Below are 115,343 nucleotides of genomic sequence, written 5' to 3' on the forward strand. Positions count from 1 at the left end.
AATGAATTAACGCCAGGGGATTTTAAGAAAAAAACAATGTTTGCAAATAGCGGAGCAGAAGCGGTAGAGAACGCTGTGAAAATCGCTAGGAAAGCGACTGGGCGCAGTGCCGTTGTTTCATTTGAACGTGCATATCATGGGCGGACACTTCTGACAATGTCTCTTACGAGTAAGGTAAAACCTTATAAGCATGGATTTGGTCCATTTGCATCAGATGTATACAAGCTGCCTTATCCGTATTATTACCGTGCGGAAGACGGCATGACGAAAGAAGAAGTAGATGGGCAAATTTTAGCGTATTTCGAACGTTTTATGTTAGAGGAAGTGGCGAGTGATAATATCGCTGCCATTATTTTGGAACCGCTTCAAGGGGAAGGTGGATTTATTGTTCCAAGTGCAACGTTTATACAAGGCGTCAGAAACCTTTGTGATAAATATGGAATTATTATGATTGCTGATGAAATTCAAACGGGCTTTGCTCGTACAGGAAGTTTGTTCGCAATGGATCATTTTGGCGTTGCGCCTGATTTAATGACATTTTCAAAATCCATTGCTGCAGGGATGCCGCTTAGCGCAGTGACAGGAAGAGCTGAATTGATGGATGCACCTGGGCCAGGACAACTTGGCGGCACTTTTTCGGGAAGTCCGGTTGCTTGCGCAGCTGCACTCGCTGTTTTAGATGTAATAGAAGAAGAGCAGTTAGTAAAACGTGCCGAATTCATCGGTAGCCGGATGATGGAAGTATTCCATAGCTGGAAGGAGAAATACGAATTAATTGGAGATGTGAGAGGCCTTGGAGCTATGACGGCGATCGAACTTGTAAAGGATCGAAATACGAAAGAGCCAGCAACAGAAGAAGTAAAAGCGATTATGCAAGAAACACATAACAAAGGTGTAATCACAATAAGCGCTGGTATTTATGGTAATGTCCTTCGTTTCTTACCGCCGCTTGTTATCACAGATGAACAGCTGGAGGAAGGTCTTCATATTCTTGAAACGGCAATTGCGAAACTATCAAAATAGGAAACGATGATGGAGGCAGAGAAATGAGGTTTTTAAATTATATAAACGGCCAGTGGAAAGAGCCATCTGCGAATCAATATTCGAAAAATTACAATCCGCATAACGGAGACGTGTTGGGAGAATTTCCACTAAGCTCAAGAGAGGATACACAATCCGCGATTGCATCCGCGAAAGAAGCGTTTCAAAGTTGGCAAGGATTATCATTTCATGAGCGTGCTAGCTATTTGTGGAAAGCAGCCGCAATTTTAAAAGAACGAGTGACGGAAATCGGTCAAGATTTAACAAGTGAAGAAGGAAAGACACTTGCCGAAGGAATCGGCGAGACGAAGCGAGCAATCAGCATTTTGGAATACTATGCGGGGGAAGCAAATCAGCCGGTAGGGGAAATGATCCCTTCTGCAAATCCGAAAACAATGCTCTATAGTAAGCGCGTCGCGGTTGGACCAGTCGGACTCATTACACCATGGAATTTCCCAATTGCGATTCCAGCATGGAAAATGGCGCCAGCACTTATTTATGGAAATACGGTTGTCATTAAACCTGCTGAAATTACACCAAAATCCGTGTATCATCTTGTGAATGCTTTTCACGAGGCAGGAATTCCTGCTGGGGTTATCAATTGTGTTTTTGGAAAAGGCTCAGTCGTTGGAACGGAATTAACAGAAAATCCTGATATAAAAGCGATATCCTTTACTGGTTCGAATAGCGTCGGAAAAACCATTCAACAAATGGCGATTGCAAGCGGGAAAAAGGTGCAATTAGAAATGGGAGGAAAAAACCCATTAGTCGTATTAAAGGATGCCGATACCCAGAAGGCAGTCGATATTGCGATAAGAGGTGCATTCATGTCAACAGGACAAAAATGCACAGCGACAAGCAGAGTGATTATTGAAGATGAAATTTATGAGGAATTTCGTAATCAACTCCTGTTACGCACAGAAGCTCTTAAAGTTGGAAATCCATTAGAAAATGCTACGTTTATGGGGCCGTGCGTATCCGAGAACCAGCAGCACTCTGTTTTATCGATGATTGAAGCAGGAAAGAAAGAGGCTTCTTTACTTTGCGGAGGTAGTGCACCAGAAGAAGATGAGTTAAAACAAGGATATTATGTTTTACCGACTATTTTTGAAGACGTACCGCAAGATGCACGAATTGCGAAAGAAGAAATCTTCGGTCCTGTTATCTGTTTGTTTAAGGTGAACAATTATCAAGAAGCGATTCATTTAGCGAACGATACAGAATACGGACTGAGTGCATCTGTTTGTACAAATAATCTCAGCCTGGCCCAGCAGTTTATTGACGATATGGAGGTTGGGATGGTTCATGTCAACTCAGAAACGGCAGGAGCAGAGCCACAAGTTCCGTTTGGCGGAATGAAAAATTCTAGTGCAGGACCACGTGAACAAGGAAAAACAGCTGCAGAATTTTATACACGAGTGAAGACAGTATATATCGATCAAGTATAAGTTATAAAATGGGGGATGAACATGCGTAAAGGTACTTTTTTCATGGCAGGACATTCGAGGCTTCCGAAAGGGATGGCTGTACGGAGTGTCTATGAAACATTAACAATTACAATAGAGGCAGATCACAAATATCACGTTATTATTGAAGCGTCATGTACCCTTGCTACTGAACATGGAAGAGACTTTATTGCTCAAATGTTAAGAGGACATAGTTTACGAGATGGCATTGAAGAGATCACGCAAGAAATCTCGTATCACTATCAAGGAAAAGCACAAAATGCGATTATTAGTGCGGTAAAAGATTTGTATCGCCAATATACAAGCTATGTAAACGGCGAAAAGCCACAAGAAGAAGATGAAGAAACAAATCTATAACAAACTGTCTAGTTTATTACGCTTTACTTTCTAAAGAGCATTCATAAACAAGAGCCAGTTATATTTCAGCTTATTTGATGAGCGAAATATAACTGGCTTTTTTATTTTTATCTAATGAGGAGGAAAGAATATGTCAAAATCAAACGAAGATGTAAAACAAAAAAGAGGCTGTGCGGAAAATGGAGTGGTGAAACCTTGTAACATGTGTAAAGCATGTGGCCGAGAGAAAGAAAACGAAAAGTACATGTCAAAGGAGAAGAAGGTTCTTTGAAATTCAAGAATTATAATAAACAAATATAGTGTCAGCTCTTACCGCTTCATATACAATAAAAGTAGGATTGCTCTTCTACTAAAGAGCAGTTTTAGAAGGAGGGAATGAGATGGAGAAAATGAAAGTAGAGTTTGAAGTAAAAGGATTCGGTGAAGAAAAAGTATTAAATGTTGATGACGCTTTTAAAAGTATTGAAATTGCAAGAGTAAACGGTTTATCAAAAGATACTACATTAGGCGAATTGGAATCCATTTTAAAAGCTATGTTTGATGAAGTTGAAAAAAATTATGAAAATCCACCACAATTCACTGGAAGAATTACGATTCGAGCAAAGAAAGAGAATGCTGAAATTAAGTATTATGGCTAACTCTAACTGCATGGAAATAAATAATAAAAACATATTGACAGTATAAATATTTTGAATTATCATTTAATTATAAAGTGATAAGATCCATATGAGAAATTAGCCTTCTCTATATCCGATCTTCATTTTCTGTTTTGCACATATTTTCATAAAAAAACTGTCTATTATTACTGTACTTTAAGAGATTAAAGAACACTCGTAATTTAAAGCCAGTTGTACGTTTTCTACGATTTGTATTGTAGATGCGTATGACTGGCTTTTTCGTTTATCTAAAAAAAGGAGGAAATAAGATGTCAGTGATTACAGAGCAAGTAGTGAAGATGAAGTTTGCAAAGAAATATGAGGGGTATGAAATTGTTCCTCATCCAGAACATAAACGTTTGTATCATATTGTGTTAGATCAGCAATTGCTTCAGCACTTTTTCGCAGAGGTAAAAGAACATTCGGAGCAATCATTACAATATATTCCGTATTCTCGCTTCATCCTTGCTGATCAAATGAAAAAATTCTTTGGTGAATCGTTTATGGAAAATGTTCGCGGTATTATTCACGACCGGGAAACAGGCGGGTTTACAATTGGTGTACAAGGCGAAACGATAGATGCAGGAGACTATGTGAAATTTGCAACGGCATTAACACATTTAATTGGTACACCTAACTTTGATGCAATGACAGGAACGTACTACGCGAGATTTAATGTGAAAGATACAGATGGCAGTGATTCTTACCTTCGCCAAGCATATCGATTATTCACGCTTCATACAGACGGGACATTTGTTGACGAACCGACAGATTGGCTCCTTATGATGAAATTTGAGGAAAAGAATGCGGTAGGGGGCGAATCACGTTTACTTCATTTAGATGATTGGGAAGAGCTTGAGAAGTTTCGAAAACATCCACTCGCATCTGTCAAAATCACATACAAAGCACCTCCAAGTAAAAATGCGCAGGAAATCGTCTACCGTGAAACGTTTTTTGATGTAAACAATGCACCGTGTATTTGCTTTATTGATCAATTCGTTTATCCGGACAATATTGAACAGGCAACATATTTGAAAGAACTATCACACTCTGTGGAAAACTCTCCAGCAACGCACGCATTAAAATTGCCAGTTGGAGATCTCGTTCTATTAAACAATCTCTTTTGGATGCACGGGCGCGCTCCTTTTGAGAAAAACAAAGATTTATATCGAGAGCTCATGCGCCAGCGCGGTTGTTTTTCTAAATAATATATGTGGCGGGCCTTACAACAAGGCCTGCCTTTCCTAATATAGGGGATACAGACATAAGGGGGAAGTTAAATGTATGATTTTCTAATTATCGGCGGAGGAATTGTCGGCCTTTCAACTGGAATGGCCTTAACGAAAAAATTTCCTCATGCCAAAATCGCAGTAATCGAAAAAGAGGACGAACTTGCGCATCATCAAACAGGACATAATAGCGGTGTTATTCATTCCGGTATTTATTATAAACCGGGCAGCTATAAAGCGAAATTTGCGAAAGAAGGAAACGCAGCGATGGTGGAGTTCTGCAAAGAAAATGGCATTGCCTATGACATGTGCGGCAAGGTGATCGTGGCGACAGAAAAAGAAGAAATTCCTCTTTTACATAATCTGTATGAAAGAGGCCTGCAAAATGGGTTACGTATTTCGAAAATCGACAAAGGAGAACTAGCGGAAATCGAGCCTCATGTAAAAGGATTAGGAGCCATTCGCGTTCCTTCCTGCGGCATTGCCGATTATAAAGGAGTTAGTCATGCATTTGCACGTTTCATAGAGGAAAGCGGGGGAGAAGTACACTTAGGCACAAAAGCAGAACAAATTTTTGAACACAAAGATTTCGTTACAATCGAAACAAACAAAGGCGCCTTTGAAACGAAATTTCTCATTAACTGCGCCGGACTACATAGCGACCGAATCGCCAAAAAAACAGGAATACTAACAGACATGAAGATCGTCCCGTTCCGAGGCGAATATTATGAACTCGTTCCAGAAAAGCGTCACCTTGTAAAACACTTAATTTACCCTGTTCCAAACCCAGACTTTCCGTTCCTTGGTGTTCACTTTACAAGAATGATAAATGGGGACGTACATGCAGGGCCAAATGCAGTACTAAGTTTCAAGCGCGAAGGCTACACAAAAAAAGACTTTAACATAAAAGACTTCATGGAAACAATGACATACGCCGGCTTTTGGAAAATGGCAATGCCAAACATGAAAGAAGGCATGAAGGAAATGATTCGTTCTTTTAGTAAACAATCCTTTCTCAAAAGCTTGCAGCGCCTCATACCAGAACTTACAGAGAAAGATATCGTTCCGACCCACGCTGGTGTAAGGGCGCAGGCGATTTTATCTAATGGGAATATGGTAGATGACTTCTGTATTATCCCGGGCATAAACTCTATGCATATTTGTAATGCCCCGTCTCCAGCGGCAACGGCGAGTTTGAAGATTGGGGAGGAGATTGTGGGGAAGGTGCCGGATGTGGTTGTGGATCGAGTGAGTTCGGATGGGATGTTTCGGGTGAAGGTTTAGATAGGAGGAGGCTACCTTTTGGGGTGGTCTCTTTTTTGTTTAAGATGAGGGTGATATTATCCCCTTAAGGTAGACAGTGTAAAAAGACCATGAATAAACATGGATGCTACACTTTTACTTGGAGGGGATTTTATTATGGTTAAAAAAGGGATAAATTTCAAACTTATTCAGATGAATTAAAGATACAAGTTGTAAAAAGTTATTTAAATGGTGAGGGCAGCCAAATAGCTTATGTAATATTGCATATTAAAATGTATTGATATATATGTAAGCGCTTACTATAATAAGAGTATAAAGATTTACAACATCTTACTATACAAAATAAGAGGAGGAAATAATATGGCAATCGCAATGGCAGTTTTAAAATTTGTAGGTGGAATCATCCCATTAGTAGCAGAACTTTTAAAAGCAGTAATGTAAGTTCATTACCTTACTATACAAAATAAGAGGAGGAAATAATATGGCAATCGCAATGGCAGTTTTAAAATTTGTAGGTGGAATCATCCCGTTCGTAGGAGAGCTTTTAAAAGCAGTAATGTAAGTTCATTATCTTACTATACAAAATAAGAGGAGGAAATAATATGGCAATCGCAATGGCAGTTTTAAAATTTGTAGGTGGAATCATCCCGTTCGTAGGAGAGCTTTTAAAAGCAGTAATGTAAGTTCATTATTCCGCAATTGCAATTATATGTAAAAAATATCATACAAATGATCTGTATATCAAGAATGGATTGATGTGCAGATCATTTGTGTGAGCAAACTTTAAACAAGAAAAAGAATCCCAGAAATCATAAGGGATTCTTTTTCTTTATGTCTTCGGAAACTTTGCAACAGAACCTAAAAAAGCTATATGATAAGGATGTCGGAAGAGATAAGATCTTTTATAACATACATTACCCCGTTATATCATGTTTATTAAATTATACTTTATGGCATATTGAACAAGTTCACTTTTTTTAGAAAGATTAAGTTTGTTCAACATTCTCGTCTTATGAGTATCAACCGTTTTTATACTGATAGTTAATTCTTGAGCAATTTCAGACAATGAAAATCCTTTAACAAGAAACTGCAATACCTCCCGTTCACGTGGGCTTAGAATTACATAAGGATTTCGGGACTCTGTTTCGTTTTGCAATCTTTTTAGCATCGTTGAAATTTCCTTTGGGCGAAGGTATAGGTATCCATCCATTACGGAATCAATAGCAGTGTATAATTCTTCATCTACGGCTGCTTTAGGGACGTAACCTGAAGCTCCCGCGTTCATGATTAATGTTATATAGTCTTCGTCTTCGTGCATGGTGAGCACTATGACTTTCGCTTGTTCATAACGTAATTTAATCTCTGTGAGAACTTGGATTCCATCTAAGCGCGGCAAAGATATATCCAATATCAGAATATCGGGCCTTAAAATGTCGTAAAGCCGGAGTGCTTCAAGTCCATCAGAGGCTTCACCTACAACTTTTAAGGACGGTCTTTTTTGCAATAGTAGTTTTAAACCTGATCTCATCAAGGCATGGTCATCAACTAGCATTATGTTGATTGTCTTTTTCATCATGACACCCTTCTCTCTGTTTTAATGGGATAGACACCCTAACTTCGGTCCCACCGATATTGTGAGTTTTGATAAAAAATGAACCATCCAGTAATTCGGCTCTTTCCTTCATTCCATATATTCCGATCCGATTTTGCTGGCGAGCTTTTTCAAAATCGGTCTCACGTATACCGTGACCGTTATCATGGATGCTCAACTCGATAGAACAATCCTTGATTTCCATGTTAATCACAATCTCAGTTGCTACTGTATGTTTCACTACATTGGTAAGACTTTCTTGAACAATTCGGTATAGTGCTACAGCAGTATGACTATCTATGGCAGCAATGTCATCATCGGGAGCGTGTAGAATTACAGTAAGAGCGAATTTTTCTTCAAACTTTCTTGCATGTTTCCTTAATGCCGGAATTAAACCTATATCATCAAGGATGGGTGGTCTTAATTCTACCGCTAAATCTCTAATTTCTCGCAAAATACTTGCCGCAGTTTCTCGGCTTACATTAAGTAACTCCTGTTGCTCGATATCTTTAACTTCATTAGCCAAAATCCGCATTGTAACCATTAGAAAAGTAAGGGCTTGGCTTGTTTCATCATGAAGTTCACGAGAAATTCTTTTTCTCTCCTCCTCATGAGCGGATAATAATTTCAAAATCAACGTATCTCGAAGGGCATCCTTTTCTTGAAGTTCCTTCAATAATTTTTCTACTGCAGTGCTGGAACTAATTAGGTTGTCAGCCATTTCATTAAAAGCCCGTGCTAATTTTCCAACTTCATCGTCACTCTCTGCTTTAGCCCTTAAGGATAAATTACCGGCTGATATGCCTGTTGCTGTATCAACTAAACTATTGATTGGTCGAGTAATGATACGAGTCACATAATAAGCTATACCTGCAGCCCCCATACAGACCAAAAATGTAGCAATAACCAATTCTATTATTTTAGTAAAAATATAGCTTTTCGCCTGTTTTTCTGCCATTCCAACTCTAACAAATCCTACATCTCCCTCTTCGATTGGAACCAGTATGTCATGGATATTTCCTTCATCTGAGGTTAGTATAGCGTAATTTCCAGTATTGATATCATCAGGCTTATGTGCGTTTAATATTCCTTTCGGTAAGTGTTTGGAGAATGTATTTCCGACAAGAACATTATTATTGTTAATGACCAGTATATAACGAACGTCTTTGTTAGCTTCCTGTGCCCGGGTAATGAGAAGATGAATCGAATAGTAGTCATCAGTCAGAATGTAATCCGAAGACAATGCCGCAATATTTTCAGCAATATTTACACCACGTTTTTTAAGGTCCTCTGTCATGATTTTTGTGAGTGATTCCCAAATGATACATCCCAATACTAGAGCGAGAAAGAGTAGCGAAACGAATATAGCTCCAAATATCTTTTGGTTTATTTGTAATTTATTCATCCATTTCATAGGTGACCCTCATATAATTGGGGTTCAAATGGAACAAAACGATCAATGAACAGTCCCTGAAACGCTGGTTTTATTATTTTTTGTTCGTGCATAGAAATGAAACTTTCCTTGATAATTCGCTTCTCTTCATCAGGTAAATTACTGCTGATGACAACAGGACCGGTACCAATCGGTTCCGTTTTTTCAATAATTTTCAAATCCTTAATCAGTTCTGGATTTTTAAGTTTGGTACGCTCAAAGACTAAGCTATCAACAGCTGCAGCGTCAACAACACCATTTATCACAGCGCTTAGGGAGCTTTCATGATTATATGTAAAAACATAACGACCAAAGAAATGCTCAGGCGTTTCACTTAATTCAGCTAATTTTTTCCTCACAAAAATATATCCGGAATAACTGGTTGGATCGCTAAAAGCAATGTTTTTCCCTCTTAAATCATGTATACTGGATAGTTCATTTTTGCGGTTTACGACGACATAACCATAATAATATGGAACTCCCATTCGCTCTTGCATGGCAATTGCTTCAAGTCCTTCAACATGTCTGTAGGTAATATATGCTCCTGTTGAAAGTATGGCTATATCAGCACCTCCATTCATCATCAACATACTAATTTCATTATAACTCTTGCGCTGAATTAGAATTGCAGGTCTATGAAGCTTCTCTCCGATATAGTTAGCTATTTTCCTATAGTACATAATTGTATCAGTCGGTGATAACACACTTGAAATTGCGATCCGTACAGGAGAGGGCTTGTCACCTTGTGAACTAACAGGCATGGTGTCAGATTCGGAGAAAATAATTTGAGGGCTTGAACGCTCATGCTGACATCCCATTGAAAGTAAAGTAATAAGCAATATAAAAAAAAGCCTCAACCAATTTATCATACTTTCCTCCATTCTTGCAGGCGAGGGATTTATGTAATATGTGAAAATACCCTAATTGAATCCGATTTACCGAATCCTACTCGATTCAGGGTTTTCAAAATTTATATTTATATATTACTTCAGAACGATCCACGAAATCTATGGAAGATTGTATACAAAACTACTATTTATGTCGAAGGTGTGACAGCAAATAGCCATAAATGGTTTTATGTAGGATATTATCTTACATAAAATCAGATATTTGCTGATAGTTTAACGAGTTGACATATAAGATAATTTAACAAAGGAGGGATGATATAACACAAGTATTTTTGAAAACGTTTCCGACAAGTTGGCCTCTATTGAAATACTAAATTTCATGCCAATCTAAGTTTTTTCCGTAAATCAAAGTAAAGAAATCGAGGTAGATAGTATGTTCTCATTTTTGAAACCTAAAATCGCTACTACAAAAATAGCATCAGACCAGGTTCAAAAAACCTATAGGCTTTTCCGGCTACAATCTTTATTAGGCGTGTTCTTCGGTTATATAGCTTACTATATAGTACGTAACAATTTTGCCTTATCTACTCCTTATCTGAAGGAACAACTCAATCTTAGTGCCACAGAAGTAGGATTATTAAGCAGTTCCATGCTTATCGCTTATGGAATTAGTAAGGGTTTAATGAGTAGTATAGCAGACAAAGCTAATCCTAAAAGGTATATGGCGCTTGGTTTGCTTCTGTGCGCTATGGTCAATATTATGATGGGCTTCAGCACCGCATTCTGGATGTTTGCAGTTCTCGTTGTTCTCAATGGATTTTTTCAGGGAATGGGAGTTGGACCTAGCTTTATTACTATTGCAAACTGGTTCCCGCGTAAGGAAAGAGGAACTGTCGGTGCCATATGGAATATTTCGCACAATATAGGTGGAGGCATCGTAGCGCCTATCGTTGGTGTCAGTTTTGCTATGTTAGGCTCCAATCACTGGCAAGCGGCAAACTACCAGGTTCCGGCTGCAATAGCTATTGTTATGGCAATGGTGATACTAACCCTTATTAAAGGCTCACCGGTAAGCGAGGGCTTGCCTCCGTTAAGCGAAATCATCAAGGATGAACCCGATTCGAAAATGCAACAAAGGGCTGATTCCAAACCGCCAGTAGACATGAATGCTTGGCAGATTTTTAGGAATTATGTTTTATTTAACAAAAATGCATGGTTCGTTTCCTTGGTAGATGTTTTTGTTTACATGGTTCGTTTCGGCATTATAAGCTGGTTGCCCATTTATTTGTTGAATGTAAAACATTTCACTAAAGAAGAGATGAGTGTTGCCTTTTTATTCTTTGAATGGGCAGCCATTCCTTCTACTCTTCTGGCCGGTTATCTATCAGACAAGTTATTCAAAGGGCACCGCATGCCGCCAGCAATCATTGCTATGACATTGATATTCATCTGTATCATTGGTTACTGGCAAAGTACATCTTTACATTGGGTCACTATTTTCGCTGCTATTATTGGATGCTTGATTTACATTCCGCAGTTTCTGGCTTCAGTACAAACTATGGAGGTGGTTCCACCTTTCGCCGTTGGTTCCGCGGTTGGTTTGCGAGGTTTTATGAGTTACATTCTAGGTGCATCTTTAGGTACTACACTCTTTGGTGTAATGGTTGACAAGGTAGGATGGAATGGTGGTTTCTATGTATTACTAGCGGCAACTGTATGTTGCATCATATGCTGCATATTGACCCATCGAGGAGCAAAAGAATTCAACAAAAAACAGGTACTTCAATCCTGAAACAACTATATTCTGAGGATATTTCCATTATACAGTACTCAAAGTCAGTGTGCTGCTCAACGTAACCAATTTGGTGTCGATGCAGATATAAAGGTGATCAAATTGCAAACAGAGGCGTATATCATAGATAAAAAGACAATAGCCCTAGGTAGCCTTGAGCATTTAGAACCAGAAGATGAAAAAAAATCAGAGGAAATTGGCAACGCTCTTGGCCTATTATTGGGAAAAAATCTATTCACATTTCAGATATACAGTTAAGGAAGTGCAGAAATTGGTGGATTTTCCAATTAAAAAACCAACTTATACAGCAAAAGGCTATGAGCTAAAGAAGGAAAAAGTTGATACAGATATTACACTTGGAAAATCAAAACCAATTATTAATTCAAGATATAAAAAAGGGGAGTTCAGTTATACGATTTATCAATCAGCGATTATGGAAAAAGGAAAGGATCCATTTTACTTTTGGGTTAATGACAACGATAAGATAGAACATTATGAGCTCAAAGGGGCTAAATTCACCTTTGCAAAGACGATGGGAAGTAATGTAAAGGGTATTAAGATGATTGTTCCAGCAAAAGGAAAGGACAGTTCCTATCAAATTGTAATCATTGATGATATTTTAAATAAGGCTGAATTAGAGAAAATCATGATTTCCTTTTTGAAATAAAAAATAGAGTCTCAAGAAAAGAATCTTGAGACTCTATTTTTATTTGAGTTTGAACGAAATCTTCATGTGTTAAAAGAAATTAATAATCTATAAAACAAAAAAGTGAGATGGAATTTTTGTTTTGGGGGTACTTCAAAATATTAGCTTGATGGGCATGTGGTATATCAACTTAAGAAAACAAATCCACCCTAAAACGAAAAAAGTGAACTTAATTATCATGAATAAATGCGGCGTGAAAAGTGTTGTTAGGGGCATATTTCAAAATCTTAGAGAGAATAAAAAAAGATATTGTCATATTCTTAAATCTATAATATAATGAATTTACATAATTCTTAATATTCAGAAATTAAGAGAGGGGGAATTATTATGACAATCGCAATGGCAGTTTTAAAATTTTTAGGTGGATTAATTCCAGCCATACAAGAGCTTTTAAAAGCATTTATGTAAGTTCATTATTCCGCAATTATTTATAAAAATTATCATTTGTGTGAGCAAAGTCCCTTTAGCATTATGAAGGGACTTTTTAAAATTTCTACATACTTGAGGTTCCGTCACATCAACATCAAGTTAAAAAATTGGTTATTTCCAAAATGAAAAAATGAGATTAATTCTTATAATTTTGTACGCTAAGCACATTCAAACCTAAAAAAGGTCAATTTCCCCGTTAAGAAATCGACCTTTTTTATTTTCACTTATGAAATCTTACAAAACTGTCATCTTTATGTAAGGTTATTAGATAGTTCAACTATTATTTCAATGTAATAATAAAAGTATAAGAAATACATACATAAAAAAATATATTGTAAAGAGGTAACCATACGATGATTTTAAAAATAGCATTTATCCTTTTTGGAGTAATCTTAGTATTATGGGGTATATATAGTACGAAAACATATGAATCATTTTTAGATAAAATCACTGGAATAGGACAGCTTTTAGGAGGAATTACATGTATAATTGCTGGAATTTTATCCTTTATAATTAAATAATTTATATATAAAAGAAGACCGAGATAGAAAACAATCTAGTTCGGTCTTCTTTTTCATTTAATCGAAAGTAAACTTTGAAATATTAGTTTACTTTCAATACACTTGTTAACTAAATATTTTTCTTTAACAAAATAAGTTGATTTTTTCTATCCCTCGTGAATTTCTTTAATGCTTTTTCCTTCTAAAATAAAAAAAGGGCCTTATTAAGGATCTTTTTTTTATCTACTCGTTAACTTTTTTCATTTTACTTACAAAAAGACTTATTGAAGTTCTGTCGGAATTAATAAAATTTCATCAAGTATGATAACTTCCCTGACGTTAGCTGTCAGGGAAGTTATATTATAATAGGCTATATCAATTGTGATTGGAGTGTTATTGGATGCAAACAAAAAAAGTTTATCTTTATGTATTTAATACAATGTCAGACTGGGAATATGGATATTTAATTGCTGAACTAAACTCAGGAAGATATTTCAAAAAAGATTTAGCACCTTTAAAAGTAGTTACAGTAGGAGTTAATAAAGAAATTATTACTACGATGGGAGGACTGAGCATAAAACCAGATATTTCCCTTGATGAATGTACTCTTGAGAGTAAAGATCTTTTAGTTTTACCTGGAGGGAATACTTGGAGAGAGGATATTCATCAACCTATCTTGAAAAAAATTGGCGAAGCTTTAAAGCTTGGCACTATTGTTGCTGCAATTTGTGGTGCAACTGAAGGCCTCGCGAATATGGGATACCTAGATTCTAGAAAGCATACAAGCAATAACTTAGAGTATATTAAAATGGTCTGTCCTAATTATAAAGGAGAAAAATTTCATGAGATGGGACCTGCGGTATCTGGTGAGAATTTGGTTACTGCATCAGGAGTAGCTCCTCTGGAATTTGCGATGGAAGTACTGAAAAAATTAGATGTATTTGCACCAGATACATTACATTCATGGTATAATCTAAATAAGACTCATAAACCTGAATACTTCTTCCAGTTAATGAATTCAATAAATAGATGAGCTAAAAAAATCAACTTAGCAGTTTTATATTAGTTTAAATAATTACTATGCTTTAGGTGATGTCAAAGCATGGTTTTTGTATATAACTTAAAAATGTTTATGGAAGTAAAAAACTTACAAAGCACTCCTGAAGTTGTTATAAATAGAAACTTGAAAACCCTGAATTATGGCCTCTTTAATAAAGTCCATAATTCGGGGTTTTGATGTATTAAATATCCGTTTTATCAAAAGTAATCCCATATTTTTTGATTTTCTTATACAAATTAGCGCGCGACATTCCTAATTTTTTCGCCGTAATGCTTTTATTCCCATAAGTCTGTTGCAAAGTTTGAAGAATGCGTGTTTTCTCAAGACTTTCTCTTTCATCAGTGAGTGAGGGCATAGCTTGGTTAACAGGTGGTGAAAAAGATTTTGCTTGCGGCAGTAGCTTGAGAATGTCTGATTCGTATATTTCGTGGCCTTCGTGAAGGACAATCAACCTTTCTATAATATTACGTAACTCGCGGATGTTACCTGGCCAAGAATATTTATTTAATCGTTCGGTTGCCTTTTGATGAACGAAAGGAGTTGATTTGTTATATTTGAAAGAAAATTCTTTGAAGAAATGATGAGCTAAGTAGGAAATATCGTCCGTTCGTTCCCGAAGTGGAGGGATGCAGACAGTAAATACGTTGAGTCGATAAAATAAATCAGATCGGAAGGTTCCGTTTGATACCATATCTTCTAATATACGATTCGTTGCGGCGATAATTCTGACGTTAATTTTTTTCGGTGTTTGTCCTCCGATTCGATAAATCTCTTTTTCTTGTAACGCTCTAAGTAGTTTCACTTGCATATCAAGTGGGAGCTCTCCTACCTCATCTAGAAATAAAGTACCTCCGTCTGCTAATTCTATTTTTCCAGGTTTTCCTCCTTTAGCACCTCCAGTATATGCGCCTGATTCATAACCGAATAATTCACTCTCAAACAAAGCGTTGGGAATGGCACCGCAATTAATCGGAATAAATGCTTTTTTACTTCTTAAACTCGCCTTGTGGATCGCTTGTGCAAAAAGCTCTTTTCCAACGCCGCTTTCCCCAGTAATCAAAATCGTCGCATCTGTCTTCGCTACTTTTTTCATGTCATGAATGATGTGCTGGATTGTCAAGTTATTTCCTTTTATATTGCTGAAGGGATCGTCTCTATTATTTTGAATCATTTGTTGTTTTAGTTGCTGAAGTTCTTCAGATGTAGAGGTTAACTTTTCGTTTAACTTAATCGTAGCGGTAATATCTTTTTCTACGGACATAGAACCAATCAGTTCATTGTTCTCATTATAAATTGGAGTTGTGTTAATCAATACATGCTTATCTGGTTGCGGGAGGTGATAAATATCCCGAACAGGTTGCTGATTCTCAAGAACTTTTAAATTCATAATATCTTCTTTTAAGAAAAATTCCTGAACATTCCTTCCGATAATCTTTTCCTTCTTTATGTCATACATTTTTTCTGCTGCTTCATTCCAATAAAGCATTATCCCTTTCGTATTTACAATAGAAATGGCTTCTTCTACAGAAGAGAGAAGTGTATGCAATGTAGGAATCGCAAAGGTATCAGATTGTTTCATAACATATCCCCCAATGATTTTAAATCGTATACAAAAGTAGACACTCGTAGACGGATTTGTTGCTAAAAGGATACAACTTTTTTGAAACAATGTAAACGAAATTGATTGAATGTTAATAATATTAGGTTAATTTTCGTTTGGCACGATACTTGCTAATAAAAAAGCAAGACACTTTTAAAATACAAACATGGAGGAGATAGGAATGAAGATTAGCAAAATATACACAACAATTGACGCACACGTAGCGGGGGAACCATTACGTATTATTACAGGCGGAGTGCCGGAGATAAAAGGGGAAACGCAATTAGAAAGAAGAGCTTATTGTATGGAGCACTTGGACCATCTTCGCGAAGTTTTGATGTATGAACCGAGAGGGCATCATGGGATGTATGGTTGTATCATTACGCCGCCGGCAAGTCCTCATGCTGATTTTGGGGTATTGTTTATGCATAATGAAGGCTGGAGTACAATGTGCGGTCATGGAATTGTCGCTGTCGTCACAGTAGGAATTGAAACGGGTATGTTCGAAGTGACAGGCGAAAAGCAAAAGTTCATTATTGATAGCCCTGCAGGAGAGGTTATTGCGTACGCAAAATATAGTGGAAATCAAGTAGAATCCGTATCATTTGAAAATGTTCCTTCTTTTGTTTACAAGAAAGATGTTTCTATAAAAATTGATAGCTATGAATTTCAAGTAGATATTGCTTTTGGAGGAGCATTTTATGCTGTTGTAGACAGTAAAGAACTTGGTTTGAAAGTGAATTTTAAAGATTTATCAGCTATTCAAACGTGGGGCGGAAAAATTAAACACTACATTGAAAGTCAAATGGAGGTAAAACATCCTCTCGAAGAAGATTTAAAAGGAATATACGGCGTTATCTTTTCAGATGAACCAAATGAAAAAGATGCAACGTTACGAAATGTAACCATTTTTGCTGATGGGCAAGTAGATCGATCTCCGTGCGGCACAGGCACTTCCGCAAGACTTGCAACTCTTTTTGAAAAGGGTGCCTTGCAGAAGGGAGAAAGTTTCATCCATGAGTGTATCACTGACGGACAATTTGCCGGAGAAGTACTGTCAGTGACAAAAGTAGAGGAATACGAGGCGGTTATTCCAAAAGTTACTGGCCAGGCGTTTATTACAGGGTTTCATCAATTTTTATTGGACCCAAGGGATCCGCTGAAGCGAGGGTTTTTATTGGCTTAATGTTTGATGGAGAGGTTGCCTGTTGGGGTGGCCTCTTTTTTATTTGGGGTTGGGGGGCGGAATTTGTCGGCTGGTCGATATGTTGCGTCGAATCGCTGATATATTGGATAGAATGTTCGATATCATTTTATTTAGATGAATATAAATTGTAATCCAACAATTTAGCTTTGAAGGAAAAGTAGAGTGGCATATGGAACAAAATAAACATGGTGAAATATGCTATTATCTTCATATAAAAGTGCGCAAAAAAGATACCGTGGCAAGAGTGGAAGTGGTGTATCTGGTGGAGAGTTCATGATGGCTATATATTTTGTGTATTGTTTATAATGACTTTTATAAGCTATGAAAAAAAGAAGGTGTTTCAATATGTTGATAAACAAAATCGTATTAGATCTGATTGGGGAAATTAAAAAAACTGATCTTTGGAGAGTAATGCCTCCTGCTGAAAAGGAACGTTTAGAAGAAATTATAAAGTTTGTCGGTGGACAAGATATAGATAAAGTAAGAGAGGGAAAGCCTGTGAAACCCGCTATCTATCAATTTAAAGTTACATTAAAGGGAATTCGCCCACCGATTTGGAGAAGATTTCTGATCGATAATCAAATGACATTTGTAGAGTTACATGACATTATTCAAATTGTAATGGGATGGCAAAATTCTCATTTATATCGTTTTGACACTGGAGATGCGTATGTTGAAATCCAAGACGATTCATTTGATTTCTTCCCATCTTCTGTTGAAACATACGATGCACAAGAAACACAGGTAGGAGAATTAATAACAGAAGAAAAACAAAAATGTGTATATACATATGACTTCGGTGATGATTGGGATCACCAGCTAGTACTAGAGAAAATATTACCAATTGATGAGAAGATTACTGTTCCTACATGTCAAAAAGGAAAACGTGCATGTCCACCTGAAGATTGCGGAGGCGTTTATATGTATAACGAAATCCAAACCGCATTAAAAGGTGAAGATGAGCTAGACGAAGGAATGGAAGAATGGCTCGGAGAATTTGATCCAGAGGAATTTGATTTGGCGTTTGTTAATGGGGTTTTGGAGATGTATGCTGCTGGGGAAGTAATATATGGTGGAAATGATGAGGGAGAGTGAGGGTATGGCGCAAGCTGTCTCATTACAAGATTTGTGTAAGGAATTAGAGAAAGAAGAATTGATTGCATTAGTGAAGCATTTGGCAGATCAGTATATGGATATTGATATGGCTGTAATGGAATGGTATGCATTACAGAAGGGAACTGAAAAGAAAGCACCTGTATCAAATAAGCTACTTTGGGAATATTGGGACCGAGCAGAAGCAATTATTAGTGACTTTAACGATTACGGCGGTGGACCTGAACATCTTGAATATGATGTTTATGAATATTTGGAGAAAATGACGGACGTATTATCTCAGTATTCGATTTCTACTGAAGAGAAAAAGTTACTCATTAATAGAGTGTTTACGCAATATGCAATCGGTAATTCTGGATTTGATGATGTGCTAATGGACAAAATCTATGAAATATGTGAGTCTGATTCGGATTGGAGACATATGGTTCAGTTACTTCAAAAACACCCTAGTGATTGGAATCGAACGCTTATTTATTATGCGCATTTATAAAGATCAATTACAAGATGGAGAAGCGTATTTAGAGTTGCGCTTACAATCTTTAAAATATGGGATGGACTATTGGGATTTAGTAACATATTACCTGTCACAAAGTCAAATCGATCAAGCAGTTGAGGTAGCAGAAGCAGGAGTAGAGAACGGACAAGGTAGACAAACAGAATTATTCGCATTTCTATTAGATTACTATGCGGAGCAAGAGAAACTGAATCAATTGCAAGCTTTAATAGACCGTGCTTTCCAGAAGCAATCAGATATTGGCCTAATACGTGACCGCGCATTTATATACTTTAAACAGAAGAATGATTATGAAGAGGGAAAAAACATTTTAATACGAGCATTTCGCACGGATTATCGCGATAAAAGCCATTATGAAGATTTTCATTTCATGAAAGAGCACCTCGCAGCTGAAGATTGGGCAGAAGTACAAGACGAGATGATAGGAATTGTTCAAAAAGAAAGTACAAAGGATTACTTGGAAATTTGTTATGACAGTGAAATGTATGAGGAGATATTAGAAGTCATTTTAGATACTAGAAGAATAGCGTTTGAATCTCCCTATACAAACTTTGATGACTTGGCAGATAAACTCATAGACAAGTACCCGAGGGAAATTATTGAATACTATTGGATCAAAGGCTGTCTTCTTATCCAAAACGGCAATCGCAAACGCTACAAGCAAGCTATAAAACACTTCGAAAAAGTAAAAGATATTTACGAAACGAAACTACAAGAACAAGACGTATGGAAAAAACGTCTAGAAGCACTAAAAATACAGCATAAAACGAAGCGAGCATTGTTAGATGAGTTGAGAGTAATTGAATGAATGAAGGAGCTATTTCAGTTTGAAATAGCTCTTTTTTGTGTTTAGAGTCGCGAATTTTGTCGTTTGGCCGATATATGGTGAGAAATGGTCGATATATTTGGAAAAGCGCTGATATATTTGAAGGAACGGTCGATATCGTTTTATTGATTATGATAGTTATGCGAATGTATGTTCTTTTTGAGACGTTTTGTAGTACAATTGAAGACAGATGATAGGGAAGAAAATCTTACTGCAAGAAAAATATATAATCTATTAAAATTGGAGTAGGCGTAGTCATAAATGATACGTCTACTCCGCAAACATAAATGATTACAGCCAGGTTTACCATAACTTCATATAGAACATGCCTCCATGTAGATTGAATCCCAATCATAAGTAAGGAACAGAAATATAATGTTTAAAATTCCAAAAAATGAAAGAGGATGATTGTAATGGGAGAAAAAGAAATCGATTTGCTTCTTTCTCATATGATTATGGATGTTATAGACGAGCATGTCGCTTTTAAATGGGAACCTATAAAAGAACCGTTTATCAATTCGTATACGGGAAGAGTAAGCTATGATTATTCTGGGGAAGTCAAGAAAATGACAAAAGAGGATCTAAAAGAGATTGAAAAGACATTGGGGGAAAATAATGTTTCCGTTAATTTTGATTCTAAATTGGACGAGCTGTTAGGTACAATTCATATTAATAGCTGGACTGCCACTTATACATCAAACTTCGGAAAACATTGGATTAGTTTTAGAGATTTAGTTGAGGAAAAGTATAATGAATGGAAGCATGCTAACTTTGAATTGTCTGATGAAGAAGGTGAGGAAATAAACGAAGAGTTAGCAGAAGAGCTAGATGATTTGTTTTTTTCCTTTTTACGGGATACTTCTCATGAAATTTATTTAGCTAAGCTGTTGAAAAAAATGGAATGATTATATGCTGAAAGCCCGGCAATAGCTCTTTGGTACCATTCATTATATACGACGGGTAGGTTTGTGTGCAGTTTTACAAGAATGAGTGTAACTAACTATTTTGTTGCCCTTGCTTCGTGCAGGGAGAATAGAAGTAAATCCGAATTTAGAACAAGGCCATCGTCATATGGCATTAAAGATGATTAAGTTAGTAGGTTTAGATAAAGAACCGTCGGATAATCCAAATGTCAATGCAGAGCAAAAGGATAGAAGATGGAGAGAAAGAAGAGATGCATGGCAAGTAGCGAAGAGAGCTCTAGATCGTTTGAAACGAAATGATTCTATAGACTTTAGAGAACAAATAGTTGAAACGGCGATAGCGAGAGGGTATTTTTCTATTTGGATGAGTGTTTTTATAAATGATTTAGAGATGTTAAAACTACTCCTGAGAGGCTTTATAGGTACTGCTATTGAATGTTATGATGACAATGGTAACTATTTAAAAAGGGATCAAGGTGCGTTTTAAAATATATTGTAACTGTATGAAATAGGCCCCTTTTGCTTATATCTTTATCTAATAATAGCTCCAAAAACTTCATTGTTAAAGTAAATGATCAAAACTTATTAGTAAATAAAATTGGAAGCTATGAAGGTTCTATATTTCAAGTATTCAAAAACACAGGCACATACAGTTTTTGAGTACATACGGATGGAGATTGGAGCATTACAATAGAAATAGGAAACAAGTAGAAGGAGATTCCTTTAACTGTATTAGGGCCTCATATACGATGTTTTCATAAAACCAGACAGGCCATGATTATTTATTTCGTGGTCTGTTCTGTTTTATAATCCCTTTGTAGCATTATGATTTTTAGGATTTTTTAATTTTGGAAAATTTAAAGAGTGGATTCGTAGTTTTTTGGAAGATGAGTTATTATAGGTAGGGTTTAAAGTGTTTTGTGAAGTGAGAAGAGAGTACCTCTTAATGATAGAAAGATAAGTGGAATTCCAACTTTTCAGCCGAAAGTTGGAGTTTTTTTATTCAATATACTGATGTTTATTACTTCTACATTACTGCTGAAAAATGTAAATAATCAAGAAAGGTTTCTTACCTAAAAAATCCCTTGATAAACAAGGGATTTTTAAGCTGAATTATCGTTTTAAAATAGCTATTTATGACATTTAAGAGTGTCGTGAACCAGACTTGTGAGCAGCTAACGTATTTTCATCGGTCAGTTCGGCCTCGATGTGAGAGGTTTTAGATGACTCAGCCATACGCCAATAAGTGATGAAGCTTATGGCAATGCAGCCAGCTACGTAGAAGTAGAAGAGCGACTCGAGCCCAATACTTTTCAGCCATAATGCGATGAACTCCGCCGTTCCGCCGAATACTGCAACAGTGATTGCGTAAGGGAATCCTACGCCAAGGGCACGGATTTCAGTCGGGAAGAGCTCAGCTTTCACGATTGCATTGATGGAAGTATAACCGGTGACAATAATGAGACCTACCATCATAAGCAAGAAAGCAACGATAGGGTACTTCGTTTGCTCCATGATTAGAAACAGTGGCACTGTCAGCAAAGTTCCGAGGATGCCGAAACCAATCAATAGCGGACGCCGTCCAATCCGATCGGATAACATACCAGCGAGTGGTTGAAGTACGACGAATACCAATAGGGCGATAAAGTTAATCCAGCTAACGACTTCTTTAGGAAGACCTACAGTATTCACCATAAACTTTTGTAAATACGTCGTGTAAGTATAGAAGGCAACAGTTCCACCGAGTGTTAGCCCGACCACTGTTAATACTGCCTTAGGATGTTTCATCAGAGTCCGAATAGTTCCAGCGCTCTCGCGGCTTTCAGAACCCATTTTTGAGAACTGCTCCGATTCATCCATCGTACGACGCAGCCACAATACAGCTACTGCTCCCATTGCTCCGATGATGAAGGGAATACGCCAGCCCCAAGACTTCATATCCGGTTCGCTGAGTATTTGCTGGAGGACGATCTGAACACCTAGTGCTACCAGCTGTCCAGCAACGAGTGTTACATACTGGAAGCTCGAGTAGAAACCACGTCGGCCGCTGCTTGCCATCTCGGACAAGTATGTAGCCGAAGTTCCATATTCTCCACCTAATGACAACCCTTGAAGCAGACGTGCGAGAACTAGAATAATAGGGGCCATGATACCAATGGTGCTATAACCTGGGGTACAGGCAATGATTAACGAACCACCGGCCATGATGGTGATGGAAAGCGTCAGTGCAGCACGTCGGCCGTGGCGATCGGCATAACGCCCCATCAGTAGGCTTCCTAGCGGGCGCATTAAGAAGCCAACGGCAAAGATTGCTGCCGTGTTAAGCAGTTGACTGGTCGAATCTCCCTTAGGGAAGAACTCTGCTGAGAAATACACGGCGAAAGCAGAATAGACGTACCAGTCGTACCATTCAATCAGATTTCCAACTGAACCTTTGAAGATGTTTCCTGTTATGCGCCTTGTATTTGTGCGATTGGTGGATTGAGACATGATTAAAACCTCCCTATTTAATTGAAGTAATTTGAAAAATATCATTATGAACTAAGTATGAAGGCGTATAAATGTAAATAAATTATATCGTTTCGTTTGAAAAATCTCAATATAATGAAAAATAACTCTATTTTATAGTTGAGCAAATTGTTTGGAGGAAATCTGGAAGAGTTTGAGTTTTTTGTGTATGAAAATAAGGGGGAGCTGTAAGTGCTTTAATTGATAGGCGGATTGCTGTGATGGCAATGACTTTGTCAGAAGCGGAAAGACAATACAAAGTAGAAAAGAGAATGTTTGACTATATCTCCTCCTGAAAGGTTATTTAATCATGAGTTATAGCGTATCATTTTTCTTTTGTATATAGTTTGTTAAAATAGTAGTAATTGTAATTAATTGTAACTGCGGAGGTAAAAATGTTGGACCAACTCATAATTGAATTCGCTAAAGTAACCAATCAAGTTAATGACATACACACTAGTAAATCTTATTTGATTATAAAGACAGATGATGAAGGACTATACGTTGAAACAGAACTTTTACGTGAGAAGTACCAAGGAGGAGAAGAATCACATCCATATTTTATGGTAACTTTTGAAACTCTCCAGCAAGCTTGGCAAAAATTCATAAATATACGTACGGTAACGAGTGAAGATTTTGGACAAGTAAGTGAACACAGTGCTTTTTTGATTGCTTTCTTTTCACAACTTCCTTTTGTGAATGTAACTGACTCAAAATCTATTACACTTAAAGAATTTAGAACGGATGACTTACCCTGTGAGCAATATCATAAAGTAATCACTTTTTTAGAAGAGGTAATAGATAATACATATGATCCGAAAGATCTTAGTCACCAAATTGATGGGAATTTATATAGAGTGAAATCTCGTGGACGGCAAGATTTGAGATTATTGGGCTTTTTGGATGAAGCTCATGAGATTAATCGGGCTCTATTAAATGAATATATTGAATCAAAAAATAAGGATGCTTTTATTCGAAATTTGATTTTGAAACAGGAATATTTTCAAATTGTTCTATTTGTACTCGAACTTTTAAATAGTTATTCAAAGGCTGAAAAGAAAGCGGCTTTAGTGAATTTAGGAATGACGATCGTTCGAAATTCACGAGGAGATAATTTAATGGTTGAATCAGTAGCCAAGGAACGTACTCATAATTTGTTAATGTGGCTTGAGAAGGTAGGGTTAATTAACGAGAGGTGGGTTCCAGTTGAACAATATTTAAAAGAAAATGATGAAGAGGACGATAATATGAATAGTAACTTACGTGAAAAATTTTTAACTGTTATGTATGAGTATTTAGAGGCAAGAACGGAAAAATTTGCGGGTCATAAACTTGGTTCAGTCGTTCGAAATGAAATGACAACGGAGGTAACTCGTTTATCTTTTATCGATCATAATCAGTACATTGTTACGGGCTCAGTTGGACAAGGGAATTGGGCCGCCGTGCCATGGCTTGCTATCATGAATAAAGACATTACGACATCGACGCAGAGAGGGTATTATATCGTTTATTTATTTAGTGAAGATATGAAGCAATTATATTTAACAATGGCACAAGGAGTAACGGAAACTTCTAAAGAGGAAATGGAAAAGATTAAGTCTGAGATCCGTCAACATATACAAATGTCTAAAAAAATAAAAAAAGATGATGATATTTTCCTTGGTACAAGTCCAAAAGCGAAGGGATATGCCAACTCTACAGCTGCATACATTCCATATGATGTTGAACAAATGCCAAGTGAAGCAGAATTAGTGGAAGATTTAAAAGAAATGCTTCGCTATTATGAGGGATACATTGCCTTTAGAGAGAAAGGAACTAATCGTGCAGTGATTCACGAGGAGAAAAAAGAAATGGATTTGAATGGGAAGGAAATTGTAGATCATGTATCTTCCTATATGAAAAGCAAAGGTTTCTATTACGATAAGCAAGATATTATTAACTTTTTCCTTTCTTTAAAAACGAAGCCCTTTGTTATTTTGTCTGGTATTTCAGGTACGGGGAAAACAAAAATTGTTCAGTGGTTCGCTGAAAGTTTAGGGGCAACTGAAGAAAATGGACAGTTCACGCTTATTCCTGTGCGACCTGATTGGAGCGATAGCTCTGATTTACTTGGCTACGTGAATATTCAAGGTGAATTTCAGGAAAGACCGTTAATTCAAGTTCTTGAAAAAGCTGCAGGGAATCCGGACAAACCTTATTTTGTCGTGCTCGATGAGATGAATCTAGCACGTGTAGAGTACTATTTCAGTGATTTTCTAAGTGTCATTGAAAGCCGAAAATGGGAAGGAAGAGAGATTGTTACATCGGCTGTTCTTCCAGAATCGATTGTTGGGAAACGAATTACGATTCCATCAAATGTGTACGTCATTGGAACTGTCAACATGGATGAAACAACACATCCGTTAAGTAAAAAAGTATTGGATCGTGCGAATACAATTGAATTTAATCAAGTAAAATTAGATTCCTTTGAGTTTTTAATGGATGTAGAAGAAGTACAGGGAAAATGTGTTTCTAATCATTCCTTGACAGCCACGTTTCTTCATTTAAAAGAATGCTTTCAGCTCAATAAAGATCTTGTGAAGGAAGTATCTCATATTTTAATCGAAGTTAATAAAATTCTTGAACCGATCGGAGCACAGGTCGGGTATCGGATACGTGACGAAATTTGTTTTTATATGGCTTACAATGAAAAAAGTGAACTATTATCGTTTGACGAGGCGTTAGACTATCAAATATATCAAAAAATCTTACCGCGTATTGCAGGGAGCGATGGGAGAACAGAAGAGGCATTAAAGAAATTATATACGCTATGTACAAATCAAGAGTTTGATAATGAAGATATGATGTCTTATGCGAAGTATCCTCGTTCTGCTAAGAAGTTGTCTCATATGTTAAGGAGGTTCGAGTATGATGGTTTCACCTCTTTCTGGATCTAATCGTGATATAGAGCTAGTTAAGATTGAAACAGCGGATTTGTCATTGACTATCAAAGGGAATCCCTATCATGAAAAATACGAGAGCTTAAAAAAACATCAATCCATTGCCTCAGATGAGATGATGCATTTTCATGTGTCTGGAACAAGTGATTCTATCATGGTATATGATGCTCAGTTACAAAAGCTTAGCGAATTAACCGAGCACCCCCCTATCTTTTTCGAGAATAGGAGTTATCAGCTCGTTGTCGTTCCTAAAAATGATCAAGAATTGTCTTTTTACCATGAGCATCCATCTCTTCGAAAGGCAATCAGCTCTACTCAAATGGGTTCATTGAAAGTATTAATGGGAAATCTCTCATTTCCCAATGAAGTAGGCTATACAACATTTGAAATTCGAGATGATAAAAAGTCTCTACTAACAGTCACACTAGAAATTTTTCCATCAAAGCTCGATTACAAAGATGACTATCGAGCTTTATTGGAAGAAGTGAACGATGAAATTTATAATCTAGCATTTCATTTATTAAAAAGAACTTATTTGGGGGCATCAACAATCTATGCTACAAATCCATCTAAAAGTGAATTTTATCATATTTTAAATGACTCTTTTCATAGATTTATGAAGGCAATTTCTCATATTAAAAGACAACCGCATCATGCGCTTACTACACGTCATCAGCTTGTACAAGGAGAAAAAATTCGTAGGCTTGATTCTGTTGGGATGAATTACTTACGAAAAAGACCTCACTTGTTTCAAGAAGTAGGAAGAAACATGCTTCCATCGAAAGGAATTACAGCTTATAAGGAAGTATCCTACGATACATTGGAAAATCGGTTTGTTAAGTGGATGGTTCAGAGGGTGATACATAAAATCGAGGATTTACTTAAATCTTTGGAAAAGGATTCTGGATTTAAGAGTTTGCCAATTGACGATGATTTGATTCAAAACGTAAGAAAAATGAAATCTCGAATGAAAAACGAGTTGAATGATCCGTTTTGGAATGGGATCGGGAAATTGGATCGTTCTGTCTTTTCTCTAGTCATTCAAATGGCTGCTGGTTATAGGGATGCGTATCAAATCTTTCTAATGTTATCGAGAGGTCTCACGCTAAGAGGGCAGATCTTTAAAATGTCTGTAAAGGACGTCGCAAGGTTATATGAATATTGGACGTATTTAAAGCTTGGACAAATTTTATCTAAAAAATATGAAACAGTGAATCAAGATATTATTAAGGTTCGGCAAGATGGATTATATGTGACACTTGATGAAAGTAAAACTGCAAAAAGAACATTTAGGCACCCTGAAACAGATGAAGTGATTGAGCTTTATTTTCAAAAAAGAAATAAAGCATTACCAACTGTCACTCAAAAGCCGGATACGATGCTTGCTATTGAGAAGAAAGGGAAAAACTATCAATACCAATATATTTTTGATGCTAAATATCGAATCGACTTTGCCAAAAATGGTTCCCATTATAAAAGACAGTATGGGACACCGGGTCCAATGGAAGAAGATATTAACACGATGCACCGATATCGAGATGCATTAGTAGTAGATCAAGGTGGACCGTTTGAGAGAACAGCCTATGGAGCTTATGTATTATTCCCGTGGAATCAAGAGGAAGAATATGAGCATCATCCTTTCTATAAAAGCATTGAAAAAGTAAATATTGGCGGTTTTCCATTTTTACCAAACGCGACAAGACTAGTAGAACAATTTCTTGATCATCTCATTGAAAAAAGTCCAGAAGAGATTATAAGAGAAGGAATCCTTCCAAGAGGAACAAAAGAAGAATGGGAATCCTCTTTAGATGAAAAGGTATTAGTCGGTAATGTGAAAACAGAAAAGGATTATGAAACATATATGAAAGAAGGTTTCTATCAAATTCCTGTTTCACAATTAAAACCAGGCTGGCAAGAAATAAAATACATAGCCTTATATGCACCGAAAAAGTGGTATGGAGAAAACGGTGGGATTCAACATGTCGCAAGGATTAAAGATATCCATATAAACAGAGAGAATGTACTACCTGGTGATGAAACAAATGATTGTGTTTATTTCGAACTAGAGCCATGGAAAAAGTTAGGTCATCACATTTGTCCGGTGGGATATGGAATTCAAACATATATGTTAACGAGCATGTCATTATTAAAGGAAGTACAAGAGCTTCCTGAATTATTTATGAAATCGAAAGAAGAGCGAGCTCTTTGGAAAACGCTGCGCCGATTTACGAAACAGGTGAAGGTCGAGCTTGATCATTCTGATTTGGACAAGGCATCTTCCATTAAGGGTTATTATGTTCAAGATGTTCAAATTAAAATTGATTATGAGCAGGGGAATGTGATGGTTGGAAAAGGGGGAGAGTTTAAAGAGCTGGCTTTGGATTTGGTTGTTAGGAATTCTTCGATGTTGTTTAAGAGTGTTTTGGGGCAGTTAAGTAGAGATTAAGGTGTATTGAAAATAATAAATATAACAGGGACAACAATTTGTATATCGTAGGTGAGAATTGTATCATGGACAAGAGATCTAATCTATTTTCATATGCGACTAGTGAGTCATCTCAAGATGCTTTTATTTGTTGGCTAGCAGAGTAGGCAGATCCAGAGTATAAAGAAGCAAACCCAGATTTACATAAAGCGGGTACCGATTTTATTAGAAAGATATATGATTTACATAAAAAGAATTTCCCAGTATCTATTTCTGTCTTATAGATCCGTTTCGAAAAATACGCTTTCTTCACCTGTTCTCACCTCATTTTGTTTGATAAGATCATTATACAACAAAACAAACGTACGTTCTATTAAAAAAGACATTTTCTTTAAAAAAGACAAAACCGATTCATCCCCCACCTTCACTTCGTTTAGAGGAGGGGGTCTTCTCGGTTAAAATGATAAAGTCGGTACATTTACTTGTTACAACAATGCTCTTCTTCTCATCCATTGCGTCGCAACCCATTTTTCACCTTTGATAACAGGTGCACCGCCATGTAAAGTAAGTTTGTTTATTGATTCATCCTGATAAAAATACTCGAAATATACCGCCATTCCTTTTTTTGGAGATACGGAAAGGTTGAGTTTTGGAAAGAAGGTCTCTCCACCTTCTTCTACATGATTTAAATACATCACAAGTGTACTCATACGATTGTTACTTGCTGCCGTACTATTTTCTACAAAAAAATCATAATGAGCTTGATATTCTTGGCCAACTGTATACTTTAAAATCTGCAATCCTTCTCCATGTGGGGCAGGAACATTCATGATCGAAGCGATTCGTCTTTCGATTCTAGTAGTAATCTCGCTTTCTTCTAAAAATGCACCACTGCTCGTCCGAATGTCATTTGTTTTGCGCGAAACACCAATTTTAGAACGTTTCATTTTATTTTTAGACATTTCAATTAACGTTTCACACTCTTCATCACTTAATACATTTGCTAAAACAACAATAAGAGGCTCTTCTAGTCTTGAAATAATTTGTATTTCTCTGTCTTCTGTCACAATGGTGTTCCCTGTGTGGTTGAAAATCGTTAGTTCTGTATTTTTAACTGTTTCATTTTTCGTTGACATTTGCCCCATCTCCCTAAAAAAATGATTAGATAGCATTAATATATCACATTTTTCTCACTATTCATTCTTTACAAAAAAATAGAGTGATGATTGAAAAAGAGGACATGTAGTTACCTATTCAAACTAACTATTCCCACACCAAAATTTTGTTAAGTTAACACAGTTTAATGATACACTGTACTTCTTTTGTTCATAAGTGCAGAAGTCGGCCATGTACAGATTAAAAGAACCCCTCCCAAGCCCCTTACAACCCCCTACCAACAAATAAATCACTAAAAAGAAACAAAATAAAAAACAAAAAACTACTACAAGCACGCATTCAAAAAACAGTGGTCGTAGTAATCGTAAAAAATATAAAATAACCCCGCCAAACTTCCTCCCTTATCCCTATATACATTAAGGAACCACCGATTACATATGTTTCATTAAGGGATAGGAGGAATAAACATGGCAGTATACCGTAATGTGCAGGTGAATTTTTGGCAGGATGATTTTGTACTCGATTTAACACCGGAGGAGAGGTACTTTTACATATATTTGCTGACTTGTTCGAAGACGACGCAATGCGGGATTTATCCGTTGCCGAAGCGTTTGGCGGAGATGGAGACGGGTTATAACCGGGAGACTGTTGAGAAGTTGCTGCAGCGATTTGTTGAGTATGGAAAGATATTGTATGATGCGGAAACGAAGGAGTTATGTATTTTAAATTGGCTGCGCTATAACCCGGTTACGAATACGAATATGGAGAAGTGTGTGTTACGTGAGCTGAAGACGGTGAAAAGTAAAGAGTTTGTACATATGTTTCTGCAAAAATGTTTGGAGGAAGAGATGAATATTCCGCTACTTTTAGAGCATTTCGGTATGCCGGGTGAGTTATCTGAGATGATTCCGCAAGCATCTATTGAAAGCTATGAAGAGGATGAGGAAGTAGAAGGGACGGAGCCAGGTGGTGGTGTGTTCATGTTTTATGAACAAAACTTTGGTAGTTTGTCGTCGTATGCAGCGGAGGAATTAAGTGAATGGATGGCAGATTTATCGGAGGAGCTTGTCTTAAAAGCACTCCAGATCGCTTTTGAAAATAATAAGCGGACGCTTGCTTATGTGAAGGGGATTCTGCGGGATTGGCACGGAAAGGGATATACGAAGGTTAGTGAAGTGGAGGAAGCAGCAGTGAAGTTCCGAAAGAAGGAATCGACTGCTTTGTATGAGACTGAGAAGTTTCTAGAGGAGTGTGAAGAGTGGGAGAAAAACGTACCGTCTGAAGAAGAGTTGCAGAAGTTCCTCAAGGAAGAGGGATGGCGGCCATGAGCATTCAGAATGTTGAGGCTGAACAGACGGTGTTAGGGTCTTTGCTTCTTGATGGTGAACTAATTAAGGAGTGTAGGCTGACCGAGCAACACTTTTCTACGGCTGTGCATCAAGCTATCTTTAAGTTGATTCGGAAAATAGAGGAGGAAGGACAGCCGCTGGATCTTGTTGCGCTTGTTTCAAAAATGGAACCTGCTTTTTTGGCGCAAATTGGTGGTATGGAGTACCTTGTAAATATAATCGAGAGTGTGCCTACTACTGCTAATTTCTCCTATTATGAGGGGCTTGTTCGGAATGCCTGGAAAATGAATCAGGCGGGAAGTATGGCGCACAGCATGTGTGAACGGCTTCTTGCGGAGAAGGATGAGAAAGTAATCGGAGAGACGATTACAAGACTTTGTGAACTGGAAGAGGTGGATTGCACACTTGATTTTGATTTGAAGGATACGTTAGTCGATCTTTATGAAGAGCTTCATCAAGATACAGAAGAACTTACTGGTATTGAGACAGGTTTTTCAGCTTTAAATAAGATGACGTGTGGCTTGCAGGAAGGGGATTTTGTTGTGATTGGGGCACGGCCTTCCATGGGAAAAACGGCATTTGCCTTAAATATTGCGCTTCATGCGGCAAAATCGGGTACGGCAGTTGGGCTGTTTTCTCTGGAGATGAGCAACAAGCAACTATTGAAACGAATGGTTTCTTGTTTGGGTGAGGTATCTGGGAAAAGGCTGAAAAATCCGAAGCATCGTTTTACGATAGAGGACTGGGGGAAAACGAGTCGAGCATTTGCGGAAATTGGGGATCTGCCTCTAGAGATTTATGATAAGGCAGGCGTTACAACGCAGGAGATTTGGGTGCAAGTGCGGAAGCTGAAACGGAAGTATGCAGATAAAAAATTGCTTGTTATTGTTGATTATTTACAGCTCATTACAGGCGATTCAAAATATCGTGGAAATAGGTTTCAAGAAATGAGTGAAATCTCCCGTAAGCTGAAGTTACTAGCACGCGATTTAAATGTGTGCGTCGTAGCGCTGTCGCAATTGTCTCGTGGGGTGGAATCGCGTCAAGATAAGCGCCCACTTTTGTCTGACCTAAGAGAGACAGGGCAGATTGAGCAGGATGCGGATGTGATTATGCTTATGTATCGGGAGGATTATTATGAAAAGGAGACGGAGCATAAAGATATAACAGAAATTCAGATAGCGAAGCATCGGAATGGTCCTGTTGGGATGCTGAGGTTACGGTTTTTGAAGGAGTTTGGGAGGTTTTTGGAGGATGGTTAAAAATAGTCTGGTGAGTTCCACACCTAAAATAATCTTGATTCTTTTTTCAAACAGTTTGGATAAGATTAAGAGGTTGCTAATTAAAACTTCTTCAAGCGGTAGGTAATGTAATCGAATTGAGGTCTATATTAGGAATACAAAAAAGACACTTCATCGAGTGTCTTTTTATTGAAATGATATCTTTTATCCCGCATTAACTGCCCGTAAAAGCCTGATTGGTCGGGCTGATTAAAGTTTCACTTTATCTAGCATATATGGTGAACTAGTTGGTCCACCATGCTCAGATTATTGTATTTACAAGAGAAAGTGATCGGTTGAGCCATATGTTTTCTACTGATACTTCGGACGTGAATTTTTAAGGAAAAGAAAATGGTAAGCCTATACACCTTTTGCTTGCAAAAAACATCTATCTGCAAGAAAATAAAAGAGGTAAGAGTTGTGAATAATGGTTTAAAACCCAATTATTATATTTTTAGTAAAATATCTCTTGTAGATAAAGTTTAAAAGCTACTTTATAAAAAGGTGGATTTTTTATACTTCCTGCTTAGGTGAGATCATATCAGTTCATAAAGAATGTATGGTGGTCTTTTTATCTTTTAATCTCGTTTCGTGACAGTGTTAATACTGGAAGCTATTGAAGAATTGAAGACAACAATAGAGTATTCATATATAACGAATCGAAGAAAGGAAGCTAAATATGGGGATGAGTACGATGAAAAAAATGATTGGTTTAATCGTAGGTATAGTGCTAATTATTTTTCTTTTTTACTATCAGAATCATTCTAATTCAGATCGAAAAGAGAAGATATATGTTGAGGATTTTAAAGGGACAAATGATTCTGATAAAATTCAATCAGCTATTAATAAAGCAAAGGATAATAAAATAAAGACTGTTTTGCTTGATGACAAAAAGTACAAGATTACTTCACCTATTGTTGTGAAGCAAGGTGTTAAGTTGTTATTCGGGTATGGAACACAGTTTATTGTTGATGGTGACTTCAGGGTGATTGAACTTGAGAAGAATGCTTCAATTGAAGGGGCCTATATTGCCATTGATGATGCGAATTTTAACTCGGAAGTGATCTATTTAGATGGTAAACATAAATATTATAACACTTGGAACAAAACACATATAAAGGATATAAATATCATCAATTGGTCTGAAACGAACAAGGGGACAGGGATATCGTTATACGCTGGTGGAAGAGAACATGAGATTTCTTTTGTTAACTTCGAAAACGTTAAGGTAGTAGGAATGAAGAATGGAGTAAAGTTAAAAGTGGATAAACCGAATTCTGGATATGCTTGGATAAATGCTAATCGGTTTCTGAATTTTTCTTTAGAGGATTGTGTAAACATGATTTACATGGATAGTCATTCAACGATACCGAATGAGGCTAGCGGGAATCAATTTACCAATTTACAGATACAACCTTCAAGTAAAACAAAAAGTGTTTTGAAGGTGAGCGGGCAACATAATGAGTTTCATGGGATGTTGTGGGATTTGAACCAAATCAATCATGGAAACACGATTGTTGAGCTTACGGATAAGAGTATGGATACGACCATTGATATTTCTTCTGTGCCTACGAGCAGAATCTCTGATAGGGGACAAGCAAATAAAGTGAAACAGTAACTGTAAGGTTCTCTCAATCGGACATGGCTTTCTTAGGGGGAGCCCCCTAGATTCATGTGGAGACGGGGACAATTATTACTTATAAGTTGAATTATTAGAGTATTTCGTGTCTTTGGTATAAGAGGTGATAGTTACGCAAAGTTTTTTGAATCGTTAACATTTGAAGATATCGAAGGGGAGCATTTTAATATCTACTAATGGAAGTAAATGAATCTTAATTTGTACTATTTTCATAGTTTAGATGTGCTAATTTGCCCTTGATCATTTATACTCAATCTCCATTTTGTTCCATTTGGAGAAGTCAACGTCACAGCATTCCCTTTTTGAAATTCTAAATCTCCATATAATGTACCACCAGTAGTTGGCAACCATGAGGAGCCATACTGTAAAGATGATTTTGCGAATATTCGATTTATCCGAAAGCGTTTGTGATCTTGTGTATATCCGCTTAGTGTTAGTTTAACTTTATACAACATAGCTGACCTTACTTCTGAAATCACAGTGTCTCCGACATTAAACTGGAGATCTTTAGCCACCTCCCATGGTCCATTTAGGCTCTGTTGATATTCAATTAAAATACGACTTGGGCTTTCATTCCATCCAAAATAGATACCGATGCAATTAAGCATGTTAATAGGCTGCTTAGAAAAATCTAACTCGATTACAATTGGCTGAGTGCTAGGAACATCCACGTAATTTACACTTTGCTCATCGAGTAAGTTAAAACAATTATTAATATGTCCTCCATAGGGGGCTTTTCCAGAAAGTTGGCGCACTGCGTAGCGGACATTTGCATTTACTAATATATCATCTTGATTCCCAACTAGATGTGCTTTTCCTAATGCAAGAGGAGGATATATAGGAAGGGATTCTTCATGTGGTGAGGTACACCGATTGTATAGGCCACGATCGAGAATAGATGTGGAAACTTGATTTGAGAATAGGTAGTTATGATGAGAAATGGAAGAGAATTCGATAACGAGGGGAGGAGCATCCATACGAAAGACGTCCCATATCACTCCTTCAAACATATTATAGGCGCCTGAACATCGGATTACCTTTTTTGTTTGTTTCCGGCATTGAACTTGGATTCCCGCAAAGGTGTTCCCTGAAATTTCGTAAGGTAATGCACTATTTCCTATAATCTCGATACCATACTGACAACCATCTATAAAAATAGAATGGAAGGAGTTTGCATTAATCCAACAAGGATTGTTTATATCCGCAAGCTTTTCTGTTTTTAAATAGATAGCCGTATTAAAGTTTGTGATTTGGATTGAGTATGCCTGAAAGAAGCTTATGAAATCCCATGCCTTTTTACAGGATAAATGAATTGCAATACCTTGGTAAGTTGTTGTACGGTTTATAATATTGATATTTGATATAGAAGTATGATTATGAATTTCTATTTGTTGGGCACCAGAAAGATAAAGAACGGATGAGTTAAAGATATTATCCACGATTTCAATCGAACCACCAGAGATTGAAGTATTTTTTTGAAGTTCAAACACTTGGAAATTCCCTTTGACGATTAATGTTACAGTGGGATCCATTTCAAGATGTACATTTGACTTAATAACAATAGGAGAGGATATAGTATATTGTTTCTTCCCGGTGATAACAACTTTGGAATAATTGTTGGCCGCGCAATAATTAATGGCTTCTTGAATAGCTTGGGAATTATCGAGTAAATCTGGACTGGCACCAAAACAATCAATATTAACAACACTTTGATTTTGGCAGTCTTCAGCAAAATTAAGAGGTTCTGTCAACTTATAACACTCCTTATATAGTGGGATATTATATAATATGTATGTTTAAAAAAATGCACATGTATAAAAGAAAAAAACAAACGATGACCTCGTTTGTTTTTTAATATTGATAGGTTTCAAGCGTAGAATGAATCATGTTTGAGAGGGAAAAGGATTTTTCTACTTTTTCTCTTGCCGCTTTTCCTAAACATTTTCTTAAGTCTTGATTGTCATGAAGTAACTGGATTTTCTTTGCAAATTCTTTTTCAGAATGATGGGAAATGAGAATTCCGGTTTCATCATCTATAATGGCTTCTTGGATACCGCCAACATCTACAGAAATAATAGGCGTTCCAGAAGCCATTGCTTCAAGGACTACCATTGGAAACACTTCTCTTAGGGACGTTAGAAGCAGCAAGTCCATACTACAAATAAATTCATATGGATTAGATGTATTACCTAAAAGCTTCACCTTATGATTTAACTTGAAATCACGAATCATTTTTGCAATAAAGTCCCGTTTAGGTCCATCTCCAGCAATATAAAACATTACGTTACGTACATCTTTTAACTCATTTGCAATTTTTAAAAAAAGTTCATGGTTTTTCTCTTTTGATAATCGGGCTAAAATTCCGATATTGAGGGTTTCTTTAGGTTGTATTTGTTGAAAAGAAAAATGTTTTACATCAACACCATTGTAAATCGTTCGGATAAGGTCTTTTCTTATACCCAATTGCAGTAATCTCTCTTTCTCGAAGTTACTCACTGCGATAATTTGATTAACATGTTGATTTAACACTTTTTTAAATAGTGCGGGAAACTTTTTTTCAAGTATTGTAACATTATGTTTTGTATAAATGAGCTTAATTCTTTTTTTCGTGATTTTTTTAATTACGATAGAATACAGTAACATTCTGAAACTATTTGCATGGATAACATCAATGTCCAATTTCATCACTTGTTTACTTAATGTATAGAGGTTAGCAGGATGATTTTTTAAACTTAAAGGAATAAAATGATGCTTATTATGAATTTGATGATACAACTCACCTGTGGCAGCTGCTGAATAAAACGTCATATTTTCATCTTTGAGATGGTTTTCTAATTTGCAAAAATACATCTCAGCGCCACCTGTTATGAGTTTATCGGTTAATAGTAGAATATTGTTCATTTTTTATTTCCCCCCACTGGTCATAGAAGGAGGTCGGTCTCCTCTGTTTTTCTTGTATGCATGATAGGCATATTGACTAAAATAAAAGTTGGTTTTTACAAAGTTTAACTTTTCTTGGTTTCGTAAGAGTTTCCAATATCGGTAGGCAGCTTTTAATTTATTCCTTGAAGTAGAGTTACTTACAATACGATATGTAGATAAAATCTTTTGTAAGCCATAGGCCTGATATCCTAGCCGTAATAATGCTAACCATAGGGCAGTATCTTCAGGCTGGATAGCGGGCATTTCAATTTGTTTAAATTGATGCCTATCTAACATCACGGTTAAACAGCCAATCGTCGTATTTCCCAGCAGATATTTATAATCTACAACTTTCGGTGCATTAACTTTAATATTCATTGAATTTCCTTGTTCGTCAATTAAAGAATAAGAGGTAAAAGAAAAAGCAAGATTATCTTTTTGCATAAAAGCGACTTGTTCTTCTAGTTTGGTAGGTAACCAGAGATCATCGCTGTCTAAAAAGGCAATATAATCTCCTTGAGCTTCTTTTAATGCTATATTTCTAGCTCTGGCAGCACCAGCATTTTGAGTTAAAGTAATAAGTTTAATTCGTGGGTCTTTTTCTATATATTGTTTGATGACATGAACGGAGTCATCTTTCGACTTATCATCAACGATAATCATTTCCCAGTTAGCATATGATTGGGCCTGAACGGATTCAATGGTTTCTTTTATAAATGGAGAACTGTTATAGGAGGGGGTTATAACGGAAACCAATGATTCGCTATCTTTTTTGGTGTATATCATAAAAATCAGCCTCTTTTCTTTCATATACAGAAATATATTTTAAAGTAATTGCTAAAAAGGAGAAAAGCGCTTCATTAATCATGAGAGAAAGGGATACCATCTGCAATAAAAAAGCAAAAAGTGTAAGAATAATAAAAGGTTTTTCAATATGCAATTTAGTTCTAAAGAGCTTGATAATGAACAGTAATAAAAAAGAAAAGTAAAAAAGAAAACCAATAATTCCAGCCTCTACTAAGATTTCTAGATATGTATTATGAACATATAGTTTTTCATTATGTTCAAATGCGTAATAATCCGAGAAATTAAAGGCACCGATTCCCAAAAGGGGATGGGACATAAAATAGTTAATCGCCTGTTTCCATAATTCAAATCGACCACTTCCATTATCGGAAGAAAAGTCATTGATACGGCTGGAAATGATCTGATTCAAATCGATTTGCATAAAAGAACATGCGGCGTAGATTACAACTAGGCATAACAGAGCAACAAGTATCATTTTTACCTTTTTTAGAAAATCCGCTAATATTATATACAAAATGATAACGAGTATTAGGGCGACAATACCGCCTCGAGAAAAAGTAAGAAGGTTGGTAATTATACATAAGATAAATCCAAAGGAGTTTTTAAATCCTTTTAAGTGTGTTAAATAAAAAGAAAAAAACAATGTATTATAAAAAATGAAGATGTTCGGGTCATCAAGTAGTCCAATTAACCTTGGATAATCTCTATCTAATAATAATCCGTAAGAAGTAATCTCAACGCCTGTTGGGGATCCCCCGGTTATTTGTAGTCCAATTATGTACAATAACAAACTAATCATGTTAAATAGTATCCCGACATTTGCAATGGAAGCTTCAATAGCACGAATTGAAGCTTGCTCCAGCATATATCTCATGATGAAATAGCAGATAAGGACAAGGATTACTCCTAGAATGACGCGAATACTTGATTCTGGATACTGTGAAAAAGCACCACTTAGACAATAGGTAAAATAAAATAAAAGCAATAAAATTTCATAATGATAAAGGGGACGAAAGTAAAAGTCTCGAAAATAAATACAGAAAAAAATGGCTAAAAAAATCATGTAAATTTTTAATGAAAAACCGATGGACAAATTATATTTACTAAGTGTAATAAAAAATAACAAAAGAAAGACTTCTAAAGTAGAAGTATTTCTTTTAATTTGTAATCTTTCCATTCCCTCGTTGTCTCCCGTCTTTTAAATGGTTGATATTCTGTTGTTTTTTCTTTCTTATAAAATCTTTAATCAAGTTCCGAGTAGCTTGATCAAATAATAAAACCATCGTAGACATTAAGATAATGGTAGAGAACATGGCTATAAAAGGAAACTTATATAATAAGTAGTGTAATAGGATAAAACTTATCGAAAAGTAGGATCCGTATGGAATAACGACTTTGGTTAATACTGTTTTTCTGATTGGATTAGCTAATATATAACCAATAAATGATACGATTTCCATCGTTAAAACAGAAAAAGCTGCCCCCGCTATTGCATAAGTAACACTCAGATAATAAAAAGACACTAAGCCAATAGAGATGGTTATAAACTGAACAATAGTACGGCGATTTTGCAGTCCTCTTGTTGTGAGACCATCAGCAATGGCGATGTTAAATCCTTGTAAGACAATAATAAAGGACAATATTTTTAAAGGTTGAACCGCAGATCCCCATTTATCTCCAAATAAAATCGTGATCAGATAGGGGGATAAATAGAATAAAGCTATTGTCATACACATCCCAATCAAGGACATAAATTTCATTTGCAGGATATTTAATTCTGTATGTTTCTTTACCTCCCCATGACTATGATGCTTAAATAACAGTGGGAAAAATGCACCTGCAATAACCCCTGGTATTTGATAGAGAGCTGAGGGGATTCGGTAAGCTACTGCAAAGAGCCCAACAAGCCCTAAGGGAAGTGTTTTTTCTAATACTAATGGACCTAGTTGAGGAGTTAATATAATAAATAACCCACTAATTAAGAACGGGCTAATATTGATCAATAATTCTTTTTGAAAAGGGACTTTCCACTTAAATTCCATGTTTTTTCTGAGTAAATACAGGCAGTAAATGCCTCCAGCTAAATAAGAAAAACCATATAAAAAAGCTGTTACATGTATATCCACTTTTAAGCTTATACACAAAATGGTTAATGTGACTAATACAATGGCTGAGAAGATTTTTATGGATGCAATAAATTGCATTCTTTCAGATAATTGAAAGTAGGTTATGCCTATGCTTTGCAGCACTAGGCCGATGATTAAAGGAATCATTAAACTATACATCATATAAAGAATTTGTTGTTCATGATAAAAGACGTGGATACCGAAAGAAAAAATAACAAATGTTAAAAGTAAACATACTACTCGAACTTTTATATAAGAAAAAAATGTAGTGCCTGGGTTTTCCTTTTTTGCTCCTTCTCGAAGGAACGTATTACTGACTCCTAAATCTGTAAAAAAATGCATGACCATGGAAAGAGCTAGTGCTACACTAAATATTCCATAGTTCTTTGAGTTAAAGTAATTTGCCAATAGTATGAGCGTACTTGCATTTAAAACATTAGCTAAAATCGTGCTGTAAAGTAAGTGGAATATATTTTTAATAATTGAGTTTGTTTTCTTATTCACTTATTTCTCTCCCAATTCACAACTGTAAAGTCACTTAAGTACAGATGTAGGTTCTTTTCCACTAGGTAAAATAGCGTCTTTTTGCTTAAGGTAGTAATCATATGTATTCGCAAGACCTTTTTCCAATGCATATATAGGTTGCCAGCCTAATTTTTGAATGCGCTTTTTATTGCAGAGCAAACTTTCTTTGACGTCACCGTCTTTTGCAGGTTGGTAAATGGGGGAAACATTTTGTACACTAATTTGCGCAGCTTGGTGAACTACAAAGTCAGGTTTAAACGCTTCTATCGCTTTTTCTAATGATCTTTCATCTTCTACATTATCAAAGAAAGCTATACTTTTCGAATGAACATTATTTACGGATCAGGTGGATAAGTTATCATACACAGCCACTTCATAATGATTATGAATTAATTTGTCTACAATATGGGATCCGATAAATCCGAAGCCCCCCGTTACTAGCACTTTCTTCATTTTTTATTCTTCCCTTCAATATTTATCTAGCTCCATTTCCAGTAAATACAATGGCCAATGTTTGACATAAAATCTTGATTTCCATAGCGAATGATCTATGCTGGATATAGTATAAGTCGAATGCTAATTTTTCTTCGGGAGTTAGATCATATCCACCATTCACTTGCGCCAATCCTGTTATTCCAGGCGTTACAAGTAAACGATGTTTAAAATTAGGCAATGACTTATCAAACCTTTTATAGAAATATTCTCTTTCAGGTCTAGGGCCAATGAGTGACATATCTCCTTTTAACACGTTAATAACTTGAGGGATTTCATCAATTCTAGTTTTTCTTATAAACGTACCTATTCTTGTAACCCTAGGGTCCTCTTTACTTGCCCACTGAGGACCGTTTTTTTCAGCATCTAAAAACATGGAGCGTAACTTTATTAATTTGAAATCTTTTCCGTTTTTTCCTAGACGCCGTTGATAAAAGAAGGGAGAACCAGTTGATTCGATTGGGATAAGGATGCAAAAAAGAACTAAGATGGGTGATAAAAGTAACAGCATGAAAAGCGAAAAAACAAAATCTATTAGTCGTTTAACAAGAAGGTAGGATGAAGTTGATAGAGATTGTACTTGTATTTCTACCTGTCTATCAATCTTTATTTTTGGGTCCAAAAGTTCCCCCCCTTTATGAAATAATGACTGTACCGATTATTTCATGTTTGCTATGTTCTAGTTGTTTTTTTACATTCGCAATCTTATCTAACTTATCACGGCCTTCCTGTATCACTAAAACAATGCCATCACAATGTTTTGCGAGGATTTGTGCATCTGGTGTGTTTAGGAAATCGGATGTGTGAAACAGAATGATATCAAAATGCTCTTTCCACTCCTCAATTAGGATTGGGAAGGTCTCTAATGTTAACAATGTCACTGGCTCATAAAGATCTTCACCTGTAGATAAACAAGATAGATAATCCGTTATTTTTATTGTAGTATCCTTATTTTGCTCTCTTAGGAGTAAGGTGGTTAGGCCAAATGAATGATCGATATTAAACACATGATGTAAAGAAGGTTGACGCAGATTCGCATCCACCACCAACACTCGTTTTCGTTGTTCTGAAAAAGCTAGGGCCAAATAAGCAGTAGCATTGGTTATATTTTGTGTTTGTGCAAGTGAAGTAATCATTAATATTGGTTTTTCCTTTTGAAGGTTCGGTTCAATATGGTTACATATGCTATAAAATCGTTCTTTGATGGTGATATCGTATGGATTAAAGAAATATTTCCTCTTAAATTTGATGGTCATTATGTTCACCTTGTTTCATTGAAGATAAGCTTTTATAAGCTGTTTTTTGCTTGTTGTTTCTTTTTTTGGTATTTAAGTTCACTCTTCCTAATAATGGGAGTCCAAGATGTTCGAGTTCTCGATTGTTGTAAGTTGAATCATCAAAGTGTTCTCGTAGAATTGCCAAGCCAATTCCGACAAAAAAGCTAATTATGATTGAAATGGCTATAATGAATTTGGGTTTTGGAAAAAGCAGTTCGGCTTCTTCCGTCGCCCCGGAATCACTAAGAATATTAAGGCGGTTTACATTTGCATAGTCTTTAAATTTAGATATGGATTGCTTTGCGACGGATTGTGCAATTTTCTTAGCTAATTGTGGATTAGAGTCTTTCACTGAAATTGTAATAATCTGTGAATCATTTCTATTAGTAACGGAAACCTGTTTAAGCAAATCATAGCTTGAACGAGCTAGCTTTAACTCTTCTTTTACACCTATCATGATATATGGGCTTTTTATGATATCCATATATGAAAGAGCTAGCTGTTTGTTATCTTGTACTCTATTTACTGGATTTTCCTCTTTTTCTACGCCTAAAGATCCAGCAAGAACTTGGGTGGAGTACTGATAAATCGGTTTCATAAGGTACATGGATGAAATAATAATGAACCCGCTAGTACAAATTGTCGTAAGTATAATAATTAAGAATCGCCTTTTTAAAACTTGCATAAACTCTTTTATTTTTACTTTTTCATTCATCTAGTTCACCACTTTTTCAATTTAATAGTAGAGTTTTGGCGTGATTTTCCGAATGGGAATTATCACTTTTGATTTTGAAAAGGTCCTTATAACATTTATACTAGGGTGAAAAAATTATAAACCTAGCATCTGAACAAAAATTGAACAGAATGCTTCCTCCTAAATTTTTACTATGTAGGGCATAGCCACATCGTCATCAAGCTAAGAATGCCAAGAGGGTATATGTGAGTATGTTTTTTGAAATTTCTATGACTACAAAAAAGGTGTACATAACAAATAAATTAATCAAATGGCTACTTAAATAAAGAAGTCGATCATTATGCTATTGTTCTTATAAATCTAAATAATAAGTGTTTTTTCTGAATATTTATGGTAATATTTTGATATAAATTGTATTTTATTGAAAATACTAGTAATTTTTGGGTATATTTAACTTTTCGCAAATTTATTTATAAATCCATAAATGTATGAATTAAAATGTTTGGTTTTTATATGAAGCTTTATAATCTTATCTAGTTAAAAGGAGAATATAATGAATCATTCTATGGATATACAATATTTGTGTGATATTTTATATAAAACATTTCAAGTATCTATTCAATTTTTATCTACAGATGAAAAAATCTTATATAAATCTACTTCTAATGATATTTGCAGTCCTTTTTATTCTTCTAAGGAAGAACAACTTAGTGAAATTTTTCAGGAAAATGATCTCTATGATTTTCCGCTTATGAGAGGGAACAGTTATCTAGAAAATTTCGTTTTTATTCACATAGTAGATCATGAATATATAAAAGGAACCTTTGTTATTGGACCCTCTACATATCCCAAGGTATCAGAAGATATGGCCATTAGACTTATGAATGAATTTGGGGGAAATGTTAGAATACAAGATGGAATTGAATACTATCATTCCATACCTGTGATAAAAAAAATAACTTTAATTGATATAGGAATTTTATTACATTACATAATTTTTAAAGAAAAGTTAGATGTAGGTGCTGTTTGGAGAGAAAATAAATTATTGGAGAAAACCTCCTATGAAATTGCGAATCCTGATTTATATATTTCAGCCCGGCGTCAAAATAATTCTGATCATTATGATATATCATTGGAACGGAAAATTTTCACAAGCATTAAAGAAGGGGACAAAGAAAAATTAATAAAATATGCATATGCATTTCCGCAAGAAGATGCTGTAATTTCATCAAAAAGAAATCAACTAAGAAATCAAAAAAATAATGGAATAATGGCCATTACTTTAGCTACTCGTTATGCAATAGAGGGGAATCTCCCGCCAGAAATTGCTTTTTCGCTTAGTTCTCTCTATATGGAGACCATTGAACAACTAGATAACATGTATTCGGTCAATAGATTAATTGAGGACGCTTTATGTGCTTTTGCTGATCGTGTTAAAGAATATAGTATTCAAAGATATTCGAATACAATTACTACATGTTTAAATCATATTAGAAAAAACATTTACCATGAAATATCTCTCAATAATCTCGCTACGTTGCTTGACATTAATCCTACTTATTTATCTAAATTGTTTAAAAAAGAAGTAGGAATTCCTTTAAGTGAATATATTCAAAGGGAACGAGTAGAAGAAGCAAAAAAACTATTAACATTAACTACATATCCATTATCAGATATTTGTGCTTGGCTTAACTTTTATGATCAAAGTTATTTCACAAGAGTTTTCAAAAAAATATGTAACATGACTCCTAGACAATATCGTGAAAAGCATACCGTGATATAGGCTTGATATCTTAACAGCTAGGTGAGATATGTGTAATACTTGATCACATATATATAATGCATCAACTCAATTTACCTCGCTATTTATAAGAAATAATACTCTTACCTCAAAAACTTTCTCTGTTTATCCCGCATTAACAGGCAGTAAGACCCCCACCTCAAAATTCAGCAAAAGCAAAGAAGATAGGTGGGGGATCCTGCCCGTAAAAGTCCGATTGGTCGGGCTAATAATCAGTGGGGATGAAGAAAACCCCACTGATTAAAGTTTCACTTTATTTGAAAATATGTAGAATCCATTTCCTTATAATTCTGCTCACTACATGAACATAATAAAGAAATGGATTTTAATACTTTAAGATTTCCACCTTTCCTTTCAGTATGTAATAGTGCAGAAAGAATATTAAAAAATCCATTTGAATTAATATAGGAATAGAATGCGATAGCTAAGAAACTTTTGCTTTTCCATGTTTACCTTTTTAGCGTGGATTAAATGAATGTTCGAAATAAAAAAGAATCCCTTATTCTTTATGGAATTCTTTTTTAGCTGCCTATTAAAGAATAATTATTCTGCATTTTCATTTTTTACCAATTCATGTTATATTTGGTAGCGTAAAATATTTTGTGTAAATATACTTGTCTTGTGAATAGGGAAAATACAAGAGATTTTTAAGTTTGCGACTAAACAAATTAAGAGAGGAGTACCCCCTTAATGAATGAAGGCGCATTTATATAAGCAACTAGAGAAAAGTATCACAATTCTTAAAAGAAAGAGTAGATTTGCCAATTTCTTTCGCGTAAGTAGGAAGACGGAGCGAATAGTCGAAATGATTGCTATCAACGAACAATCGATACAAAATATAGGGAAATATAAGCTTTATCTGTTCCTTGTGATCAAAACGGAGCCTTTCAAACGTAATCATTCGCCCCATATCACCGTAGAAATGGGTGGCTAGTATTCGTATGTATCAAAGTGAATTGAGTACATATAGAACGCATTTTAGAACTCCATTATTCTCCTGCAACTGTAAGTAACATTATAATTTTGTAAACAACAAGATTGAAGTCACCTTGTATTTTAATAAAAATCTTTTTAGTAGGTGTAATATGATGAAAAGATATGAGGAGTTTGACTCTCTAAGAGGATTAGCAGCACTTCTTGTAATAATCGGGCATCATATGATGCTATTGCCTGCGTATGAAAATTATCAGTATGAGTTAAACAGTCCCTTCATAATTTATTTATTCAAGGAAACTCCTTTACGTCTTTTTTTTAGTAGCGGCAACGAATCTGTTATTCTCTTTTTTGTATTGAGTGGTTTTGTTTTGTATTTATCTATTAATAATGAGAAATTTCATTATGATACATACATAATAAAACGGATTTGCCGAATTTATATACCATATTTAGTAGCAATCAGCATTTCTATTATTGCTAAAATGCTTTTTAGTCGTAATGATATGCCATTTATTAGTGATTGGTTTAGTAAATCATGGACCACTGCAGATACACCAGCTTTATTATTACAACATCTTGTTTTTATCGGTGAGTATAACACAGACGCATATAACAATGTTATATGGTCTCTTGTTCATGAAATGAGAATTTCGATTATATTTCCATTTCTGACTTTCTTTTTTATACGCAAAAGGCTCAAATATTCCTTATTATGGTTTATTGTTCTAAGTTTTTCTTCGACTATGGGTTTGTATTTGTTTAATCCTAGTGGAAGCATAACTAGTAGTTTTTTAAGTTTTCATTACATCACTCTTTTTTTTATGGGAGCTCTATTAGCGAAGTATCGTTATTTTATTTTCCATTATGTTTTAAATATGAATAAAATGATGAAAATTGCATTACTGCTAATTGCAATTATTTGTTTTATGTACGAAGGAATGATTGGCGAAGTGGATTTTTTGAACAATTATGTACTGAGAGACTACGTTGTCTCATTTGGGGTTTGTATGGTAATGATTATGAGTATCTCTTCATGGACATTTAGTGCGTTATTAAGAAGAAAAGTATTTGTTTTTCTTGGAAAGATTTCTTATAGTCTTTATTTATATCATCTTGTTTCTTTATTCTCAGTTATGTATTTATTTTATGATAAACTACCTACCATATTAATAGTGTTTCTTTCCTTTTCTCTTTCTTTTTTACTATCTTCATTGGGGTATCTATTTATTGAAAAACCCTGCATAAACCTTGGGCGGTATTTAACTAGGAGATGGAGAAATATATTCTGGAAGGAAATAAAAATAAGGGATCGGATTTCATAGGAGTTTATATAGTAAGAGATCAAAGTTGAATCTTCTCGAACATGTAAAGAAAAAACGAGGATGTTAGATATAACAGAATCGGATATTTTCAAATTCATCTTATAGAAAAACATTCGTAAAAGCCGCTTCATTATACGATAGAGGGCTGGGGGAAAACGAGCTGGGCATTTGCGGAAGGCATTTTCCCTTAAAAGGATTGACAGCAACCTATATAAAGAAACATTTAGAATGTGACATTCGAGAGAGACAGGATGTAAACGTTGTTGTACCTATGTGCAAAGCTTGTGATGCATGGTTCGATGAAGGATATATTACTGTGAATTCGTTAGGATATGTAGATTGCATAGAGGATATGAACTCTGAAAAAATTGTAAAACAGATTTACTAAATGAACTTACGAAAATAAACGGTAGAAAGTGTTTTTATTGGAATCAGGAAAATAAGAAATATTTTGAATGGCACTATCATTATCATAGAATGACAACTTAAAAATTCAGAACTTTGGTGAGGGGAAAATCCAGTTGTTTGATCCAGAATCTTTTCAAACGATTCGATATACAAAACAAAAGTAAATGAGAGGGAATTTGGGACGAGGTTGTCATGAACCTAGTCCTTTCTTCATATGGAGGGATAAGTCTGAAACCTTTCTGATTACGGAATCGTCATCCTTTTGTATAGGTAGGAATTATTTGACGATTCTAATTATTTACCCATAGGCGCATAAGTGTCGTTATCCCTATATCTATCATATTTATATAGTTCTCATAGACCACTGTGATGGAGTGAATTTTTGTTTTGAGGTAACTTATTTTCTTAGTTTGATAGGCATGGAGTGCTCCCCCTATAAATACAGATTAAAAGTATTGTTGCTGTAGATATCCTGAATAAAAGGTATACTTTGATTAATATTTTTTAATTTATAAGATAAAAAAGATAGATGCAGTAGAATGTTCTACCACTATCTATCCTTTTTATCGTATGAATTATTGAGCTTTAAATTCGATCACTTGCTCTTGATTGATTGTTTTACCATCTAAAAGACCTTTTGCTGTTATGTAAATAATTGTTTTCTTAGAGTCTTCCAGCTGACCAATTGCATACTTTACATTGAAGTTATCATTGCTTAGTCGCCACTGTTCACCATTCCATCTACCAGTTATTTTTTGACCATCAGCAGCTTCAATTTTATCATCGTAATTTAGTGTACCAAACTCTGTTTTTAATGTATTGCTAGCAAAATCAATTTGAACTTTGTTTAATAATTTGATTGGAGAACTCGTTTGAATCTCGTATACATTGTCACTGATCTTTTTGAAGTGAATTTTTCCTTCTTGTCCTTTAACAAGTTTCATATATTGATCAGATGATAAGAAGAATTCATATTCTTCTTGTGTAATTCCCATGTTTTCATGGTAAGGTAATCTTTCTCCAGGTTGTACTGTTTTTAAATATTCTATGTACCAATCATAATTTTTCTGAATACTCGCTTGCGTTTTTTTCGTAATTTCCTCAAATTTTTGTTTCTTATCTTCTTGCATTTGTATTGTCATAATATCAGCAGGTGTTTCTGATTTTACTAATAATGGTGTGATGAAATCTTTTGTACTCTGATTGGTAGGTGATAAAACTTCTTCAGTTTTTTTCGGATTGGTATCCTGTTTATCCTCATTTTTTGTAGATTTAGTTGTTTCTTCTGCCGCAGTCTTTTTTGTATCGACTGGTTTACTTTCAGTAGAATTATTACATCCAGCCAATAAAAAGAAAGTTGTAAGTGTCCCTAGTATGATTTTTTTCATTAAAAATTCCCCCATATTTTTTTCATAAAAACAAACAATACCATAATTATACATTGGAAATATTACCATAACAATTCGCTATTTTTGAAAGTACTTTAAGTTCTTCAATTTCTAGTTATTAGTATTGATTATTTGCAGCTTATTACAGGTGATTCGACCAATAGAGGAAACGTGTTTCAAGAAATGGGTGAGGTTTCCCGTAAACTGCTAGCACGTGATTTAAACGTATGCGTCGTAGTGCTGTCGCAATTGTCCCGCGGGGTAGAGTCGCGTCAAGATAAGCGTCTGCTTTGGTCTGATCTAAGGGAGAAAGGGCAGATTGAGCAGAATGCGGGTGTGATTATGTATCGGGATGATTATTATGATAAGGAGACGGAGTATAAAGATATAACAGAAATTCAGATAGCAAAGCACTGAAATGAACTTGTTGGGATGATGAAGCTGCGGTTTTTGAAGGAGTTTGAGAAGTTTATGGAGGGGCTAAAAACAGACTAGTTCAAACTGATAAAATTCTTGCACTAGAACCACAAAAAAGAGCAGTGCTAATGCTCTTTTTTATTAATTGTCCAAGTGAATACTGAAAAAAGCACTATTTAGTAGATAGATTACTGTCTACTTATGCTGCCTTCCTATTACAATACCGCTCACCATATATAAAACGGAAGCAATATAAAAAATGGTACCAATCGTTAAAAAGTCGACTAGATACCCTGTTGCAATGACAGCTACTGCACCGCCAACTGAAGTCCATACGTGGTATTTTCCTATTTCATAGCCTGCTTCTTTGCTTTCTACTTTTCGTGCAAGTGAAGTTTTTTCGGTGTTTCGTTGCACGGCACCTAAGCAACCCATAATAATTTGCAGAATGTAAACATGCCAAACTTCTGTAGCAATGGGAAAAAAGAGCATTAATACCGCCATAGACCAAGCATATACAATTAATAGTTTTTTATCTCCAAATTTGTCAGAGATCTTTCCTATTAGTGGATAGACTAAAGCGGAAGTTAACGCAAATAAGCCATATGCCCAGCCAAATTGAGAGAAACTATCTCCAACATTTCGAAGCAGCAGTATGTAAAAGGGGAATACCATACTACCGGCCATCATAATTATGCTTTGCGAAGTTACAAATCTTCTATATGTCATTCACTGTACTCCTTATAAAATAGATTTACAAATCGTTCTTGCGGATCACTCTCTTTCTTTTTTTGAAAGAATTCCTCTATACGTGGATATGCCTTCTTAAGTTGCTGCTTTGTTGGATAAGAATAATAGGGTAAATAATAACTTCCATTGTGCTTTAAAGTAACATCTATCATCTTCCCTAACACTGCTTTCGTTTTCTTTATTTCACCCTCAGAACGTCCTTGATTAATAAGGAGTACAAGTGCAAACATATCATCCTTTGCATAGGATAAAACCGCATTCTCATTTTTTTCTACATAACGGATAGTAATATTAAGAAGGTTCAACTCTTCTTTGTTTAATACATTTCGCAAATCATCTATATACGCTGTAAAGTGATCGATAGGTACGAAATATTCTTGTAAAACCTCTGTTCGATTTGGATTTTCGTATTCCATAAAAGTACTATCTGATCGCATCACATTATTTCGAGTTTCATATGTTCCATTTATGCGTTCAATGTAGTTCCTTTGCATATCCCAAAACGTATTCTTTCCCCAGTCACTATACCTTGATAATCCAAGGAATAATTTCGGTGCAGCAATAATATTTTCTTCCTTTAGTTTGCTGTATTCTTCCCGTTTATTTTGGTTCTCTGCTAAAACATAATCTGTTACATACATTTCTTTTAAAAATGAGGTTGGAGCTACGGAAATACGCGCTAGGTGCATTCGAACATTCTCGTCCTTTTTTACCTTCTCTTTAAAATAAGCTGTATACTCCTTATAATCTAGCGTTTTTGTCTGCATTTCATATAGTTCGTCATCCGTTAACTTAAGCGTCACATCTAAGATCACACCGAATAATCCGTAACCTCCAATAACATAAGGAAACAAATCAGCATTTTCTTCTCTACTTACATTTTTAACCGTACCATCTGCCATTAACAATCGAAATGATTCTACTGTATCAATGAGTGCTTCATGACGAATATCACGTCCATGTACATTTACACTTAATGAACCGCCAACTGTAAAAATATTTTGAGACTGCATCACTTGAACAGCAAGACCATATGGATTTACTTTCTTTTGAATATCATCCCATGTCACGCCGCTTTGCACGCGAATTCTCTTTTTCTCTGGATCAAACTCTAATATTTTGTTATATCCTTTCATATCTAGCACTGTACCATTTGGATAATAGGTCTGTCCGCCTTGGCTATGCTGCATTCCCGCAATTGAAATCTTCTCACCTGAAGCATTTGCATCTTTAACTAGCTTCTTTAAGGTCTGCTCATCTTCCACATTTTCAACCCGTTTAATCTTTGTAGGAAGCAATCTGCCCACATCACTCATAACAGGATTGGCTATTTGTTTTGTATATGTATATATAGATGCCATACATAATAAGCTGTATACAGTAATACCTATTATTATTGTTTGTTTTTTCAACATACACTCTCCTTTTTTCGTGATAGTATAAAGAATTCAATGTATATTCGAGATTTATATTATATCTTTTTCTAAAGCCAAGGAACATTATGTAAATAAAAAAGCACGTTATCGGAAGAAAAATTTCTTCTGTGACAACGTGCTCGTTCACATGTATAGAACTCGATAGGAATACATCCTGAGAGCCATCAGCAGGGGAGGAGTGACCCCCTTACTGATGGTAATTTTACGTTATTGCACGCCACTTTCTAAAATCGAAAATGTTTTCCTTTCACAATCAATCTCTGCCATGACACCATAAGGCAAAATAAACTTAGGTTCAGTATGACCAAAATTTAAGTTATAAAGAATCGGTAAATCTTCTAAACGATATTCTTTCATAACTGTTAGAATTTCATGTTTATATTCTTCATAATATTTCTCGTCTTTCGGTTTGCCGAAAATGATTCCATTCGTGTTTTGTAAAATGCCTTGCGCCGCATAATTTCGTAACCAATATCTTATATAAGTTGGATCTGGCTTGTCTTCAGATGTTTCAAAGAATAGAATGCTGTTCTCCCAATATTTTTTCTCAGGCCAAAGTTCTGTTCCTTTTGCGAATTCCAGTACTTCTATACAACCTCCAATTAAACGGCCTTGTACGATACCGGAGCCTTGAAGGAGTTCATATCCAGTATTCTGCTGCCTTGTCCGCCGTTTATTCTTGTTCGATTCGATCCATTCTAAACGCTCACTTGTCCATTCTGTAGCGGGTTGAATGTTGCCAATCGTCTCATTTGAAAAAAGGATTCGATTTACCATTTCAATCGTATATGGATCCATTTCAACGTTTTCAGCAAAATCGGTTAAAATAGCTGGACCGTAAAAAGAAGAAATGCCTGCTTTATGACAAAATAAATGTGGAATGGTCACATCTGAATAGCCCATAAAAATTTTTGGATTCTCACGTATAACATCAAAATCAATATAAGGAAGCAGGCGAATACTATCTTCTCCGCCAATATTCGCAAAGATCCCTTTAATACTTTTATCTTGAAATGCCGTCATTAGATCTCTCGCACGAGCTTGTGGGTTCTCATAAATATAATCTGAACCTTTCAAACTATTTGGCATAGGTACAACCACAAGACCAAAAATTTCTTCTAATCTTTTTATCCCTTGTTCATAACGCCATCTCAGTTCCGGATCGCCTGCGCCTCCCCAAGAAGGACTAATTGTCGCGACGCGATCTCCCGGTTGTAATCTCTTTGGTTTTCTTAACACATTAACTCCCACCCTTATATCATTCGATTCACTATACGATTCACATAGTTGAAGAATATAGCATATGACCTTTTTCTACATGATCAAAAAATTCCCTGCTATTATGCTAGAGGGGGGAGAATTCAATTGTTTGTCTTTTTTCTTATTTTTCACCTGGATTATGGAATGGAAAAATATTATGTAATTCAAGTAAAAGTCGTCCTGTACGTTCTACGTTCATTGGATTTCCACTTTGCGCTGTATATTCCTCTAGTCTCCAAGAGGGTAGCTCTTCTCCTTCATTTGGTAAATCATAATCTCCACCGCATGGATCAGATAGACGATATAGAATCTCGTTAATAGCTGATCTAGCTATCCAGTACGCAAACAATCCTATCTTTTCAGGTGGGATTCCTGCTTGTACCATTTCTTTTATAATCAAGTTGTTCGTATCAGGTGTTGCTTGTTCATTCGCACGTTGAATCGAGTTTTGAACCCAGCTTTCATTATTATATAAATACATATCCAATATTTCTTGGAATGGCCTTAAAAAACGAAAGCTGGCAAGAACAGCTTCTTTACCTTCTATCTCATCTTTAGCCCAATATTCAGGGTACTGTACACCGAATTCTTTTAATATTTCGGTTACATTTTCTTTCGTTGGTTCTTTTTTTAACTCTTCTAAAAGGGGGATTAAATTATCCTTCATATCATTCATATGGTCTCTCCTTTGTTTGTATTTTCTGGTAATCCTGTATTCATTATAATATTAAAAATTAAGATTCGGTTAAAACAGTAACAGTAATTCCTGTAAAAACTTTTGCAACTACTTGGCTGCAAAGGGAACGAGTTATTGTTAGCTTCGTGACAATAGGGTACTACTAAATAAGAAGAAACAGCTTGTTTACATACGAATGTTAGATTGGGGATGCTGAAAAATTTTGGAGGGACAACAATGACTACTCTTCGTAAAAAGATGATGGGACTAACATTAGCGGGAATAGTAGCACTAGGTTCGTTAGGTGCAGGAAGCATGATGAACGATAACGAGGTAAAGGCTGAGGCGACACAAGTAGGGAAGCAACCAAAAAATGTCATTATGATGGTTATGGATGGGACAAGCTCTTCAGCCACAACATTGGCTCGATGGTATAAAGGTGCACCTCTTGCACTAGATCAAATCGCATCAGGAGGTGTTCGTACTTATTCGGCAGAATCAGCTATTACCGATTCAGCGCCAGCAGCAACAGCTTTAGCGACAGGAAATAAATCAAATTCAAGCTACGTGGGCGTATTACCTTCTGTTGTGAATTCACCTGGCGTAGAACCGATCAAAGAAGAAGACAGGTTTCGTCCAGTTGCCAACGTCTTAGAAGGCGCAGAACATTCTGACCGCGCAACAGGAATTATTGCTACATCGGAAATTCAGCATGCTACTCCGGCTGGTTTTTCTGCTCACCATGTTATTCGCAAAAATTTTGAGGTGATTGGTGAGCAGCAAGTGTATCAAAATATAGAAGTCGTGTTAGGCGGGGGAAAGGCAGTACTTCAGCCTGCGGCAAGCAGTGGAATCCGGCAAGACAACGAAGATTTAATAAAAGTGATTCAAGACAAAGGGTACGACTTTGTGGAAACAAAGGATGCCCTGTTAAACTCCAAATCCGATAAAATTTGGGGCTCGTTCTCAAATGCTGCACTTGCGTTCGATATGGATCGTGAAGCGACCAACCCTGAGCAGCCAACACTTTCCCAAATGACGAGAAAAGCAATTCAAACATTATCAAAAGATAAAGATGGCTTCTTCTTATTTGTAGAAGGCAGTAAGCCAGATTGGGCAGCACATGCCAATGATCCAATCGGGATGATTAGCGATGTATTGGCATTTGATGCTGCAGTTGCAGAAGCGTTACAATTTGCGAAAAAAGATGGGAACACGATGGTCATTGCTTTAGCGGATCATGGTAATAGCGGTATTTCCATTGGGAACAGCAATACCACAAAAGGATATGATACCACACCAGTCTCTGCCTACATTGATCCACTGAAAAAGGCAAAAATGACACTTGAAGGTGCTACAAATAAACTAAAAGATGATTTATCTAATATTAAAGAGGTAGCTGCACTTTACGGTTTAGATAACCTAACTGATGATGAAAAAGAAAAGTTAAAAGCTGCACAAAAGAAAGCCGATGTAGGTCCAATCTTTACTAAATTATTGGCAAACCGTGCGAACATCGGCTTTACAACAGGTGGTCATACGGGTGAAGATGTATTCTTATACTCTTACGGCCCCGGGAAGCCATACGGTTTCGTCCAAAATACGGACATTGCGAAGACAATGGCCAAAGCAATGGGCTTTCACTTAGGAGAATTAACAAACAAATTATTCTTAGATGCTGAAATAGCCTTTAAACAAATTGGTGCAACTGTAACAATTGACAAAAAAGATGTAGCAAACCCAGTGCTTGTAGTAAAACACAATAAAGCGAAGGCTCAATTGTTTGTTAATAAAAATATGATCCGTATCGATGGAAAAGATTATGAATTAGGAAGCATCGTTGTAGAAAGCAATGGAAAATTCTATGTACCTGAAAAAGCAATTCATCTATTCACAAAGCATTCTTGCTAAACTAAAAAAGAATCAAAAAGGCCTGCCAGCTACTTAGCCTAGTTAGGCTAAGTAGTTGGCAATTTTCTTGATATTCTGTGCGGCAGCTATAAAGTGAAACTTTAATCAGTGGGGGTTTTCTCCATCCCCCACTGATTATTAGTTGAACCAATCGGGCTTTTACGGACAGTTCATCTCCCACCTAACTTCTTCGCTTCCTCTGAATTTTGAGGTGGGAGTGTTACTGTCCGTTAATGCGGGATAAATCCAGTTGATTGGAAAACGAGAAAGGGAGAATTGCAAGAGAAATTGCCTTTTTCATTTCCTATTATTTTAGGATTAGATGCTTCAGGTATTGTAGTGAAAGTAGGTACAAATATAACAAAATATAAGCCTGGTCATGAAGTGTATACAAAACTAGCGGATGTTATCATTTAAAGCTAAGTATGCTTCATAGTGATTCACCCTATGAGTCCCCACCATCGAATGAATCACTATGGCTTGCTGCATCGGAACTATCGCTGCTAGTTCCTGAATCATGGTCGATATTTGAATCTTCATTAGCATTTTTCATAGCTGCAGCAAGAAAAGATGTTGTCATCACTGCATTCATCCAATCTGCTTCAGCATCTTTGGTAGTTATGTTTGAGTCTTTATGTCCTGCTGTATCTGTTATTGAAGAATGTTTTTTTAGTTCTTTTTCAACAGAACGACGATTATTCATTTGTTTTCCGAAAATCTTCATGAGTACTAATAAGATGAAACAGACTATGGATATTATTAGGATAAACAAAATGAAGTATAAAGATAAATTCAATATCTCTGTCATATATATACCTTCCTTTCTTACGGGAGAGTTAATGCGTTAAATTCTTCCTGAAGTTTCGTATTTATCATAGGTACATTTCCTCTTTGAAATCCATTGTAAGGACTGAACTACATTATGTCCACATAACTATACTGGCTCCAATTACACATAGACCTACTATTCTAGTTTTATTTGTAAACATTTGGTATAATGTTATACTGGTATTATGATATTTTCATCTTCAGATTTGTACATAATAGTTCATTACTCATGAAAGAAAAGAGGTCCAAAATGATGAGTACGAAAAAAACAGTAGCAATATCCACACTAGCTTTAGCAATGATAACAGGAGCTGACACCATTAATGCTGAAGTTCCTGATACCGTCAAAATACACGATTCTATCAAACAACATACAGAAGAGAAGTTATCCGAACTAAAGCAGGCGAAACAACATGCAGAAGAGAGAGTATCTGAATTAAAACAAACGAAGCAAAATGCGGAAGAGAAAGTAGCAGAATTAAAACAGACGAAGCAAAATGCAGAAGAGAAAGTAGCAGAATTAAAACAAACGAAGCAAAATGCAGAAGAGAAAGTAGCAGAATTAAAACAGACGAAGCAAAATGCAGAAGAGAAAGTGGCAGAACTAAAACAAACGAAGCAAAATGCAGAAGAGAAAGTAGCAGAATTAAAACAGACGAAGCAAAATGCAGAAGAGAAAGTAGCAGAATTAAAGCAGATCAAGCAAAATGCAGAAGAGAAATTAACGGAATTAAAACAGACGAAACAAAATGCAGAAGAGAAGTTATCCGAATTAAAGCAGATCAAGCAAAATGCAGAAGAGAAATTAACTGAATTAAAACAGACGAAGCAAAATGCAGAAGAGAAAGTATCTGAGTTAAAACAGATCAAGCAAACTATAGAAAATAAATTAACTGAATTAACACGTACGAAGCAAACTATAGAAGAAAAAGTATCTGAGTTAAAACAGGTCAAGCAAACTATAGAAAATAAATTAACTGAATTAGCACGTATGAAGAAAAATGTAGAAGAAGAGAAAGTATCTGAATTGAAACAGACGAAGCAAAATGTAGAAAATAAATTAACTGAATTAACACGTACGAAGCAAAATGTAGAAGAGAAAATAGCTGAATTAACACAGACAAAGCAAAATGTAGAAAATAAATTAACTGAATTAACACAGACGAAACAAACTAACACTCCTCTTAAAATGAAAAACGATAACAGGGAACTTCCTAACGCCGGAGGTACAGAATCCAATACAATGCCTTTAGGGATGTTATCAATTTTAGGTGGAATTATATTAATAATGCGAAATAGAATTAAAAATACATTTCAATAGAATTCAACTAATAGTCTGAATTCTACAATATATACAAAAGTTGTTACGGCGTATAATGAAGTATAATCTTTCAAATGAGGTGAAGTAGATGACTTTCCGTATTGTTCGAAGTAACTAGTTTTCGGGTTGGAAAAAACGCGTACCGGCTATCAAGGGAGAAGTCTGTCCTTTTTCGGAAATATAAGCTTTGAATCCGTTGCGGTAGTCACTGTTCTTATCAAACTAAGGTACTGGACTATTTCGTTAACAAGTCTCAAAAACTTAGTTTTTACACTCTTTTGGAAGGTGGATACACAAAATGAATGAATTAGATTACAAAAATTTTTATGATAAAGTCGGAAGATCAAACGGTTGGGATTTTAGTAAACTGAAATACGTAACAGAAGGTGCTACGTGGGAGTTTTATGAAGAAGTCATAGAGAGATGCAAATCCTCAGATGTTTTGCTAGATATTGGTACAGGCGGGGGAGAGAATGTATTAAGAATTGCACCGGCAGCCTTATTCATGATTGGGATTGATAATTCAAGTGGAATGATAGAAACAGCACAGTCTAATTTGGAAAAAGCAAGTGTATCAAACGTTAGATTTTTCAAAATGGAGTCCGATGGCTTGATGTTTCCACATTCTTTTTTTGACATTGTGTCTTGTTGTCATGCGCCTTTTGTTGCAGCAGAAATAGCAAAAGTAATAAAAAAGGGTGGTATCTTTTTGACGCAGCAAGTCAGCGAACATGATAAATGGAACTTAAAAGCAGCGTTTGGAAGAGGACAATGCTTAGGGGAAAAAGACGGCACATTAAAAGAAAAGTATGTTCGAGAGTTGAAGTCTGCAGGTTTTACTGATGTGCAAATATTAGAATATGATGCGATTGATTATTACCAAACACCTGAAGACCTCTTATTCCTATTAAAACACACACCTATCATACCAAGATTTGGTGAAGAGAAAGAGGACTTTGGTATTTTGGAAAAATTCATCATAACAAATAAAACGGAAAAAGGAATCCGTACAAATTCAAAACGTTTTATGATAATCGCTAATAAATCTTAATCTTTTTACATGAATAAAGGTGTTCAATATAAATGATAAAAGCCGATTTCCGTAGTTTATAGGAGAACGGCTTTTATTGCGTGGTACCTGTGATTGTCTTGTGGTTAAAATTTCACTAAACGAATTTATACATAAGAATATCATCTACATATTCATTATCATTCATTTTAAATTCCTTAATTTTACGTCCTTCTTCAATGAAACCTATCTTTTTGTACAACGATATTGCACTATGATTTGTTGAGAAAACTCCTAAACTTACTTTTTCAATGAGAGGATTTTTCTCTGCCCAGTCTAATAAAGCTTGTAGTAGCATTGTCCCAATTCCTAGTCCTCTGTAATTTCTACTGATCATGATTCCAAAGGAACCTGTATGAGACAATCGTTTTTTATTTTCGCTAAGGAAAACGATCCAGCCAACCACTTCACCATCTTTTTCAGCAACAAGTAATGTTTCTCTTTCATTCTCCAATACGCCTTGTACCCATTCCTTTTGCTCGGATGACGTTTTATTAAATTCTTCGGATAACGAAATGAGAAACTTGCCTTCGGAAACAACGGATTTCTGTATGTCTAAAATGGCCTCGGAATCTTCTATTTTTCCTGTACGAATCATGTAGCTGGCAGTATCTTTTGAAATTGACAATTATATTCCCCCTTATAAAATATTTTGTTAATATTCTATCTTTCTTTTATAATCTCCTACTTAAACGAAAATGCTCCGTTTCTTTTAGAAGGAAGTTTTCATTTATTGGCGTATCTATTAAGTTGTCACGGGGTTTCAGAAACCTTGGCGATGGAAAGAATTAGAAGCATCGGGTTTGGTATTTACTTATATAAGGGAGTGGGGAAGTCTATGATTCATAAAGTTGGTCAAATTATGTTGTATGTAAATAACCAAGATGAGGCAGTGGATTTTTGGACAGAAAAAGTAGGGTTTACTGTAGTTTCTGAAGAAAATAACGGTCAAGGAATGAGATGGATTGAAATTGCTCCAACAAAGGGCGCAGAAACAAGCATCATTTTGCACAATAAGGAATTCGTTGCTAAAATGTCACCCGGATTAAATCTTGGTACACCTTCTCTAATGTTTTTTTCGGAAAATCTCGATGAATTACGTAGCACCTTATTAAATAAAAATATCACAGTCGGAGAAATTGTAAATATGCCTTCCGGTAGAGTGTTTAATTTTGCGGATCATGAAGAGAATTACTTTGCTGTGATGGAGAAGAAATAAATTGAAAAATCCGCTGCTTTTTGTTCAAAAAGCAGGGGGTTTTTCTATGTTTCATAATCGGATTTATTTTCAAAACGCTTTCATTTTACTATGTTTTCAGATAAAACGAATCCCCATACAATGATATTTGTAATTACTAAGCTCTTTCCACATATGTATTCGCTCCTAATCTGTTGAAGTTCTATAGTTCTTCTTGATGATATCTCGCATGTCTCTGATAAAGAATAGAAGGAACATTATACCTATGATGCCACTAATCCAAAAATATGTATTTCCGGTTGTGAATTTGTCATAGAAGGTATAGGCATTCCAAGTTATAAGGATTACTGAACATATAGTAGAGGTTACTAATGAACCTAAACTTCTCATAATTGTCACCTCGATTCAAAACGTTGTAATTTTATACAATTATACATATAAATAAAAGGATTTAGAAGTAGTCAGGTTACAGTAACTGGGATAATTGCTAGAAAAATATGCTTAACGTTGTAAAAGCACAAAATCCTGACGCTACCCCATGTCCATCAACCTAGCAGAATAGATCGCTCCAAAAACGATAAAAATGAGCTTCATTGCTATAAAAGACAAAAAATTGTACATTTTCACCTGGAGGTGTCAATATTGAGAAACCTCGCAGTTGCTTTTTTACGTTTTTTAAGAAGCAGAATGACATTCCTCAATTCAAATCTAAAAAGAATAAAGTTCAATCCTACACAATAAAACAAATAGAAATATTGCTATTGTTGAAAAAATCATGTTAATAAAACCCGGTCTCGTTACATTTGCAAAAAGCTAACGGGATTATGTTATTATTTTAGTAATTTACACAAGAGATAATTTCTTTTAAAGTAAATACGAAAATATATTTTAAATAGAACGGATGGATCTTGACATATATGAAAAATAATTCTCTTAAAGTCACCTTCGATAATTTGGAAGAGTTTGCTGATATAATCAGTGAGATTCTGCAATGCCCTATTACAGTAGAAGATGTAAATCATCGTCTCCTTGCATATAGTACCCATGACGAAAGAACAGACTCTGCAAGAATTGCAACTATTATGGGTAGGCGTGTACCTGAAAAAGTAATTAATAACTTATGGAAAGAGGGGGTTATTCCTACTCTTTTAAAAAGTCGTGAACCTATTCACGTAAAAAAGATAGATAATATTGGCCTCGGTGACAGAGTTGCGATTTCCATTTGGAATAAAGAGGACGTACTGGGATTCATTTGGGCTTTAGAAATCAAGCGCTCTTTAACTGAACAAGATTATGCCTTGATGAAAAAATCTGCTGAAGCTGTAAAAAGTAAGCTTCTTCAGCTCCAAACCAGAAAAAATAAAAAGGACGAACGTTCACAAGAATTTTTTTGGAAGCTACTAACTAATCATATACAAACAAATGAGGAAATTATTGAAGACTTTCAGGTACTTCATATTACGCCGGCTTCCTTATTTAACGTTGTCGTATTTCATTTTGAACAAGAAATTACGAGTGAAAAAGAAAAACAAATTTCTTATTTGTTAAAAACAAGCGAACATTTGAAAATTCTACTTTATACAATTGATCGTAACAAGTTAATTCTTCTTACTTCGTTAGATAATCTCAGTCAACCTTCTCATGAAATTAACAATTTCGTCGAAAGATTTGTTAACACGATGGAAAAACGATATGAAATTAAATCTATCAAACCAGCGTTCAGCAGTGTATATAGTGATTATCAAAAAATCAGTAAAGCTTATAAAGAAACATTAATCGTATTATCTATAAAGGAAAAATTCCCTTCCGACACAGCTAATATTCATGGCTATCAAAACATGGGGATTTATCAATTAATTGACCTTCTACTTGAGCAAAGAAAGCAGGAGGAGTATGAAAACCAAGCATTGCAGAAGCTCCATAAGTATGATTGTAAATATAATAGTAATCTTGTTGAAACGTTGGAAATATTTTTAAACAATGACAGTAATACCAGCGAAGTAGCTAAAATTTTAAATATTCACGTCAATACACTAAGCTATAGACTTAAAAGAATCTGTGAAATCAGTGAAATCGATTTAAAAGATCCGAATCAAAAAATGGTTCTATACTTGGATCTTAAGTTACAAAAATTCATGTAGCAGCATCCTTTTGTGAAATTCCACAAAAGGATGCTGCTTTTTTCTTTTTTCTACACGATGAGAAAAAAGAAAAAAGCACTTTATAATTATATCGCAACAAAATAACTCAAAAATTTTTAAGTTACATCATATGTATTGTTAGCTAAAAGTGATTGGAGATATCATACACACTTATGTATGTGTGTATATTGATATAGAGATTTTTCAAGAAAGGGATTTGATTCATGAGAAATTTTTGTAATACCAAAAAAATAATAATTACAATAGTAGCAATTGTTGCAATAGCAATTGGTTATTATATGTTTCAATCGATTAATTCACCTGCAAAAGCTGTGGCCAAGCAAGAAAATACTGTACAGCTAGCAAGTGAACAACCAAAAATTAAAATAAAAAAAGCAACACCAACCCATTTTAATGGTAAGGAGAGAAAGGTTGTTTATCTTACTTTCGATGATGGACCAGGTAAATATACGGCTGATTTGTTAAACATCTTAAAAGAAAATGATGTGAAAGCAACATTTTTCTTAATTGGCGAAAATGTAAAACAGTTTCCAGAGTTGGTGAAACGTGAAAAGGAAGAAGGGCATTATGTGGGCATGCATAGTATGACACATGATTTTAAAAAATTATATACAAGTGGCGAATATGTAAATGAAATGAAAGAAGATCAAGGTTTAATAGCAAATATTATTAAAGAATCCCCAAAACTAACTCGTCCTCCATATGGATCCATGCCAGGATTAAATGAAGCACTTCGAAATAGAACAGTAGAAGCTAATTTAAAAGTATGGGATTGGACTATTGACTCTTTAGATTGGAAGTATAATAAGATGCCAGTTGATGCCGCTTCATCTCAGATTGTTCAAAATGTCTTAACAAATGCAAACCAGTCCAAAGAAGTGATTCTAATGCACGATATTCATCCACAATCTGTTGCTGCTGTACCAGCTATTATAAAAGGATTAAAAGAAAAAGGATATGAGTTTGAAGCGTATCATGAAGACGAGCATTTTTCAGTGAATTTTTGGCATGATAAACGTATATAACATCATAGGAGGAATTAACATTGATTTATAGGGAAATGGTATTAATAGGAATCTTATCAATTGGATTTCTAGGTGGTTGTTTGGGGGCAAAACCCGAAGATCAATTATATGTAGCTTTTGAAAATGCAGCAAATCAAGAAAAAGCATTATTTGATAATGTAAAAACATTTGAGCAGTTAGAAACAAAAGAACAGGAATTGTATAATCAAATTATACAAGAAGGGAAAGAGCAAAATGAGGGAGTAATACAAAAAATAGAGCAAGCCATTGCAACTGTAAATGAACGTGAAAAATTGGTAAAAGATGAAAAGGATGTATTAGAAAAAGCCCAAAAAGAAACCGCATCAGTTCATAGTTATATAGATAAAATTGAGGACAAAAAGTTAAAAAATCAAGCGGAAAAAGTAGAAGAAGTTTATAAAAATCGCTATGAAGTTTTTCAAAAAATAAATAATAGTTATAAAGAGGAATTAATAGCTGAAAAAGAACTTTATGAAAAGTTAAAAGGTAAAGAAACAAAACTAAAAGAGATTGGTGAGAAAGTTAAAACTATCAATACATTAAACGAAGAAACGCTAAAAGAAAAAGAAAAATTCAATCAATATACTAAAGAGTATAATGAGGGAAAACTAAAATTCTATGAAGACGCGAAGATTAAAATAAAAGAGAAAAAGTAAGAAAAATAATTATCAATTTAAGTATCTTGCCTCCTCATCCCTAAAGACAAATCGAAGTTCTAAATAGCATTTCGTTTAAAGGAGGTTTTTCATGAGCTATGATACTGTTTCATCTTTACAACGCATGCAACGACTACAGCAAGCAGCAACAGGACAAAAAGATGTTTTAAAACGAGTAAATTCAGGTTTGGAAATTGTAATGTTTATTACGGGAGTATTCTTAGCTCTCTCGACTTTCACATTATCTTTCTGGATATATTTCTTTTATTTTTTAATAAAGGAATATACTGCTAAAACATATCTAGTAAAAAACATGGATACTGGTGAAAAATTTCGAGTTGATAAACAAGAATTTAAACAATACAAAAAAGTGTTCAGAGCGAAAGAGGTAGCAATGGAATTGATTAGTTAGTAGCTTTAATAAGTAAAAGTAATAGGACTTTAAACGTAAGAATATAGGGGTAATAATTCTTTTTTGTGGTTATTTCCTGACTTAATTTATGAGAATATATTTTGCACATCATATCAAAAAGGAGTCTCTTATGAAATATTTCTCAATATGTTTAGTAATTTTATTTCTAATTGTGGTATTTAGTTGTATTATTTTGGGTTCTCATGCAAATAGCTGAAAGAAAGCGTCCTTGAGGATGTCTTTTTTTATAGAATCGATGAACAGACACAATATAAAAAATAATTAATCAAATAATTAAAAACGAGAAAACATTATAATGAAATGGGGGAATCAATTGTTACGTAAAAGACATTTGTATGTGCTTAGTGCTCTCTGCGCCATTATATTAGTTGGATGTAAATCTCAGGTTAAAGAAGCATCTTTAGTAAGTGATATAGGCGAGAAATCTATAGGAATAAAAGACATTGGGGATACACAGATAAATTTAGTAGATCCTACTAGTGGAAAAATGGTCAAACAAATAAATTTAACTTCATTAGGATATTTTCAAGATGAAAATCAATATAAATTAAATATTAAAAAAATCGCTAATGAAATAGGCAAACAGATTGGTCAAAAAATGATACCTTCTCGTATGACTAGTGATGGAATATGGAAAGAAGGAAAGCCTTCATATGAATTATTTGAAAAAGAGTTAGTAGAGGATTTAATGAATGTGGGAATGTGGGAACGTTCCCGTGCATTGCCAATTGTTAAGAAACGGCCTATTGCTCAATCAAAAGATGCAAATCGAAATACCGAAGTAATTGGAAAATATGTGGCGGACATAGTTGGCACAGCTAATGGTAAGATAGAAAACATTCGTTTGTCGGCAAATACTATTAATGGTGTAATATTAGGAAAAGGTGATCGTTTTTCCTTTAATGCTTTAATAGGAGATACAACACCTGATAAAGGATATCAGCTTGGAAAAGAAATCGTTGCGGGAAAATTAGTAGATGGTTATGGAGGAGGGGTTTGTCAAACTTCTTCTACACTTTATAATGCAGCGGATCAAGCAGGATTAAAAATGATAGAAAGATATAGTCATTCAAAGCCAGTTGGCTATGTACCTATAGGCAGAGATGCAACTATAGCGTATCCTTATTTCGATTTAGTATTTGAAAATACGAATAATGTACTGGTACAGATCTTTATGAAGGTAGAAGGTAATAGATTAACCGCGGAAATACATAGGTTAATCTAAAAGATCTGTTTGGAGAGTTATTCTAATTCCTACCTTCCATTAGGGGTCCTATCGCATGCCCATCAAGTTAAGAAAAACAAATACCCCAAAGCAAAAATGCCATCCCTTCTATTCTCTTTTTTTTACCATCTTATTATCTGAATTGTACTAAAAAAGCATTGTTTTAGGATACAATAGAGTCAAAAGATGAACTATTAGAATAGATCGAATCATTGATATATCTATGTTAATAGAGGGGGGAATTATATGATTCGTGAAGCTGAACCAAAAGACAGTCATGTAATTGAAAATCTATATAAAAAATTAGCACCACATAGTAAAAACATTAAGGTTTTACCAGAAAGAATTGAGCAGATAAGGAATGATTCTAATAATTTCTTATTTGTGTATGAGGAAGATTGTAAAGTTAAAGGAAGTATATTTATGACTTTTTGTCTTGATCCTGGATATCAATTTAGACCATATACTGTTCTAGAGTATGTGATTGTAAATGAAGATTTTCGAGGTAATGGGATAGGTGAAAAGTTACTAAAACATGTAGAACGGCTATCAATTGCAAGGGGATCCACAAGAATTATCCTATTAAGTAGTATAAATAGAATAGAAGCACATAAATTCTTTTCTAAAAATGGTTATAATGGCACTATAAGTAAGGGATTCAAGAAGTATATACCGATTAATTAAGTTTTCGTTATGGGGATAATTCAAAACCTTAGATTAATAGTAATTGTGTGTTTTTTAAATTGGATTTTTTGAGATATAAGCGGAGGGGAAAAGACATGATAAATCAAGCTGAATTACTATGGAAACGTATAATTAATAGAGGTTCAAGCCTTGAAGTGAACTTTCAAAAAACATTAAACCTCCAACCGGGTGCAAGTGATGAAGATTTTCAGTTAATTGAAACTACACTGGGTATTACACTTCCTAAAGAAATGAAAAGTTTTTACAGGGTGTATAACGGACAAATTTGGGAACCTGGGGTTGAATCTTTTGTAAGAAATTTGGTTCTTTCCCCAACTTCTCAAATTATAGACAATTGGACATTTCTACAGGATGAATTCGATCCAGATGATTTAGAGTCGAATATTGAAAATGAACTTAAACCTGTTCTTTGGAATTCTAAGTGGATTCCAATTGCAGAAAATGGTGGTGGGGATTATCTTTGTATTGATACAGATCCATCAGAATCTGGAGTAGTAGGACAAGTGCTATATTTTTGGCATGATTGGGGAAAACGTTCTGTTGAGGCAAAAGGTTTATTTGAATTCATAGAAATCTGTTTGAAAGAAGATAATAGAATGCAGTGTTCTAATGAAAATTAGAGTTACAAAAGAGGATGTGAATTATTATTTACATCCTTTTTTGTTTTTTAAATTAAATCATCAGAATCGCACCAGTTAGAGCAATAGAATTGTAGATGAATTTACATCAACTTAAGAGTTTTAAGTAGACCCTAAACAAAAAATTTTCTTTACAGCTAGTTATTTATAAGAGCGCCTCTTATTTAAACCTATATTTTGATGCAATTTTGCATATCCTAATAAAGGGAATCTATATACAGAGTGTGATTGAATTATATTAATAACATTAAAGGTAATGAACATGCAGGTTTCCTTTTTTGTTTATTAGTTTCATCAGAAAAGAAGTCAGATCTTTGAAAGACTTTTGTAACATTTATGAAAGTCATTTGAAACATATTTAAACTAAGATGTACATGTCGAAGGTGATTTTATTTCAGTCTGAAGTAAAAAGTATTAGCAATGTATAGTATAATTTCATCTTTTGTATTCATGTAGAGATGATAAAAAAAGGGAGAGATTGCATAAATCTAATTTAAGAAAAACATATGATTATCCAGTAGGTATTTTATTAACTCTTACATCTAAGTAAAAAACAGAAAATCAAGTTCAGCTTCATTATCACTAGCATATAGAGAGAACTTTTATTATCCTGGTAGATTCCTATACAGATATGATATTGTTGATCTATATTACTACAATGAACCTGGTCGTACTAAATCTATAGGATTAAATAATTTACAAAAGGCTCAAGTAATTTACAAAATATTTATCATTTAGCATATTCAATTTGATTTAAAACAATAAGATTATAAACCACAGAAAGGTACTCATTCGACACTCAGTAGAGTGCCTTTTTTTGTTCAAATTATATCAAAACGTATCATTTTCTTTTTGATATAGTATTCTAGTGTACAGAAATAATATGAAATATCATATTTTATATTATGTTATATTAATAATGTGTTTTTATGGATTTTATAAATGGAGGAAATGTTATGAACAAGAAATCAAAGTTTACCCAAATGATGCTCGGTATTAGTACAGTGGCTTTATCATTTGGAAGTATTCAAACACAAGTATCAGCGGAAGAAAATACACCTTATAATGTGTTACAAAAGAAACCAATTGGGATAGAAACTTCAACCGATGAAATTGCACATTCTACAAAAGCAGACGAAACATTGTCTTATGAAGAACGTTTAAAAGTGAACGATTTTTCACAACGTCCAGCTCCGGTCGTGAAACGAGCAGCGGCAAAACAATTTCAGCAAAAGTATTCTGTGGCAGAGCTGAATAGAATGAGTGATGACGAATTAATTGATACATTGGCAAATGTTAGTTGGGATCAAATTACAGATTTATCTCAATTTAATCAAGAAACAAAGGCGTTTTATCAAAATAAAGGGCGAATACAAGTTATTATTGATGAATTAGGTCGCCGCGGAAGCGCATTTACAAAAGATGATACAAAAGGAATTGAGACGTTTGTTGAAGTATTATATTGCGGTTTTTATTTAGGCTTTAATAATAAAGAATTAAACTATTTAAATGAGCGAAGCTTCCATGATAAATGTTTACCTGCATTAAAAGCAATTGCAAAAAATCCGAATTTTAAACTTGGTACAAATAAGCAGGATAAAGTGGTATCTGCATACGGTAAATTAATTAGAAATGCTTCTTGTGATGCTGAAACGGTTCAATATGCAGGTAATATTTTAAAGCAATATAACGATAATATTTCTACATATGTAAGTGATAAGAATAAAGGGGACGCCTTGTATAATCTTATCCAAGGGATTGATGAGGATATACAGTCTTACTTGAATGGTACAAGGAAAAAAGCGGACGAAACAATATGGTATGGGAAAATTGATGGCTTCATAAATGAAGTCAGTCGAATGGCTCTTCTGAATCAAGTGACAACAGAAAATAGTTGGTTAATTAATAATGGTATTTATTATGCTGGTCGTTTAGGGAAATTTCATAGTAATCCAAATAAACCTTTAGAAGTACTTACACAAGCAATGCATATGTACCCTCGTCTAAGTGAAGCTTATTTTAATGCTGTAGAGCAAATTTCAACAAACTATGGTGGAAAAGATTATAACGGAAATACAGTAGATTTAAAGAAAATCCGTGAAGAAGGCCAACAGCAGTACTTACCAAAAACGTATACATTCGATGACGGTTCTATCGTATTTAAAACAGGAGATAAAGTAACGGAAGAAAAGGTTAAGAGACTATATTGGGCTGCTAAAGAAGTAAAAGCGCAATATCATCGTGTAATTGGAAATGATGCAGCGTTAGAATCAGGGAAAGCTGATGATGTACTGACAATCGTAATTTATAATGATCCATATGAATATAAACGAAATAGCCAACTATATGGATATGATACGAATAATGGTGGCATTTACATTGAAGGAAAAGGAACGTTCTTTACATTTGAACGTACACCGCAGCAAAGTAGTTATACTTTAGAAGAATTGTTCCGTCATGAATTTACACACTATTTACAGGCAAGATACGAAGTTCCAGGAGCATGGGGACAAGGAGAATTATATCAAAATGAACGTATGACTTGGTTTGATGAAGGAAATGCAGAATTTTTTGCGGGATCTACTCGTACGAATAACGTTGTTCCGCGCAAAAGTGTAATTAAAGGATTATCATCTAATCCTGCAGAACGTTATACAGCAGAACGAACATTATTTTCGAAATATGGATCATGGGATTTTTATAATTATTCTTTTGCACTGCAGTCTTACTTATATACTCATCAATTTGAAACTTTCGATAAGATTCAAGATTTAATTCGTGCAAATGATGTGAAGGGTTACGATGCATATCGTGAAGCTTTAAGTAAGGATCCAAATTTAAATAAAGAATACCAAGACTATATGAAGCAGTTAATTGATAATCAAGATAAATATAATACCCCACAAGTATCAGATGATTATTTAGCTGAACATGCACCAAAGCCACTAGCTGATGTAAAGAAAGAAATTGTAGATGTAGCAAAGATAAAAGATGCAACAATGACAAAGCATAATTCTCAATTCTTTAATACGTTTACATTAGAAGGAACATATACAGGCGGCGTAACAAAAGGAGAATCTGAGGATTGGAAAGCGATGAGCAAGCAAATCAATCAATCTTTAGAACAGTTAGCGCAAAAAGAATGGAGCGGCTACAAAACAGTTACAGCGTATTTTGTCAATTATCGTGTGAATGCGAACAATCAATTTGAATACGATGTTGTATTCCATGGTGTTGCAACGGGAGAAGAAGAAAAACAGACGATTAAAGTAAATATGAATGGACCATACAATGAGATGTTAAATGAAAAAGTTGAGTTTCATAGTGATGGCACAGAAAGCACAGGTGGAAATATTGTTTCTTATCTTTGGGATTTTGGAGATGGTACAACAAGTACAGAAGCAAACCCTACTCATGTATATGGAAAAGAGGGGACATATACTGCAAAGCTAACAGTGAAAGATAATAAAGGAAAAGTAGGCCGAGGACAAACAACGGTTACTGTAAAAAAAGATGAACCAGTAGGACATGGATTTGACAGTGCAAAGGCAATTCGTTTTAATAAGCTTTTCAAAGGAAATATGGATATGCCTAATATGGCGTATATGTACACATTCAATGTTACATCTCCAAAAGAAGTAGATATTTCCTTTATAGATGAACAGGGAATTGGAATAAAGTGGGATGTATATCACGAATCAGATTTAGGAAATCCTGTCATTACGGGCCAAGCGGATGGAAATAATATGAAAGGGAAATTTGAAGCGAAACCTGGGAAGTATTATGTAGTTGCATTTTTTGAAGAGGAAAACAGAAAGGGAACATATTCATTATTAGTAAAGTAAATTCGTTTAATCGTATATAACGACGAAAAGTAATGAATAAGAGACTTTTGCTATTCCTTGTTCATCTGTTTAACAAAGAATAATTTAATATTCGAGAAAAAATTGAATTAAATAAAAAAGAATCCCTTAATTCCTTTTGGGATTCTTTTTCTTGTTTAAAGTTTGCTCACACAAATGATCAGCACATCAATTCATCTTTGATATACAGATCATTTGTATGATAATTTTTATAAATAATTGCGGAATAATGAACTTACATAAATGCTTTTAAAAGCTCTTGTACGGCTGGAATTAATCCACCTAAAAATTTTAAAACTGCCATTGCGATTGCCATGTTATTTCCTCCTCTTTTTATGTGTTAAGATGTGGTACATCTTTATGTTTTTATTATAGTAAGCGCTTACATTAATATCAATACATTTCGATATGCAATATTGCATAATTATATATAATTTATATATATGATTAAATAAATTAACGATAAAGCTAATGAACATGCAGGTTTTCTTCTTTGTGTGCTAGTTTCATCAGCAAATACGTCAGACCTTTGAAAGACTTTTGTAACATTTATGAAAGAGAAATGAAAGATTTGCCAGATAGGATGAAGTTGATCTACTAGTAGACGATGCGCGCAAGTGGTAAAACCATTAGTAAAAATAAGGAGGAGTTAAGACATGTTTATGAAAAGAAAACTGTCTATATTTACATTTTTAGCACTAATATTTAGTTTGATAGTAACTGTTTTTCCTACAAATTCTGCTTATGCAGCTGAGGACGATCGTATACTTGATATTTATGGTGATCCAATTACCACAAATAAAGATTACATACTAGTAGACAAATATTTGTGGGTGACAGGTATTCCTTTTGAAAAACGAGTAGCACCCGTAGGTCAGAATAGACTTGGAATAACTTATGAGAAGTTTGCGGGTTGGCATTATGTAATTCAATATAAAAACTCGTCTTATTACGGTGCTGCTGAAAAGCATAAGGATACAAAAGGTAATGAGTATTATGGTACACCTATCAATTTTGAAGCACCGGCTGGAGTAGAGAGTGATGGATATATAAGAAATAATACTCCAATTACAGTGTCAATGTGGATTGGGGGATCAAATGCTGATGCAGGAGGAACAAAAAAATATGTAAATGCAGGCAATCGAAGCTGGATCTATTTTAGTGACCAATCAAGAAGCACTTTAACAGTTAAGAAAAAAAATTCGAAGGAAATAGATTTAGTAACAGGTAAAACGGATTATCTTAGAGATAAACTTGGTAGACCTACTGACTGGTATAATGCAGATCCACAGCAATCTAGTTATGGAGTTACAACAACCTTCCAGCTAGAGACTTCAGGGCAACCATTTGCAAATCAAGATAAATTGTGGGGAATATCTGCCCCTGAAGACTACGCTGGCTATGAATTAGTACCTTTACAATAAAGCAGCTATTAAATCTATCTAACTTACGCATTGTTCAATATATTTGCTAATAAGTTGCAATAAAAGCATATGAACGAAATTTAGATTATACATCAATTGGAGGAATATTTATGAAAAGAAAAATTTTAGCTATAGCTTCTGTAATTGCTTTAACAGCTCCTATTCAAAGTGTGGCGTTTGCACATGAAATTGACCGCCAAGATCCACCTATTGCTCTAAAATGGTCAGCGGAATCTGTACATAATGAAGGAGTAAGTTCTCATTTATGGATTGTAAACAGAGCCATTGATATTATGTCCCAAAATACGACTGTGGTGAAGCAAAATGAGACAGCTCTATTAAATGAATGGCGTACTAATTTGGAGGAAGGTATTTATTCTGCAGATTATAAAAACCCATACTATGATAATTCTACATTCGCTTCACACTTCTATGATCCTGATTCAGAAAAAACGTATATTCCATTTGCTAAACAAGCAAAGCAAACGGGAGCAAAGTATTTTAAATTAGCTGGTGAAGCTTATCAAAATAAAGATATGAAAAATGCATTCTTTTATTTAGGATTATCACTTCATTATTTAGGGGATGTCAACCAACCAATGCATGCAGCAAACTTTACTAACATTTCGCATCCATTTGGCTTCCACTCAAAATATGAAAACTTCGTTGATACAGTGAAAGACAATTATAGAGTAACAGATGGAGATGGCTATTGGAATTGGAAAAGTACAAATCCAGAAGAGTGGGTTCATGCATCAGCATCAGCTGCAAAAGCTGATTTCCCATCAATTGTTAATGATAATACGAAAAGTTGGTTCCTAAAAGCAGCGGTATCACAAGACTCTGCTGACAAATGGCGTGCTGAAGTAACACCGGTAACAGGAAAACGTTTAATGGAAGCACAGCGCATTACAGCTGGATATATTCATTTATGGTTTGAGACGTACGTGAATCACCAATAACAAATACACTTATGCATGGGAAGGCACTGAAAAAGTGATTACTTTGAAAAAATAACGTGTATTTTATTAATATGTAGAAAATGGAAAGGAGTTCATTACCTGTATATAGTAGGTGGTGAACTCCTTTTTCTTATTAAGTGGGCTTTTTCAGTGGCCTTATATATGGCAAAAGTTATTTGTGCTATAAAGTGAAACTTCCATCAGCTGAATATACTTTAAAACCAGGTTCCATAGTTGCGGGGGCTGTAAATAAAACAATAAATTCACCTTTTGCACAGTTTTGGCAAGGTGGCGGTTATTGGGACACAGCTACAAAAGTTAAACCATCATCTACTTCAACAGGTGCAATTAAAACAGATGATTTAAAATTAATTCGTTCAGATGTGTTAGAAAAATAAAATTGATCAAGCTGATCTTCACCCTCATCCCACCTAACTCAAGAAGCATCCGCACCTTCAAACTGACTATTATAAAGCGAAGCATAGAAACCATCAGCCTTCAATAACTCTTCATGATTACCTTGTTCTACAATATCCCCGTCTTTCATGACAAGGATTAAATCGGCATCACGGATTGTTGATAATCTATGAGCGATGATAAAGCTTGTTCTGCCTTCCATGAGGTTTTCCATGGCTTTTTGAATCAGCACTTCTGTACGAGTGTCAATGGAGCTTGTTGCTTCGTCGAGTATGAGTATTTTCGGATCCGCTAGAAGGGCACGGGCAATTGTTAATAGCTGCTTTTGTCCTTGGGATACGTTGCTTGCTTCTTCGTTTAGTTCCATTTGATATTTATTTGGTAAGGTTTTTACGAAGCTGTGAACGTGAGCTGCTTTCGCTGCTTCAATCACTTCTTCGTCGGTTGCACCCAGTCTACCGTAACGTATGTTTTCCATGATGGAACCGTTAAATAGCCATGTGTCTTGCAGCACCATCCCGAACATGCTGCGCAAGTCTTCGCGGGTGAAGTCTTTTATGTCGTGACCGTTTATACAGATGGCACCACTGTTTACATCATAAAAACGCATTAATAGTTTTACGATCGTTGTTTTACCTGCTCCGGTTGGTCCTACGATGGCTACCTTTTGTCCAGGTTTAATATTAGCTGAGAAGTTATTGATGATGATTTTATCTGGATTATATCCAAATTGAACATCTTTGAATGTAACTTCTCCTTTAACTTCTTGAAGCTTCACTGGGTTTTCTGCTTCCGGAATTTCTTCTTCTTCATCTAAAAATTCGAAAACTCTTTCTGCAGCAGCTGCAGTGGATTGAAGTACGTTAGCGATTTGGGCCACTTGAGCGATTGGTTGCGTAAAGCTTCTAACATATTGAACGAAGGCTAAAATATCTCCAACAGCAATTGTTCTCTTTACAGCGAGCCATCCGCCTAAAATGGATACAGCTACGTAACCGATATTACCGATAAACATCATAATCGGCATCATCATTCCAGATAAAAATTGAGATTTCCATGCAGAGTGGTAAAGAGTATCATTCACCTCTTCAAATTTTTTCACTTCTTCTTCTTCAGTGTTAAAAGCTTTTACGATATTGTGACCACTATAAATTTCTTCGACCTGACCGTTCACGTGTCCTAAATACTCTTGTTGGGACTTAAAGTATTTTTGTGATCTTTTTACGACGCCCATTATGAGTGTCATTGATACTGGTAATATTAAGAGAGCTACTAATGTCATTTGCCAGCTGATTGATAACATCATGATGAGTACACCAATGATTGTAATAACGGATGTGATGATTTGCGACATACTTTGGTTTAAAGTTTGGCTCACAGTATCTACGTCATTTGTAACTCTAGATAATACTTCTCCATGTGTCGTTTTATCAAAGTACTTAAGCGGCATACGGTTGATTTTTTCATCAATTTCTTTTCTGAAGTTATAAGATACCTTTTGTGCTACTCCCGAAATGATATATCCTTGTATAATGGAAAACACAGTGCTCGCTATATATAATCCAAGGAGCAGGAGGGCAATGTTTCCGATATAGGTAAAGTCAATGGCAGCACCGTGCACGCCTGTTACTTTGTCTACGAGTCCTTCGAAAAGTTTTGTTGTTGCTTTACCTAAAATCTTCGGACCGACGATTGCAAAGGCCGCACTACCGATTGCAAAAATAATGACGATCACGATCGAGAACTTATATGGCTTTAAGTATTGAAGTAACTTATTCATCGTTCCTTTGAAGTTTTTTGCCTTCTCAATCTTTCTCATGCCGCCGCCCATATGACCGCCGCCATGGCCACCTTGTCTGTTATGTTCTATTTTTCTATCACTCATGATGACAACTCCTCTCTTGAAAGTTGTGATAAAGCAATTTGCTTATAAACTTCACAGTTTTCCATAAGCTCTTCATGAGTACCAGTTCCGACTATTTTTCCTTCATCAAGTACAATGATCTTATCTGCATTCATGATTGTACTTATTCTTTGGGCAACAAGTAGAATAGTACTTCCCGCAATCTCATTGTTTAAAGCCCTCCGCAAGGCTGCGTCTGTTTTAAAGTCAAGAGCTGAGAAACTATCATCAAATATGAAGATTTCCGATTTTTTCGTAAGAGCACGCGCAATAGAAAGTCTTTGTTTTTGACCACCGGAAACGTTCGTACCACCTTGTGATATTTCTGTACGGAAGCTTTCAGATTTCGCGTTAATAAACTCCATAGCTTGCGCGATTTCTGCCGCTTTTGCGAGTTCTTCTTCAGTTGCTTCTTTCTTACCGTATTTCAAATTACTTTCGATCGTACCTGAGAATAGAACTCCTTTTTGCGGTACATAACCAATTTTCTCTCTTAATTCCTTCTGAGATACTTCTCTAATATCCGTGCCATCTATTAATATTTGGCCGCTTGTGACATCGTAAAAGCGTGGAATTAAGTTGATTAATGTTGATTTACCACTACCTGTACTTCCGATGAAAGCTGTCGTTTCTCCAGGTTTTGCGGTAAAGGTAATATTGGAAAGCACATCTTCTTCTGCACCTGGATATTTAAAGCTAACATTTTTAAATTCAACGTAGCCTTTCTTGTCAGAAGCAAATGTTTTTGGCTCCGCTGCGTCATGAATAGAAAGGTCAGTATCTAAAACTTCTGCAATGCGCTGTGCGGATACAGAAGCACGCGGAACCATAATGGATACCATAGAAATCATTAAGAAGGCCATGATGATTTGCATTGTATATTGCATAAATGCCATCATATCACCAACTTGCATATGTCCCATATCCACTTGGTGTGATCCAACCCAAATAATAAGTACAGTAACGGCATTCATGATAAGCATCATCATTGGCATCATAAATGACATTAAACGGCTTACAAATAAATTGGTTCTTGTTAAATCTTGATTTCCTTTTTCGAATTTCTTTTCTTCATGCTTTTGATTATTAAAAGCACGAATAACGAGCATACCTGTTAAAGATTCACGAGTGATCAAGTTAATTTTATCTACTAACTTTTGGATACTCTTAAACTTAGGGATCGCGATGCTAAATAGACCAATGACTAAGCTTAAAATCGCGATAACTGCAACTGCGATAATCCATCCCATTGAAAGGTCTGTAGTAAGTACCTTAATAATTCCGCCTATGCCTAAAATCGGTGCATAGAATACGATACGAAGCAGCATAACCATAAGTGTTTGCACTTGTTGAATATCATTTGTACTTCTTGTGATTAGAGATGCAGTGGAAAACTTATCAAACTCTGCATTAGAAAAGCTTGTAACCTTCCGAAATACTTTCTTTCTAAGATCTCTACCTAATCCAGCAGCTACTTTTGCAGCAAGTAAACTCACGATAACGGTAGCTGCCATACTTACTAAGGATAAAAGCAGCATTTTTCCGCCAGAAGTAAGAATATAATTGGATTGAAGCTTATCTGTATTGATACCGATCTTTTTATATTCATTCTCAATGAATGAAACGGCTGACTGTGTTACCATGCTGCCTGGCATATTCTTAAACTTTTCATCCGCCTTTTCTTTCATTGCATCGATTTGATCTTGAGGCAGTTTAGCAATTACTGCAAAAGGATCTGTATTTGGCGGAAGCTTCGCCGGTGCTTTGTTATCACCTGGTGCAGTGAAAGCAGATGAGCCGCCTTTTTCAATTCCTTGTGTAATTAACATTGGTTTCCCGAATATATCGTTAAGTTCGTTAATTGTATTTTTATCCTCTGTATGTAGCTTATAAAGCGGTTCTTTATCAAGCTGCGGATAATCTTTTAAGTCATTTTTCAGCTCACTTTGAGAAAGATTGTTCTTATCTAAAAGTATATAGTTGTCATCTACTTTTTTCTTCTCATTTTCATTCATAAAGAGTTTAAGTTTATCGAGCTCACTTTTACGAATAACCCCAGGTACTGCGTTTTCTACACCTTTTTGCTGAATACCTACATTCACAATGTTAGACATGTAGTCTGGCAGTGACAGGTCACATACGGCTTGTATGGATAATAGACATATAACTGCAATAATTGAGGCAACAAATGGTTTTAAATGTTTGATGATCTTTAACATTTAATTCATCTCTCCATTTTCCTTTTCTAATTTTTTTAGCTTTTACTTCGTTTCCTTCCTTTATTCTTCGTATTCTTCAGGAATGAATTCTAGCAGCTCTTTACGTATTTTCGACCACAGATTAATTCTATGACTCTATGAAGATATGATGCAACTTTTAGGGTGGAGAATTTCATAATGAATTTGTTAAAGAATTTTAAACTATATATACATCAATTAAAAAACGGACATAAAACCCCTCTTTTTAGGTAAGAGAGAGCATCTGGCCATGCATAGAAGCGGTCAGGGCCTTTTTCTGCCACATGCGAAGTAAAAACAGAAAGCGCAAACGAGTGTAGGTTACTTTTTATTCTGTATAGCAGGGATTTAGATGTCGAAAAATTAATTCACAAATTCGGTTTCAACTAAAGGAAAAAGGAGAATTCTCTGAATGGTCTGAGGACATTAGCATTGTAATGTTCCGTATTCTTCAGGAATCCATTACAAATGTAATACGTCATTCTGGTGCCAATGAAGTAGATGTATGTATACAAGAACATGCACAAGAATTATCGCTCATTGTTTCCGATAATGGACAATTTTTAAGTGGAAATTTATACCAAAATGGTTTTGGAGTAAAAGGAATGATTGAACGGTGTCAATCTGTTGGGAGAACTTGTAATTTTTCGGTTAATTCAGACGGGGGATTGAAGGTGGAAGCGATTATTCCTTTAATGAATCGTGTATGTGATGAAGCCTAGAGATAGGAGGGACGACGAATGAAAACGATAAAAAAAATTCGAATCATGTTAGTGGACGATCAACCAATCATCAGACAAGGGCTGACGTATATATTTAATAGTCAATCAGATATGGAAGTTGTAGGTGAAGCAGATAATGGTAAGGATGCCGTAAAGATTGTTTTGCGCTGCATACCTGATATCGTGTTGATGGATGTACAAATGCCGCAGGCGACCGGCATTGATGCAACTCGCAATATTGTGCAATCTTTGCCAGATACAAAAATAATATTGTTGACAACCTTTGATGTGCAAGACTATGTATTCGATGGGATTCGTGCTGGTGCCGCCGGATATTTATTAAAGGATACTCAAACGAAAGAGCTATTAGATGGTGTACGCTCTATACAGCGCGGTGCCACTTTATATAATAGCATGACAGCGAAACAAGCGCTCGCAAAGATTATAAATTCTAGAGATAATATTTCAACAAATCAGCCTAAGGCTTCATCTTTTATAGAACCATTAACAGATCGAGAAATTGAGATATTGCAACTCATAGCATATGGAAAGAAGAATAAAGAAATAGCAAATATACTGTATATTTCAGAAGGAATTGTTAAAACCCATGTACATAACATTAATCAGAAACTTGAGGTGACAGACCGCACGCAAGCTGTAGTTTTAGGGATTTGTATGCAATTAGTAAGATAAATTGTTCTGAGATAGAGAATTCGATTTATTATAAAGGGGGGAAGATACACTTTTGTAAAGATAATATTGGGGTAGCACCACATCGCCATCAACCTAAGAAAACAGGTCACCCCCCATAACGAAAATTTTACCTTTTTACAGTTATTTATGAGAATTCGACTCATCTTTTTCGTTTTTGGGACAATTAATCCCTTAAGTTGATAGATGTGTAATGATACTTACATTGTAACTGGAAAGTAACAATAATTACATTAATGGATATTTTGTGTCGTTAAATTAAAAAAAGATTACATTTTTGTTACAAAACCTATTGATTATATTTAAATATCATAATATAATTCTGTTTGTGGAAATAAAAACTAAAATTATTCATTATTTAGGGGATATGGAAAATGAAGAAAGCTATTTTACCAGTTTTAATGTCTGCAATGTTTGTAGTGCCTGCAGTATCTCATGCTGAAAACCAAGAAGCTGTAAAACAACTTACTCCAAAAACAGAACAGGCAATGCAGAAAACAGGGTGGGTAAAAGAGGGAAATACATGGTATTTCTATGATCAAAATAGTGTGAAGAAAACAGGGTGGTTAAAAGATAATGGTACATGGTATTACTTGAATGCGGATGGAGCAATGAAAAGTAATGGCTGGTTAAGTGATGCTGGAAAGTGGTACTACTTTGCTGAAAGTGGAGCAATGAAAACGGGTAATATTTTTAATCAAGGTTCATGTTATTTATTAGGAGCAGACGGTGCGTTATATACGAACGAAGGCTGGGTTCAGTACGAAGGAGAATGGTATTACGTTCACCAAGGAGGAAACTTACACGAGGGCTATCTTGAATATAATGGTAAGATATACTACATGAATCCAGGCTCTGGAGATATGAAAGTAAACAATTGGATAGGTTCACATCCTGATGGTAATTATTTCTTATCTGATGGAGCAATGGCAACTGGTTGGAATTTGATTAATAATGAATGGTACTACTTCGAAGAAAGCCGGACGCATTTTAATACTCATAATGGTTGGCTAAGTTATAAAGGAAGCTGGTATTACTTTGTGGCTTCTAAGATGAAAACAGGTTGGATTGAAGATAATGGGAATTGGTACTACCTGAATGCAGATGGAACGATGAAAACAGGCTGGTTAAAAGATAAGGGCACATGGTATTACTTAAATGCAAATGGTACAATGAAAAGCTCAGCTAATGGGTGGGACGAAGGTTGGTTAGATGAGGGAGGAAAGCGTTACGTTTTCGCTGACAGTGGTGCCATGTGGACAGGGAAAATGTGTGAAGGAGGTACTTGTTGGTACTTCAATCCAGATGGATCAATGTTTACAGGCTGGAAATTAATTGATGGTGAATGGTATTACTTTGATGATAAAACTGGAGCAAGCCACGCAGGTTGGCTAAGTTATAACGGGAAATGGTATTACTTTTATGATGGCCCGATGACAACAGGCTGGGTGCAAGATAATGGCACATGGTATTACATGAATACAGATGGAACGATGAAAACAGGATGGCTACAAGAAAATAGCACATGGTATTATTTACAGTCTAGCGGTGCGATGGCAACAGGTAAACATTTCATTGATGGGAAATGGTATTCATTCAAAGATAACGGCGTTATGATGTAACAAAGGTTTTTTTATTGAATAAATGACATCAGATATCTATTTTAAGATATTTCTATAATGAAAAAAGACACCTGTGAAGGTGTTTTTTTCATCTCTTCTTATTAATCTAGGAAGAATAACGTTTATAACAATAATGGGTAGTAAGTACTTTTAAGTTGATGGTAATGGGGTAGCACCACATACCCATCAACTTAAGGTTTTAATATCCCCCCTAAATGAAAATTTTCTTGCTCTGTAGTTAGTTATTTGGAAAAGTTAGCTCTTTTTTTTCGTTTTTGGGGTGTTTACTTTTCTTAGCTTGATGGCGATGGGGTAGCACCACACATCCATCAACTTAAGCATTTAGGCTATTCTTAAAGTAAAAAGCACGTTACTATTCTCTTATGTTAATGAGAATAGTAACGTGCTTTTTATGAATATACATCAGTTTGAAATGAACTCAATATATAATCTTTTATATTAAATCGATACTCACTTAAAAAGTTGATATGCTCCCATCCTAATGATGAGATATGTTTTAATAGTTCTTCATTAAACTCATACTTACTTTTTAACATTTCTACAGATTTACTTAAATATACGGCGTTCCATATAATAATGGAATTAATCGGAATACTTAATAAATCCGCTCGTTGTATTTGATCCTGGAGAGCACGTTTAGGTATATCATATAGCTTTTTCATAATTGCATTTATTGCAAGCGTTTTCAATTTTAGGGATTGTTATAATCTACATTTTTCACAAAACATTTCTTAGCATATTTAACTTTAAGCATTGGTAACAAAACCCTTATTGTTTATAGTTTTTAACTATGATTTTTCCCTATTTTTAATATATAGATTCCTAAAATAATAAATCCTAGTCCTACAAAAGGGACAGTTGGAAACTTCGTTCCTGTTGATGGCAGGTGATGCTTTTCCTTACTTGCAAGATCATTTTCCATTGCGCGCTCTTTACTTTGTATATCATAAGATTGTTTAGCATTTCCATATGTAGCATGCACTTTTTTAATTTCCAGGCCACTTGTTATTTTTTGATTCTTTATTTCTATTTCTGCTATCTCGCCAGTTTTTACTTCCATTTTTTTTATTGTAGGATCAAGTACATAACCTTCTGGAGCCTGAATTTCTTTTACAACATACGTACCGGTAGGAAGTTTATTTAATGTAGCAATCCCATTCTCAGTTGTAGTGATTTCTTGTCTAAAATCCCCATTTTCACTTACAACCTCAAACACTGCCCCTTTTAAAGCCTCTCTATTTTCTCCTACCTTCATAATTTTTAATGACCCTAAAAATCCCCATCTTACTACTATATCTGTACTGCTTTTTTCACTCATTCTTGGTAATAAAGCAGTTACATCTTGAATCCTTTGTTGGCCATCAAAGGTAACTGCTTGTAAGCTCTGCAATTTTGCATTTACTCTGATCTTGAAATTTCCACTTGTTGCGTTTTTGGGAATCATAACTTTAAATTTTTCCTCTATAGAGAATTCATTCTTTTTTTCACCTTGTTCATTTATAATTTTAGCTCCTTCTGGTGCACCCTCCATTTGAACTGAGTATACTCCAGATACTGAATTTGATTGAACTCTATATAAATTTGTTTCGAAATATTCCCCATTTTGCTCTACAGTTTGTTTTCCAGTAGGTATTACGTTCAAATATGTTTCCTGAACTTCAGTACCTTTAGAAGCTTTTTCTACCAAATGCTTTACAAGGTTATATACCTGTTGGTTTTCTGGCTTTGAATCGGCAATTTCAATTTTTTTAGATGCAATCCAGATAGCTAGTTGAGTTGCATAGTAGGCTTCCTCTTTTGTAGAAACTCCTAATTCAGCCGGCGTTTTTTGAGGGTATCCATAAAGTAAGACACGATATACAAAATCATTCTCTTTTCCAATTTCAGAAAGATCATCTCCATTAGGTGAATTCAGATCAGGTGATAAACAATATGCAACATCTTTTGATGACGTTCTTAGTAAGTCTGCCTTTACCTTTACTTCAGTACCTTTGAATTTAATATAATTCCAGTTCATTTGAAACTTTTCTTGATGTATTATCTCGGCTGCTGCTTGTGGAATAGAAACCCCTAGCAACATAATGATTAAACTTATAATTCCAAAACATTTTGTTAACATTCTACGTTTCATTTCATTCCCACCATTCATCAAATTTTCAGGAAAAACTTTACATGCTGATTATATTTGCTGTAAAAGAATATTAGTTTGATTATTCAGAAATTTATAGGTGTAAATAATGATTGTGTTATAATTTCATATTTTCTTATAATCTTTATCGTTTAATTGGATTTACCATATTTGTTAAAGATACTACTTACTTAACTAAATGTACGGGCGTAAATATTATTCTATACAATTAAAAACTAATTCAAAAAATCAATTTTTAGAATTTAAATCTATGTATTTAAAAATAAATACACTTAACAATCCACCTATTAAATGAATGTTTTTTCTATTCAACTTACCTTCACAAAACACCGTCTGTATTTTTGGGGAATTTAGCTATATTTTGCTTTTATAATTTTTAGAGAATACATGGCTTGCAATTCTTTTTTTATGTTATGATATTTTGTTTATTGATTCTTGTACAAGAATATACTTCTCAAAAGTAAAATAATTTTAATCCTTTATCATTCTTTTAGCTGTTTATATACATTCATGGATAGATTGAAAATCATATATACGCATGTGCATTGTAACTTAGACGGTTAATACACGGGACCATCAAACTGTTCCAACAGAAACATAAGGGACACTATTTGATGACTGGTTTGACAATTTTATTATATAACAAATATTAACAATTAAAGATTTTAATTTTTAAAATTGTGTGAATTAATAAAATAAAAAAATATCTTATTTTTAATTCCTGAAAAATCCCAATGTTTCATTTCACATAAACTACTTGGTTCTGGTGCAAAAAATACTATCATTGTGTACACTGAAAATATTCATAAATAAAGGACGTGTACGACGATGAAAAAACCAGTGGATTTTAAAGGGACTTTTTTAGGTTTCTACATAATTGGAAATATCCTAAGTTTCGGTAATTTGATGAAAGACTTTTGGAGCAAATCACCAAAGAAGATGTAATTATGCATACCCAAATAAAGGGGATGTCTATACATTGTGTGATTAAATTATATTAATAATATTTAAATATTATTTAAATTTTTCTGCAGATTATAATAGTTATTTTTTTGCTGAATATATCAAGTTGTAACTATTATAATTGCTGAAATGAAATTAAGAAATAATTTTAGAAATATAATATTTTTACTAATATTAATACGTAATAATCGAATTAATAAATATATTCGACAAAATTCTACTATTTACGCATTGGAAATTTAATGTTTTAATAAAGGTGTAATTGGTATGACCACTGGGGAGAGGAGAAGATTATACGAATAAAAGTGCAGTAAAGTTGCAAGTAACATTATGTCAAGTTAATTTTCGGAACACTCAGTTAATTACGTTTGGAAACGATCTAGAATCACAAAATTATCACATTTGTAAAAAATAGCATTCTAAGTCTCTACATAGCAATTAGGATCTTATTTTATTCCGAGATGAAAGTATAAGCAATGTACAGCATAATTTCATCTTTTGTAATCTTGTAGAGACCATGCAGACAAAACTAGGGGGAATAATGTACAAATATTTATAATCTATATTTAGGTTCCCATAATATACATCTTTATAACAATCTATAACGATTAACGGTTGTGAGGCTAGATTTCATATTAATAAAAATTAAACCTTTAAAATTTAGTCCAACTATTTTATCAAAAAACACCAATTAATAGGAGGAATTACCATGAAAAAAGCGTTAGTCGCAGGGTTATTAGTTACAGCAGTATCTACAAGTTGCTTCTTACCTGTAAATACTTTTGCAGAAAGTAAAACAACTTATTTACAACTAACAAGTAGTACAAATCAAGTTGCTATGAATAGGTTATCAGATTCGATTAAGACATTAGGATCACAGACGCCATTAATTCAAGGATATGGGCTAATCATATTAAAGCAACCAAACCTTGAAGTAACTGCTATACCTGGAATAACAACTGATCAAGGTACTGCAAGAAACCATGTTCAAGACTGGCTGGATAAATATAATCCAAAACTATTCAATGTAAATCAAGACCTGCAGGATTTTGGGACAAGATTTACAAATTATTATGATATATTGGTTGAACTAGCTGGAAAAGTGAATGACGATTCGCAAGCAAAAGAAGACTTTGTAAGTATTTTTAATGCACTTCAAGATCAAATGCAAGCAATTCAGTATGATATGAAAGGAGCTTCAGTAGACTTAAACAATTATAAAAATGACTTGGTTGAAGATAGTAAGAGCTTTTCTAGTAAAGTTAGCAGAGCGATTGAACTTTATAAGGGATCAGGCGGAGACATTGAAAAATTCAGAACGGAAATTAGACAACTTGATGAAAACATTCAAGATGATTATACAAAACTTCTAGCTCTACCAAAAGAAAATGTAAAAGGTTCTATAAATATTGGAAAGACGGTTATTGATATTTGGATAGACGCAGGTAAGGATCAAACTTTAGACACATCTAATTTGGAAGTGATTTATAACCAAGTTGGACAAGTCCAAAATGATGAAGTAACAAAACTGAATAATGATGTTCGTCAGAAGCAACAACAAAAAATTCTATTGCTACAAAAATTATCGAAAATTGAAGTGCAAGCAACTCAAATGACACTTATTGATCTACAGTTAAATAACTTTACAAGAGTAGTTAAAAAGCAAATTGAGAGTTTTGACAAGCTAGTAAGTAGTTGGGACATTTTTAATGACACAATGATTCAAATGAAGAGAAGTCTTAGTACTGATGTGAAAATAGATTCTAATGCATTACAAGCACAATTAAAAGAACTCAAAACGTTTACGGATGAATTGAATAAACAAACAACGGAATATGAAAATAGTGTTACAAACATAAAAGTAACAGAGGCAAAATAGTAGAATGAAGAAAAAAATTCTTAATAATATAATATAAGGAGATAGGAATATTATGAAAAAACCTTATAAAGTAATGGCTTTATCTACATTAATTGCAACAATCGCAGCGGGTAGCATTACGCCATCATATGTTTCGGCAGCGGAAAATACAACAAAATCAGCACCTATTTATGCAGGTGCAGAAAATAACTCCCCTGAGTACCCTGAGTATTCACTTGGACCAGAAGGGCTTAAAGATGCGTTAGAGAAAACTGGATCCAATATGTTGGTAATGGATCTGTATGCTTTAACTATTGTTAAACAAGCAAATGTTAATTTTGATGGTTTAACTGTAATTAACAATGATTTACAAAAAAGCATTAAGGACAACCACGATGCTTCTAAAAAAAATGCAAAACAATGGTTAGATGGTTTGAAACCGCAAATAATCCAGACGAATCAAAATATTATCAATTATAATACACAATTTCAAAATTATTATGATGTTTTGGTAGAATCTGTAAATAATAATGACAAAGAAACGCTAAAAGCTGTGCTTACAAGTTTAGATGATAGTATTTCAGAGAATAAAGGTGCAGTGGACAGGTTAGTGCAAGATTTGAAAGCCTTTCGCGGCAAATTAGAACTGGATACACAAAATTTAAAAACTGATGCTAACAAAATCACAGATATTTTATCTGGTCAAGATGCTGGAATTCCATTGATGCAGAAACAAATCGAAACAAATCAAACATTAATTGATGAGAATAACAAGGTTTATATTGGATCTTCGGTTGCAACTGCTCTCGGTGCATACTTAACTGCTACAGTTATCTTTGCGCCTATTGGTGCAGGTGCATTAGGAGGCGGGATATACGGAGTTGTTACATCGCAGCAGCAGATAAAGAAAGCACAAGAAGAGATTAAAAATCTAACAGAAAATATTTCCACTGCAAAACAACAGGTAGCTAAGTTAACGATCTTGAAAAATAATACTAATAATTTAACAGAAACAATTGATGCAGCTATTACTGCCCTTGAAAATGTAAAGAATCAGTGGCAGACAATGGGGGCAAAATATAAATCATTGAATGACAATGTTGACAGAATTAACCCAGACAAGCTTGCTACTATTATAAAAGTAGATCTGAAGATAGCTAAAGGTAGCTGGGAACAGGTTAACAAGTATGCTGAAAATATTCAAAAGGCTGAGATTTCATTCGTAGAAGAGAAAAAATAATATTACTTCAAGAAATTGCCGAAGTAATGAAAAATATAATATACTGACTTTCCCTTTTGAAGAACACATAATGTGAGTCTCCTGTTCAAGTTTGAACAGGAGATTTCCTATATAGTTATGAAACTTGATAAAGGTTATAGAATAAGAAAGTATGAAAACCCCTATTTTAATATGTTGTTTTATTTGCAATGATCGTAATTCATTAGAAGTAAAGAATAGAAGCTTATCAATTTAAAAAAATACGTGATACATTTGAGAGAATAGGTGAAAAAAGGTGAATAAAAAATTGTATAAGAAAGTTATTTTATCAACGATCATTACTGGAATGGCAGCGAGTAATGTAATCCCACTTCATACCTTTGCAGCAGAACAAGCTGTGCAAAATAGTGTGTCCCAACAGCAAGAAGATAGTAAGAGCTATTCTCTTGGTCCTGATAAATATAAAGAAGTAATGGAGAAAATGGGGGCAAGTATCCTTACAATGGATTCATATGCTCAAACAATTCGTAATCAAGAACAGACAGATTTAAGTAAAATAAGTTCTATAAATGGTAATTTACAAGCAAACATGATTCAGCATCAAAAGGATGCGCAAAGGAATGCAACATATTGGTTAGATAATCTAAAGCCTGATATTATGAAAACGAATCAGAATAGTGTAAGTTATAATGATACCTTTCAAGCGAGTTATGATCAATTACTAGCTGCTTTAGATCAAAAAGATACAGTGGCATTTAAAAATGAACTGGAGAAATTATATAATAGTATTTTGAAAAATAGCCAAGAAGTGGATGGACTACTAGAAAAGTTGAAAACATTTCGAAATACAATGGCTGAAGATACAAGAAGTTTTAAAGACGATTCTAATCAATTGAAGTCTATTTTAGAAAGTACGAACGCCGGTATTCCACTTCTACAACAACAAATCAGTAATTATAATAATATAATTAAAGAAAACTATGATAAGCGTGGTGGCTATATAGCTTTATCTGTATTTATACCTCCAGTTGGTATACCATTGATTGTCACTGCTGACAAGAATATCGCATCTGCACAACAAGAAATAGAACAATTAAAGTCCAGAATTTCTGGAGCAGAGGCAGAATTAGTTATTTTGACAGATGCCAAAAATAAAACGGAACATATGACTGCAACAATTGATACAGCTATTACTGCTCTTCAAAATATATCAAATCAGTGGCATACAATAGGATCAAAATATGATTCTTTACTAAAAAATGTTAATAACATTAACCCAGACCAGCATGCTTTATTAAAAATAGATTTGAAGATAGCGAAGGATAGCTGGCAGGACCTTAAAAATTATGCAGATAAATTATATGAAGGTGCTAAGATTGTACAAAATGGAGAGATTGTACAAATAGGACAACCAATAGAAGGGATTGTACAAAAAGGACCGGATTGCACCTGAATACATGTAAATAATATTAAAAACATACAACCTTGTATTTGTTGGCAAGGTTGTATGTTTTTTTATAGAGATGTAACAACTTCAGGTACCGTCAATATTTTTGTGTAAATAAAGAATTCCTTTTCTTGTAGGGGAACGGAAACCATTCTGGGTATGAGGGGTCACCCTGGGATTTAATTACAAATTAAAAAAGAACTTTATTCAAGTTCTTTTAATCTACGATACAGAACCTAAACACTCATGTAAGCATCCAAATAGGTTGCTTTTTTCTCTGTTGTTATAGAAACTACATAATAAAAATAAAATTCAATAAAGTAGACATTAATTAAATATTCCCCCTATAGCTAGCTTTTGATAAAGTACCTTATTCTGATACTGTAAGGAATGAAATATCAGTCTGAAAGATTAGTACATCATATTCTTCAAATAATTGTTTGTTTACTTTTTCCCAATAAATTTCTTCATTATATAAGTAAAAAAGAGATAAGAACACTTTAATTACGTGCATTATCTCTTTTCGAATATATATGGTATATCCCATGTAAAATTACCACATATTTTAATGGGACTTACAGTTTGCTCTTCAACAAAAATTATACCTCATTTTTTGTGAAAATATGCAATTTTAACTTTTCGTAAAATACATCATGGAAACATCTGTAATATGGACGTGTTGAAATATTATTGTTAGATATATCTATAATCTCATATTGGGGTACTGCCACATCACAATCAAGCTAAGAAAAGCGAATACCCTAAAACGAAAAAATAAGCTTTTTTGTTACAACTATTTTGTCAGATTCTGTCGAGGGAAATAAAAAAAAGAGAGCCGAAACCCTCTTTTTTACGCACTAGTTACAATTTGGTCATAACAAGATAGGATTAATGCTTCTAATTTTTTTAGATCGTGAACATCGTTAATAAAAATTCTACTTACTCCCTGAGACTTAGGTGCTTGTTCAACTACAAAATTAGGACACAATTGTTTAGTAGTTTCTAAGTCTAATCTTACAACTAAGGATTTTGATTCACTTTCAAGGAATAGACGTATAAACCATTTTGTAATTACACGATTCATAATTCCGAAATAACTAATAGTATCTTTATATTTAACGTCACTAATGTCTCTTTGATTTTTAACTAAAATTTCTTTAACGATATCAAAAGCAATTAGTTCATCATCAGTAGTAATAATTCTATCGTTTTTGTTTTCCTTAATAATTTCTTCAACTATTTCAGTTGAAGAAGCAACTTCAGCTACACTTTTTTCGATTGTCTCAGTTACTGTTGGCTCTTTTGGAGTCAAGCCGTCACTGATTATCTCTAATAACGTTTGGTTAATTGCTTTTTTTACAATTGGTCTGAATCGATCTAAAACATTGTTTGTGATTCTAGTTGAGCTAAAATCTTTAATTAGAAAACGAAGGAAATCATCTGAAGGATTCTTAAATAATTCTTTAATTATGGAATTTAAATTAGTCATATAGATAAGCTCTTCAGCATATTTAACAATTCCCTCAGCTTCAAAATTTTCTTTTGTAAAAGTTTCAATTGTTTCTATATCCACATTACTTAAATTATCCATGTTAAATGTAAAGAAAGGTTGTTCATCCATAACATTGTCATTAGTTAGATCAGTGTAAAACTTGTACTCTACACCATTAGTAAGTACCCCTACTTTGACATCTGGTAAAGCGTTGAAATACCTAGACAATTGAGCGTCATGTTTAAGTAGATTCTCAGTTACAGATTTTGCCTCAATTAAAATAATAGGAACTCCATTTTTAAAAACAGCGTAATCCACCTTTTCCCCTTTTTTAGCTCCAAAATCTGCAATGTACTCGGGTCTAACTTCTAAAGGATTAAAAACGTCATAACCTAATTTTTGTAAAAAAGGAATGATTAATGATTGTTTAGTCATCTCTTCGTTAGTTATGTATTCTTTTCGTTCTAAAATTTGGTTAGCTATTTTGTTTATATCATTTCTGAACTCCATATTGAATTTCCCCTTAACTTTAATATTTTATAGTTCGGAATATTAATAATATTCCACTATAAAAATCCATAATATAACAGAATTTCTAAATATAAATAAGTAGGTTATTTATTTTCTATAGAATTCGGACAAATAAAAAAGAGAGCAAATTGCTCCCTTACCACTGTTCAATGGAAAAGATTTCTTTTATTTTGAAATCAAATCACAATATATCTTTGTTGTTTTGCAACATTTTCACGTACAATGAAACTTGCTTTGCAAAACGACCTTGCTGACGTCCATCGAGTTCCTCATAAGCCCTTTGGACATCATTAAACAGTAATTCTAGTAACGCATCTTCTTTCTCGTTTTCGAAGCTAAGAAGACGGTCTATGGAGGTGTTAAAAAACGACGCAAGTACTTTCAAACTTTCAAGATCAGGTTCATGGCGATCCACTTCCCAATTTTTGATTTGTCCACGTGACAACCCTGTTCTATCAGATAATTGTTCTTGCGTTAAACCGAAAGACTTTCTGAAATTTTTAATGTTTTGACCGACTGTAGTTTTCATAGTTTGAGTATAATAATCACTCTATTACTATACCATAATTGGTAGTTATTCTGACTTTTTTGTTATATTTAGGTCGTATTTCTGTTTATAAGAAATAAAAGGAACAAAAGTTCGCTTTTTATGGTAAAATATTCATATAGATGTCTTTAAATGAAAAAATGTAAAAATGCATACTTCTTTCTATGAAATTCAAGAAAAACTGTTATATAAGGATTTTTAAAATCCCTCAAAAATGATAGATTAAGTAATTTTTAACTATATTACATGGAGATAGCGAAAGATGGTGAAGAGGGAAGAGAATATATAGAACAATCAATCGAGAGTTTTTCACAGTATTCTACCGAAAAAAGCCTTAAAACGTTATAGATAAATTATACATAAAAGTTGGTGAAGCACTTGAAAGGTAAGGTTATTAAAGCCATTTTGACAATTGCTACTGTAGTTTGTTTTTCTATCACCGCTTTCCAATTAATTGACACTATCAAATCGATAGTGTCATTTCTGCTCTAAAGGAAATGGAGAGTTCTTGACCCAAAGTGACAAAAGCTCATCATTTTAAGAAAGTCTACATATATTAAAGAGGATATAGGGGGAAGTAGATATGAAAAAAGAGCAATTGGTTAGGGAAGCGGTAAAATTGGGTTTGAAACATGGAACTCCGATTAAAGCAGAAGATATTTTAAAAATGTGTCTAGACGAATCTTATAAGGAAAACCAAATACATAAAAAAGAAGACTGTCACATTAAGTAGTCTTCTTTGATTAGCCATTCTTTTTATTTTGCATATAAGTAACATACATCTCTAACTGTTCCCAAGCTTTCTTTCTCTCATCTTCTGGAAGACTTTCAATTAAAGCTAGTATGTTTTTTCCTTCTTCAGTAACAATCTTGTTTTCTTCTTCGCTCAATTCTGGATCTTCTGATCTACCTAATAAATAATCAGTAGTTACACCGAAATAATCAGCAATCTTTTCTAATGATTCTCGCCCAGGTGACTTTTTTCCCTTTTCAAAATAAGAAATAGCCATTTTAGATACACCAATAGCATTACCAAGTTGCTCTTGCGTTATCTTATTATTCTTCCTAAGTTCTTTAATCTTTTCCCCGATCAATATTAACGCCCCCTTTTATAAAGTGTTTGCGATAAATAAAGTATAAAGTAAACATAGTGTTTACCACAAGTTGAAAATCATATAGTTTTTTGAAAAAAGAACTTGAAATAAACCTTAGGTTTACTTATAATGAAATTACAGGCAACGAAGGGAGGAAATAACTTGCATCAGTTAAAACAAAAACGACTAGAAAAAGGAATGTCTTGCCAAGATGTTGCCAATAAAGTCGGAATTACTAAAATGCACTACTGGTATATCGAAAACAACAAAAGAACATTAAAAATAGACTTAGCGCTAAAAATCGCAATAGCTCTTGAGGAAAATCCTAAAGAACTTTTTTTTAACAATAGAAGTAAACCTGCGGTTTATAAAATGGAAAAGGAGTAAACCAAATGAATGAACTCAAAAAATTTTCACACAGTATGTTCGGGAACTTAGGAATTCTTATTAAAGATGGAAAAGAATACTTTCCGGCAACAGATGTCGCTAAAGCATTAGGGTATTCAAATCCACACAAAGCAATTAAAGATCATTGCAAATCTGAAGGGGTGAACGAAACGTTAGTCTCTACTAATAGTGGACAACAAAGAAAAAAATTCATCAATGAATCCAATTTATACCGCTTAATCGTAAAATCAAAACTTCCACAAGCGGAGCAATTTGAAAAATGGGTATTTGAAGAAGTTCTTCCAACAATCCGTAAACACGGAGCATACATGACAGATCAAGTACTAGAACAAGTGGTAACTAATCCAGACTTCATGATCGGTCTTCTCACTAATTTAAAAGAAGAAAAAGAGAGGCGCTTTGATGCTGAACGAAAAGTATTACAGCAACAACCTTTAGTAACATTTGCTCAAGCAGTCCAAGTTTCAACGAATCTAATCAGCATAAAGCAGTTAGCGATTCTAATGAAACAAAAAGGAATAGAAACAGGTCAAAACAGACTCTTCGAATGGTTGAGAGAAAACGGCTACCTTTGCAAGAAAAGAGGAAGCATGTACAACACACCTACTCAGTATGCAATGGATTTAGGATTATTCGAGTCACAAGAATTTGTAAGAACAAATAGTGAAGGTGAATTCGTAACATCATTCACACCAAAAGTTACAGGAAAAGGCCAGTTTTACTTTATTAATAAGTTTCTTAGTCAGGAGGCGATCTAAGTAGTGGAAGAAAGTACATTCTCACTATTCATGGTAGTGGTGGTTATAGCTTGTTTTGCTGGACTAGGGTATGTGATGGAGCGGATAGACAAATTGTTCATGAAGGATGAGGAGTAATGACCAAAGAGCAGCGTGACAAATACGAAGAAAATCATTGAAATAGTAAACGCATTAAAGGCTAGAGGGTTACATAACAGTGTGGCAATTATTATATAACTCTAGCTAAAAAAGATACATAAAAAGCCCTGTCAAGGGTTACAGGGCATCACTAAGGTTTTGGGTTAAGGGAACACATGACTTTGTACCAATATAATATCACGAACTTTTTATGAAACATCAAAGTGATTTTGACGATTTTAAGAACATATAAAAAAACCTGTACGGGGAGGCACAGGCTTGAAGAAAGAGATATTTCGATATGCACTTCATATTTTATCAGAGACTTATCAAGATTAATACAACAATAATACGTAATATTCAGTCTATATGTTGAGAAATAAAAAACCGTCCTACCCCTAAGACGGTTTTGGAGAAACAAGATAAAAGTATTAGTACTTATATTATAACATATTTTGTTTCTCTTCTTAAATAAGGAGGAATGTGGAAATGATTGAAAATCCGATGTTAATTGGAAATCCTCATGATTCATCAGTGAATGATTCTATTGGGAATTGCGAAGGTTGCTCTCAAGAGATTTATTTTGGTGAAGAGTACTTGGATTTTGAAGGCGATTTTATACACAATTCAACAGAATGCGTTGAGGAATATGTTGTAGGCCATTCCATGAAGAAAGTCGCAGGTGAATAAGATGAATTTACAAAACAAAATCGAAGCTGAAATTCAAATTCTTAGGAGTTTAGTTGAAAGATATAAGCAAAGTGATGAAGATAACACTGCATCGATGGTTGTGGCTTATGAATACGGATTACAGGCACTGATAGAAGTGTATGAAGTTAGCAAACAAACGGAAGTAACACCATTTTAAAAGAGAGAGATTCATATGACTACTGAAAATTATTTTTCTAAGTTAGCTCAAATAGATTGTTCGGAACATGTTGAAAAGAAAGGGCGATTGAGTACACTACTCCCGATTGCTATCCAGGATACAGAGTAATCAGTGTTAAAGGCGACATAGCGGTATGTGAAAGGGAGAATGCGTGATGATGAAGATGGTGAACTAAATGAGTAGCAACATATTTCAACTAGAAACATTTGCAAGAAGCGGTTATATGGTGCGACTCGCTTATGTTGATATCACTGGGGATTTAATTGCAGGGATTTTATTGGGTCAAATTGTTTACTGGTACATGCCTAATGAACAAGGAAAGAGCAAATTAAGGGTTAAGAATAACGGAGAGTTTTGGCTTGCTAAAGGTCGTGAAGATTGGCGTAACGAGATAAGGATTACTCCTAAACAATATGATCGAGCAATTAAAATCTTAATCGATAAAGGATTTGTAGAAGTTCAAAAGTTCAAATTTAATGGTGCTCCTACAAATCACATTAAATTAAATATTTCCGAAGTTACCGAAAGGGTGAAATGGATTTTAACCTTTGGGGAAATTCCAAATTCCCCTTTGGGTGAAATGGAACTTACCGAAACAGTAAATTCTTTAACAGAGATTACTACAGAGACTACAACAAAGAGTACTACATTAGAAGATAATATGTCTTCTGACCAAAAAGAACGGTCAAAAGACTGCATCCCTTATGAAGATATTGTTTCTTATCTTAATGAAAAAGCAGGTAAATCTTATAAATACAAAACAGCCAAAACAAAAGACCTAATTAAAGCGAGATTTAATCAAGGTTTTACTATAGAAGATTTCAAGAAAGTAATTGATATAAAAGCTTCTCATTGGTTAACAGATGAAGAGTATAACCAATATTTAAGACCATCAACATTATTCGGAACGAAATTTGAAGAATACTTAAACCAACAACCTAAAAAAGGAGCGAGTTCGAATGCAAGTAGTGGCAAAGATAGTAGATTCATCAGTAAATATGACTTTACCAAAGGTCGCAAATGAAAGATGTGATTTATGTAGAAGGAAAAAGTTTCTTGATGAAAATAACAAAACTTATTGCTGGCATTGCAAAGAAATCGCTCCTCAGGACGTCCAGTTAGCTCAGGAAACGCTTGTAATACAAAAGAGGAACCAAGTCATTAGTTTATACGATTCATTCGCAGATAATAGCCTAATCAATGACAAATTAAAGAAGGCTACTTTTGATAACTATGCACCACCTACAAAGGAATTAGCAGATGCTAAAGAGACAATCATGAACTTCGTTTTTACATATAGCAAAGAAGATCCAACGAGCATGATTATAACTGGAGATTACGGAGTGGGTAAAAGTCATTTGTGCGTAGCAGCTACAAAGGAATTAATGAAGCGTGGATATAGTGCAATGTTCATCCAAATGAATAAGCTGTTTACCAAAATCAAATCTACATGGAATAAAAATAGTGAATTAACAGAGGACAAGCTTATGTCTCTCCTTGCTAAAGTAGACCTACTTATTATCGATGATTTTGGAGCAGAGTTTACAGAAAAAGATAAAGAGGGCGTTACCTGGAAGCAAACGAAGACAAATGAAATTGTAGATAGTCGTATAGGAAAAAGTACTTTATTTACAACAAATTTCAACGTAGGCCAATTAGCAGAAATGTACGGAGAACGAGATTTTAGCAGAATGATGGAAAACGCAGAAATGCTAGAAATGTTTGGCGATAATTATAGATTGCGAAACTTCAAAAAGGGGGAATAACAATGTGTGCATGTAAAGAAACGGGAGTTATTAGGAACGACATGGGGAATGGCTGTTATCAATTTGCGCCATGTATTTGCACAGCAGGTAATCAGAGTCCTGAAGAAGTGGATGAAAGACGTCATGACGTTGGGAATAGCTTATCAAATGCAAATGGAGGGGAAATGGGATATGGATTTGGCGGCTACATTACAAGCGAATAAGAGGAAAAGAAAGAGAAAACAAATTAGCTAGGAGGATAAGCCATGACAGCAAAGGAACGGGCAAGACTACACGGTTTTTGGACGCATAAGAAGACAGGGCAGCGTATCGCTATATCGCGTGTGACGCTGTATGGCGAGGCACATGCGAGGAAGGTGAATTCGCTAGGGCATGAAGTGGGGCCGAAGGAAATTATGTTGGTGCGAGATCTGAAGGAAGACTATGTGAAAGGTATGATTTAGGTAATGGACAGGAAATAAATTTATATCGATGTGTTATTACATAAAGAGGTTTATACGGAAGAAGATACAGGACGGCAGCTTTATGAAATGAGCGAGCAAGAACTTTTGGATCTATTAAAAGGAGATGGGGAAAATGAGTAAGGAATTAGCAGATGAATTGTATGAGAAAAACATCTATAAATTATTGAAGTTGTTTTTCTTTCTGAATGCCATTGGTCTTCAGCGTGGTAAAACGTCTTAGAACGAAAAAAATAAACATGTTTTATGAGATTTGTTGTTTTTCACATAGAAAGTAGGTGAATCATCATTTGTTTGAATGGATGAAAGACTATCAGAAATTAGAAGAAGATATTGCTTATTTGGACTACAATTTAGATAAAACAAAAGCTGAATTAAAACGCTGGATTAGTGGTGATTTACGGGATGTTCGTTTAACTGCTGAATCGGACGGTGCGAAAGTAGAAGGACATATTGAAGCAATTGAATATGAATTAGCTCATAAGATGAATGCTATGTACGATTTAAAGTATTTGATTAGTAAGTTTACAGGATTAGAAAATCGAATACTAAAAATGAAATATGTGGACGGAATGACTTTAGAACAAATAGCTTTTGATTTGCATTATAGTACAGGCTATATCCGACGTAAGCATGCTGAAATAAAAAAGATTGTCAAGTTTCTAGATGAATTTTAATGTTACCTTTATGTAGATTACATGTGGTGTACAGAAACCATTGAAAAAATGATTTATAGTAGTAATATAAGGTTTTCACGAAAGGGCAACTATTTTATGGTTGCTCTTTTTCTTATGAACCAAGATGAGTACTAGGAACTAGTTTTACAGAACAAGGAGCATTTAGCAGTTAGATGTACTCAGTAAAGAAGTAGGTTTTTAGACGGAAAATAATAAGAAGGATAAGGAGATGTTTAGTAATGGATCAATTAGTTGCTTCAGCTAAAACAGTGAATCTGCCGCAAGCGGTTTTAAGATGGCAGACAATGGTAGAACAAGAATGTACTGCACAAGGTGTACCTGAGTTAGTGCCTTATGTGCTTGGAATTATTATGGTGGAAAGTGGTGGGAATTCCGAACAGACCCCCGATATTATGCAGTCAAGCGAATCCCAAGGAAGGCCTATGAACTCAATTGACAACCCTAAGGAGTCAATTCATTACGGAGTAATGCACTTAAAAGGATCCTTTGCAGATGCAAAGAAGTACGGTATTAATGATTTAAGCGCTATTGTTCAAACATATAATTTTGGACGTGCTTACATCCGTTGGTTAGCTTCTAACAATAAACAGCACTCACTACCGGTGGCAGATCAGTATTCTAAAACTGTTGTTGCACCATCTCTTGGAAATACAACTGGTGCTATGGTTCGGTATAGTCAACCTATCGCTGTGGCATACAATGGTGGCTATCGATATAAAAATGGTGGGAATTTTTTCTATGCTGAAATTGTTAAACAATATGTGAATTTTGATGAAGGAACTGGTGGCGGTACGCTGCAACCAGAGGGTATAGGCATTGCAGTTTCTAAGTATCCTGTCGGATATGGAGTTAACCTTTTCACAAAACCAGTTAATGGATTAGTAAGAGGTAGCATCAAAGATAAAACCCCATATTTAATTCTTGCTGGTTATTGGTTGGGGGGAGATGAAAATATGCTTTGCCTTGGCAATGAGCAATGGGTTCCACAAAAAAATGTTGATGTTCAATGGTTCAAGGCTTATTCAAAATACGCTCCTGATTACGGTATTAACACATACTCAGCACCAGGTGCTCCAGATGGAAGCTACATAGATAAAGTGAAGGGTTCTGTTGGGTATGACATTTACTCTCGCAAAGATGGTTGGATCGCAATTGACAACAAACGATTTGTAGAAGAGAAACACTTCGATATTCGATAAAAAAGTAGAAAAATTAGTTAAACAATGGTTCAAAGCTTATTCAAAATATCCAGCAGGTTAGGGTATTAACACATATGATGGTCCTAACGGGAATTATACAGGTAATGTAGATGGATCTGTTCCATAAAGAGTTTATGCACGACAAGATGGTTATTTGGATATTTTGGAAACAGCACATGGTTAAAAGAAGAACATTTTGATGTAAGGTAACGACGGAGAGCTTTTCGTTCTGTTCATCTTAAGATTTGAAAAACTATAATATATCCAAAAAATAATAAATATAGACAGTAAACGAAGGTGCTCATTTAAGTACCTTTTTTATATTGTGTAAAAATAGAAAGGAAGATTAATATGGCAAAATTTATTTATCCAACAGATACAACGAGAGTAACAAGTGGTTTTAGAGGTAGCAGATCAGATCATCATGGGGTAGACCTTGCTGAATCGGGTTATCATCCGATTTATGCAGCGGCTAGCGGGAAAGTTAGTCGTTCTTATTTCTCATCAAGTTATGGTGAATGTATTATGATTGTGCATACAATTGATGGAGTTACATGGGAGACTGTATACGCTCATATGCGCAGCGGCTCTCGAACGGTAAAAGAAGGCGACTATGTTACACAAGGACAAACAATTGGAGTTATGGGTAGTACGGGACAGGCTGAAGGTCAGCACTTACATTTTGAATTGCATAAAGGATCTTGGAATGATAAAAAGAGCAATGCTGTGAACCCGTTAGACTACTTGGAAAAAGGGGATGGTGGCAACACTACTGATCCTTCCGGAAATAAACCGCTGCAACCAGAGGGTATAGGCATTGCAGTTTCTAAGTATCCTGTCGGATATGGAGTTAACCTTTTCACAAAACCAGTTAATGGATTAGTAAGAGGTAGCATCAAAGATAAAACTCCATATTTAATTCTTGCTGGTTATTGGTTGGGGGGAGATGAAAATATGCTTTGCCTTGGCAATGAGCAATGGGTTCCACAAAAAAATGTTGATGTTCAATGGTTCAAGGCTTATTCAAAATACGCTCCTGATTACGGTATTAACACATACTCAGCACCAGGTGCTCCAGATGGAAGCTACATAGATAAAGTGAAGGGTTCTGTTGCGTATGACATTTACTCTCGCAAAGATGGTTGGATGGCAATTGACAACAAACGATTTGTAGAAGAGAAACACTTCGATATTCGATAATAGCTTAGCCGGCTCTTGTGAGTCGGCCTTTTTTTAAGGAGTGTAACAAATGAATCAAATTAATATATTAACAAAATCGTTTATAGCTACATTAGGTGGCTTTTGTGGATATTTCTGGGGAGGCTGGGATGCGGTTTTTCAAATCCTGGTAATAATGGTAGCGATTGATTATATCACAGGCATGATTGCAGCAGGATATAACGGAGAATTGAAAAGTAAAGTTGGTTTCAAAGGCATTGCCAAAAAGGTAGTGCTTTTTTTATTAGTTGGGGTGGCTGCGCAGTTGGACACCGCAATCGGTAGCAATAGCGCTATTCGTGAAGCAACCATCTTTTTCTTTATGGGTAATGAGCTTTTATCAATCTTAGAAAATGCAGGACGTATAGGAATCATGTTACCTTCTGCATTAATAAATGCTGTTGAAATTTTGGGTGGCAAACAAAAACAAGAAGAGAAAAAAGGAGATGTTCAATAATGGGACACATTGTAGATATTTCAAAATGGAATGATGATATTGATTGGTCAGTTGCGGCTCCGCAACTTGATTTAGTGATTGCACGTGTACAAGATGGCTCAAACTATGTAGATCCAATGTATAAATCATACGTGGCTTCTATGAAGTCTCATAGCGTACCATTCGGAAACTATGCTTTCTGTCGTTTCGTATCTGTAGAAGATGCTAAAAAAGAAGCACGAGACTTTTGGGCGCGTGGAGACAAAGACGCATTATTCTGGGTTGCAGATGTAGAAAAGGAAACGATGGGTGACATGGCAGCAGGCTCACAAGCTTTCATTGATGAGTTATATCGTTTAGGTGCTAAAAAAGTAGGTTTCTACGTAGGTCATCATATATATGAACAATTCGGTATGTCTAAAGTGAAAGCAGATTTTACGTGGATTCCTCGTTATGGTGGAAATAAACCAGCATATCCATGCGATATCTGGCAATACACTGAAACAGGACAGGTACCTGGGATTGGTAAGTGCGACTTAAATCTATTAGTCGGAGATAAACCGCTTTCTTGGTTCATTGGACAAGAACCGAATGTACCGAATCCAAATGAAAAACCGATCCGGGAATCAGGTATCGGCATTGCAGTTTCTAAGTATCCTGTCGGATATGGAGTTAACCTTTTCACAAAACCAGTTAATGGATTAGTAAGAGGTAGCATCAAAGATAAAACTCCATATTTAATTCTTGCTGGTTATTGGTTGGGTGGAGATGAAAATATGCTTTGCCTTGGCAATGAGCAATGGGTTCCGCAAAAAAATGTTGATGTTCAATGGTTCAAGGCTTATTCAAAATACGCGCCTGATTACGGTATTAACACATACTCAGCACCAGGTGCTCCAGATGGAAGCTACATAGATAAAGTGAAGGGTTCTGTTGCGTATGACATTTACTCTCGCAAAGATGGTTGGATGGCAATTGACAACAAACGATTTGTAGAAGAGAAACACTTCGATATTCGATAAAAAAGTAGATCCAATAGGAGCTGTTTTTTGTGTTTTAGAAAAGTAGAAAAATTAGTTAAACAATGGTTCATTGCTTATTCAAAATATCCAGCAGGTTATGGTATTAACACATATGATGGTCCTAACGGGAATTGTACAGGTAATGTAGATGGATCTGTTCCATATAGAATTTATGCACGACAAGATGGTTATTTGGATATTGGACAAAGTACATGGTTAAAAGAAGAACATTTTGATGTTAGATAAGAATAAAAGATTAGAGTCGCTCGTTTGAGTGGCTCTTTATTTTGGAATCGGGGCATGACCGGAAATGAAAAATGGGAATGTTGTCCTACACACTAAGTTGTTTTCGTGTCTCGATTCGAGAATGAAAGGAGTGGTTCAGTGATTAGTTTGTTTAAAGACTTCATAAACGCTGAGGCTATTCTTTATAAAGATATTAGAAAATACGTATTCAAGTCACCAAAGAAAAAGAGTGAAACAGACAAGCTAGGAGGAAACATGGATAGGAAACAAATTTTCATCGATGTCTTATTATATAAAGGGATTTACAAGGAAGAAGATACAGGGCGGCAGCTTTATGAAATGAGTAAGCAGGAATTATGGAATCTACTAAAAGGAGATGAAGAGCAATGCAACCAATCGAACATGGAAGTTTTGAAGTGACTCAGTTATTGGAAGAATTAAAACGAAAATAAGGGGTGTTTGGATGAAGGCGCAACATATTGAGCTTAGATTATCTAACGTGGAAGAAAACTAAACAAAAGCGCTATTTTGTACAACGGTAACCTGAGAAGAACTCGCAAATTACAAGAATCCCTGCTGAACAGGGGGCAGGGATTCAGAGGTAAGGAAGGCTATTTTGTATTTGTCGAAACGTGTCGTTTTCAACAAGTTAATAATACCACCAATTTTCAAAAGCTCATCATGTTAAATGTGTCTGAATTATATATAAACTATGTATAAATTTAAACAAAAGAGCAGCTAGCAAAAGCTAACTGCTCGGCTCCAGGGTATCTCCAAAAGGGGGACGGAGAAAGACATTCAAATGAGTTTTGGCTAGCTAGCCTATCTACATTATTGACGGAATGTTAAGACTTATTCAAGGGAGGAAAATTTATAATATGTAAATTAAATTAAAATCTCTTTTATTAATAGTATCATCCCCATTGCCATCAAGTTAAGAAATTCTTTGTTCCCCAAAACGAGAAAAACGAACTGAATTCCTATAGATAACTATAAAGAGATAAAATTTTCGTTTTGAGGATACTTTAAAATATTAGCTTGATGGGTATGTATAGTGATCCTTTATAGCAATAAAACCAGCTTATGTAATATTGCATATTAAAATGTATTGATATATATGTAAGCGCTTACTATAATAAAGGTATAAAGATTTACAACATCTTACTATACAAAAAAAGAGGAGGAAATAATATGGCAATTGCAATGGCAGTTTTAAAATTTTTAGGTGGAATCATCCCATTAGTAGGAGAGCTTTTAAAAGCAGTAATGTAAGTTCATTATCTTACTATACAAAATAAGAGGAGGAAATAATATGGCAATCGCAATGGCAGTTTTAAAATTTTTAGGTGGAATCATCCCATTAGTAGGAGAGCTTTTAAAAGCAGTAATGTAAGCTCATTATCTTACTATACAAAATAGAAGGAGGAAATAATATGGCAATCGCAATGGCAGTTTTATCATTCTTAGGTGGAATCATCCCATTAGTAGGAGAGCTTTTAAAAGCAGTAATGTAAGCTCATTATTCCGCAATTGCAATTATATGTAAAAAAAAATCATACAAATGATCTGTATATCAAGAATGAATTGATGTGCAGATCATTTGTGTGAACAAACTTTAAACAAGAAAAAGAATCCCAGAAATCATAAGGGATTCTTTTTCTTTATGTAATTACGGCATTAACATTTTTGCTACAGATAATGATGTCCTATGTAAACTTCATATGTATAGGTTATTCATAGTTTAAATAAGATGATTTTTTAATATATTTGTCGAATTATTTGTTGTTGCAACATATTAATTAAAGCGAGGTTTATGAGTTATGATTCGGTTAATCGAGGAAACAGATGCAGAACCTTTTTTAGAATTATGTAGAAAGATTGATGAAGAAACGGAATTTATGTTATTTAAGGAAGGGGAGAGAACTACTACAATTGAACAACAAAAAAGTGCTATCAAAAGAATGTCTCAATCTTCTAATTCAGCTATTTTTGTTGCTGAGATTGAAGATGAATTAGTAGGATACTTGATGGCAATTGGTGGTCAACCTAAAAGAATTAGGCATAGTGTTTATATTGTTGTTGGTGTAACTCATGAAAATAGTGGAAAAGGAATTGGAACTAAGTTATTTAAAGAACTTGAAAATTGGGCAAAGACTTTTGGTGTAATCAGATTAGAGTTGACTGTAAGAGTAAATAATACATCAGCCATTTCTTTATATGAGAAATTAGGTTATGAGATTGAGGGCATAAAAAGAGGTTCTTGTGTTGTTGATGGAGATTTAGTTGATAGTTATTATATGTCTAAGATTTTAAATGTATAGGTTTTACTTCTGATAACGAATCTTATGTCATCAACGCTTATAATAAGATAACAAAATGTAGAAAAGTAAAAATTTCGTTTAGGGGGTACCTCAAGACCTTAGCTTGGTGGCCATGTGGTACTACCCCTATGTGAAATGTAGTAATTATTATTGTACTTGGACACAATTCATTTACTACAGTATTAAGTATATCACTTACATCATGTATCTTTTATAAAGAAGTATGTCGAATTCAAGAATATTAGTTTTTTATATGAAAAAGAAATATATAACCTTGAAATTAAAGTCTTTGCAATTGTCCATATTTTTATTTCATATAAAACTTTCTAAATACAGATAAAATGATAAGTATAGAATCATTTCATCTGTATTACAACAACTATGAGCTTTCTTCTTTTGTTAGGTGACTATGTTTTTTCGAATAAACAAAGTATACAACTACTCCAATTGCTAACCAAACACCAAAGTACATCCATGTTGTTAACGGTAAATTTAGCATTAAGAATAAACAGCAAACAATTGAAATGATCGGCAAAATTGGTACAAGTGGTACCATAAATCCACGCTGTAATTTCGGATGTGTTTTACGAAGGATGATAACTGATACACCAACCATCGCAAACGTTAATAGCGCCCCAATATTCGCTAAATTCGACAATTCTTTTAAATCGATAAATCCAGCAATTAAAGCACTACCAATCCCTGTTAACCAAGTTGAAAATGTTGGTGCTTCTGTCTTCTTGTTAATTTTCGCAAAAGATTCTGGCAATAAACCGTCACGACTCATTGCAAAGAATACACGTGTTGTTGCGTAAATATAAGCAAAAATTACAGCCATAATACCAATTACGGCCCCAATAGCAATTACACCAGCTACTTTATCTTGTCCTACAACTTCTAATACATAAGCCATTGCTTCTGGTACATCTAACTCTTTATAAGAAACCATACCAGTCATAACAAGACAAACCACAACATAAATGATTGTACAAATAACTAACGAAGCAATGATACCAATTGGAAGGTCACGTTGTGGATTTTTCACTTCTTCTGCTGAAGTTGCTAATGCATCGAAACCTAAGAAAGCAAAGAATACTGCTGCTCCTCCGGCAAAGACTCCACTTAAACCATACGGTGCAAATGGTACCCAGTTTTCTGGTTTTACGTAGAATACACCAACCGCAATGAATAAGATAACAATAGCAATTTTGATTAATACCATTGCGTTATTCACACGTTTACTTTCTTTCGTACCACGTGATAATAGCCATGTTAGTACTAACGTAATGACTACTGCTGGTAAGTTAACGATACCACCTTGTGATGGAATCGTTAACAGTTCTTTTGGAATTTCTAATCCAAATCCACTTATCAAGTTATGGAAATAACCTGTCCATCCACCAGCTACTGCTGCTGTTGTTACAACGTATACCGATAGTAAGGTCCATCCCATTAAATGGGCTACAAACTCCCCAATTGTAGCATAAGAGTATGTGTACACACTACCTGAAACAGGAAGTGTAGAAGCAACTTCTGCATAACATAATGCTGCAAATCCGCAAACAATTGCGGCAATCATAAATGAAAAAATAACTGCTGGACCAGCATCTCTTGCTGCTACTAATCCAGTTAATACAAGAACGCCTGTACCAATTATTGCGCCAATTCCTAGCATTGTTAAGTCAAATGCCCCTAAATTTTTTGACAAAGTTTTACTTTTACTTTCTTCTAACAATTGCATAACAGATTTCTTTTTAAACAGGTTGGCCACGATATATGTCCCCTTTTACCAAAGAAGAGCTAAGATGTCTTCTCCTAGCTCTTCTTTGGTAAAATTAATTTATTTTATAAGATATTCAAAGAGTTATTTTACTTCATTCGCAACAAAGAAATGCTCACATACACTGGAAATGCGTTTTAAGTCCACATTTCCACCTGAAATAACCGCTACTACTTTTTTACCTTTTGTATATTGATCAACTTTTCCTGCAAGAAGAGCAGCTGTAGCTAATGCTCCAGCTCCTTCTACAACAGCTTTTCCACGTTGTAGTAAGTCTTTCATGGCTACTTCTAATTCCTCTTCTGATACCGTTACAATATCATCCACTAATTCTTTAACAATTTCAAAGGTTAAGTCTCCTGGTATTTTAACAGCACATCCATCAGCTATTGTTGGTGCTTCATAATGGGATACAATTTTTCCAACATCATAAGAAGCTTTCATTCCATGGACATTATCAGCTTGAACACCAATAATATTAATTGATGGATTAAATGATTTAAGTGCAACTGCAATTCCTGAAATAATACCTCCACCACCAATAGGCACAATTACAGTATCAACATCCCACATATCATCAAGAATATCTAAACCAATTGTTCCTTGGCCAGCCATTACCTCTACATCATCGTATGGATGTAAATATGTTTCTCCTGTTTCCTGTATAATCTCTTCACATTTAGCCTTAGCATCATCAAAGGTATCCCCATGTAAAATAACTTCAGAACCATATCCTCTGGTAGCATCAACTTTGGCTTGTGGTGCAGAAATTGGCATAACAATTTTACTTTTGATTCCAAGTAAATGAGAAGATAATGCAACACCTTGTGCATGATTCCCAGCTGAACAAGCAATCACACCATGTGCTTTTTCTTCATCTGTTAAATTTGAAATTTTATTAAATGCACCACGAAACTTAAATGATCCAGTTAATTGCATATTTTCTAACTTCAAATGAATTTCTCCACCCGTTTTACTCGTCAAATAAAATGATTTAACAAGGGGAGTCTTACGTGCATTTCCAGAAAGAATTTGTTGAGCCTTTTTTATATCACCAATGTTAAGTGGTAAATTTTTGTTAATCATAGTAACACTTCTTTCAGTGGTTTATAATCTAACTCTAACGTCTTTCCTAAATTCTCATAGGTAATAAAACCTTTATAAATGTTTATACCAGATGCTAAAGCCGGTTTAGTATTTATTGCATTTTCTAATCCCTCTTTACCAATTAATAATAAATATTCAATATTTCCATTTGCTAAAGCCATGGTCGAAGTACGTGGGGTGGCACCAGGCATATTTGGTACAGCATAATGGATTACATCATGCTTAATAAATATAGGGTTATCATGTGTTGTATAGTGATCAACTGTTTCAACTGTTCCACCTTGGTCAATTGCAATATCAACAATAACACTGCCAGGTTTCATTGATTGAACCATATATTCTTTTACAATTTTCGGTGGTTTAGCTCCTGGTATTAAGATAGTTGAAATAAATAAGTCTGCCTCTTTTATATGCTTTTCTAAGTTTTCAGTATTGGATTCAATAACCTCTACAGAATCATTCACATATCTTTCTTTTAAATAAGCAATTTGTGTTTTGTTTAATTCTAGAATAGTCACATGGCAACCAATTCCAATTGCCATATCACATGCATTAATAGATGCATTTCCTCCACCTAAAATGACAACATTTCCAGCAGGGATACCCTCAATTCCTGATAATAAAATCCCTTCTCCTTGATGTTGTTTTTCTAGATAATAAGCTCCCATAAAGACTGCACGGCGGCCAGCAATCGCACTCATGGGCTTTAACAGAGTCAAAACACCATCTTCACTAATTGTCTCTCCAGCAATTGCAGTAGTTCCTGCTTGTCTCATTGCTTCAACGCACTCTTTAGAAGCTGCTAGATGTAAAAATCCCCATACAATGAGATCTTTTTTAAAGTAGTGATATTCTGCAGATAGTGGTTCTTTCACTTTTACTACCATATCGACGTCCCAAGCTTCTTTTTGAGTTACTATGCTTGCACCTGCATTTGTATATTCATCATTAGTATAACCAGATCCTAATCCAGCATCTTTTTGTACCAAGACTTGATGTCCCTCTGCAACTAATTTTTGAGCATTTTCGGGAGTCATTCCCACACGAGATTCACCTTTTTTTATTTCTTTTACTACTCCGATTTTCATACTCACACTTCCTTTTGAAATTAATATATCTAACAATTTAAATGAAAAATGACAAGTACACCAAACTTATTATGTGTATACATGCTATTTTTCATTTATCTCGCTGTTTTGCCCCTACAAGATAGCAAGATTCAAAACCCTAAGTCAATCAATTTGTGAAATCATTCACAAAATGTATTTATTTGCTCGGTAATAAAATTCTATCTTGAAAATTATTATTGTATAGCATTTTAGTCTGTGCTAGACTTTGTCACGAATAACATCTCTTCTGAATTTAAAGCAACTTATCATTATGTAATACAAATTAAAAATCTGTGCGTTGAGTATTAATTGTGTTATGAAGACTTCTCTACTAGAAGCATGACCAAACATATTTGTGAAGTATTTCACAAATATGTTTGGTCATTAGTACTCATTTTCTATTCCTAATTCTAGGCAAATATATATTTAATTAGATATTCAAGTTTAAGCTTAAAAATATTATGTGAAAAACTAGGGATAATATCTAAATATGAGAACACCAAGTGCTGCGATTCATTAGAGATTTTGTTTATTTTTATAAAACAGGAGTGATTGTTATGTCACAACAACAACTAAAAAAAGAAATTGGTTTCTTTGCTGCTTTGACTACAGTTATTGGTACCGTAATAGGGGCTGGTGTTTTTTTTAAACCAACTGCATTATATGGTATCACTGGTACAGCCAGTTTAGGGTTGCTTGCATGGGTTATTGGCGGAATATTAACTGTTTGTGCAGGATTAACAGGGGCTGAATTATCGGCTGCTATTCCAGAAACAGGTGGTATGATGGCTTATTTAAAACGTACTTACGGAAATTTAACAGCATTTTTACTAGGTTGGGCTCAAACCGTCATTTACTTTCCAGCAAATATTGCAGCACTTGCTATTATTTTCGGAACCCAAACTGTTAACCTGTTTGGATTAAATGCTAATGAAAATAAAATGATGATTGTAGGAATTGCTGTTATAACTGCAACCTTTGTAACTCTTATGAACTTTTTAGGTGCTAAAGCTGCTGGAGGGATCCAAACCGCTTCCACTATAGGTAAATTACTTCCTTTAGCTCTTATTATTATTTTTGGTTTGCTACACAAAGGTGATGTAACTTTTCAATTGTACCCAATTGAGGCAGGACCAGATAAATCTTTTATATCCGCTCTAGGTTCTGGCTTACTTGCAACCATGTTTGCCTATGATGGATGGATACATGTAGGGAATATAGCTGGCGAAATGAAAAATCCCAAAAAAGATCTACCTAAAGCAATAATACTAGGATTATCAATTGTTACGGTCGTTTATTTATTAATTAATATTGCATTCCTAATGGTTATGTCTGCAACAGCACTTGCAGGAACTGATACACCTGCATCTGAGGTTGCAAAAATTCTTTTTGGTACAATGGGTGGAAAACTAGTTAGTATAGGTATTTTAATATCTGTATTTGGTACAATTAATGGATATATTATGACAGGTATGAGAATTCCTTATGCTATGGCATTAGAAAATAAACTACCTTTTAGTAAATGGTTTGCTACATTATCTAATAAGAGCAGAGTTCCTTATAATTCTGGAATATTTGTCTTGTTGGTTTCAATAATCATGATGCTTATAGGAGGGTTTAATACGTTAACAGATATGTTAGTATTTGTTATATGGATATTCTATACAATGACATTTTTAGCTTTATTCATTTTACGTAAAAGAGAGCCAGAACTTGCACGTCCTTACAGGGTACCCTTATACCCGATTGTACCGACGATAGCTTTATTAGGTGGCTTATTTATAGTCTTTAATACATTATTTACACAAACATTACTAGCCTTATGTGGAATAGGACTAACGGCTTTAGGCCTTCCAATTTACTTTATAATGCGTAATAAGCATATTGATGTAAAAACAGAGGATTAAATTGTGTCCAAATGTACGAAATTCTCGAAATGATATGGCGAGGCCTAATAAGGAACAGCAAAAAAGACATTTTCCCCAGTTGAAGATGTCTTTTTTATGCAACTTTCCCTAGATTTCAATAACATTATATGCAATTTACTTAGAATTATACCTAAAAGTTGCGGCTTGATAAATCCCCCCACCCGTAACTTTTGCATAACATATAAATAATAGAAAATACGGGTCTGTTGCAAAGTTTTTTTACACATAGAGACATGGGAAGATTGTGGTCAAATTTTATGAAACCGATAATAAATTCTGTAATTCGTTATTCGTCGAAAAGACGGAGTCTGATTGAAGACTTCGTCTTTGTTTGTATATGGCATGAAGCGTTTCTATCCCTTTTATCGTACGTGAGGCATGACGAAGACTTTGAAATCCTAAGGAACGAGCGAAACGGCGCTTCACGTGTCGATGATCTTGCTCAATGAGATTATTGAGATATTTTGTTGTACGATGAAAGGTATTTTTGTAAAAGTCTATTCTCTGTAATTTTTTAAATGCGCAAATTAAGGAAGGAGCCTTATCTGTAGTCAGAACCGTATTTATCTTCCTAAGTCTATTAAAACGCCATAATTCCCTACTCTTGGTTTAGAAAGTAGGGAATATTTTTTGTAAAGGATTTATCGTTTTTTCTCAAAGCACTACATTTAGAAAGAATAACATTTTTTACATTTGGGGGTAGTTGGATTTCTTAAGTTGATGGGCATATGGCGGCACCTCAAAAAGAAGTTCCTTTTTTCTGAAAAATGTATATAAATGCAAAATGAATAATAAATACCCGAAAGGATTTTATATTCCCTTAATTTATTCCTTTCCATCTACATTAATCATTTATTACAACAGCTTTCACGTTTAAAATAAGATGTTTCAACAAAGGAAAATATAAGTATCTTTATAATGAGTTCCCAATATAATCAATGTGTTAATCAAAGGAACTCTGTGTTATTTTTATTTTTCTACTAACTAATACAGCTTCAAACAATGGACACAATTGCTACATGCCAAGTGTAATTTATTATCCATTCAAAATTCTATTTATTCAATCTTTCTAAAAATAAAAAAATATTAAATTCATAAATATACAAGTTATAATGAGGGCGTCGAGAGATAATCTATTACCTCTGGAGAAAATATCAAACCTGGTTCTGGTGCAAAATTCTAAAGACCTTGCAAGTAATCTTCTAAAATTGGACATACTGATACGATTACTCTAAGAAAGGTGTGTGATCAGAAGGGAAATTTATTCAATATGAAAATGGAAGCGTTATCAGCCAGATCTTATTTTGTTAACAGTACGTTGGTACCTGCGGTACAACTTAAGTTTTCGTGATGTAGTAGAGATGATGGAGGAACGAGGATTATCCTTGGCTCATACCACGATTATGCGTTGGGTCCATCAATATGGACCGGAGTTTGAGAGAAGAATCCGACGTCATCTCAAACAAACAAATGATTCATGGAGAGTGGATGAAACGTATATAAAGGTAAGGGGACAATGGATGTATTTCTATCGTGCTGTTGATTCTGAAGGAAACACAATTGATTTTTACCTAAGTAAATCTAGAAATCATAAGGCTGCAAAGCGATTCTTCATAGAAATGACACCATTAAGCTCAAGGGTATTAACAGTGCTGATTGGATTGACAGAGGTACCAATGGCAATTGATGCTGCTTTAGGTTGTTATGGAAGCTCTATATTAAACCTCATGTCATTTAAGAAAATGAAATTTGGTGATAATTCTAATACAGTTTTTATTACAATTGAACCTCTTTCTCAAGCTGACATTTTAATAGATTGACCTGTTCTGATTTTTGGAACAAATGTAATTGCAGAAAATAAAAGCTGGAACATATTTTGAATTGGTCATTCTAATAACTTAGATTCAACTGCAATTAAAAATAATAAATTATGGGGGTGCTTATATGAACATGAATGTAGCATCTATTAAAGAAAAAAAGGTTGTTAAATACAAAAGTTGTTTTGATGTGATTGGGCCGGTCATGATAGGTCCTTCAAGCTCACATACTGCAGGTGCTTTAGCTATTGGAGCAGTTGCCAATAAATTATTTCAAGGTCTTCCAAAAAAAGTCGTGGTAAGGTATTATGAATCATTTGCTGAAACCCATAAAGGACACGGAACTGATTTTGCAATTATTGCTGGAATATTAGGATTTGCTACCGATGACAGCAAAGTGCCAGATGCTATTAAAATAGCAGAATCTAAAGGCATGGACATTACCTTTATTGAAAAGGCAGGTGATAGTCCTGCTGGTCATCCAAATACGGCAGATGTATATTTAGAAGATGAAAATCGAAGTATTAGAACGGTGGGTATTTCGGTCGGCGGCGGATTAATTGAAGTCAAACATGTTGAAATTGACGGATTTAGCTTAGATCTTCAGGGCCCATTGCCAGTTATTATTGCGATTTCCGAAAGAGCTGACTTTGAATTTGTCTTACGCAGGATCTTTAAACAATATGATGTGGAAATTAACGACTTTCATAGTTTAGAAGAAAGCGGAAAATATTTATATGCATTCGCTTTGGATTCGCTATTGCATGGTGATGCTCAGAAGGAATTGGGAAGTTTAAGCAGTCTAGCTAATATCATTATTCTTTAGTTACATTAAGGGGTGAAAAAATATGTATATGACCATAAAAGAAATTGTGGATGCAGCTAATAAAAGACAAAAGCCAATTTATGAATTAGCAATCGAACAGGAAATCGAACAAACTAAAACTTCTTATGAAGAGGTTTGGAGTAAAATGGAAAAAAATTTAGCGACTATGGAAAATGCCATAAATAAAAGTATCGAGGGCGACGGGGTATTTTCTCCGACTGGTTTAACCGGAGGCGATGCTGTTAAAATAAAAAAATATCGAGAAAACGGAAAAACTCTTTCTGGAGATTTGATGGTGTTAGGGATTCAAAGTGCTATCGGTGTTAATGAAGTAAATGCTTCATTAGGGGCTATTTGTGCGACTCCAACAGCAGGTGCGAGTGGGACAATCCCGGGAGTCCTATTTAGTATTAAAGATACGTTTCAGTTAGGTCATGAAGATATGGTCCATTTTCTATTCACTTCATCTTTATTTGGAATGATAGTCGCAAATAACGCTTGTATTTCCGGAGCGTACGGAGGATGTCAAGCTGAAGTAGGCAGTGCCTCAGCAATGGCGGCGGCTGCAGCGGTAGAAGCTGCTGGAGGAACGCCACAGCAATCTTCTGAGGCTTTCTCAACCGCATTACAAAATTTACTCGGTTTAGTTTGTGATCCGGTCGCTGGTTTGGTAGAAATTCCTTGTGTAAAGAGAAACGCCATTGGAACGGCAAATGCTTTAGCAGCAGCGGACATCGCATTAGCCGGCGTAAACAATATCATCAATGCTGACGAAGTTATTGAAGCGATGTATAGAGTTGGAAGACAGATGCCTCGCGAATTAAGAGAGACAGGTTTAGGCGGAATTGCGGCCACACCTACAGGAATTGCCATTAAAAGTAAAATTTTTGGAGAGAAACAATTAAATAAATAAACGGTTATTTGAAATATTGTGAAATAGTTAACAATTCTGTTCTCTATTGTTCTCCTAAGGATGTCTGTATATTAAGAGCCATTGTCATTGAAATATACTACTATACAATTAAAATATACTACTATACAATTAAAATATACTACTATACAATTAAAATATACTACTATATAATTAAAATGCTTTGTAAACGCTAACAAATTCATCGGGTTGATGACTAGCGAATTTTTCGATTTTGATCAACTTAGAAGAAGGACACACGATGTGGAGCATCTTGTAAGCAATTCATTTTTCAAGAATGGTCTATATTCCTAAGCTTTAAAAAGAGACGTAAGAATAGGATACAAGGAGGAATTATTATATGAATGGGAATACTGCAAAAACAATAGAATTTCAAGCTGAAAATACTGCAGTAAAAAATGAGAAATATCCAGACCCTAAAAAGTGGCATAAACAGGATACTACCTGGGCATTGAGCCTTTTTGGAACAGCAATTGGAGCAGGAGTACTCTTTTTACCTATTAATGCAGGTTCAGGTGGTTTATTATCATTACTGTTAATTACCATACTTGCATATCCTGTTATGTATTACTCACATAGGGCGCTTGCTAAAATGATATACGCTTCCAATTCTGCTGATGAGGGGATTACAGGTACAATAAGAGAGTATTTCGGAAATAAGGCAAGTATAATTTTTAACATAGTATATTTCGTCTCAATTTATACTATCGTGCTGATGTATTCGGTTGCACTTACAAATACTGCAAGTAGTTTTATCGTGCATCAATTGCACATGCAGGAGCCTCCAAGGGCCATTTTATCACTTGTATTAGTACTCGGTCTTATAGCTATACTAAATTTTGGTCAAGATATCACTGTAAAGATAATGAGCATGCTAGTATACCCTTTCATAGCTTCTCTACTTTTTATCGCAATATCTTTGATTCCAAAGTGGAATACGTCAATGCTTAGTTTTTCAAGTGTTTCTACTGCTTCAACAGGAACAGGATATTTTGGAACGATATTGATGATACTACCAATCATAGTATTCTCGTTTAATCATTCTCCTATGATTTCGTCATTTGTTATGAAACAGAGAGCTACCTATGGAATAGAAGCTACTGATGCCAAATGTGCTCAAATACAAAAAGTTTGTTATATCATGACATTCGTTGTTGTTATGTTCTTTGTTTGGAGCAGTACCTTGAGTTTGACTCCAAATGATCTTATAATGGCAAAAAAAGAGAACTTGTCAATCCTATCATATCTTGCTAATGAGCTTAATTCGCCTATAATCACTATTGCAGCTCCTATCATTGCTTTTATGGCCATAACAAAGTCCTTCCTTGGCCATTATATAGGAGCATATGAGGTAATGCGTGACATGATTATCAAGTCCAGTAAAACACGCGGAAAAGATATAGGAGAAAAAACAGTTAAGACAATGATCCTTACTTTTGTCGTATTAACATGCTGGTATGTCGCTTATGCAAATCCAAGTATTCTTGGAATCATTGATGCCCTTAGCGGTCCATTAGTTGCTGCTATCTTATGTCTATTACCAATGTATGCGATCCGTAAAGTACCAGTACTAGCTAAATACAGAGGGAAAATGAGCAATGTATTTGTCATTATTATAGGTATACTTACTGTCCTAGCAAGTATTAAGTCATTATTCTAATTCACTATTGTTGGTTCTGGTGCAAAAATAGTGGGATATGAAAAAAGAACGAAAGATCCTAGCGGAATTGAATTTTAAGTTGTTAAACCAAAGAGATCATGGATAAGATATATCTATTTTTGGACAGACTTCTCACCTTGGGGAGTTTGTCCTTTTTTGATCATATGCATAACTTCTATTCCAGCAATCACTTTTTTAGCTGTTTGCAATGATTTTAATCCAAGCATATTGGGGTGCCGCCCCATGCACATCAACCTAACAGAACAGGTTGCCCCCAAAATGATAAAAATGAACTGCGTTGCTATAAAAAACACAAAATTTTCGTTTAGGGGGTATTTCAAAACTTTAGCTTGATGGGCATGTTCACATACCCCAAAAAGGAGCATAGTAAATATCAGCATGCTCCTCTTCCAGATACAAAATTATTAAAATTTTATAAATAACTCTGAATTAATCTTTCCGCACCCCTACGTGCTTTTAATGCAGAATCTCCTTTACGATGAATAAGTTCAGTTACAATCGCACCCTCAATAATAAAATAAAGTATATTTGCAACTTCCTCATACTCTTTTATTCCCGTATCTTTTACTAAACTAATTATATATTGTATAAAAAAATTTTTATATTCCATCGATTGTTCATGAAAAGGATGGGTAATTCGACTAAATTCCGCAGCCGTATTAATAAAAGTACAACCATTAAAATAAGAACTTTTAAACCAATTATCCAAAAAATCAAAAATAGCTAGTAACTTATCTATAGGGGTCTTACCATTTTCATTTACAGTTTGTTCTAATGATAATCGCCACTCTTCATTTCTTTTCTCAAGATAAGCAATAACTAAATCATCTTTCGAAGGAAAATGTTTATATAATGTCATTTTTGCGACATTTGCTTCAGCAACTATTTTGTCTACCCCTGTAGCTTGAATTCCATTATCATTGAATAATTCGGATGCAACGTTTAAAATGTGAGATCGCAGGGTCTGTCTCATTTTTCCACCTTCCTTTCTAACATAGTATACATATATGTATGTATACCATCAAGCAAGTTAATATAAATAGTAAATTGAAAATATAATGCCTTATGTAATTGCTCTTATCCTTTTGAAATTCAAATTTATAAAGAAAATATTACTGTAATATACCAGGCTAGAATAACAAGAGGTTTTAGTCTTTATTGTTAATACACTTGCAGCCCTACTAGGTGCTTTAGCTACATATTTT

At 34.7% G+C, this 115,343-nt stretch carries 101 protein-coding genes and 10 pseudogenes (1 of these 111 running past the window's edge); 72 read left to right on the forward strand and 39 right to left on the reverse strand.

The window, feature by feature from the left end; all coding sequences use genetic code 11:
- The 7 genes from gabT to lhgO form a co-directional block, all read left to right on the forward strand.
- On the forward strand, positions 1–1,023 hold the 3' portion of the coding sequence (gabT, locus tag NSQ40_RS04435; protein WP_003195549.1) for a 4-aminobutyrate--2-oxoglutarate transaminase. It extends 306 nt beyond the left edge of the window; only the last 1,023 of its 1,329 coding nucleotides appear in the window; its start codon lies beyond the left edge, outside the window; its stop codon occupies positions 1,021–1,023.
- 23 nt (positions 1,024–1,046) lie between these two features.
- Complete coding sequence (locus NSQ40_RS04440; RefSeq protein ID WP_258248650.1) at positions 1,047–2,489, forward strand: aldehyde dehydrogenase family protein; 1,443 nt, start codon at positions 1,047–1,049, stop codon at positions 2,487–2,489.
- 21 nt (positions 2,490–2,510) lie between these two features.
- Positions 2,511–2,864: a DUF3870 domain-containing protein gene (locus NSQ40_RS04445; protein ID WP_098188256.1), complete on the forward strand. Its 354-nt coding sequence runs from the start codon at positions 2,511–2,513 to the stop codon at positions 2,862–2,864.
- Between the two features lie 130 nt (positions 2,865–2,994).
- Entirely contained in the window at positions 2,995–3,135 is a 141-nt protein-coding gene (locus NSQ40_RS04450) for a hypothetical protein (RefSeq protein WP_003195556.1), read from the forward strand.
- A 109-nt stretch (positions 3,136–3,244) separates the two neighbouring features.
- The gene (locus NSQ40_RS04455; RefSeq protein WP_098101226.1) at positions 3,245–3,502 is read left to right on the forward strand and encodes a hypothetical protein; all 258 of its coding nucleotides are present in this window, start codon (positions 3,245–3,247) and stop codon (positions 3,500–3,502) included.
- A 287-nt stretch (positions 3,503–3,789) separates the two neighbouring features.
- On the forward strand, positions 3,790–4,728 hold the full coding sequence (glaH, locus tag NSQ40_RS04460) for a glutarate dioxygenase GlaH (protein ID WP_098114292.1): 939 nt from the start codon (positions 3,790–3,792) through the stop codon (positions 4,726–4,728).
- A gap of 72 nt (positions 4,729–4,800) precedes the next feature.
- Positions 4,801–6,033: an L-2-hydroxyglutarate oxidase gene (gene lhgO / locus NSQ40_RS04465; RefSeq protein WP_003195561.1), complete on the forward strand. Its 1,233-nt coding sequence runs from the start codon at positions 4,801–4,803 to the stop codon at positions 6,031–6,033.
- A 901-nt stretch (positions 6,034–6,934) separates the two neighbouring features.
- Here lhgO and NSQ40_RS04470 read toward each other — a convergent pair.
- The 3 genes from NSQ40_RS04470 to NSQ40_RS04480 are packed head-to-tail and all read right to left on the reverse strand — an operon-like array spanning position 6,935 to position 9,904.
- Positions 6,935–7,585: a response regulator gene (locus NSQ40_RS04470; RefSeq protein WP_033796868.1), complete on the reverse strand. Its 651-nt coding sequence runs from the start codon at positions 7,583–7,585 to the stop codon at positions 6,935–6,937.
- Positions 7,554–9,017: a HAMP domain-containing sensor histidine kinase gene (locus tag NSQ40_RS04475; RefSeq protein WP_041488284.1), complete on the reverse strand. Its 1,464-nt coding sequence runs from the start codon at positions 9,015–9,017 to the stop codon at positions 7,554–7,556. Before NSQ40_RS04475 ends, NSQ40_RS04470 begins: the two co-directional genes overlap by 32 nt.
- Positions 9,014–9,904, reverse strand: a complete 891-nt coding sequence (locus NSQ40_RS04480; protein WP_033796870.1) for a substrate-binding domain-containing protein — start codon at positions 9,902–9,904, stop codon at positions 9,014–9,016. Before NSQ40_RS04480 ends, NSQ40_RS04475 begins: the two co-directional genes overlap by 4 nt.
- Before the next feature lie 412 nt (positions 9,905–10,316).
- On the opposite strand from NSQ40_RS04480, the gene pgtP reads away from it, so the two are divergent.
- The 4 genes from pgtP to NSQ40_RS04500 all read left to right on the forward strand — a co-directional run bounded on the left by pgtP (position 10,317) and on the right by NSQ40_RS04500 (position 14,343).
- Positions 10,317–11,675 (forward strand): phosphoglycerate transporter PgtP, encoded by a 1,359-nt coding sequence (gene pgtP / locus NSQ40_RS04485; RefSeq protein WP_003195572.1) that lies wholly within the window; start codon positions 10,317–10,319, stop codon positions 11,673–11,675.
- A 262-nt stretch (positions 11,676–11,937) separates the two neighbouring features.
- Positions 11,938–12,342, forward strand: coding sequence for a hypothetical protein (locus NSQ40_RS04490; protein WP_341286065.1), 405 nt, complete (start codon positions 11,938–11,940; stop codon positions 12,340–12,342).
- Positions 12,343–13,163: 821 nt separating this feature from the next.
- Positions 13,164–13,331 (forward strand): hypothetical protein, encoded by a 168-nt coding sequence (locus NSQ40_RS04495; RefSeq protein ID WP_170957053.1) that lies wholly within the window; start codon positions 13,164–13,166, stop codon positions 13,329–13,331.
- 379 nt (positions 13,332–13,710) lie between these two features.
- The gene (locus tag NSQ40_RS04500; RefSeq protein WP_098158805.1) at positions 13,711–14,343 is read left to right on the forward strand and encodes a type 1 glutamine amidotransferase family protein; all 633 of its coding nucleotides are present in this window, start codon (positions 13,711–13,713) and stop codon (positions 14,341–14,343) included.
- A 208-nt stretch (positions 14,344–14,551) separates the two neighbouring features.
- Here the strand turns inward: NSQ40_RS04500 and NSQ40_RS04505 are convergent, their stop codons facing one another.
- Positions 14,552–15,949, reverse strand: coding sequence for a sigma-54 interaction domain-containing protein (locus NSQ40_RS04505; RefSeq protein WP_258248607.1), 1,398 nt, complete (start codon positions 15,947–15,949; stop codon positions 14,552–14,554).
- 202 nt (positions 15,950–16,151) lie between these two features.
- Here NSQ40_RS04505 and NSQ40_RS04510 point away from each other — a divergent pair, with 202 nt between their 5' ends.
- The 6 genes from NSQ40_RS04510 to NSQ40_RS04535 all read left to right on the forward strand — a co-directional run bounded on the left by NSQ40_RS04510 (position 16,152) and on the right by NSQ40_RS04535 (position 21,040).
- Positions 16,152–17,156 (forward strand): proline racemase family protein, encoded by a 1,005-nt coding sequence (locus NSQ40_RS04510; RefSeq protein WP_050780592.1) that lies wholly within the window; start codon positions 16,152–16,154, stop codon positions 17,154–17,156.
- A gap of 366 nt (positions 17,157–17,522) precedes the next feature.
- Positions 17,523–18,272: a plasmid pRiA4b ORF-3 family protein gene (locus NSQ40_RS04515; RefSeq protein WP_033796871.1), complete on the forward strand. Its 750-nt coding sequence runs from the start codon at positions 17,523–17,525 to the stop codon at positions 18,270–18,272.
- Between the two features lie 4 nt (positions 18,273–18,276).
- Positions 18,277–18,780, forward strand: a complete 504-nt coding sequence (locus NSQ40_RS04520) for a hypothetical protein (protein WP_258248606.1) — start codon at positions 18,277–18,279, stop codon at positions 18,778–18,780.
- On the forward strand, positions 18,767–19,612 hold the full coding sequence (locus tag NSQ40_RS04525) for a hypothetical protein (RefSeq protein ID WP_341286066.1): 846 nt from the start codon (positions 18,767–18,769) through the stop codon (positions 19,610–19,612). The genes NSQ40_RS04520 and NSQ40_RS04525 overlap by 14 nt, the downstream gene beginning before the upstream one ends.
- Before the next feature lie 431 nt (positions 19,613–20,043).
- Entirely contained in the window at positions 20,044–20,535 is a 492-nt protein-coding gene (locus tag NSQ40_RS04530; RefSeq protein ID WP_033796872.1) for a hypothetical protein, read from the forward strand.
- Positions 20,536–20,635: 100 nt separating this feature from the next.
- Positions 20,636–21,040: a hypothetical protein gene (locus NSQ40_RS04535; protein WP_033796873.1), complete on the forward strand. Its 405-nt coding sequence runs from the start codon at positions 20,636–20,638 to the stop codon at positions 21,038–21,040.
- Positions 21,041–21,696: 656 nt separating this feature from the next.
- On the opposite strand, the gene NSQ40_RS04540 is transcribed toward NSQ40_RS04535, so the two are convergent.
- On the reverse strand, positions 21,697–23,043 hold the full coding sequence (locus NSQ40_RS04540) for an MFS transporter (RefSeq protein WP_033796874.1): 1,347 nt from the start codon (positions 23,041–23,043) through the stop codon (positions 21,697–21,699).
- Positions 23,044–23,456: 413 nt separating this feature from the next.
- Here NSQ40_RS04540 and NSQ40_RS04545 point away from each other — a divergent pair, with 413 nt between their 5' ends.
- From NSQ40_RS04545 to NSQ40_RS04555, 3 genes and pseudogenes are all read left to right on the forward strand, one after another.
- Positions 23,457–25,997 carry an MrcB family domain-containing protein gene (locus NSQ40_RS04545; RefSeq protein WP_041488286.1) on the forward strand — a complete coding sequence of 847 codons (2,541 nt, stop codon included), beginning with the start codon at positions 23,457–23,459 and terminating at the stop codon, positions 25,995–25,997.
- The gene (locus tag NSQ40_RS04550) at positions 25,972–28,446 is read left to right on the forward strand and encodes a restriction endonuclease-like protein (RefSeq protein WP_041488985.1); all 2,475 of its coding nucleotides are present in this window, start codon (positions 25,972–25,974) and stop codon (positions 28,444–28,446) included. The genes NSQ40_RS04545 and NSQ40_RS04550 overlap by 26 nt, the downstream gene beginning before the upstream one ends.
- A 65-nt stretch (positions 28,447–28,511) precedes the next feature.
- Positions 28,512–28,697, forward strand: a pseudogene (locus NSQ40_RS04555) (PD-(D/E)XK nuclease family protein); the annotation flags it as partial.
- A gap of 213 nt (positions 28,698–28,910) precedes the next feature.
- On the opposite strand, the gene NSQ40_RS04560 reads toward NSQ40_RS04555, so the two are convergent.
- Entirely contained in the window at positions 28,911–29,561 is a 651-nt protein-coding gene (locus NSQ40_RS04560) for a 2OG-Fe(II) oxygenase (protein WP_097787186.1), read from the reverse strand.
- 447 nt (positions 29,562–30,008) lie between these two features.
- Here NSQ40_RS04560 and NSQ40_RS04565 point away from each other — a divergent pair, with 447 nt between their 5' ends.
- From NSQ40_RS04565 to NSQ40_RS04575, 3 genes are all read left to right on the forward strand, one after another.
- Positions 30,009–30,869, forward strand: coding sequence for a DnaD domain-containing protein (locus NSQ40_RS04565; RefSeq protein ID WP_097787184.1), 861 nt, complete (start codon positions 30,009–30,011; stop codon positions 30,867–30,869).
- Positions 30,866–32,152 carry a replicative DNA helicase gene (dnaB, locus tag NSQ40_RS04570; RefSeq protein WP_033796877.1) on the forward strand — a complete coding sequence of 429 codons (1,287 nt, stop codon included), beginning with the start codon at positions 30,866–30,868 and terminating at the stop codon, positions 32,150–32,152. Before NSQ40_RS04565 ends, dnaB begins: the two co-directional genes overlap by 4 nt.
- Before the next feature lie 697 nt (positions 32,153–32,849).
- Positions 32,850–33,788, forward strand: coding sequence for a hypothetical protein (locus NSQ40_RS04575; RefSeq protein ID WP_003195598.1), 939 nt, complete (start codon positions 32,850–32,852; stop codon positions 33,786–33,788).
- 230 nt (positions 33,789–34,018) lie between these two features.
- On the opposite strand, the gene NSQ40_RS04580 is transcribed toward NSQ40_RS04575, so the two are convergent.
- From NSQ40_RS04580 to NSQ40_RS04625, 10 genes are all read right to left on the reverse strand, one after another.
- Complete coding sequence (locus NSQ40_RS04580; protein ID WP_003195599.1) at positions 34,019–35,560, reverse strand: hypothetical protein; 1,542 nt, start codon at positions 35,558–35,560, stop codon at positions 34,019–34,021.
- A gap of 100 nt (positions 35,561–35,660) precedes the next feature.
- A complete protein-coding gene (locus NSQ40_RS04585; protein ID WP_098715942.1) occupies positions 35,661–36,710 on the reverse strand; it encodes a glycosyltransferase family 4 protein in 1,050 nt (349 codons plus the stop codon).
- Positions 36,711–36,713: 3 nt separating this feature from the next.
- The gene (locus NSQ40_RS04590; protein ID WP_033796878.1) at positions 36,714–37,517 is read right to left on the reverse strand and encodes a glycosyltransferase family 2 protein; all 804 of its coding nucleotides are present in this window, start codon (positions 37,515–37,517) and stop codon (positions 36,714–36,716) included.
- The gene (locus tag NSQ40_RS04595; protein ID WP_018767109.1) at positions 37,495–38,715 is read right to left on the reverse strand and encodes an O-antigen ligase family protein; all 1,221 of its coding nucleotides are present in this window, start codon (positions 38,713–38,715) and stop codon (positions 37,495–37,497) included. The genes NSQ40_RS04590 and NSQ40_RS04595 overlap by 23 nt, the downstream gene beginning before the upstream one ends.
- Positions 38,696–40,168: an oligosaccharide flippase family protein gene (locus tag NSQ40_RS04600; protein ID WP_033797704.1), complete on the reverse strand. Its 1,473-nt coding sequence runs from the start codon at positions 40,166–40,168 to the stop codon at positions 38,696–38,698. The genes NSQ40_RS04595 and NSQ40_RS04600 overlap by 20 nt, the downstream gene beginning before the upstream one ends.
- Positions 40,169–40,198: 30 nt before the next feature.
- Positions 40,199–40,348: a hypothetical protein gene (locus NSQ40_RS04605; protein ID WP_157837847.1), complete on the reverse strand. Its 150-nt coding sequence runs from the start codon at positions 40,346–40,348 to the stop codon at positions 40,199–40,201.
- A 183-nt stretch (positions 40,349–40,531) separates the two neighbouring features.
- Positions 40,532–40,642: an NAD-dependent epimerase/dehydratase family protein gene (locus tag NSQ40_RS04610; RefSeq protein WP_116269061.1), complete on the reverse strand. Its 111-nt coding sequence runs from the start codon at positions 40,640–40,642 to the stop codon at positions 40,532–40,534.
- Positions 40,643–40,664: 22 nt separating this feature from the next.
- Positions 40,665–41,303 carry a sugar transferase gene (locus NSQ40_RS04615; protein WP_003195604.1) on the reverse strand — a complete coding sequence of 213 codons (639 nt, stop codon included), beginning with the start codon at positions 41,301–41,303 and terminating at the stop codon, positions 40,665–40,667.
- Between the two features lie 13 nt (positions 41,304–41,316).
- Complete coding sequence (locus NSQ40_RS04620; protein WP_097787181.1) at positions 41,317–41,937, reverse strand: CpsD/CapB family tyrosine-protein kinase; 621 nt, start codon at positions 41,935–41,937, stop codon at positions 41,317–41,319.
- Entirely contained in the window at positions 41,921–42,673 is a 753-nt protein-coding gene (locus tag NSQ40_RS04625) for a YveK family protein (protein WP_003195606.1), read from the reverse strand. The genes NSQ40_RS04620 and NSQ40_RS04625 overlap by 17 nt, the downstream gene beginning before the upstream one ends.
- 532 nt (positions 42,674–43,205) lie before the next feature.
- On the opposite strand from NSQ40_RS04625, the gene NSQ40_RS04630 reads away from it, so the two are divergent.
- A complete protein-coding gene (locus tag NSQ40_RS04630; protein ID WP_097787180.1) occupies positions 43,206–44,435 on the forward strand; it encodes a helix-turn-helix domain-containing protein in 1,230 nt (409 codons plus the stop codon).
- 1,103 nt (positions 44,436–45,538) lie between these two features.
- Positions 45,539–46,711, forward strand: a complete 1,173-nt coding sequence (locus NSQ40_RS04635; protein WP_003195608.1) for an acyltransferase family protein — start codon at positions 45,539–45,541, stop codon at positions 46,709–46,711.
- Positions 46,712–47,694: 983 nt separating this feature from the next.
- On the opposite strand, the gene NSQ40_RS04640 is transcribed toward NSQ40_RS04635, so the two are convergent.
- Positions 47,695–48,507, reverse strand: coding sequence for a hypothetical protein (locus NSQ40_RS04640; RefSeq protein ID WP_098114281.1), 813 nt, complete (start codon positions 48,505–48,507; stop codon positions 47,695–47,697).
- A gap of 111 nt (positions 48,508–48,618) precedes the next feature.
- Between NSQ40_RS04640 and NSQ40_RS04645 the strand changes: the two are divergent.
- A pseudogene (locus tag NSQ40_RS04645) lies at positions 48,619–49,002 on the forward strand (DnaB-like helicase C-terminal domain-containing protein); the annotation flags it as partial.
- Between the two features lie 117 nt (positions 49,003–49,119).
- Here NSQ40_RS04645 and NSQ40_RS04650 read toward each other — a convergent pair.
- From NSQ40_RS04650 to NSQ40_RS04665, 4 genes are all read right to left on the reverse strand, one after another.
- Positions 49,120–49,653, reverse strand: coding sequence for an MFS transporter (locus NSQ40_RS04650; protein WP_018782957.1), 534 nt, complete (start codon positions 49,651–49,653; stop codon positions 49,120–49,122).
- The gene (locus NSQ40_RS04655) at positions 49,650–51,086 is read right to left on the reverse strand and encodes an FAD-binding oxidoreductase (protein ID WP_033797698.1); all 1,437 of its coding nucleotides are present in this window, start codon (positions 51,084–51,086) and stop codon (positions 49,650–49,652) included. The genes NSQ40_RS04650 and NSQ40_RS04655 overlap by 4 nt, the downstream gene beginning before the upstream one ends.
- 231 nt (positions 51,087–51,317) lie before the next feature.
- Entirely contained in the window at positions 51,318–52,349 is a 1,032-nt protein-coding gene (locus tag NSQ40_RS04660; protein WP_033796741.1) for a S66 family peptidase, read from the reverse strand.
- 142 nt (positions 52,350–52,491) lie between these two features.
- Positions 52,492–53,046 (reverse strand): hypothetical protein, encoded by a 555-nt coding sequence (locus NSQ40_RS04665; RefSeq protein ID WP_003195621.1) that lies wholly within the window; start codon positions 53,044–53,046, stop codon positions 52,492–52,494.
- A 237-nt stretch (positions 53,047–53,283) separates the two neighbouring features.
- Here NSQ40_RS04665 and NSQ40_RS04670 point away from each other — a divergent pair, with 237 nt between their 5' ends.
- Both NSQ40_RS04670 and NSQ40_RS04675 read left to right on the forward strand, forming a co-directional pair.
- Positions 53,284–54,957, forward strand: a complete 1,674-nt coding sequence (locus NSQ40_RS04670; protein WP_033796742.1) for an alkaline phosphatase — start codon at positions 53,284–53,286, stop codon at positions 54,955–54,957.
- Positions 54,958–55,197: 240 nt separating this feature from the next.
- Positions 55,198–55,353: pseudogene (locus NSQ40_RS04675) on the forward strand (alcohol dehydrogenase catalytic domain-containing protein); the annotation flags it as partial.
- A 49-nt stretch (positions 55,354–55,402) separates the two neighbouring features.
- On the opposite strand, the gene NSQ40_RS04680 reads toward NSQ40_RS04675, so the two are convergent.
- Positions 55,403–55,660 carry a hypothetical protein gene (locus NSQ40_RS04680; RefSeq protein WP_255261225.1) on the reverse strand — a complete coding sequence of 86 codons (258 nt, stop codon included), beginning with the start codon at positions 55,658–55,660 and terminating at the stop codon, positions 55,403–55,405.
- Between the two features lie 375 nt (positions 55,661–56,035).
- On the opposite strand from NSQ40_RS04680, the gene NSQ40_RS04685 reads away from it, so the two are divergent.
- Positions 56,036–57,106: an LPXTG cell wall anchor domain-containing protein gene (locus NSQ40_RS04685; RefSeq protein WP_003195628.1), complete on the forward strand. Its 1,071-nt coding sequence runs from the start codon at positions 56,036–56,038 to the stop codon at positions 57,104–57,106.
- Between the two features lie 298 nt (positions 57,107–57,404).
- Complete coding sequence (locus NSQ40_RS04690; RefSeq protein WP_097787177.1) at positions 57,405–58,157, forward strand: class I SAM-dependent methyltransferase; 753 nt, start codon at positions 57,405–57,407, stop codon at positions 58,155–58,157.
- Positions 58,158–58,272: 115 nt separating this feature from the next.
- On the opposite strand, the gene NSQ40_RS04695 is transcribed toward NSQ40_RS04690, so the two are convergent.
- Entirely contained in the window at positions 58,273–58,803 is a 531-nt protein-coding gene (locus NSQ40_RS04695) for a GNAT family N-acetyltransferase (protein ID WP_033796743.1), read from the reverse strand.
- A gap of 210 nt (positions 58,804–59,013) precedes the next feature.
- On the opposite strand from NSQ40_RS04695, the gene NSQ40_RS04700 reads away from it, so the two are divergent.
- A complete protein-coding gene (locus NSQ40_RS04700; protein ID WP_033797140.1) occupies positions 59,014–59,394 on the forward strand; it encodes a VOC family protein in 381 nt (126 codons plus the stop codon).
- A 165-nt stretch (positions 59,395–59,559) separates the two neighbouring features.
- Here NSQ40_RS04700 and NSQ40_RS04705 read toward each other — a convergent pair whose 3' ends face one another.
- Positions 59,560–59,763, reverse strand: coding sequence for a hypothetical protein (locus NSQ40_RS04705; protein WP_077295241.1), 204 nt, complete (start codon positions 59,761–59,763; stop codon positions 59,560–59,562).
- Between the two features lie 527 nt (positions 59,764–60,290).
- Here NSQ40_RS04705 and NSQ40_RS04715 point away from each other — a divergent pair.
- The 8 genes from NSQ40_RS04715 (at position 60,291) to colA (ending at position 70,083) form a co-directional block, all read left to right on the forward strand.
- On the forward strand, positions 60,291–61,514 hold the full coding sequence (locus tag NSQ40_RS04715) for a PucR family transcriptional regulator (RefSeq protein WP_033796744.1): 1,224 nt from the start codon (positions 60,291–60,293) through the stop codon (positions 61,512–61,514).
- 224 nt (positions 61,515–61,738) lie between these two features.
- Positions 61,739–62,560 carry a peptidoglycan-N-acetylglucosamine deacetylase gene (locus tag NSQ40_RS04720; protein ID WP_003209849.1) on the forward strand — a complete coding sequence of 274 codons (822 nt, stop codon included), beginning with the start codon at positions 61,739–61,741 and terminating at the stop codon, positions 62,558–62,560.
- A gap of 35 nt (positions 62,561–62,595) precedes the next feature.
- The gene (locus tag NSQ40_RS04725) at positions 62,596–63,237 is read left to right on the forward strand and encodes a YkyA family protein (protein WP_003195639.1); all 642 of its coding nucleotides are present in this window, start codon (positions 62,596–62,598) and stop codon (positions 63,235–63,237) included.
- 91 nt (positions 63,238–63,328) lie between these two features.
- Positions 63,329–63,649 carry a hypothetical protein gene (locus tag NSQ40_RS04730; RefSeq protein ID WP_003195641.1) on the forward strand — a complete coding sequence of 107 codons (321 nt, stop codon included), beginning with the start codon at positions 63,329–63,331 and terminating at the stop codon, positions 63,647–63,649.
- A gap of 316 nt (positions 63,650–63,965) precedes the next feature.
- Positions 63,966–64,895 carry a VanW family protein gene (locus NSQ40_RS04735; protein ID WP_258248604.1) on the forward strand — a complete coding sequence of 310 codons (930 nt, stop codon included), beginning with the start codon at positions 63,966–63,968 and terminating at the stop codon, positions 64,893–64,895.
- Positions 64,896–65,141: 246 nt separating this feature from the next.
- Entirely contained in the window at positions 65,142–65,579 is a 438-nt protein-coding gene (locus NSQ40_RS04740; protein WP_003195645.1) for a GNAT family N-acetyltransferase, read from the forward strand.
- A 95-nt stretch (positions 65,580–65,674) separates the two neighbouring features.
- Positions 65,675–66,220 carry an SMI1/KNR4 family protein gene (locus NSQ40_RS04745; protein WP_003195646.1) on the forward strand — a complete coding sequence of 182 codons (546 nt, stop codon included), beginning with the start codon at positions 65,675–65,677 and terminating at the stop codon, positions 66,218–66,220.
- A 974-nt stretch (positions 66,221–67,194) separates the two neighbouring features.
- A complete protein-coding gene (gene colA / locus NSQ40_RS04750; RefSeq protein ID WP_098715937.1) occupies positions 67,195–70,083 on the forward strand; it encodes a collagenase ColA in 2,889 nt (962 codons plus the stop codon).
- 253 nt (positions 70,084–70,336) lie between these two features.
- On the opposite strand, the pseudogene NSQ40_RS04755 reads toward colA, so the two are convergent.
- Positions 70,337–70,523: pseudogene (locus tag NSQ40_RS04755) on the reverse strand (hypothetical protein).
- Positions 70,524–70,757: 234 nt separating this feature from the next.
- Here NSQ40_RS04755 and NSQ40_RS04760 point away from each other — a divergent pair.
- The 3 genes from NSQ40_RS04760 to NSQ40_RS04770 all read left to right on the forward strand — a co-directional run bounded on the left by NSQ40_RS04760 (position 70,758) and on the right by NSQ40_RS04770 (position 72,885).
- On the forward strand, positions 70,758–71,525 hold the full coding sequence (locus NSQ40_RS04760; RefSeq protein WP_258248663.1) for a hypothetical protein: 768 nt from the start codon (positions 70,758–70,760) through the stop codon (positions 71,523–71,525).
- Between the two features lie 110 nt (positions 71,526–71,635).
- On the forward strand, positions 71,636–72,487 hold the full coding sequence (locus NSQ40_RS04765) for a phospholipase C (RefSeq protein ID WP_097786970.1): 852 nt from the start codon (positions 71,636–71,638) through the stop codon (positions 72,485–72,487).
- A 137-nt stretch (positions 72,488–72,624) separates the two neighbouring features.
- A complete protein-coding gene (locus tag NSQ40_RS04770) occupies positions 72,625–72,885 on the forward strand; it encodes a hypothetical protein (protein WP_341286067.1) in 261 nt (86 codons plus the stop codon).
- 38 nt (positions 72,886–72,923) lie between these two features.
- Here NSQ40_RS04770 and NSQ40_RS04775 read toward each other — a convergent pair whose 3' ends face one another.
- Positions 72,924–74,789 (reverse strand): ABC transporter ATP-binding protein, encoded by a 1,866-nt coding sequence (locus tag NSQ40_RS04775; RefSeq protein WP_258248664.1) that lies wholly within the window; start codon positions 74,787–74,789, stop codon positions 72,924–72,926.
- On the reverse strand, positions 74,786–77,026 hold the full coding sequence (locus NSQ40_RS04780; protein ID WP_041488871.1) for an ABC transporter ATP-binding protein: 2,241 nt from the start codon (positions 77,024–77,026) through the stop codon (positions 74,786–74,788). The genes NSQ40_RS04775 and NSQ40_RS04780 overlap by 4 nt, the downstream gene beginning before the upstream one ends.
- A 455-nt stretch (positions 77,027–77,481) precedes the next feature.
- Here NSQ40_RS04780 and NSQ40_RS04785 point away from each other — a divergent pair, with 455 nt between their 5' ends.
- The 3 genes from NSQ40_RS04785 to NSQ40_RS04795 all read left to right on the forward strand — a co-directional run bounded on the left by NSQ40_RS04785 (position 77,482) and on the right by NSQ40_RS04795 (position 80,099).
- On the forward strand, positions 77,482–77,766 hold the full coding sequence (locus NSQ40_RS04785; RefSeq protein ID WP_258248665.1) for a sensor histidine kinase: 285 nt from the start codon (positions 77,482–77,484) through the stop codon (positions 77,764–77,766).
- Positions 77,767–77,784: 18 nt separating this feature from the next.
- Positions 77,785–78,459 (forward strand): response regulator transcription factor, encoded by a 675-nt coding sequence (locus NSQ40_RS04790; RefSeq protein ID WP_003209947.1) that lies wholly within the window; start codon positions 77,785–77,787, stop codon positions 78,457–78,459.
- Positions 78,460–78,851: 392 nt separating this feature from the next.
- Positions 78,852–80,099, forward strand: a complete 1,248-nt coding sequence (locus tag NSQ40_RS04795; RefSeq protein WP_003209948.1) for an N-acetylmuramoyl-L-alanine amidase family protein — start codon at positions 78,852–78,854, stop codon at positions 80,097–80,099.
- A 410-nt stretch (positions 80,100–80,509) separates the two neighbouring features.
- Here the strand turns inward: NSQ40_RS04795 and NSQ40_RS04800 are convergent, their stop codons facing one another.
- Together NSQ40_RS04800 and NSQ40_RS04805 are read right to left on the reverse strand one after the other, a co-directional pair.
- On the reverse strand, positions 80,510–80,809 hold the full coding sequence (locus tag NSQ40_RS04800) for a Tn3 family transposase (RefSeq protein ID WP_003204421.1): 300 nt from the start codon (positions 80,807–80,809) through the stop codon (positions 80,510–80,512).
- A 95-nt stretch (positions 80,810–80,904) separates the two neighbouring features.
- A complete protein-coding gene (locus tag NSQ40_RS04805) occupies positions 80,905–82,251 on the reverse strand; it encodes a SpaA isopeptide-forming pilin-related protein (protein ID WP_041488872.1) in 1,347 nt (448 codons plus the stop codon).
- A 1,690-nt stretch (positions 82,252–83,941) separates the two neighbouring features.
- Here NSQ40_RS04805 and nheA point away from each other — a divergent pair.
- The 3 genes from nheA to nheC all read left to right on the forward strand — a co-directional run bounded on the left by nheA (position 83,942) and on the right by nheC (position 87,762).
- Positions 83,942–85,111 carry a non-hemolytic enterotoxin subunit A gene (nheA, locus tag NSQ40_RS04810; RefSeq protein WP_033798411.1) on the forward strand — a complete coding sequence of 390 codons (1,170 nt, stop codon included), beginning with the start codon at positions 83,942–83,944 and terminating at the stop codon, positions 85,109–85,111.
- Between the two features lie 52 nt (positions 85,112–85,163).
- The gene (gene nheB / locus NSQ40_RS04815) at positions 85,164–86,330 is read left to right on the forward strand and encodes a non-hemolytic enterotoxin subunit B (protein ID WP_003209430.1); all 1,167 of its coding nucleotides are present in this window, start codon (positions 85,164–85,166) and stop codon (positions 86,328–86,330) included.
- Positions 86,331–86,604: 274 nt separating this feature from the next.
- A complete protein-coding gene (gene nheC / locus NSQ40_RS04820; RefSeq protein WP_003209429.1) occupies positions 86,605–87,762 on the forward strand; it encodes a non-hemolytic enterotoxin subunit C in 1,158 nt (385 codons plus the stop codon).
- A 364-nt stretch (positions 87,763–88,126) separates the two neighbouring features.
- Here the strand turns inward: nheC and NSQ40_RS04825 are convergent, their stop codons facing one another.
- The 3 genes from NSQ40_RS04825 to NSQ40_RS04835 form a co-directional block, all read right to left on the reverse strand.
- On the reverse strand, positions 88,127–88,303 hold the full coding sequence (locus tag NSQ40_RS04825) for a hypothetical protein (protein WP_170957054.1): 177 nt from the start codon (positions 88,301–88,303) through the stop codon (positions 88,127–88,129).
- A gap of 303 nt (positions 88,304–88,606) precedes the next feature.
- Positions 88,607–89,758, reverse strand: a complete 1,152-nt coding sequence (locus tag NSQ40_RS04830) for a type I restriction endonuclease (protein WP_098188372.1) — start codon at positions 89,756–89,758, stop codon at positions 88,607–88,609.
- Positions 89,759–89,960: 202 nt separating this feature from the next.
- Entirely contained in the window at positions 89,961–90,308 is a 348-nt protein-coding gene (locus tag NSQ40_RS04835) for a helix-turn-helix domain-containing protein (protein ID WP_018767554.1), read from the reverse strand.
- 601 nt (positions 90,309–90,909) lie between these two features.
- Here NSQ40_RS04835 and NSQ40_RS04840 point away from each other — a divergent pair.
- Positions 90,910–91,059, forward strand: coding sequence for a hypothetical protein (locus NSQ40_RS04840; protein WP_170957055.1), 150 nt, complete (start codon positions 90,910–90,912; stop codon positions 91,057–91,059).
- A gap of 10 nt (positions 91,060–91,069) precedes the next feature.
- Here NSQ40_RS04840 and NSQ40_RS04845 read toward each other — a convergent pair whose 3' ends face one another.
- A complete protein-coding gene (locus NSQ40_RS04845; protein ID WP_018767556.1) occupies positions 91,070–91,420 on the reverse strand; it encodes a helix-turn-helix domain-containing protein in 351 nt (116 codons plus the stop codon).
- A gap of 129 nt (positions 91,421–91,549) precedes the next feature.
- Here NSQ40_RS04845 and NSQ40_RS04850 point away from each other — a divergent pair, with 129 nt between their 5' ends.
- The 18 genes and pseudogenes from NSQ40_RS04850 to NSQ40_RS04940 all read left to right on the forward strand — a co-directional run bounded on the left by NSQ40_RS04850 (position 91,550) and on the right by NSQ40_RS04940 (position 102,959).
- Positions 91,550–91,807, forward strand: a complete 258-nt coding sequence (locus NSQ40_RS04850) for a helix-turn-helix transcriptional regulator (protein ID WP_258248666.1) — start codon at positions 91,550–91,552, stop codon at positions 91,805–91,807.
- A 5-nt stretch (positions 91,808–91,812) separates the two neighbouring features.
- Positions 91,813–92,586, forward strand: coding sequence for a phage repressor protein/antirepressor Ant (locus NSQ40_RS04855; protein ID WP_018767558.1), 774 nt, complete (start codon positions 91,813–91,815; stop codon positions 92,584–92,586).
- A gap of 606 nt (positions 92,587–93,192) precedes the next feature.
- Complete coding sequence (locus tag NSQ40_RS04860) at positions 93,193–93,393, forward strand: hypothetical protein (RefSeq protein ID WP_018767560.1); 201 nt, start codon at positions 93,193–93,195, stop codon at positions 93,391–93,393.
- A 1-nt stretch (position 93,394) separates the two neighbouring features.
- Complete coding sequence (locus tag NSQ40_RS04865) at positions 93,395–93,571, forward strand: hypothetical protein (RefSeq protein ID WP_018767561.1); 177 nt, start codon at positions 93,395–93,397, stop codon at positions 93,569–93,571.
- 15 nt (positions 93,572–93,586) lie between these two features.
- Positions 93,587–93,670: pseudogene (locus tag NSQ40_RS04870) on the forward strand (DUF1071 domain-containing protein); the annotation flags it as partial.
- A gap of 97 nt (positions 93,671–93,767) precedes the next feature.
- Complete coding sequence (locus NSQ40_RS04875) at positions 93,768–94,616, forward strand: conserved phage C-terminal domain-containing protein (protein WP_018767563.1); 849 nt, start codon at positions 93,768–93,770, stop codon at positions 94,614–94,616.
- The gene (locus NSQ40_RS04880; protein WP_018767564.1) at positions 94,552–95,358 is read left to right on the forward strand and encodes an ATP-binding protein; all 807 of its coding nucleotides are present in this window, start codon (positions 94,552–94,554) and stop codon (positions 95,356–95,358) included. Before NSQ40_RS04875 ends, NSQ40_RS04880 begins: the two co-directional genes overlap by 65 nt.
- A 2-nt stretch (positions 95,359–95,360) precedes the next feature.
- Positions 95,361–95,592: pseudogene (locus tag NSQ40_RS04885) on the forward strand (hypothetical protein).
- A gap of 11 nt (positions 95,593–95,603) precedes the next feature.
- On the forward strand, positions 95,604–95,801 hold the full coding sequence (locus NSQ40_RS04890; protein ID WP_018767566.1) for a hypothetical protein: 198 nt from the start codon (positions 95,604–95,606) through the stop codon (positions 95,799–95,801).
- A gap of 18 nt (positions 95,802–95,819) precedes the next feature.
- Entirely contained in the window at positions 95,820–95,942 is a 123-nt protein-coding gene (locus NSQ40_RS04895) for a Fur-regulated basic protein FbpA (RefSeq protein WP_231382364.1), read from the forward strand.
- Between the two features lie 167 nt (positions 95,943–96,109).
- Positions 96,110–96,496 carry a hypothetical protein gene (locus NSQ40_RS04900; protein WP_018767569.1) on the forward strand — a complete coding sequence of 129 codons (387 nt, stop codon included), beginning with the start codon at positions 96,110–96,112 and terminating at the stop codon, positions 96,494–96,496.
- Between the two features lie 239 nt (positions 96,497–96,735).
- Positions 96,736–97,716: a lysozyme family protein gene (locus tag NSQ40_RS04905; RefSeq protein WP_341286068.1), complete on the forward strand. Its 981-nt coding sequence runs from the start codon at positions 96,736–96,738 to the stop codon at positions 97,714–97,716.
- A gap of 351 nt (positions 97,717–98,067) precedes the next feature.
- Positions 98,068–98,916, forward strand: a complete 849-nt coding sequence (locus NSQ40_RS04915) for a M23 family metallopeptidase (RefSeq protein WP_040118739.1) — start codon at positions 98,068–98,070, stop codon at positions 98,914–98,916.
- A gap of 49 nt (positions 98,917–98,965) precedes the next feature.
- Complete coding sequence (locus tag NSQ40_RS04920; protein WP_018768258.1) at positions 98,966–99,391, forward strand: phage holin family protein; 426 nt, start codon at positions 98,966–98,968, stop codon at positions 99,389–99,391.
- Positions 99,391–100,392, forward strand: coding sequence for a glycoside hydrolase family 25 protein (locus NSQ40_RS04925; protein ID WP_258248168.1), 1,002 nt, complete (start codon positions 99,391–99,393; stop codon positions 100,390–100,392). Before NSQ40_RS04920 ends, NSQ40_RS04925 begins: the two co-directional genes overlap by 1 nt.
- Before the next feature lie 63 nt (positions 100,393–100,455).
- Positions 100,456–100,638 (forward strand): annotated as a pseudogene (locus NSQ40_RS04930) (peptidase M23); the annotation flags it as partial.
- A 255-nt stretch (positions 100,639–100,893) separates the two neighbouring features.
- Positions 100,894–101,058 carry a Fur-regulated basic protein FbpA gene (gene fbpA / locus NSQ40_RS04935; protein WP_081621561.1) on the forward strand — a complete coding sequence of 55 codons (165 nt, stop codon included), beginning with the start codon at positions 100,894–100,896 and terminating at the stop codon, positions 101,056–101,058.
- A gap of 1,400 nt (positions 101,059–102,458) precedes the next feature.
- On the forward strand, positions 102,459–102,959 hold the full coding sequence (locus NSQ40_RS04940) for a GNAT family N-acetyltransferase (protein WP_006096908.1): 501 nt from the start codon (positions 102,459–102,461) through the stop codon (positions 102,957–102,959).
- A gap of 379 nt (positions 102,960–103,338) precedes the next feature.
- Here the strand turns inward: NSQ40_RS04940 and NSQ40_RS04945 are convergent, their stop codons facing one another.
- The 3 genes from NSQ40_RS04945 to ald form a co-directional block, all read right to left on the reverse strand.
- On the reverse strand, positions 103,339–104,730 hold the full coding sequence (locus NSQ40_RS04945) for an amino acid permease (RefSeq protein WP_098143738.1): 1,392 nt from the start codon (positions 104,728–104,730) through the stop codon (positions 103,339–103,341).
- Positions 104,731–104,823: 93 nt separating this feature from the next.
- Positions 104,824–105,825 (reverse strand): bifunctional threonine ammonia-lyase/L-serine ammonia-lyase TdcB, encoded by a 1,002-nt coding sequence (gene tdcB / locus NSQ40_RS04950; RefSeq protein ID WP_018767858.1) that lies wholly within the window; start codon positions 105,823–105,825, stop codon positions 104,824–104,826.
- A complete protein-coding gene (gene ald / locus NSQ40_RS04955) occupies positions 105,822–106,934 on the reverse strand; it encodes an alanine dehydrogenase (RefSeq protein ID WP_098928488.1) in 1,113 nt (370 codons plus the stop codon). The genes tdcB and ald overlap by 4 nt, the downstream gene beginning before the upstream one ends.
- A 578-nt stretch (positions 106,935–107,512) precedes the next feature.
- Between ald and NSQ40_RS04960 the strand changes: the two genes are divergently transcribed.
- Positions 107,513–108,862: an APC family permease gene (locus NSQ40_RS04960; RefSeq protein WP_018783600.1), complete on the forward strand. Its 1,350-nt coding sequence runs from the start codon at positions 107,513–107,515 to the stop codon at positions 108,860–108,862.
- Between the two features lie 276 nt (positions 108,863–109,138).
- On the opposite strand, the pseudogene NSQ40_RS04965 reads toward NSQ40_RS04960, so the two are convergent.
- Positions 109,139–109,444: pseudogene (locus tag NSQ40_RS04965) on the reverse strand (DDE-type integrase/transposase/recombinase); the annotation flags it as partial.
- 713 nt (positions 109,445–110,157) lie between these two features.
- Between NSQ40_RS04965 and NSQ40_RS04970 the strand changes: the two are divergent.
- From NSQ40_RS04970 to NSQ40_RS04985, 4 genes and pseudogenes are all read left to right on the forward strand, one after another.
- Positions 110,158–110,703 (forward strand): annotated as a pseudogene (locus NSQ40_RS04970) (IS6 family transposase); the annotation flags it as partial.
- Positions 110,704–110,827: 124 nt separating this feature from the next.
- Complete coding sequence (sdaAB, locus tag NSQ40_RS04975) at positions 110,828–111,526, forward strand: L-serine ammonia-lyase, iron-sulfur-dependent subunit beta (RefSeq protein WP_041488799.1); 699 nt, start codon at positions 110,828–110,830, stop codon at positions 111,524–111,526.
- A 22-nt stretch (positions 111,527–111,548) separates the two neighbouring features.
- Entirely contained in the window at positions 111,549–112,439 is an 891-nt protein-coding gene (gene sdaAA / locus NSQ40_RS04980) for an L-serine ammonia-lyase, iron-sulfur-dependent, subunit alpha (RefSeq protein ID WP_018767864.1), read from the forward strand.
- A gap of 358 nt (positions 112,440–112,797) precedes the next feature.
- On the forward strand, positions 112,798–114,117 hold the full coding sequence (locus NSQ40_RS04985) for an amino acid permease (RefSeq protein ID WP_003203867.1): 1,320 nt from the start codon (positions 112,798–112,800) through the stop codon (positions 114,115–114,117).
- A 113-nt stretch (positions 114,118–114,230) separates the two neighbouring features.
- Here the strand turns inward: NSQ40_RS04985 and NSQ40_RS04990 are convergent.
- Together NSQ40_RS04990 and NSQ40_RS04995 are read right to left on the reverse strand one after the other, a co-directional pair.
- A pseudogene (locus tag NSQ40_RS04990) lies at positions 114,231–114,347 on the reverse strand (IS6 family transposase); the annotation flags it as partial.
- Between the two features lie 203 nt (positions 114,348–114,550).
- Complete coding sequence (locus NSQ40_RS04995; protein WP_003203871.1) at positions 114,551–115,111, reverse strand: TetR/AcrR family transcriptional regulator; 561 nt, start codon at positions 115,109–115,111, stop codon at positions 114,551–114,553.
- Positions 115,112–115,343: the final 232 nt, after the last annotated feature.

It is taken from the genome of Bacillus sp. FSL K6-6038, from assembly GCF_038050455.1.
Lineage (GTDB): Bacteria > Bacillota > Bacilli > Bacillales > Bacillaceae_G > Bacillus_A > Bacillus_A pseudomycoides.

Excerpts from the sequence above, each read along its gene's own strand:
- NSQ40_RS04920 (WP_018768258.1), top strand. The coding sequence starts at position 98,966 with ATGAATCAAATTAATATATTAACAAAATCGTTTATAGCTACATTAGGT.
- NSQ40_RS04510 (WP_050780592.1), top strand. The coding sequence starts at position 16,152 with ATGAAGATTAGCAAAATATACACAACAATTGACGCACACGTAGCGGGG.
- NSQ40_RS04530 (WP_033796872.1), top strand. The coding sequence starts at position 20,044 with ATGGGAGAAAAAGAAATCGATTTGCTTCTTTCTCATATGATTATGGAT.
- NSQ40_RS04650 (WP_018782957.1), bottom strand. The coding sequence starts at position 49,653 with ATGACATATAGAAGATTTGTAACTTCGCAAAGCATAATTATGATGGCC.
- NSQ40_RS04840 (WP_170957055.1), top strand. The coding sequence starts at position 90,910 with ATGAAAAAAGAGCAATTGGTTAGGGAAGCGGTAAAATTGGGTTTGAAA.
- NSQ40_RS04805 (WP_041488872.1), bottom strand. The coding sequence starts at position 82,251 with ATGAAACGTAGAATGTTAACAAAATGTTTTGGAATTATAAGTTTAATC.
- NSQ40_RS04790 (WP_003209947.1), top strand. The coding sequence starts at position 77,785 with ATGAAAACGATAAAAAAAATTCGAATCATGTTAGTGGACGATCAACCA.
- NSQ40_RS04480 (WP_033796870.1), bottom strand. The coding sequence starts at position 9,904 with ATGATAAATTGGTTGAGGCTTTTTTTTATATTGCTTATTACTTTACTT.
- NSQ40_RS04880 (WP_018767564.1), top strand. The coding sequence starts at position 94,552 with ATGCAAGTAGTGGCAAAGATAGTAGATTCATCAGTAAATATGACTTTA.
- NSQ40_RS04780 (WP_041488871.1), bottom strand. The coding sequence starts at position 77,026 with ATGTTAAAGATCATCAAACATTTAAAACCATTTGTTGCCTCAATTATT.
- NSQ40_RS04625 (WP_003195606.1), bottom strand. The coding sequence starts at position 42,673 with ATGAATGAAAAAGTAAAAATAAAAGAGTTTATGCAAGTTTTAAAAAGG.
- NSQ40_RS04705 (WP_077295241.1), bottom strand. The coding sequence starts at position 59,763 with ATGAGAAGTTTAGGTTCATTAGTAACCTCTACTATATGTTCAGTAATC.
- NSQ40_RS04475 (WP_041488284.1), bottom strand. The coding sequence starts at position 9,017 with ATGAAATGGATGAATAAATTACAAATAAACCAAAAGATATTTGGAGCT.
- NSQ40_RS04550 (WP_041488985.1), top strand. The coding sequence starts at position 25,972 with ATGGTTTCACCTCTTTCTGGATCTAATCGTGATATAGAGCTAGTTAAG.
- NSQ40_RS04665 (WP_003195621.1), bottom strand. The coding sequence starts at position 53,046 with ATGAATGATATGAAGGATAATTTAATCCCCCTTTTAGAAGAGTTAAAA.
- NSQ40_RS04735 (WP_258248604.1), top strand. The coding sequence starts at position 63,966 with ATGAAATGGGGGAATCAATTGTTACGTAAAAGACATTTGTATGTGCTT.
- NSQ40_RS04595 (WP_018767109.1), bottom strand. The coding sequence starts at position 38,715 with ATGGAAAGATTACAAATTAAAAGAAATACTTCTACTTTAGAAGTCTTT.
- sdaAB (WP_041488799.1), top strand. The coding sequence starts at position 110,828 with ATGAACATGAATGTAGCATCTATTAAAGAAAAAAAGGTTGTTAAATAC.
- NSQ40_RS04610 (WP_116269061.1), bottom strand. The coding sequence starts at position 40,642 with ATGAAGAAAGTGCTAGTAACGGGGGGCTTCGGATTTATCGGATCCCAT.
- NSQ40_RS04725 (WP_003195639.1), top strand. The coding sequence starts at position 62,596 with ATGGTATTAATAGGAATCTTATCAATTGGATTTCTAGGTGGTTGTTTG.
- NSQ40_RS04860 (WP_018767560.1), top strand. The coding sequence starts at position 93,193 with ATGATTGAAAATCCGATGTTAATTGGAAATCCTCATGATTCATCAGTG.
- tdcB (WP_018767858.1), bottom strand. The coding sequence starts at position 105,825 with ATGATTAACAAAAATTTACCACTTAACATTGGTGATATAAAAAAGGCT.
- sdaAA (WP_018767864.1), top strand. The coding sequence starts at position 111,549 with ATGTATATGACCATAAAAGAAATTGTGGATGCAGCTAATAAAAGACAA.
- NSQ40_RS04560 (WP_097787186.1), bottom strand. The coding sequence starts at position 29,561 with ATGTCAACGAAAAATGAAACAGTTAAAAATACAGAACTAACGATTTTC.
- NSQ40_RS04545 (WP_041488286.1), top strand. The coding sequence starts at position 23,457 with ATGTTGGACCAACTCATAATTGAATTCGCTAAAGTAACCAATCAAGTT.
- NSQ40_RS04450 (WP_003195556.1), top strand. The coding sequence starts at position 2,995 with ATGTCAAAATCAAACGAAGATGTAAAACAAAAAAGAGGCTGTGCGGAA.
- NSQ40_RS04590 (WP_033796878.1), bottom strand. The coding sequence starts at position 37,517 with ATGATATACACCAAAAAAGATAGCGAATCATTGGTTTCCGTTATAACC.
- NSQ40_RS04960 (WP_018783600.1), top strand. The coding sequence starts at position 107,513 with ATGTCACAACAACAACTAAAAAAAGAAATTGGTTTCTTTGCTGCTTTG.
- NSQ40_RS04760 (WP_258248663.1), top strand. The coding sequence starts at position 70,758 with ATGTTTATGAAAAGAAAACTGTCTATATTTACATTTTTAGCACTAATA.
- NSQ40_RS04905 (WP_341286068.1), top strand. The coding sequence starts at position 96,736 with ATGGATCAATTAGTTGCTTCAGCTAAAACAGTGAATCTGCCGCAAGCG.
- NSQ40_RS04635 (WP_003195608.1), top strand. The coding sequence starts at position 45,539 with ATGATGAAAAGATATGAGGAGTTTGACTCTCTAAGAGGATTAGCAGCA.
- NSQ40_RS04445 (WP_098188256.1), top strand. The coding sequence starts at position 2,511 with ATGCGTAAAGGTACTTTTTTCATGGCAGGACATTCGAGGCTTCCGAAA.
- NSQ40_RS04680 (WP_255261225.1), bottom strand. The coding sequence starts at position 55,660 with ATGAATAATCGTCGTTCTGTTGAAAAAGAACTAAAAAAACATTCTTCA.
- NSQ40_RS04455 (WP_098101226.1), top strand. The coding sequence starts at position 3,245 with ATGGAGAAAATGAAAGTAGAGTTTGAAGTAAAAGGATTCGGTGAAGAA.
- NSQ40_RS04855 (WP_018767558.1), top strand. The coding sequence starts at position 91,813 with ATGAATGAACTCAAAAAATTTTCACACAGTATGTTCGGGAACTTAGGA.
- NSQ40_RS04940 (WP_006096908.1), top strand. The coding sequence starts at position 102,459 with ATGATTCGGTTAATCGAGGAAACAGATGCAGAACCTTTTTTAGAATTA.
- NSQ40_RS04500 (WP_098158805.1), top strand. The coding sequence starts at position 13,711 with ATGCAAACAAAAAAAGTTTATCTTTATGTATTTAATACAATGTCAGAC.
- NSQ40_RS04740 (WP_003195645.1), top strand. The coding sequence starts at position 65,142 with ATGATTCGTGAAGCTGAACCAAAAGACAGTCATGTAATTGAAAATCTA.
- NSQ40_RS04630 (WP_097787180.1), top strand. The coding sequence starts at position 43,206 with ATGAATCATTCTATGGATATACAATATTTGTGTGATATTTTATATAAA.
- NSQ40_RS04850 (WP_258248666.1), top strand. The coding sequence starts at position 91,550 with ATGAAATTACAGGCAACGAAGGGAGGAAATAACTTGCATCAGTTAAAA.
- NSQ40_RS04995 (WP_003203871.1), bottom strand. The coding sequence starts at position 115,111 with ATGAGACAGACCCTGCGATCTCACATTTTAAACGTTGCATCCGAATTA.
- NSQ40_RS04875 (WP_018767563.1), top strand. The coding sequence starts at position 93,768 with ATGAGTAGCAACATATTTCAACTAGAAACATTTGCAAGAAGCGGTTAT.
- NSQ40_RS04715 (WP_033796744.1), top strand. The coding sequence starts at position 60,291 with ATGAAAAATAATTCTCTTAAAGTCACCTTCGATAATTTGGAAGAGTTT.
- NSQ40_RS04925 (WP_258248168.1), top strand. The coding sequence starts at position 99,391 with ATGGGACACATTGTAGATATTTCAAAATGGAATGATGATATTGATTGG.
- NSQ40_RS04865 (WP_018767561.1), top strand. The coding sequence starts at position 93,395 with ATGAATTTACAAAACAAAATCGAAGCTGAAATTCAAATTCTTAGGAGT.
- fbpA (WP_081621561.1), top strand. The coding sequence starts at position 100,894 with ATGGATAGGAAACAAATTTTCATCGATGTCTTATTATATAAAGGGATT.
- NSQ40_RS04700 (WP_033797140.1), top strand. The coding sequence starts at position 59,014 with ATGATTCATAAAGTTGGTCAAATTATGTTGTATGTAAATAACCAAGAT.
- NSQ40_RS04670 (WP_033796742.1), top strand. The coding sequence starts at position 53,284 with ATGACTACTCTTCGTAAAAAGATGATGGGACTAACATTAGCGGGAATA.
- NSQ40_RS04745 (WP_003195646.1), top strand. The coding sequence starts at position 65,675 with ATGATAAATCAAGCTGAATTACTATGGAAACGTATAATTAATAGAGGT.
- NSQ40_RS04520 (WP_258248606.1), top strand. The coding sequence starts at position 18,277 with ATGGCGCAAGCTGTCTCATTACAAGATTTGTGTAAGGAATTAGAGAAA.
- pgtP (WP_003195572.1), top strand. The coding sequence starts at position 10,317 with ATGTTCTCATTTTTGAAACCTAAAATCGCTACTACAAAAATAGCATCA.
- NSQ40_RS04890 (WP_018767566.1), top strand. The coding sequence starts at position 95,604 with ATGACAGCAAAGGAACGGGCAAGACTACACGGTTTTTGGACGCATAAG.
- NSQ40_RS04835 (WP_018767554.1), bottom strand. The coding sequence starts at position 90,308 with ATGAAAACTACAGTCGGTCAAAACATTAAAAATTTCAGAAAGTCTTTC.
- NSQ40_RS04825 (WP_170957054.1), bottom strand. The coding sequence starts at position 88,303 with ATGGGATATACCATATATATTCGAAAAGAGATAATGCACGTAATTAAA.
- NSQ40_RS04620 (WP_097787181.1), bottom strand. The coding sequence starts at position 41,937 with ATGACCATCAAATTTAAGAGGAAATATTTCTTTAATCCATACGATATC.
- NSQ40_RS04585 (WP_098715942.1), bottom strand. The coding sequence starts at position 36,710 with ATGAACAATATTCTACTATTAACCGATAAACTCATAACAGGTGGCGCT.
- lhgO (WP_003195561.1), top strand. The coding sequence starts at position 4,801 with ATGTATGATTTTCTAATTATCGGCGGAGGAATTGTCGGCCTTTCAACT.
- NSQ40_RS04495 (WP_170957053.1), top strand. The coding sequence starts at position 13,164 with ATGATTTTAAAAATAGCATTTATCCTTTTTGGAGTAATCTTAGTATTA.
- NSQ40_RS04540 (WP_033796874.1), bottom strand. The coding sequence starts at position 23,043 with ATGTCTCAATCCACCAATCGCACAAATACAAGGCGCATAACAGGAAAC.
- NSQ40_RS04765 (WP_097786970.1), top strand. The coding sequence starts at position 71,636 with ATGAAAAGAAAAATTTTAGCTATAGCTTCTGTAATTGCTTTAACAGCT.
- NSQ40_RS04470 (WP_033796868.1), bottom strand. The coding sequence starts at position 7,585 with ATGAAAAAGACAATCAACATAATGCTAGTTGATGACCATGCCTTGATG.
- NSQ40_RS04565 (WP_097787184.1), top strand. The coding sequence starts at position 30,009 with ATGGCAGTATACCGTAATGTGCAGGTGAATTTTTGGCAGGATGATTTT.
- ald (WP_098928488.1), bottom strand. The coding sequence starts at position 106,934 with ATGAAAATCGGAGTAGTAAAAGAAATAAAAAAAGGTGAATCTCGTGTG.
- NSQ40_RS04775 (WP_258248664.1), bottom strand. The coding sequence starts at position 74,789 with ATGAGTGATAGAAAAATAGAACATAACAGACAAGGTGGCCATGGCGGC.
- NSQ40_RS04795 (WP_003209948.1), top strand. The coding sequence starts at position 78,852 with ATGAAGAAAGCTATTTTACCAGTTTTAATGTCTGCAATGTTTGTAGTG.
- NSQ40_RS04685 (WP_003195628.1), top strand. The coding sequence starts at position 56,036 with ATGATGAGTACGAAAAAAACAGTAGCAATATCCACACTAGCTTTAGCA.
- NSQ40_RS04730 (WP_003195641.1), top strand. The coding sequence starts at position 63,329 with ATGAGCTATGATACTGTTTCATCTTTACAACGCATGCAACGACTACAG.
- NSQ40_RS04505 (WP_258248607.1), bottom strand. The coding sequence starts at position 15,949 with ATGAAACAATCTGATACCTTTGCGATTCCTACATTGCATACACTTCTC.
- NSQ40_RS04640 (WP_098114281.1), bottom strand. The coding sequence starts at position 48,507 with ATGAAAAAAATCATACTAGGGACACTTACAACTTTCTTTTTATTGGCT.
- NSQ40_RS04830 (WP_098188372.1), bottom strand. The coding sequence starts at position 89,758 with ATGGAGTTCAGAAATGATATAAACAAAATAGCTAACCAAATTTTAGAA.
- dnaB (WP_033796877.1), top strand. The coding sequence starts at position 30,866 with ATGAGCATTCAGAATGTTGAGGCTGAACAGACGGTGTTAGGGTCTTTG.
- nheA (WP_033798411.1), top strand. The coding sequence starts at position 83,942 with ATGAAAAAAGCGTTAGTCGCAGGGTTATTAGTTACAGCAGTATCTACA.
- NSQ40_RS04440 (WP_258248650.1), top strand. The coding sequence starts at position 1,047 with ATGAGGTTTTTAAATTATATAAACGGCCAGTGGAAAGAGCCATCTGCG.
- NSQ40_RS04785 (WP_258248665.1), top strand. The coding sequence starts at position 77,482 with ATGTTCCGTATTCTTCAGGAATCCATTACAAATGTAATACGTCATTCT.
- NSQ40_RS04525 (WP_341286066.1), top strand. The coding sequence starts at position 18,767 with ATGCGCATTTATAAAGATCAATTACAAGATGGAGAAGCGTATTTAGAG.
- nheB (WP_003209430.1), top strand. The coding sequence starts at position 85,164 with ATGAAAAAACCTTATAAAGTAATGGCTTTATCTACATTAATTGCAACA.
- NSQ40_RS04690 (WP_097787177.1), top strand. The coding sequence starts at position 57,405 with ATGAATGAATTAGATTACAAAAATTTTTATGATAAAGTCGGAAGATCA.
- NSQ40_RS04985 (WP_003203867.1), top strand. The coding sequence starts at position 112,798 with ATGAATGGGAATACTGCAAAAACAATAGAATTTCAAGCTGAAAATACT.
- glaH (WP_098114292.1), top strand. The coding sequence starts at position 3,790 with ATGTCAGTGATTACAGAGCAAGTAGTGAAGATGAAGTTTGCAAAGAAA.
- NSQ40_RS04915 (WP_040118739.1), top strand. The coding sequence starts at position 98,068 with ATGGCAAAATTTATTTATCCAACAGATACAACGAGAGTAACAAGTGGT.
- NSQ40_RS04720 (WP_003209849.1), top strand. The coding sequence starts at position 61,739 with ATGAGAAATTTTTGTAATACCAAAAAAATAATAATTACAATAGTAGCA.
- colA (WP_098715937.1), top strand. The coding sequence starts at position 67,195 with ATGAACAAGAAATCAAAGTTTACCCAAATGATGCTCGGTATTAGTACA.
- NSQ40_RS04575 (WP_003195598.1), top strand. The coding sequence starts at position 32,850 with ATGGGGATGAGTACGATGAAAAAAATGATTGGTTTAATCGTAGGTATA.
- NSQ40_RS04515 (WP_033796871.1), top strand. The coding sequence starts at position 17,523 with ATGTTGATAAACAAAATCGTATTAGATCTGATTGGGGAAATTAAAAAA.